Raw genomic sequence first — 98,994 nt, forward strand, 5'->3', positions numbered from 1 at the left:
CACATCAAGTTGGAAATTCCGCAGGAATTTTCAAAGTAGGCGAGAACAAGCAATTACTTATAGCCATTGTGCCTGTTGTACAAGTTAACGAAAAAACTCGTTGCTGATCATTGCCGATCGTGGAATCGATCGTAACTTTATGTATGCAGGGAAAAAAGGATTACCAGGAAAAGCTGTTCGCTGAGCTGGAAGCTCGCGAACAGCTTTTCCTGGTAATCCTTTTTTCCCTGCATACATAAAGTTACGATCGATTCCACGATCGGCAATGATCAGCAACGAGTTTTTTCGTTAACTTGTGCAACAGGCACAATGGCTATAAGTAATTGCTTGTTCTCGCCTACTTCTGAATCCCGAAGTGTCGGGACTCGCGGATTTTTCAGTTTGGTATGTACTTGCAAAGTTAAGTGTTAACACACGCAACTACTCATAGCCCAACCGTCAGACTGCGCAAAAACCTACCCTTTCTTAATAACTTTGTTGATTACCCTAAAAGCTTCTAGGGCCATAACATTCTGATATTTATTATCTTAATGTCATGGATTTTATAACAGGTTTTAATGATTCATTAATTTTAATCCAAACGGAGTTGCTGCGCAAACTCCCGTTGGGTGTAATTTCCGAGCAACAGCTAAAAATTTGAATATTTACCAAAATTTGGTATATTTGAATAAATTAGAATTGGAATGAAAAACACATCAATATCATTAGGAAATTATTTTGACCAATTCGTGCAAACACAAGTTTCTGCTGGACGATACAAAAATGTCAGCGAAGTAATTAGAGCTGGACTTCGACTTTTGGAAAATGAAGAAAGTCAAGTAATCGCGTTAAAAAATGCCATCCAAGAAGGAATTGATAGCGGAATTGCTCACGATTTCGACCCAAAAAAAAATCTTGAGGAATTAAAAGCTAAGCGTAAAAAGAATGGCTAAATACGAATTGACCAATAAAGCCGTAGCTGACTTGAACGGAATTTGGGAATATACGCTCGAAAATTGGTCTGAAAATCAAGCTGACAGATATTACGATATGCTTCTTGATATTTGTCAAGGCATAGCTGACAATCCAGAACTCGGAAAAAACTATGACGGAATCAAATCTGACCTTTTCGGACTAAAAGCAAACAGACATATAATATTCTATCGAAAATCAAATGTGAAACCAATAGAAATTACGAGAATTTTGCACGAACGAATGGAGTTGAAAAAACGAATAACCGAATAATAACGCACTACAACAATGGTAACTGTTGCACAAACCCCTGATCAGCAAGAAAACGGATTATTATAAGCCCCTTTTCGGGGCTTTTTTATTGTCTCCATCATTAGTGAAGGTTAAATTTCGGATGCTTGTCCGGAGCCCCGAAGAGGAACCCAAGGGTGCTTTTCGACAAAGTGGCCAAAGTGAGTTGGCCCGCCCCGCTTTTCGAGCGTTTTTGGTCGAACTTAAGGTACTTTTTCAAGTTGTAGGCCGTAGCGGAAAGATGCATGCATTTGTTCGCCTGTGCGAGGCCGATGGTATTTATCTTTCGTAGTCCCATGAACTGTGTGAGCGTGCCTAACATGGGCTCGACCGTACTTCGCCGCTTGCCCTTCATGTACCTGCCCTGCGGGCTTTCGACCCTTGCTATGTCCCTTTCGTACTCACCACAGTAATAGGTAACGCTGAACTTCTTGGACTTTCTGTGCGTCTCCTACCTGTCCATCGAACTGAGGGCACGTACCTTTCTTAGGTGTTCGTCCAGTTAATCTTCGGGCACTTTCAGCTCCAGGGTATCCATGCTCGCATTGGCCTTCATCGGTGCACCGTCGATCGCCCGGGTATGGCCCGAGACCATGCCCTTTTCAACGCACAGGGCCAATACCCTTGTGAAGGTTTCCTCGAAGACGGACTCCGGGAACAGTTGCCGCGTACGGCTTATCGTACTGTGCCAGGGAAGTTCCTCGTCGATACTGTAACCGATAAAATAGAGGATGTCCAAGCGCATCGAACAATGGTCGATAAGCTTGCGGTCGCTGATGATGTTCCCCAGATAGCCCACCAAACACAGCTTGAAGAAAACGACCGGGTCGATGCTCTTCTGGCCGCTCTCCCCATAATATCCCTTGGTCAACCGATAGAGGAAATCCAAATCGACGGCACCCTTCAAACGCCTGTAGAAATTGTTCTTGGGTATGCGCTCGCTCAACTGGAAATGGGCGAACAGCTTTTCTTGGTAATCCTTTTTTCCCTGCATACATAAAGTTACGATCGATTCCACGATCGGCAATGATCAAAACGGACTTTTTCCCTAACTTGTGCAACAGGCACAATGGTTTAAGGGAAATTTACATACCCATTCATATTGGAGTGACGGGGTTGAATTTCCTGAAGTGATTATGGATTGGTATAGAAACACGTAAATTGATATGAAATGTGTATTGTTGCAAAGTAAAGGCGCAATTTATAAAGCGAATTGAACCTTTAGGAATAAAACCTGATTATGTCCTTACACCAAGAAAAGCAGATTAAAACAAGGTTGCACACCCGTAATAAGAATAGAGCACCTTACGATATTGAGGCGCTTGTGCTTGACGTACCCGAATTGGAACATCATCTTAAAAAGAACAAATTAGGCTTACCTTCAGTAGACTTTTCTAGCCCTATAGCAGTAAAACTTTTAAACAGGGCACTACTAAGTTATTACTACCAAATTGGATACTGGGAGTTTCCGGATGAGCACTTGTGTCCGCCCATTCCCGGGAGGGCAGATTACCTTCACTATATGGCAGATGTACTGCGAGAAAGTAATTTTGGGAGAATGCCCGTTGGAAATAAAATTACTTGCTTGGATGTTGGTGTGGGTGCAAGTTGTATTTATCCCATTATCGGGGTTGTGGAATATGATTGGAATTTCATTGGCTCGGATATTGATTCGAAATCATTAATGTTTGCTTATAAAATCAGTAGTAACAATGCTTCACTTAAAGATAAAATAGACCTTAGATTGCAAAAAAATCTGAACTTATTTTTTCAGGATATATTAGAAAATGAGAAAAAAATAGACCTTTCTATTTGTAATCCTCCTTTTCATGCCTCACTAGAGGAAGCTCAGAAAGGCACGCGGAGGAAAGTAAAAAACTTATCAGGAAAGAAAATGAGTACACCAAAGCTCAATTTTTCGGGGGTTGAGAGTGAATTGGTGTATAAAGGTGGTGAACTAAAGTTCATTCAGAATATGATTTGGGAGAGCCGTAGAAATGCGGAAAATTGTTATTGGTTTTCCACTTTGGTCTCTAAACAATCCAATCTTAAGGCTATCAACAGTCTATTGAAAAAAGTAGCGGCCAAAGAAATTAAAGAAATACCCATGGGTACTGGAAATAAAACTACTAGAATTATTGCCTGGACTTTTCTTTCTAAAGAGGAACAGAAGGAATGGAAAAGGTTGAGATGGCAATAGAGAGGTCAAATGGTTTGGAAATTATCAAAATTCACTACGTTGGGTTCTTTGCAGATAGAAATTAGACGGATTCTGGCTCAAGAAACCTACCATTTGCGTCACGAGGTAATGTGGCCGGATAGACCGCTAGATTTTATTAAATTGGATAATGATGAAGACGGAATCCATTTTGGACTCTTTAAAAATAATGATATTGTATCCGTGGTATCTTTATTCGTTAATGGCCATAGTGCCCAGTTTAGAAAATTGGCTACCAAAACTTCGGAGCAAAGTAAAGGGTACGGAAGGCGTCTATTGCAGTACCTAACAAACTATGTTGAAGGGGAAGGAAATATTCACCATTTATGGTGTAATGCCCGGGTAGATAAAGCCGGTTTTTATAAACATTTTGGCATGAAGCAAACAGACCGGAAATTTCAGAAATCGGGACAGGATTATTGTATTATGGAAAAGTATTTTCATGACATTCTGAACGGAACCTGAAACCAATTCCCAACACGGTGAAGGCACAGACAATAGTAGAAATTGGTATTAAATATTGGTTTTTGTGGTATTACAAGTTTTAACCGCATAGCTTTGCAGCATAAACACATTGCCTATGGTCTCTTTTTCCGAATTTAAAATTAGCAATCCCCTGCGAAACGCTTTAGATGACTTGGGGTTTCAAGAGGCTACACCGATACAAGAACAGGCCTTTTCTGTGGTGATGAGTGGTAAGGATGTTGTTGGAATAGCGCAAACGGGAACTGGCAAAACCTTTGCGTATCTTTTGCCGCTATTAAATATGCTCTCTTTTTCCAAAGAGATACATCCGCGAGTGCTGATATTGGTTCCTACACGCGAACTAGTGGTGCAGGTAGTTGAAGAGGTAGAAAAATTGGCTAAGTATGCCTCCGTCAGAGTCACTGGCGTATATGGAGGCACTAGCATGAATAGGCAGAAAGAAACTTTGGCACTAGGCACGGATATCGTAGTAGCTACTCCGGCGCGGTTGTACGACCTGATGCTTACGCGAGCGTTACAACTAAAGAATGTAAAAAAACTGGTCATTGACGAGGTAGACGTTATGCTGGATTTAGGTTTTCGTTTTCAACTGGTGAATATCTTTGAACTCTTACCAAAACGTAGACAGAATATTATGTTTTCTGCTACCATGACGGACGATGTAGAAAAGTTGATCAATGATTTTTTTGAAGGGGTACAGCAAATTGCCGTAGCGGTTAGTGGAACACCTTTGGACAATATTGCACAGACCTGTTATGCCGTTCCCAATTTTTATACCAAGGTAAATCTATTGGTGCATCTACTTCAAGATGTGGATGCTTTTCATAAGGTACTGGTTTTTGTTTCCAGTAAACGAAGTGCGGATTTATTGTTCAAGGAATTGGCCGAATTTTTCAGCGAGGAAATTTGTGTTATCCACTCTAATAAGACCCAAAACTATAGACTGCGCTCTATAAACCAGTTCGATTCTGGTCAAAATCGAATTCTCGTTACCACCGATGTAATGGCACGTGGACTGGATTTGGACCAAATTTCACATGTTATAAATTTTGATACACCGGTTTATCCAGAAAACTATATGCACCGTATAGGACGAACGGGTAGGGCAGAGAAGGAGGGCAGTTCTATTCTCCTATTTACAGCTAGGGAGGAACCTGCAAAAGAGGCTATAGAGGAATTAATGAATAGAAAGATCGATGTGCTTCAACTACCTGGAGAAGTTGAAATTGCTACACAATTAACACGGGACGAAAGGCCCATGCATATAGAGCGCGAAAATCCGCTTAAAGAAAACGAAGAGGAAAGGGGTACTAGCTTTCATGAAAAATCAGAGAAAAACAGAAAGCAAAACCAAGGTGGCGCCTACAAGAGAATTATAAAAAAGAAATATACCAAACCAAAAACGCGTGGGGATAAAAATTTTGGTAAGAAGCGCAAAAGAAAATAACCTGTTCGGCAAGCAACGGTTTTCTACAACTTTCCACCACCGATTTATTCTGGATTCCTAGTTATTGATAGATATAAACTCCAATTTTATTATAAAACTCGATTCTAAGTGTTAGTTTTTCTCCGATAAAATACAAGCCTAATCGTTGAAAAGTTTAACGGGTAAATTGTCTTTGTCGATGCTTTTTGCCCGTTCATCTATCATTTTTTAAATAAGCGAAAAAGTTTGTATTTCAACGACATAGCAAGGGTTCTAGTCTGTTCTTGAGGTTATCTTTAGGTAACCCAAATGAATAATATGAAATCTGTTTTAACCTTAGTATTAGTTCTTTTTTTAGGTACTATGGCCATCGCACAAAACACGGAAAACAATGGTAAAGTGGACACTTTTAAAATGGGTGTTGTTATGGTTACTAGCACTCCTGATATTGACCTCTCGGAAAATAACCCGTTCATGGTCTCTCAAGCTTTAGCGCGCTTGTATCGCTACCCAAATTCTAGGGTAAAGAAGGCTTTATCTTTTAGCACAAAGAAAGACAGCCCAAAATTGGCCTAATCTTTGCTTTAAGAAAAAAGTACATTAAAGTACTTTATAAAATAATAGTTTATGTTAGTATCTATCTTTTTAGTTTCAGTGGTTGTAACACTTAAGGTCTTAGGTAACGCCATGAAAAATAAGCCAGCCTCTATTAAAGTGCGTAGCACGTATAGGAGGTCCTAGTTCTTTATCCCTGGCTGTTTGATTGTATAGTTGTTCTTGGCCTTAGCCTCGTCTACCTGCCTTTTTACGTCTGCCAATAAGGCTTTTGAGTCATATATGATGCCGTCCTTAATGGTGTACTTCACACCTCCTGCACGCACCACATCGTTATCTTCGGTCAGTTTTATAGCTCCAGTACCATAAAGTACTTTTAAATTTTTAAGTGGATTTTCTTCTACCACTACAAAATCTGCCATTTTTCCGATGGCAACGGAGCCAATTCTATCATCCATTCCTAAGGCTTCTGCACCGTTTAAGGTGGCGGACCGGATAATTTCCAAAGGATGGAATCCCGCTTCACGAAGTAATTCTAATTCTCTGATATAGGCAAAACCGTACAATTGAAATATAAAACCGGAATCCGAACCGGTAGTAACACGGCCACCCCTGTTTTTATATTCGTTGATAAAGGTCATCCACAGTTTGTAATTGTTTTTCCAGGCTACTTCCTGTTCCGTACCCCAGTCATGCCAGTACGAACCATGCGATATTTTACTTGGCTGATAAAATTCCCATAAAGATGGCAAGGTATAGTCTTCATGCCATTCCGCACGTCTTGCACGCTGCAAGTCCCTACTGGCCTCGTAAATGTTGAAGGTGGGGTCTAACGTAAAATCAAGTTCCAGTAATTCGTTCATAACAGCGTTCCAATGGACGGAATAAGGTGCTGCCGCTTGGGACCATAGTTTGCCTGCGTTCTCGAAGCGATGCTGTTCATTTTGGTAGTTATAGTCCAGCGGATAGTCTTGTACCGTTCTATCGTCAAATAAGGCCTCTGGAAGCCCGTACCAGTGTTCCATTGAGGTTAGACCCGCACGGGCGGAATGTAACACGTTCCATCTCGCTACGCTTAGCTGTGCATGATGACAGGCAGAACCTAGTCCTAATTTTTTGTTTTCGTCCAAAGCGGCCGCCATAATTTCCGGTTCCGCACCAAAGAACTTTATTCCGTCCGCACCTTTTTTTGCGTTTGCCCGTACCCACTCACGCGCCTGTTCCGGTGTGGAAATAGGAATATCGTTCAAAGGATTAAAGGTCTTGCTGGTTTGTCCAAAACCTGTGTAAGCCATTATGCGCGGTGCAATAATTTCATTTTTGGCACTCTTACGTTTTAAGTCCATCGTAAAATCCACGCCTCTACCGCTAGGTTCGCGCACCGTGGTTACCCCATGTGCCATCCAAAGTTTAAATACATAATCTGGTTCCGCTCCTTGGGCAGTTCCCCCGATATGGCCATGCATATCAACGAAACCGGGCAGCAGATACATACCATTGCAGTCCAATTCCTTACCGCCAGCCTTTAATTTTGGTCTTTTGGTCTCATCAATAGGTACACCGTCATAACCAACAACCTGAATTTTTTTGATAATGTTATTTTCCACCACAATGTCAATTGGCCCTTGAGGCGGTGCTCCATTTCCATTGATAAGCATCACTCCCCTTATGATGAGTTGTGAATGTGGGCCATCTCCCTGAAGCGACTGTGCCATAAGACCTGAGATGGATATTAGGGTGGCGAATAAGAATAGTTGTAATTTTTTCATGCTAGTATGCTTTGGTAAGTTGATGTATTAGGTCTATAATTAATTTTCGGTAGGAACATTTATCTTATCTCCTAAGAAAAGGGCGTTCAGGAATAACCGATTGGTTCCGTACCAAGACCCCCTAAAGTTGGGATTGTCCGCAAAAAGCACAACGCAACCTCTTCCTAATTTGCTTACAATCAGTGAAGCGGATTGCTTTACGTTTTCCTCCATATTCTTTTTGGTCAGGAATCCATCGATATGGGGATCTTTACTATATTTTGCCACGGTAGCATAAGCATTATCACTTGGAGATAGCCACACGGTATTGTTCTTGTAAACAGGAATACTCTCATCATGATATCCAAAGGCTAGCGGATGGGTATGGTCTATATCAGCTTTTAAGATGACGCCGCCTACACTTTCCTTTCCAATATTTTCACCTGCATCTACGTAAGGCTTTTGAACTACTGTTTTAGTGGAATCCTTTTCTGATTCGGTAAGTTTCTCCTTTACTAATTTCTTGTCAATGACCCATTTGCTGGCAGTTCCTATGGTAATCAACGTATTGCCTTTACTCGTCCAATCCTTTATTTTGTCCTGTTGCTTCTCCGATAGATTGTACCGGCCGGAAACCATGACCATTACGTTGTATTTATCAAAATTGGCACGGTCAAAATTACGCATGGGTATTTTGGTGATTGGCATATGTACTCTTGTATCCAGTAGGTGCCAAACTTCTCCAGCTTCGTAGGAACGTACGCCATCACCGATAAGCATTGCGGCCTTGGTCTTTTTTATAGGGGTAATAAAACGACTGCCCATATCAACTCCTCCTAAATTCAGTCCCGTATGAACGGCAACGATGGGAACTTCAAATTTATTTTGAACCTCTTTTAAAAGGTTAAAGATGCCATTGGCATCCATTTTTTGGAGGCTAACAGGGATAAGCACTGCACCATAATTAAAATTCTTGGTGTTATTTCCTGTTTTTACCGTAAAAGGTTTCGCAGCGGAAGAAGCTACAATCCCCTTTTGTTGTAAGTGGTATAGTGCGGCCGGCGCATTGTAATCATCCCAGTCCAATACGTAGGCGTAATCCGATTTTTGGACAGGAGTTACCTTGACCAAATTATCGGTCGTGGTAATTTTAGCGCCTAAATTTAACGTGTTCGTTGCTTTATACTTCATATTGTAGAAGTTGGCAACGGACCAGGCAGAGGCATCGTAATAAACGCTGTCTCTATACTTTTCATATGTTTCGAACATGGTTTGCACCATTCTGTACTGCGGTTGCCGGGTAGTAACAACATAGCGGTCCCCTGTCTTATAAACATCAATCTTATGCAGTAATAGTTTGTCTACAAATGCTTTTGTTCGGTTTTGATCGTGGGCATCTCCAAAAGTGTATCCTTTTATTTTGCTTTTTCCCGCATTGGCCAGGGCACTTTTAAAGAATTGCTGCTGGTATTTTCGCATATACGCTTTGTTGTTCACGGCGGTCTTTACAGTGGTAATGCTAGAGGTATATTGATTTCTGATGGTAAAGGCGAAAGTGATTTCCCCAAAGGCCGTAGTTTGGCGGTGTCCTCTAGAGCTCGCCTGTTCGAATAACAATCCTAGACCTCCTTGCAGGTCAGGATAAGAAGAGCCATAACCAGGATAAGTGCCATCGAACACTTCTTTTGTAAAATAGAGGGAACCAATACTGTCCAATGCCTTGGCAAACTCATTACCGAAAAGTGTGTTCAAGTCTTCGTAGTTCTCCTTGGGCATAATAGGGTTGAGGGAGCCGTTGGTTTTCATAGGTTCAAAGAAATAACTGCTCTGTGTTCCCATTTCATGGAAATCGGTGACGACGTTAGGATACCATTGATGGTACCAGTTTAGTTTGCCCCTACTTTCAGGATGTATCCCCAATAACCAGTCGCGATTCAAATCAAACCAATAATGATTGGTTCTGCCCATTGGCCAATACTCGTTATGTTCCGCGTCTTGTGGGTCCGCTACCTCGGGAGAACCTTGATAGGTATTTGCCCATTGCGTATGGCGGTCTCGGCCGTCCGGATTAATCGTTGGGTCAATAAAAATTACCGCGTTGTCAATATAGTTCAGGATTTCAGGATTTTCAGAGGCCACAAAGGTATAGGCCGCTAGTAACGCCGCTTCTGAGCTAGAAGGTTCATTGCCATGTACGTTGTACGCCAAATTGATGAAAATGGGAACATCTCCATAATTGGATACTGATTGAGACGGATTCGTAAAGGCCAAGTGAGCCGATTTAATCTCGGCCAGATTCGAATGATTTTTTGACGAAGAGATGGTGAGCATCACCAATTTACGTCCTTCATGGGTTTTACCATACTCCTGTATCGTAGCTCTGTCGGAGACTTCTGCCAACTTTTCTAAATAGGCCACAATTAAGTCGTGCCGCGTATGATGCTCGCCAATGCCGTAACCTAAAAATTCTTCCGGGGAAGGAACGGCAGCGTTAAAGGGTTTAAATTTTTCAAAGAAGTAGTCTTGTCCATATACGGTAGCACAAGAAAGAAAAAAGACGAGAAGCAATTTTTTTAACATGAAACGGTTTTTTTGAATTAGCCGTTTAAATATAAGTAATATCCCAGGATTATTTGCCCTAGTGAATACTTGACATGTTTTATTGTGAAGTTGACAAAATGAACATCCTTTGATTACATAGCTGGTGCCAATTGCTGCTTTACTTCTTGAAATTTAATAATATAGTTGGTACCTTTTTTACTGCTATCTCTTTGAATGGTACCTTTTAATTGCCGCGTAAGATTATGTATAAGTTTTAATCCTAAGGACTTAGAATTCTTGTAGTTGACCGTTTCCGGGAAACCAACTCCATTATCCCCTATATTAAGCACGTACTGCTTGTTCAGTTCTTTCTTTAGGGCGATATAAATCTCTCCCTCCTCTTCATCTGAAAAGCCATATTTAAGCGCATTGGTCACCGCCTCGTTAATGAGCAGTCCTAAAGGTATGGCCGTATCAATACCTAATTTAATATCTGGAATATCAATTTTTAAATGCACCTTACTATCCAACCCTTTGATTGAACGTATGAGATATTCACTTAGTTCCTGTACATAGGATTTGTACTCTATGTGCGCTATATCCTTTCTCATATAGAGCATCTCATGAACCATGGCCATGGAGATAACTCGGTTCTGCGTGCTCTTGAGCAAGGTTTTCATCCGAGCTTCCTCAACATTTCTAGATTGAAGGCTTAACAAGCTAGATACAGTTTGTAAATTGTTCTTTACCCTATGGTGTACTTCTTTTAAAAGGGTTTCCTTTTCCTCCATTTGCTCCATTAATTGCTGTTTTGACCTATATAAGGCATGGTGCGTTCTCAGTAAGTTCTTACCAAAAATATTTCCTAGTAAGTAGACGGAAAAGAGGATGGAAAATAGATTAAAAAGATTTCTGGATTTTTCTGGAATAACATTTTCTGTAAAGGTAAAGTCGGGAATGCTTTGTGAGAAAATTAGAATGACCAAAAAGAAGATTAAATTCAGATAAATCTGACCGTACTGCCTGGTGGTAACATAACCCGCAAAAACAATTAGTGCCAAGGTAAAGATAAAGGAGCTATTGATGCCGCCAGAATATATCGTAATGATGAAAGCGCTTATCAGGGCCAATATGGAGGAAATATTGTAGGTAGATGTGAGGCTTTGATGTTTTCTAAAAATCAAGGTATTGGCTAAGTTGAGCAGCCCAAAGAGGACGAACATATAGGGAATAATCTCCTTGATGTCTAGAATAAAAAAGCAAGCAAAGCCATAAACAATCGCTAGTGCGCTAGAAACATAATTCACTTTCAAGATAAGATTGATCTTATCTTTTAAGCGTTCTTGGTCGATATTAAAATCGTTCATAGAATCAAATTAATTTCTCGGTTTCAGGAACATTTTTCTATTGTAAAGCTAGGTATGTTTTGGGCATATTTCAAAAAACTTTATAAAAAGTTAAATGTATCCTTGTAAAATACAGCATCACCATGATTGTTTCATTTAAAAAAAGCGACCTGAATAGGTCGCTTTGCACTAAATAGTTGTCGTTATGTTTAAAAAAGGCTGTGAGCCTTGATTTGAAAGCTACAGGTTTAATCTTAGGTCAGAACCCATTCTCCTTTTAAAATAAGCGGTTCTGCTTGCTTAAACTTTACCGTTTTGCTCTCGCCAGACATTACGTTCTTAATGGTGACCCGCTCGTTTCTTCCAATTTTTGGTTGTTCCCTGGTTATGGTCTCCGTAACTGTCGGTCTTTGTCGCTGTGTATTTCCTGCCGCCCTGTTTTGTACGGCAAGTTCATCACTATTGGGTATTTCCTCTTTTGTCGTCTGTAAGTTGTCCTTACTACGTCTAACGTTACGTGCCTCTTGGATTTCGTTTGGATTTCCTGAAGGCAGTTCTCCCTTGAACAAGAAGGAAACGATTTCCTTATTTACCTTTTCTATCATGCCTTTGAACAGCTCAAAAGCTTCGAACTTATAGATGAGTAGTGGGTCTTTTTGTTCGTGGACCGCTAATTGTACGGACTGCTTTAACTCATCCATTTTTCTGAGATGGGTTTTCCATGAGTCGTCAATAATGGCCAAGGATATATTTTTCTCAAAATCGGTCACCAATTGCTTACCGTCACTATCATAAGCCTCTTGTAAGTTGGTAACAACGTTAAGACTCTTGATACCATCCGTAAAGGGAACCACGATACGCTCAAATTTATTGGCGTTGTCTTCATATACTTGTTTTATTACCGGAAACGCCGTATCCGCATTGCGCTGCATTTTTTCCTTGTAATGTTCGTAACCTGCTTTGTAGACTTTAGCGGTAATATCCAGCGCGCTTAGTTTTCCAAAATCTTCTTCGGAAACGGGAGAAGTCATTGAAAAATACTTGATCAGTTCAAATTCAAAATTTTTGAAATCGTTAGCCGCTTTATTGCCCTCTACGATTACCTCACAGGTATCGTATATCATATTGGCAATATCCACTTTTAAGCGCTCCCCTTGTAGGGCATGCCTTCTTCTTTTGTATACCACTTCACGCTGTGCGTTCATCACGTCATCGTACTCCAACAAACGCTTACGCACACCAAAGTTGTTCTCTTCCACTTTTTTCTGTGCCCGTTCTATGGATTTGGTCATCATGCTATGCTGAATAACTTCCCCGTCTTCCAAGCCCATTTTATCCATCATCTTCGCCACACGGTCAGAACCGAACAAACGCATCAAATTATCTTCTAAAGACACGTAGAACTGTGAGCTTCCCGGGTCTCCCTGACGACCAGAACGACCTCTTAGCTGCCTATCCACTCGTCTAGAATCATGACGTTCCGTACCCACAATGGCCAAACCACCTGCTTTTTTAACCTCGTCAGAAAGCTTAATATCCGTACCACGCCCCGCCATGTTGGTAGCTATGGTTACGATACCGGCATTACCTGCCTCAGCAACAACGTCCGCCTCTTTTTTATGGAGTTTCGCGTTCAAAACATTGTGTGGTACTTTGCGTACGCTCAATAGTTTAGAAAGCAATTCCGATATTTCTACGGAGGTTGTACCGATCAATACCGGTCTTCCTGATTGACTCAGTTTTGTAACCTCATCGATTATGGCGTTATATTTTTCTCTCTTGGTCTTGTAGATCAAATCATTCCTATCATCACGGGCTATGGGTCTGTTGGTAGGAATCTCCATCACATCTAATTTGTAGATTTCCCAGAATTCCCCAGCTTCCGTAATGGCAGTACCTGTCATACCTGCCAACTTACTGTACATTCTAAAGTAGTTTTGCAGAGTAACCGTGGCAAAGGTCTGTGTTAACGCTTCGATCTTTACGTTTTCCTTTGCCTCAATAGCTTGGTGCAGACCGTCCGAGTAACGACGACCGTCCATAATACGGCCCGTTTGTTCGTCTACAATCATTACTTTATTGTCCATCACCACATATTCCACATCTTTCTCAAAAAGTGTATAGGCCTTTAATAATTGGCTCATGGTATGGATACGTTCACTCTTTACGGTAAAGTCTTTGAAAAGCTCCTCTTTTAACTCCGCCTCCCTTTCTATTTCTAGGTTCTGTTGTTCTATTTTGGCAATTTCCCCACCAATATCTGGCATTACAAAGAAATCTCTGTTCTGCTCTCCAGAGATATAATCTACGCCCTTGTCCGTAAGCTCTATCTGATTGTTCTTCTCATCAATGACAAACAACAGATCTTCGTCTACCTTGGGCATCTCCCTGTTGTTGTCCTGCATGTAAAAGTTCTCCGTTTTTTGAAGCAGCTGCTTTACGCCTTCTTCACTCAAAAACTTTATTAACGCTTTGTTTTTTGGAAGGCCTCTAAAAACGCGAAGCAGAAGAAATCCGCCTTCTTTGGTATCTCCTTCTTTGATAAGTTTTTTTGCCTCCGCTAGAACACCTGTCAAATGCTGACGTTGTTTCTGAACAATTTCGTTAACCTTTGGTTTTAGATCATTGAATTCATGCCGATCTCCTTCAGGAACAGGTCCTGAAATAATTAAGGGAGTCCTGGCGTCATCTACCAGTACAGAATCCACCTCATCCACAATGGCATAGTTATGAGGGCGTTGCACTAAATCCTTCGGTGTATGGGCCATATTATCCCGCAGGTAATCAAAACCGAATTCGTTGTTGGTGCCGTAAGTAATATCTGCATTGTATGCGGCTCTTCTACCATTTGAATTAGGCCTATGGTGGTCTATACAATCTACCGTAAGACCATGGAACTCAAATATTGGCGCCATCCACGCACTATCTCGCTTGGCCAGATAATCGTTTACGGTTACCAAATGTGCGCCATTACCTGTTAATGCATTTAGATAAAGTGGGAGCGTAGCGACCAAGGTTTTACCTTCCCCGGTCTGCATTTCTGCAATTTTGCCTTGATGTAACGCAATTCCTCCAATGAGTTGCACATCGTAGTGCACCATGTCCCAAGTAACTTCTTTACCCGCTGCATCCCAAGAATTTTTCCAAATGGACTTTTCGCCGTCCAGCGTTACATAATCCTTTGTTCCGGAAAGTTTTCTATCATTTTCCGATGCGGTTACGCTAATGGTTTCATTGTTCGCAAAACGTTTGGCCGTTTCCTTGACTACGGCAAAAGCTTCTGGTAAGATTTCGTTGAGCATTTCCTCAGAAATCGTGTAAGCTTCTTCCTTAAGCTTATCTATTTCGGCGTAACTATCCTCGTTTTTGTCAATATCGGTAGACTCCTGAACTTCTTTTTCTAGTGCTGTTATCTGTTCCGTAATCTCTTTGTAGGATTCCCTTATTTTTTGTTTAAAATCTAGGGTCTTCTGTCTTATTTCATCATGGGTTAGACTTTCTAGATTGGCTTCAAAGGACTTTATTTGGTCTACTAAAGGCTGAAGTTCTTTTACATCTTTCTTAGATTTATCACCTACAAAGGCCTTTAGTATGGAATTAATGAAACTCATAAATTTTTTCTATTAGTATTGCGTTTATCGGAACTGTAAACTTCCGATCTTTCTACAATAAATTATTTGCAGTCAGTAATTAAAACCGACATCTGAGTGCAACAAAAGGTATTCCAGTATGTATTTTGAACTAAAATTCCCTAATCGACTGCCAAAATTACATAAAAAAAAAGCCTCCGAGGAGACTTTTAGTAGTAATTGTGATATCTAAATATTAATATTCATCCTCGTTCCAGAGGTAGTCTTCTTCTGTAGGATAGTCTGGCCAGATTTCTTCGATTGATTCGTAAATCTCGCCGCCTTCTTCCTCCATAGATTGTAAGTTTTCTACAACCTCTAAAGGCGCACCGGTTCTAATAGAGTAGTCGATTAACTCATCTTTACTTGCCGGCCAAGGTGCATCACTTAAATAAGATGCTAATTCTAATGTCCAATACATTGTAATAGTTTGATTTTAATTTTTTGCAAAAATAATTTTTAAATGTAAATGACCAAGATAAAATGTAATTATTTCAATCCAGTTATCAACATAATTTTTGCATTGATAAATTGATAACGAAGAAATTAGGAATTTATTAGTCCTTTTTTTCAGGTATCCATTTAATTTCTTCGGCCTTTAATTCTTTGGACAATTTTCGTGCCAATACAAAGAGGTAATCCGAAAGTCGGTTCAAATAGGAGAGGACCTCCTCGTCAAAGGGTTCATTTTCGAAAAGAAGTGTCGCCATTCTTTCGGCACGTCTGCATACGGTACGCGCTATATGACAGTATGACACACTTGTGTGGCCCCCTGGAAGAATAAAATGGGTCATTTGTGGTAGGGTAGCGTCCATTTTGTCGATAGCGTTCTCTAGTATTTCAATATCGGATACACTTATCTTGGGAATATTTAGCCGCTCTTTGCCATTCTTTAAGATGGCTTTTTCAGGATCGGTGGCTAATATAGCCCCTAGGGTAAACAATTTGTCCTGAATTTTTGCCAGCTGGTCTTTGCTCTGTGTATTTATTTCCTGGTCTCTAATAAGCCCTAACCAAGAGTTGAGTTCGTCCACAGTACCGTAACTCTCAATTCTGATGTGATGTTTTGGAACTCTAGTACCCCCAAATAGCGCGGTAGTTCCTGAATCTCCTGTTTTTGTATATATTTTCATTGAATAAATTCAAGTTCAAGTATCAAGCTCAAATAAAAATATGGGCCGATATGATCATCATTTTTGAAATATTTGCCTTTGACTAATCCTTTTTGTCCTTTCGCTCATAATTGTCCATAAATTTTTTGGATTTTCGAGCCCTTGATTTATTCCTATTTGTAATCGTAATACCGATATAAATCGCAAAAACTACGCCGAGTACAATATAAATGCTATTGTTCATATAATTACTTGTCTTGTTTAAAATTAGTGGATTAAATCCGAATTTTAAAATGCTCTTTTGCCTGCTCCCTTCTGAAAAAGACAATTCCGCAATAATATAAATCCATAGAAACGGTGACTTCTTTTAAATTTTTTATGGTAGACCACTGCGCGGTTCGACCCTTATTTTGATAGATGCCCTCTATCAACAGCATACTATTATTATGAATGTTCTGTTTTGCTATGGTTTTAAAAGTTTTGCTGGATAGGTCAGCATAAATCAGGTCAAACGGAATGTTAGTATAGCGGAGTCCCGGAAATAGGGCGTTCAATTTTATTTTTAAGACATTGGAATCATTTACGAGCCCTATTTGGGAGTAATCAAAATAAGATATGCATTTCAAAAGTACATTTTCCGTTTTGGAATAGTTTTTATTCCCTTTCCTATATAAACCCTTCGTAACAAATTGATATATAAATGGGGAGTGTACGCCATGTTGATTGGTTGCTGAAAGCAGAAATTTTATACGGGCAAAAAAACGATACACTAGATGAATTTCAAGATTACCCAAATGTACTAAACCTTTGTAAACCTATTGAATGGTTATGGTATGTTTTAAACTAAGCGATTTGGTAGGATAAATGAAGGTTTTTATTTCTTAAAATTAAAATGCCCATTTTCCAAAACTCTGGCAGGAGGATGAAATAATGGGCACATAAATCGCGACAGTCAGTCGGTATAGGATTAAGCCATTTTAGCTTTGTTTCTCTTTGTTGTAAAAGATAATGCTTTCTTTACTCTAGCGTTCTTGTGCTTGTACAATCTAGCAACCTCCGTTTTGGTTTCCAAGTTCAACTCGTAAGCCGTTTCGGTCACTATGGTCATTTCAACCGTTTCAACTTTAACATCGCTAGTGTTGTTCTGAGCCTGAGCGGTCATTCCGATGAAGAAGATAAAGAAGATGGTTGCTATTGTTTTCATGACTTGCGTTTGTTACACTATTATAACGGGTGCAAGTGTACTTCGCAGGGTGGTCGTTCGCCGAAAAACCCATAATATTCGGTATCTGACAGCAATCCGGTTGAAGTGTAAAAATCAATCGATGAACGGCACGTACACCAAAAACACCTTACCGAAAAAAGGTGCTTTTAAACGTAGATTTGTTTATTTTAATAGGTGGTTTTTAAGAATTATCCTTCCATTTGAGCTGAAAGTTCGAACCAACGCTCGGTTTTTTTATCAATAGTATCGGATAATTCCCCTAATTCTATGGAAAGGGTGGCTATTTCTTCTCCAGATAGGGACGCATCGGTAAATTTATCCTGTAACGCAGCCTTCTTAGATTCCATCTTTTGGATATCACGTTCCAATTGCTTGTATTCTTTTTGCTCCGTATAAGACAACTTATTCGTGGTTTCGGTCTTTTTCCAAGTTTTTTTACTCGTATCCCCTTTGTCTTTTTGTGCTCTCTGTTCTATAACCTGACTATCTTCGTAAGCGCGGTAATCCGAATAGTTCCCAGGGAAATCCGTTACTACACCATCTCCTTTAAATACAAATAGATGGTCTACAATTTTATCCATAAAGTAGCGGTCATGGGATACCACTAACAGGCAGCCCTGAAAATCCAACAGAAAACTTTCCAAAACATTTAGCGTTACGATATCCAGGTCGTTGGTAGGCTCATCCAAAATCAGAAAATTAGGATTCTGGATTAATACGGTACAGAGGTACAATCGCTTTCGCTCGCCACCACTTAACTTATCTACAAAATCATATTGCTTTTTGCGATCAAATAGAAACCGCTCTAATAACTGTTGTGCCGATATCTGTTTTCCTTTCTTTAGGGGAATATAGTCCCCGAATTCACGAATTACGTCTATTACCTTTTGACCCTCCTTTATAGTGATTCCTTTCTGAGTATAGTATCCAAATTTTATGGTTTCCCCAACAATTACCTTTCCACTATCTGGTTGGTCCCTGCCCGAGAGGATATTAAGAAAGGTAGATTTGCCCGTTCCGTTCTTTCCGATAATACCAATACGCTCCCCTCTATTAAAGTTATAGTCAAACTTGTCTAAGATAGGCTTGTTAGGGTAGGACTTAGATACCTTCACCAGTTCTATGATTTTGGTACCCATGCGCTCCATGTTCAGTTCTAGCTGTACCTCGTGCTCTTTTCTGCGGTTACTTGCTTTCTCTTTGATAACCTTAAAATCGTCTATTCTAGATTTTGATTTGGTAGTCCGTGCTTTGGGTTGACGACGCATCCATGAGAGTTCCTTTTTAAAGAGCAACTCGGTTTTGTGCTGTTCCACGGATTCTTGTTCCAAACGGGCCTCCTTTTTCTCTAGGTAGTAGGAGTAATTGCCCTTGTACGGATAAAGCACGCCATTGTCTAACTCTATGATTTCATTACATACCCGTTCTAAGAAGTAACGGTCGTGCGTAACCATGAACAGCGTCATGTTCTCTTTTACGAAATATTCCTCTAACCACTCTATCATCTCCAAGTCTAAATGGTTGGTAGGCTCATCAAGTACTAATAGGTCCGGTTTATTGATTAGGGCGTCGGCCAGGGCAAGCCGTTTCTTCTGCCCACCGGAAAGTTTTCCCACATTGGCACTTAAATCGTCCAGTTTTAATTTAAATAGGATCTGTTTGTACTGCGTTTCAAAATCCCAAGCTTCAAACCGGTCCATAGCTTCAAAAGCACTTTGATAGGCATCCGCATCTTCTGGATTGGTCAAGGCCCTTTCATAATTGGCAATGACCTGAAGCACTTCATTGTCAGAAGCAAAAATCGTTTCCTCAACAGTTAGGTCTGGATTCATGTTCGGCTCCTGTGCCAAAAAGGAAACCCGGGTGCTTTTACGATAATTCACCTGTCCCGTATCTGGGGTGTCCGTGCCCGATAGTATGTTGAGTATAGAGGTTTTACCACTACCGTTCTTTGCTATTAGCGCAATTTTTTGGTCCTTGTTTATGCCAAAGGAGAGCTTCTCAAAAAGAACCAGTTCGCCATAGGATTTAGAAATATTTTCAACGGTGAGTAAATTCATAGTGAGATAGCTCGATTATTGGATAATTCGATTTTTTGAAGCTTTAAAATAGCCTAAGAGAAATAGATACCGCAACAATAGGGTTGGCAGTATAAGACACATTAAGATAGAAAATATTTGAACCTTGAATAGCCACAGGACAACACTTAAGAGTAAAAGCCCAATGGCGATAAAAATATACATCCGTAACCATTTTGGGGGTTGTTTTTTGAAAAGGTAGCACCCTACGATGAGGTTAGGGGCAAAGGCCCATAAAAAGTTGAAATTTATTTTAGTGGCCATATGGTCCGTAAAGAACCAAAGAAAAAGAATAAGCAGGCCGGCCAAACCGGTAACCGTAAACAGCGAAACGTCTAACCAAATGCTTCGCTTTTGTTGGGAATAATCCTTGTAAGTAATGTATGCTACCGACAAGAGAAGTAGACCAAGCCAAAATACGGGGGTCAATAGAAAGGGGGTATTTACTTTTGGAGTTGGTATATCCAATAGAACGGATTCGTTTTTCACCAAAGGTTTGCCATCTAAGGTGGTATGTTTTAGCTGTTCGTAGACATACGCTGGTAAGAACAAATGTTCATAGGGAGTAGCTTTACGGTCTATAACAGAACCCAATGCTAAATCTATTCCAAAATTAGACCAAGAATTTACAGCAAGATTTTGATGAATCAATTGTCGGAAAGTGAATTGATTATCAAGATAATCGCAATTGAAATGCAGACCCTTCCCTAGATTTTTCTCGAATACTTCAGGAATCTTGGTGGCGCAGTTTTCAAAAAGGAAATCATACTTATAAAACCGATTTTGCGGCAAAAGATTGGTCTCTAAAAAGGCGACGATTGCTTTTCGTTGTTCAAGGTTCAGGTCTAGTTTTTGTTCTTTAATCCACCTTTTTTCAAGGATGTAACCGCGTTCAAAATACTTGTAGGGATACCGTGTAATGGTATAATCTAATTTACCACGAACAAAATTCAGATAGAAATTGGGGTCTTCAAAATTATATGTGCCATAACCGTAAACTTCGTCTATACCTAAGCTAGGGTCTTGGAGACGTATGGCACTATGCCCAAATTTAGACGCCAAATCTTGTCCTGTACCTACTGTTAATAAACTTAGTTCAGAAAGTGACGATAACCTCGCGTCTTGTGAAAAACCCCAGAAACCTTGTAGTGCAATTAGCGCAAGAAGACCTAATTTTTTAAACATCGTGTATTCTAATACTATAGGATAACAAAGATGCGAATAATAAGAGATTTAAGCGATACAAGCGTATTACTATTTCTAGTGTAGCTTTAAGATGCTTTTCAATTAAGAACGTATAACCAAATGAATTGTATTATTTTTAAGCTGATATAATCAATGCTTCTAAACAGACCAACCATGCGAAGACATATACCTAACTTTATTACACTCTTGAATGTTTTTTGTGGCTGTGTTGCCACCGTGTTCGCTGTATTGAATCAGTTGGAACATGCCGCTCTATTCGTTGCTTTGGGTATTTTCTTTGATTTCTTCGATGGTTTAGCTGCTCGTGTGCTTGATGTGAAAAGTGAGTTAGGACTGCAATTGGACTCCTTGGCAGATATGATAACCAGTGGTCTGGTACCTGGGATAGTGATGTTTCAATTGATAGGATTGGCGCAAATGGGAGGTTGGGATAACGATATTTTAAATAGTATGGCTTACTTGGGAGATTTTCAATTACGTTCATTCTGGCCTTTTGCAGGTTTTATCATCACCTTGGCATCTGCGTATCGTTTGGCCAAATTCAACTTGGATGAAAATCAGGTTTCTTCATTTATTGGGTTACCTACACCTGCCAATGCATTATTAATTCTGTCCCTTCCGCTTATCTTATTTTATCATCCAAGCGCTATACTCAGTGATATTATATTGAACCAATGGTTTTTGATAGGCTTAACTTTGTTAAGTGCATTTTTGCTGAACTGTAGTCTTCCGCTGTTCGCATTAAAATTCAAAAACTGGAATTTCAAGGATAACGCCTTGCGCTATATTTTTTTGATAATAAGTCTGGTACTTTTAATTACCATACAATTCTTGGCGGTGCCGTTTATCATTCTATTTTATGTGCTAAGTTCACTAGTGAGTAAATTTTCGCAAAAGAGTAGATCTTAGCGTATGATACCAAGAATAATCCGCGAAAAAGGAAAAAAAATGATTGGTCTATCACTAAGCACGAGTGTGGTGGACAACCAAACCGGGAAACTCTGGGGCTCTTTTATGCCTAGAATTACCGAAATTGTGAATAGGGTGGGGAATGATTTTTTCTCGTTACAAGTGTATCCGCCCGAGTATCATGTCAATTTCAATCCCTCGTTAGAATTCACAAAATGGGCCCTTGTGGAAGTATCGGACTTTACTCATATTCCTAAAGGTATGAAGGCTTTTATACTGCAGGCCGGAGATTATGCAGTTTTTGACCATAAGGGGTCTAGTGGTGACCCTAGCATTTATCAATATATTTATGGGGAATGGATTCCTAAATCCGAATACGTTTTGGATGACCGTCCGCACTTTGAAGTATTAGGAAGAAACTATAGAAATAATGATCCTAATTCTGAGGAAGAAATTTGGATTCCTATAAAAAAATAATGGAACAGCTACAGAAAGCACCTTGGTATTATCTTGTATTGCTCATATTAGCCGGAGAAAGCGTTTTCATTCTACCTTTTGTGCTGCCACGTGTCTTTAGGCCAACTGTGTTAGATGTTTTCACTTTGGACAATACCCAATTAGGACTTTGCTTTTCGGTCTATGGCGTAGTTGCTCTTGTTTCCTATCTTTTTGGCGGACCTTTAGCGGATAAATTGCCGCCGAGAAAACTAATTGCCACAGCACTTTGGATGACGGCTCTTGGGGGCGTGGTCTATGCCACTTTTCCAAGTTATTTTGTACTGAAGGTACTTTATGGGTACTGGGGGTTTACTACAATTTTTCTGTTCTGGGCAGCTATGATCAAAGCCACGCGGGTTTGGGGCGGCACAAGTTCTCAGGGAAAGGCTTTCGGTTTCCTAGACGGAGGCCGTGGTTTGGTAGGTGCGCTATTCGGAACCATGGGTGTACTTGTTTTTTCCGTTTTCATTACATCTGAAATTGCTGAAGCCACGCTTACAGAAAGCCGAGCCGCATTCCGTTACGTTATTTTGGTTTCAACGGGTATCGTTGTTGCAGTCGGGTTTTTGGTTTGGTTCTTTCTAAGGATGGACAAGACTTCCGAAAGCGCTATTATATTGGATAAAATTACCGTTTCCCAAATCAAAGAAGTTATAAAATTGCCTGCGGTAAGTTTACTAATGGTGATCATCTTATGTGCCTATGTGGGCTATAAAATCACTGATATTTTATCACTGTACGCCCAAGACGTCATGTTGTACGATCAGGTACAGTCTGCTCAAATTGGTACGCTCCTGTTATTCGTTCGCCCTATAGTTGGCGTGGTGATCGGTATACTGGCAGACCGCTCCCAAACGACGTATTGGCTTATGGTCAGTTTTGTTATTTCGTTTATTGGTGCTTTATTGTTCGCTACGGGTATCATTTTAAGTTCTTCCACTTTTCTTTTCTTTATGTCCATTATGGTCGTAGCCACTGGGGTATATGCTGCACGCTCCCTCTATTTTTCGGTAATGCAACGTGGTCGTATTCCCTTGGTGCTCACTGGTACGGCCGTGGGTCTTATTTCTTTGGTAGGCTACACTCCAGATATTTTTGCAGGTCCGGCCATGGGATATTTGTTAGATGCTTATCCCGGGGCAACAGGACATCAATATGTTTTTTGGATGTTGGCTGTATTTTCTCTTGTGGGTGGTATTGCAGCGTGGTACTACTTTAAGCTGTATAAGAAATAGTAAAAAAAACATGAAGAAGAACCTACATTTATCTTTATCCGGTATCATCGTTATCTGTGCAGGAATTGTTTATGGAGGCAGTCCCTCTCATTTAATGCCTTTGATCCTTGATTTTCAGGTTACTTCATTAGAACTAAAAAATATGCTCCGTGCGGTTATGGGAATTTATATGGGCATTGGTATATTTTGGTTGTTAGGAGCTAGAAAAGAAAAGTTATGGTACGCTGCTACTTTAAGTAATGTGCTTTTTATGGGCGGTATTTCCTTTGGAAGAATTATAAGTACTGTTTTTGATGGGGTATCCATTCCGTTTACTCCTGCTTTGATTATGGAATTATTGTTCCTTGGTTGGGGTTTGTTTAATTTAAGAAAGTATAAATTTATGGGTGAAAGCTAAAACCTTTTCATTTTTTGAACGTATATAGATTAAAACAATTTAAAATTATAAAGCATGCATAATTCTTTTCGACTCGTATTTCTTTGTTTGGCAACATTTTTATTCATGTCCCATGAGTTATTTCTTAAAACGGATACACACTTTTTAGAAACCAATAAAGCCACCCAATTATATTTGTTGAACGGTACTTTTGATACTAGTGAAAATGCGATAACAACTGACCGTATCATCAATAGTAAAATTATAGGTCCGGATTACCTAATGGAACCAAAGGAAGGACAATATGAAATAAAAAATAAGATTACCTATCTCAATTTTACTACAGGTAATTCTGGTACCTACGTTGCTGGGGTTTCTACACTGCCAAGAGTTCTTGAGATGGATGCAAAAGCGTTTAATGCGTATTTGGAACACGAGGGTCTAGAGACCACTATTGCAGATAGGAAGAAGCAGGACATAGATAATACCGGCGCTAAGGAACGTTATTCCAAACATGTGAAAACACTTTTACAGGTTGGGGAAAAGAGAACAATCGATTTTATGAAGCCTTTGGGATATCCTATAGAATTTGTTCCTTTGAACAACCCTTATGATATTAAAATGGGCGATGCCGTAGCATTTAAACTACTGCGAGACGGCGTTCCGTTGGCTAATCACATCGTGCATTACAGTACCGCTGTTCCGGGACAGGATACGCACGAGAATGAAAATTCAACCAAGACAAATGAAAATGGTTTTGTGTCCATTGTGCCGAATAAGAAGGGGAAGTGGTACATAGCAACCATACATATGGAAAAAAGAAATGGTATAGAAGTGGATTACGAGTCCAACTGGGCAACATTGACTTTTGAGATTAAATAATTGTTAGCTTTTACCAACGCTGCCATTCTTGAAAGCGATATGTTGTAATATTGTCCTATGCAACAAAAAGGAACGGTGCTATTTGAAGAACTCCGGAAAATTATTTCCAAATTAGATGTTAGCACGATTTCCGAGGAAAGACGAGCTATTCTTCAGGTACTTGTTGGATTTATTCAAGAGAAAAAAGACCTTAGAAAACCAATTAACCTGAATTTCGTGTGTACACACAACTCGCGCAGGAGTCACATGGCTCAAATATGGGCGCAGGTCATGGCGTATTATTTTAATCTGGAGCAAGTGTATTGCTATTCTGGTGGTGCGGAAGCAACGGCTTTGTTTCCAAAAGTAGCTGAGGTACTACGTAAATCGGGCTTTGAAATTGTTGGACTTTCAACGGGTGCTAATCCCGTGTATAGCATCAAATATGCTGCTGATGCACATCCTATCATAGGTTTTTCAAAAACATATGACCATCCTTTTAATCCAAAGAGTAATTTCGCTGCGGTCATGACCTGCTCACATGCGGATGAGAATTGCCCCTTTATACCCGGGGCAGAAAAAAGGATAGCCTTAACGTTCGAAGATCCAAAAGAATTTGATAACACTCCGTTACAGACCGAAAAATACCAAGAGCGTAGCAATGAGATTGCTACGGAGCTATTATATGTTTTTTCTAAAATAAAATGATTTTAAAGGGTCAGGTTAAGTTTGAATAATAACTACTATGCACTATCTTATAGATTTATTATCTGGGCTAAGCTATTATTTATGAAATGGAATTTATTATTCAGAAGAAAAACTTTTCTTTTTTTTACTCTTTGGGCAGTAGGGGCTTACATGCTCTTAGGGCAGAATTTGAGTGTTAATGCCAAAATAAAACCTGCTTTCAAAGATTATTTCGGTCTCCCTAGAGTTTCTGTATTTCTTCATCTTAATAAAAGTGCATTTGTCAAAGGTGAGCATATATGGTTCAAAGGGTATTTGTATAATCGTTTAAAGCAAACTCCTTTTAAAGAACCTGTTAATCTCTATGTTGGAATATATAATAGCAATGGAGATCAAGTCACAAAGGAGCTTTTTATTAGCGAAGAAGGTTTTTCAAAAGGTCAAATCTTAATAGATTCTACTTTTGCCGGAGGCCAATATTATATTAAGGCTACAACAAGTTGGATGCGTAATTTTAAGGAGGATGATTCGTTTGTTCAGCAGTTTACTGTAGTGGATGACCAACTACCGGAAACAAATGATTATCAGTCTCCAATTCTTGATATTCAGCTTTTACCTGAGGGAGGACATTTAGTGTCTGGGGTTCAAGGTACGGTGGGGGTTAAGGTGCTAAATAGGTTTGGTTATGGGGTTCAGGGCCTTGATGGATATATAAAAAATAGGCTTGGAGATAGTATAGCTAGTTTTAGGACCAATCGTTTTGGTCTTGCCAAATTTCAGTTTCTACCAGATAAAAACGAAGATTATTATTGTTATATAAAAAATAGTGATGGTAATGAGCTAAGTTTTACATTGCCTAATATAGCGGACATTGGAATAGTAATGTCCGTAAAGCGAGTTGCTCAAAATCGAATAATGATTTTATTAGGCACTAATTCGTTCACCAAAAATAAAATAGGGAATAAGCCCTATTCTTTACTTTTTCATAGAGATGGTTTATTAAAAAACATTGAAGTAAATTTTCCATTTGGAGAGTCTTATATATCCTATATCCTAGATTCAAAAGGATTGCATAGAGGAATGAATATTATAACCTTAATTGATAATGAAGGTAGACCAATAGCGGAAAGATTAGTATTTAATTCAGAAGGAATTAAACAAGGCGAATTAAGTGTATCACTAAATACAACAAAAGAAGATTCGGTAAAAATTACATTAAATGAACTTGTTAATACTGGCAGTTTACAATTTCTAAGCGCATCTGTTCTTCCTGTAGGCACTCAAGCCTATCAACAGAGGAAGAATATTCTAAATTCATTTTTATTAAGTCCCTATGTAAATGGTTTTATTGAGCACCCATCCTATTATTTTACTGATATGACAATGGTTAAAGAAGAAGAATTAGATTTATTATTGATTACTCAGGGATGGTCTCGTTACAACTGGGACAATCTGTTTAACAACCCTCCAGAAAAGAAATACAGTTTTAAAACAGGGGTGGATTTGATGGGCAAGTTAAATTTTGAGTTGCCAAAAAAATATGATTTAATGTTGTATCCGGGTAAAAATACCGGGTCAAGGATGATAGACTTAAAACAAGGGCAAGACAGTTTTGATATTAAAAACTTTTATTTAGAGAAAGGAACTGAACTTAAATTAACGGCACTTGGTCCTAATGGTAAATTACTTAGACCTAATTTATACATAAGAGTAGACGACGGTATAACAACTGATAAGATCTATGATTTGCGCAGAAAGAATCATAAGTTATTTTACAATATGGAGTTAGACGATTATAGACTAGAGAATTTTATAACACCAGACAATACAATTGCTCTAGAGGAGGTAATTGTAACGGAAAGAAAAGAAAGGAAGCGCTTTACCAATCCCCAAATATCCGAGGATAAGTTAACCGAAGTAACCACCGAAACAGAAGCTAATTTCCCACAATTGTTGGATTTAATTCGTTCAAATGGCTTTAATGTCTGGGAGATGCCTAATACAGGTTATGATAGGATACGAATAACAACTAAAAGGGTAATGTCGTTTTCGTTAACGCAGCCTTCACCTATTTTATATGTGGATGACGTTTATTATAGCGATTTTAATATTCTCCAAGATTTTTCTACGAAAAAAATAGCCAGTTACTATATAGATAGGTCTGGCAATGGGGAACCTGGCGGTGCTGGAGGTATAATACGCGTATACACCCGTGGTGACGGAGATTTGGGAGCCGCTGGCTCATACGAAGCTATTGCGGACCCTAATTTTTTTGTTCACAAGCTTCAAAACGGTTTTAGTCCCGTAAAGGATTTCTACGTACCTAAGTACGCGAGCGTTTCGGATGATTCCTTCCGGAACTTCGGTACCGTTCACTGGGAGCCCAACATAAGCGTCAATGAAAGCGGGAAGGCACATTTCGGTTTTAACAATCTTGGTTGGAAGGAGTTCGAGATTTTCATCGAGGGCATGGGCGCCGACGGGACTTTGTATTCTCAAAGAGAGCTTATTTCTGTAAGATAGTTGTTATCTTTAAGTAGGTAAAAAAGTGATTTTATTACTTAATACTACCCGTTCGGAAGGGTTAAAGTAACTTACCGTACAAATTCAAGATTATGTTTGCTAGGAAGATGTGTCCGGTACTGCTGGGTATTTTAATGTTATTTTCCATTTCATCACTAGGACAGAGGAAGGTAGTGGAGAAAAAGGTCAAGCCGGCCTTCCGGGATTATTTCGGTCTTCCCAGAGCTTCCGTTTTCTTACATCTTAACAAAAGCACTTACGTGTCCGGGGAGCATATGTGGTTTAAGGGTTACGTCTATGACCGCGTCAAGGGAGTTCCCTTCGAAGAGTCCATTAATCTCCATGTAGGCATCTATGACAAAGATGAGAACGAATTGGAGAAACACCTTCTTAGTGCACGCAACGGTTTATCCATAGGTCAGATCAAGATCGATTCTACTTTTGCCGCTGGATTCTATTACATAAAGGGAACCACCAGTGGTATGCGCAACTTTAAGGAGGACGACTCCTATGTTCAGGAGTTCAGGGTATTGAGCAAGGTCGAGTCGAAGAAGGAGAGGAGAAATACCGGTAAATTGGATGTGCAGCTTTTACCTGAGGGCGGACATTTGGTGTCGGGTGTCAAGGCAACCATAGGTGTTAAGGCACTTGATTCTTCGGGTCTAGGGGTAGGTGGTCTTAAAGGACGGTTTACCGATGGGTCGGGGAACATCATCTCCGAGTTCGTCACCAATAGGTTCGGTCTGTCCAAATTCGAATTTCTGCCGAACAAATTAATGGACTATAAAGGTACCTTGACCAACGTTGAAGGTGATATGATGAACTTCTATCCCCCTGAAATAAGGGAAAGGGGTATAGGTATGTCCATCAAAAGGCTACCGTCCGACAGGATAGAGGTGGTTCTCTCCACCAATCCGTTGACCAAGGAACAAATGGGTAAGGCGAGCTATTCGTTGCTGTTTCACCGGGACGGACTTCTAAAATATATGATGGTCGATTTTCCTGCGGGCCAAGAAACGGTTTCCTATGTTCTTGGTCCCGATCAGTTACAGTCGGGGATGAACATAGTCACCTTGGTCGACGATAAGGGCAATCCCTTGTTAGAGCGTCTGCTGTTCAACGATTACAATGTCGAAAAGGGAGCTTTGGATATCGCCATAAGCTTTGTCCAGGGAGATTCGGTAAAGCTAAGCCTGTTCAATAGGGGAAGAAGGGATAGTTTACAGTTCTTGAGCGCCTCTATTCTTCCGGCCGGGACCAAGGCCTATAGTCCTAAGAAAAATATATTAAGTTCTTTTTTGCTGAGGCCCTACGTAAAAGGGTTCATCGAGTATCCTGCGTACTATTTTTCTGAAACGGACAAAGTGAAAGAGGAAGATCTGGACCTTTTGTTATTGACCCAAGGTTGGTCCAGGTACGATTGGGACGCAATCTTCAACGACCCGCCGGTAAAGGAATATGACTATAAGGACGGAGTAGATCTCTATGGGAAGTTACATTCGGGATACATGAAGGAGCGCAACCTTATGATGTACCAAGGTGGTAAGGGAAACCCAAAGGTCATAGAGTTGGAGCGTGGTTCTACCGAGTTCTTCATAGGTGGTAATTATTTTGAGAAAGGGGACGAACTAAATTTTGCCATGATGTATTCCGATGGCACCTTGTTCCGCCCCAACTTTTTTGTACGACTGGATGATGGGACGGTCACCGACAAGATCTATAATGTCAATAAGGAAAATAGGGGAACTTTATTTTCTGAAAACCTGGAAACCTTGGGTATAAACGGTTTCATAATTCTTGATAATACAATAGAATTGGATGAAGCAATAGTTGTGGATGAAAAAATCGAAAAAAAGGTTTTTAGTCCCCATGTTAACGCAAATAGAATGACAACAACAACTAAGCGGACTGTAAATACGTACCCCCTTTTTCTGGATGTAATTAGAAGCAATGGATTTAAGGTCATGATTTTGCCTAATGTGGGATATGACAGGATTAGGATTAGTAGAATGAGACCCCCAAATGTTCGGCCTGTTTTTTATATAGATGATGTCTACCAACCTGATTTTAATATATTAGAAGATATTTTCACGGAACAAGTTGAAAGTTACTTTATAGACAGGTCGGGGAATGGAGAACCCGGGGCTGGTGGAGGCGTCATAAGGATATATATGAGAAAAGGAGAATATGGATTAGAGGCTGATTCTGATATGCCAGATTTTATTAAATATACTGTACCTAAAGGCTTTAGTCCTACAAAGGATTTCTACGTACCCAAATACGCTAGCGTTTCGGACGATTCCTTCCGTAACTACGGGACGGTTCATTGGGAGCCCTCTATAATCTTCAACGATAACGGGAGGGCATATTTCGGTTTCAACGGTCTTGGTTGGAAGGAGTTCGAGATTTTTATCGAGGGCATGGGAAAGGAAGGCACTCTTTATTCTACTACGAAGACTATACGATTAGAGTCCAGTAAATAATATTTAATCAAAAATCCAACTTCTTTTTGCGAAGCTCAAAATTCTGGCCTAAGTATACCTTACGTACCATTTCATCAGCTGCCAGGTCTTCGGGAATGCCCGACTTTAATATGCCTCCTTCAAACATAAGATACGAACGTTCCGTAATGGCTAATGTTTCTTGTACATTATGGTCGGTAATCAAAATACCGATGTTCTTGTTCTTTAGTTGGGCCACTATGCGTTGAATGTCCTCTACGGCCACTGGGTCAACCCCGGCGAAAGGCTCATCTAGCAATATAAATTTGGGGTCGGTCGCCAGTGCACGTGCTATTTCTGTTCTCCTACGCTCTCCACCAGACAAGAGGTCACCACGGCTTTTTCTAATATGCCCCAGGCCAAACTCCTCTATAAGGGATTCCATTTTCATTAGCTGCTCCTTTTTACTGAGTTTGGTGAGTTGAAGCACGCTCATAATATTTTTTTCAATACTTAATTTTCTAAAGACCGAAGCCTCTTGGGCCAGGTATCCAATACCGTTCTGAGCTCTCTTGTACATCGGAAATTTTGTAATTTCCATTTCATCAAGATAGATATTCCCACCGTTCGGTTTTATCAAACCCACGATCATGTAGAAAGAAGTTGTTTTGCCGGCACCATTAGGTCCTAACAGGCCCACGATTTCTCCTTGATTCACTTCAAGCGAAATGCCCTTGACCACTCTGCGGCCACGGTAGGATTTCATAATGTTTTCGGCTCTTAACTTCATTTTTTCAAATCTAAACCTATTTTGCTGTGCGAAAATGGTTTTATATTTTATTTAACCTTCGTTGTTTTCTAAAACTTCCCAATACTCATAGGCTTTTCTTAAATGGGGAATTACAATAGTGCCTCCTACTAAAGTAGCGATACTTAGCGTTTCCATCACTTCTTCCTTTGAAACCCCGGAATTATAAGAACTTTCTAAATGGTATTTTACACAATCATCACAACGCAGCACCGTGGATGCAACCAAACCTAGAAGTTCCTTTGTCTTGACATCCAAAGCTCCGGCAGCAAAGGCATTGGTATCCAAATTAAATATGCGTTTGATAACTTTATTGTTATCCGCCAGAAGTTTATCGTTCATCTTAGAACGATAGGCATTAAATTCTTCAACAGGGTTTGACATTTTTATTTAGCTTTTGCTTTTTCTGCTTTACGCGCCTTTTTAGCTTCGCTCTTCAGGACACGTTTGGATATGTGAATACTAACTTGATACAGGATTAAGACCGGAATGGCAACTATTATTTGACTGGCTACATCCGGGGGGGTAATTACCGCTGAAAGAATCAACACAATAACCAATGCTATCTTTCGGTATTTCTTCATTATTTCAGGAGTTACCAAACCTACTTTGGTCAAAAAGAAAATAATGATGGGTAACTCGAACAAGATACCACAGGCGATTACAGATGCCCTAACTGTAGAAATATAGGAAGCTAAATCGAATTCATTGGTAACTTCGGCACTTACTTGGTACGTGCCCAGGAAGTTTATGGATAATGGTGCAACCACATAATAACCAAATAGCACTCCCATGAAAAAGAGGAGGGAGGCGATAAGTATAAAACCCCTAGAATTTTTGCGTTCTTTCTCATACAATCCTGGACTAATAAATTTCCACATTTCATAGAGTACATAAGGGAAACCTATAATAAAACCTGCCCAGATTGATGTCCATATATGGGCGGAGAACTGACCGGACATTAATCTACTTTGAATAGTGAAAGGTAGTTTGTCCGCGCAAAAAGCGGAATCAAATCCTAAAAATGTAGCGATATCACAAAAAAGCCTATACGTAGGAAAGTCCATTTTTTTAGGGCCAAAAATGACCGTATCAAATATGAAGCCTCTAAACATAAAGGCGGCCACACCTATGATGACAATGGCGAGCGTAGATCTTATCAAATGCCATCTAAGCTCTTCTAGATGGTCCAAGAAAGACATCTCGTTTGGTGGAGTAATACTTTTATTTCCCATTATAAAATTCCTTCATTTATAAGATTATGTAAATGAATTACACCTTTATACTGGCCCTTGTCCATTGCCAATAACTGGGAAATTCCTTTCTTCTGCATTAGTTCCAAGGCTTTAAGCGCCAAGGTATCCATTTCAACGGTCTGAGGGTTGGCGGTCATTATATCTTTCGCAGATAATCCTTTTATATTATCGTGCTTGTTTAGCATTCTTCTGATATCCCCATCGGTTATTATTCCAACTATCTTCTCATCCTGTAGCACAGCTGTTACACCAAGCATCTTTTTAGAAATCTCAACGATTACTTTCTTAATATCCGTATCCGTATCCACTCGTGGAATTTGATTATTTTTTGCAATATCCGCTACCCGTAAATACAATCGCTTTCCTAAGGAACCGCCAGGGTGGTATTTTGCAAAATCGGTACTACTGAATCCTTTTAAATTTAATAGTACAATGGCCAATGCGTCCCCGATAACTAGTTGTGCCGTAGTACTAGTCGTGGGTGCTAGACCATTTGGGCAGGCTTCTTTCTCTACATAAGTGTTCAGCACATAGTCCGCTTGCTTTGCTAAAAAGGAATCTAAATTCCCGGTCATTGCTATGAGTTTGTTGTTGCCGCGTTTAATTAACGGAATAAGCATTTTAATCTCTGGTGTACTTCCACTTTTAGAAATACAGATGACCACATCATTGTCTTGAATTGTACCTAAATCTCCATGTATAGCGTCTCCGGCATGCATAAAAATTGCAGGGGTACCCGTAGAATTCAAGGTCGCTACTATTTTTGAGGCAATAATGGCGCTCTTACCTATTCCGGAAATGATTACCCTGCCTTTAGAGGCAATAATACAGTTGGCCGCATCAGGGAAATCAGTAGTCAGTAGCTCGGCGAGATGCCCAATAGCATTACGTTCAATTTCAATAGTTCGCTTTGCTAATTCGATAATTCGTTGTGCGGATGTGAATGTATTATTCAATTTTATGGATTGTATTCCTAAAAGATTATCTTATCTTTAAGATTACAAAATTACGGAAACTTACTTTTAGTAAGATATCTATCAAGTAATATTTTGGATATGCAACCAACGTTCTAATGATTTTGATTTTATTTACTTGTGCAATAGATATTCCTCTCACGAAATAGTAGAAGGTGACATACGATAAAGGTTTAAGTGAAACTGATTTACACGCCGCGTTAAAAAAATATTTTGGATTTTCTAAGTTCAAAGGTCTTCAGGAAGGCGTTGTACAGAATATATTAGAAGGAAAAAATTCTTTTGTAATTATGCCTACCGGTGGAGGAAAATCGCTCTGCTATCAACTTCCTGCGCTCATGCAGCCTGGCACGGCAATTATAGTTTCGCCTTTAATTGCGTTAATGAAGAACCAAGTAGACGCCATAAGAGGTATTTCTAGCGAAGTGGGTATTGCGCACGTGCTTAATTCTTCTTTGAACAAGACCGAAGTAAAACAAGTAAAGCAGGATATTGTTGATGGCGTCACTAAATTACTTTATGTAGCTCCGGAATCGCTAACAAAAGAGGAGAACGTAGAATTTCTTAGAACTGTAAAAATTTCTTTCGTAGCCGTTGATGAGGCGCATTGTATTTCTGAATGGGGTCATGATTTTAGACCCGAGTACAGAAACTTGAAGTCTATTATTGCTCGTCTAGACGATACCATACCCATTATTGGATTAACCGCCACCGCTACTCCTAAAGTACAGGAAGATATCATAAAGAACTTGGGAATTACCGATGCCAAACTCTTTAAGGCCTCATTTAATAGGCCGAATTTATTTTATGAGGTACGTACCAAGACCGAAAATATAGAGGCGGATATCATCCGCTTTGTGAAACAGAATTCTGGTAAATCCGGCATTATCTATTGTTTAAGTCGTAAGAAGGTTGAAGAGCTCGCGCAGGTACTTCAAGTAAATGGTGTGAGTGCTGTCCCTTATCACGCAGGGTTTGATGCAAAAACCAGGTCAAAATACCAAGATATGTTCTTGATGGAAGATGTAGATGTGGTCGTGGCAACTATCGCATTTGGTATGGGAATAGACAAGCCAGATGTTCGTTTTGTCATACATCATGATATTCCTAAAAGTATTGAAAGTTATTATCAGGAAACGGGTAGGGCCGGCCGTGATGGAGGTGAAGGACACTGCCTAGCTTTTTATTCGTATAAGGATATTGAGAAGCTAGAGAAGTTCATGTCCGGTAAACCTGTAGCGGAACAAGAAATCGGAAATGCGCTGTTACAAGAGGTCGTAGCTTATGCAGAAACTTCCATGTCCAGACGTAAATTTATGCTTCATTATTTTGGAGAACAGTTTGATGAGGTGAATGGTGATGGAGCGGATATGGACGATAATACGCGTAATCCAAAGGATAAAGTAGAATCCATGGACGATGTAGTGAAGCTTCTGAAAGTCGTGCAGGGTACGAGCGAAAAATTTAAGTCAAAAGAAATCGTATTTACTTTACTGGGTAAAACGAACGCGATTATTTCTTCCCATAAGACCAGTGAAAAAGAATTTTTCGGTATTGGTGCTGATAAGGACAAAAGCCATTGGATGGCTTTGGTGAGACAGGTGTTGGTTGCCGGTATCTTGAAAAAGGAAATTGAACAATATGGTGTACTTCATATTACGCCCAAAGGACATGATTTTCTGAAGAATCCTGGTTCGTTCCTGATGACTAAAGACCACGTCTACAGCGCCGAAAACGACAATGCTATTGTCGGCGCCGCTAAATCGGGCGGAGTAGCAGATGAAAAATTATTAAAACAGCTTAAAAGCTTAAGAAAGGCCCAGGCTGATAAGTTAGGTGTACCCCCTTTTGTCGTGTTCCAAGATCCCTCCTTAGAGGATATGGCCATGAAGTATCCTATTACCCAAGAAGAACTGCTGAACGTGCATGGTGTAGGAGAAGGAAAGGCCAAGAAATATGGAAAACCCTTTGTAACATTTATTGGAACCTATGTTGAGGAAAACGAAATTATACGACCGGACGACCTTGTGGTTAAAAGCACGGGTGCCAATTCTGGCTTAAAGTTATACATCATCCAAAATGTAGACCGTAAACTTCCTTTAACGGATATTGCCTCCGCCAAAGGCTTAGAGATTTCCGATTTGATTAAGGAAATGGAACAAATCGTATTTAGTGGTACCAAATTGAATCTTAGTTACTGGATAGATGAGGTGTTGGATGAAGAGCAACAAGAAGAGATTCACGACTACTTCCTTGAAGCTGAGACCGATGATGTTGAAGAAGCAATGACGGAGTTCGATGGGGAATATGAGGACGAGGAGTTACGCTTGTATCGACTTAAGTTCATAAGTGAGGTGGCTAACTAGTTAAGCTACTGTTTTTTCCATTAATCTAATGACCATTTCCTCAGTATTGAACGTGGCTCTTATGCCAATGGGAAAGGTGAAGTTCTGTGCTACATGACCAAAACTCATCCCGTACACCGCAGGTATTCCTAGCGGTTTTATCCTATCTATAAGCACTTCCTTTAAGGTAAAGGAATTAGGATTGGTACTTTTATTACAGCCGGCGAAAACTCCGAATACGATACCCGTAGCTTTCTTAAAAGTAGGCCCCTCGATGAGTTGGGTCAACATCCGGTCTATACGATATGGGGCCTCTTCTACATCTTCAATGCAAACGATGGTATCCGTAAAATCTATTTCGTGGGGGGTTCCTATAAGCGCATTAATAAGTGTTAAACTGCCTCCACATAGAATTCCTTCAGCTTTACCTTTGGTGATAGTATATCTTTCGTATTCAGGATTACCTATATATTCCGGTAGAAGAACTGTATTGTGAATTGATTTTAAATTTCTGTGGGATGTCAATATTTCTGAAAGCGACTTTTGGCTATAGACATCATTCAAGGTACTTCCCACTGGTCCATGAAAGGTTACTAATCCGGTCATTTTATAAATTCCGTTAAGTAGCGCTGTTACGTCACTAAAACCTATTAGGGCTTTAGGATTTTTCTTAATAGCCTCATAATCTATAAGATTCATTATTCGTGTACAGCCATAGCCACCTCTAACACATAATACGGCATCAACCTCAGTATTGTTAAACATGTGATTTAAATCTTTTGCCCGTTCCGCGTCGGTATTACTGAAATATCCATGTCTTTTATTGAGTCTTTCTGTGTAGTATGGTATAAACCCCATGGCCGTCAGGGTCTGTTTCGTCTCTTCTAAGACCTTTGCGGGAAAAGTATAGCCCGGGGCAATTAAACCAATGGTATCTCCTATCCTTAGGCCTTTAGGTAGAATTTTTACCTCCTGATGCGTCGCGTTTTCCGTTTTTGAAAACAATATGTAAGGTGCTAGTGTGGTAAGGGATAGTCCCATTAGTCCATTAAAAAACCTTCGTCTGGAATGATGCATAAATGTGATTATTTTTCTTTTTAAAAATAGGCATTCCATAAGAATTGTATTTTGTTTAACTAAATCAATAAAAAATTAAACAATATTTATGATTTATGTGTTAGTGATAGCCGTACTTTTATCAGAAATCTAAAAACAACACTATGAAAAAGATTAAGATTACATTATTGAGTACAATGCTATTTTTAGGTACTACAGCCGTATTAAAAGCGCAAAACATTGTGGGTGTAGCCGCAGGAAATGACAATTTCACTACGTTGGTTACTGCGGTGAAAGCTGCGGAATTAGTAGACACATTAAGTGGAGATGGACCTTTTACCGTTTTTGCGCCAGTTAATGATGCCTTTGCAGCTTTACCAGAAGGTACAGTAGCTACGTTACTGAAACCTGAAAGTAAAGATGCGTTAACGGGTATTCTCACCTATCATGTTGTTGCGGGAGAGTATAAGGCGGCAGCTGTAGTAGAGGCAATCAATGGAAATAATGGTTCTTTCCCTGTAACAACCGTACAAGGAGGAATTATTGAACTGTCGTTACAAGATGGGAAGGTTATGCTAAAAGATGAAAAAGGAAATAGCGCGACAGTGGTTATGGCCGATGTTTCGGCTTCTAACGGTGTAATACACGCTATAGATACGGTAGTAATGCCCAAATAATTGGCAGAAAAGTTTCCCCAAGACAAAAGCCTTAGTTCTTTGAAACTAAGGCTTTTTATTTACAATAATGTCGTTTTTATTTATGGGGCAGAAGTGCCTCCGTTGTTATTTTTAGCTCTTCTTAGTTGTCTTTGAATTTTCTTAATTGCGGACTCAATTGATTTTTCTGGCTCTATAATATTATATTCCCCCCAAAAATCTGGGTCTGCAAAACCTATTGCCTCGTCGCTTAAAATAATACTGGACTTAATCCGCTCTTTGGATTTAGGAACAGTATTGGTGAGATTTTTCTCCCAATCCGTTATGGCCATTTCGCAGCTCATACTGTAAACGGAGTTGAACAGTCTTTTATCCCAGTCTACCTTGAACTCCAAAAGGGCATTACTATAGCCGTAATACCATTTACCATCTTTTTCCCTGTAATCAACCCTATAGGCTACCTCGGTCGGCCAAACATTGGCATTTCGTGGTTTCTTCCTTACAAACATCCGTGCTGCCAAATTTTTATCCGTTATATTCAACGAGTAGATAGCACTGGTCAATATTTTTTTATCTGCATCAATATAGAGTTTGCCTTTGTACATTGGGTCAATATATTCGGGCTTTTGCTCAAATTTAACTACATAAATAAGCTTATCATTTACCCTTGTAGAATTTACAAAAGAGAAGTTGTAATAATTTATAGATTCGTCGGTGAAGATGTAATCAGGATATTTAACCATATCCACGAACAAGGCATTGAAGGGTCCGCCCTGTAATTTAAGTGCTACAGTATCCAGTTTGCTGTAATCCGTACTCTTTCTTGCCTTATAGAGTTTAAGAGCATCAGTTCTGTTAGAGGTATAAGGCGTTTTATAAATATTTACCACGGCCTCGGAAAGACTTACGTTTTTTCTTCTTTTCTTAATCGTTTCCCTATAAAATGCGGTCATTACCGTAGGGTCACTAATATAATTTTCACCTTTTTTCTTTAGTGTTTCACGGACTAGACCTTCCGCATCTTTCGGTACTTTTATATTTACCTCTGAAAGTTGCGTAACCGATTCGGTCATGAACAGTTTGTTATTGTTTTCCTTTAACTCAGATATAGGCAAGCTTAAAGACTTATAGCCTAAGAAAGAGATATTTATAGTGCCATTGCTTTTGGCTTCAGGAACTTTAAGCAGAAACTTTCCTTCTGTATTGGTAATGGTGCTAACATTACTACTTTCTAAACTAAGTGTGGCAAAAACCAAGGGTTTTTTGGTGTCTTTATCTAAAACTTCTCCCGAATATTCTTTAAAGCTATCTTGTTGTGCCAAGACATTGGTGCCAAAGGTCACCACCATCAAAATCGATACGAAAAAAGATTTGATAAAGACTTTTTTTTCTGTTGTAGTACTATTGTATTTCATAATTTTCTTTGCAAATTTTTGTAACTCTAAGTTAATGATTTTAAGAGGAGTAGCATCATAAAAAATCTTAAAATTAGGCACCTTTTTACAGATTTAATATTCCACTTGCCTGTTTATTCATTATCCCAATCATCTTAGAAAACCCTGATTTTACTAGATCATCCGGATTTATACTACTCCGATGCTTGCGTCAAAATAAATATTGGCTTTATTCCTAATGCCTCGAAGTTCTGCCCCGAGGTCATTTTTTTAAGGTTTACGAATTGTTGGTGGTTTATTTCTTATGAGATATGACACATAAGACTTGCCTTAGGGGCCGACTGATGAAACGGTCTCCAAAGGCGGTTATTTTGGTTCTTCATATGTCTTGGATGAAGTACTTACCAATCTATTGATTTCCTCTAGTTCTTTTGAGGTAAGCTTTCTCCATTTCCCAACGGGTAGGTCCAAGTTTACGTTCATGATTCTAATACGCTTCAATTTTTTAACCCTGTATCCCAAATATTCGCACATGCGTCGTATTTGCCTGTTCAATCCTTGGGTTAGTATAATACGAAACTGGTACTTGCTGACTTCAAAAACCTTACATTTTCTTGTTACCGTATCTAGAATTGGGACCCCATTTCTCATTTTGTTTAGGAAATCATGATGTATAGGTTGGTCCACGGTAACCAAATACTCTTTTTCATGGTTGTTTCTAGCTCTTAAAATTTTATTTACAATATCTCCATCATCGGTTAAAAAAATTAAACCTTCGCTTGGCTTGTCCAGCCTGCCGATGGGGAAGATTCTTTTAGGGTAATTTATAAAATCTATGATATTGTCCTTTTCTACGCCCGTATCCGTAGTACAAACGATACCTACGGGTTTGTTAAAGGCTAGGTACACGTTTTCGTCTTTGGTCATAGTAATCAATTCACCATCAACGTGGACCACATCACTTGGTGAAATTTTCGTTCCCATTTCTGGCACCACGCCATTTATTGTCACTCTTCCTTCGTCTATGAGTTTATCTGCAGCCCGTCTAGAGCAATGGCCCGCTTCGCTAAGAAACTTATTTATCCTGATGAGTCTGTTTTCTTCTGGCATAGCGCTGTGGTACAACTATAAATTAGTTTTTTCTCTCTATTTCTAAGCGATGAATTTCTCTTCCTAATTCTGCTAAAAACGGGATACCAACAGCATCGTATTCATACACGTTATCATTGAAAATACCGTCCTTATTTACCAAGATGGTCGCGGTAATCAAAAAATCCACGTTATTTTTTTCATCTTTAATATAGGCGCAATCCGTTAAGGTGCCATAGGCAAAACCCACCTTATTATAAATTTTAATATGGTCTGGTATGGTCTTCTTTGTGTCCCCGTACATGAAAAATTTGCAGTAACCGTCATAATAATTATCCGGGTCGTAACCAACTTTTCTTGGTAAGGTGTGCATTGCGTTCAATAAGAAATCATGTTGATTTTTAGAAAGGTTAAAACGTTCGTTCGTTGAAAATTTTTCAGGGAAGATTACGCGCTTTAATAGTTTGTGTTGCGTACTAACAGGATAATAATTCTTTAGGCTAAAATTGAACGGTTCATTGATTTGCTCATCATCTTCGTAATAGCCAATGCCTTTGTGTATTGCATTAAGCTTTAAGGGGAACGGCGCGCTATTTAGCGAAGGTTCGGTAGGCGTTGTGGTACTATCGTTCAAATAGATGATCAGCGGTTTTGTCGTTAACTCATCGGTATGGTAGCCCAATCTATGTGCTATTCTAACAGGGGACAGACCTTTTTCTTCTAAACCTTTGTTGATAGCGTCTTGGCCAAGAAATTCAACAAGTCTATTATTCGCCAGATTATTGCTAACGGCAAATATTTGGGAAATATCTTTTGCAAAGGTTGTCTCTATGGAATCTCCTTCTACGTAATACCTGGTTTCTCTGGTAAGCGTGTCCGTCTCGTTGAGTCTTTCCAAGGCCATCACCGCAACTGGAAATTTAACGGTGCTAGCAGGATAAAAATAATTATCATCATCGACTTGAAAATCGTAATCCACAAAATGGATACTGTCTCCAGTGCGGTTAATTTGAGTGTACCGAATTTGAACTTCATATTGCTCCACACTATCCATAACGCGTTTAATGGCAGGTTTTTCGGATGCCAAGGCAAGTGCCAATAGATTTTCATCCCTATTATTATTTTGGCAAGAAATGAAGGTGAAGCACACCATTACTAAAGTGTAGAATAGCTTTTTCATTTAATCTGTTTTAGAGGTGTAAAGCTCACCTCGATGAGGTTTTAGAACATCCCTTATGGTAATCATATTTTTTTCTTCTACTACCATGTAAGCTATACTGTGCATGTCGTTCAATTGCTCATGACCGGTAATGTTCAAACCGATTTCTTCAATTGCGATATAATCCTGAAGATGCTTTTCGTGGTGCTCTGCAGTAGGTAAGGCAGCAGGTCCTCTAAAATCCCAGATAAGTTTAATGTTCCTTGCCAATTATAATAAGGTTAAATTAGGTGATAAGATTCACTGATATGCTAATGCGAAAATAGCAAAATTAGATAGTAGCCCCTAAAATTGTGTTAAGTAAAGTAAGCGGTTCTTGCATGGGATTTTGTATTTGCTATTTTTGCCAAATGCTTTTTAATAAGATATCTACACAAAAAGTTTTGATGCGTGCTGTTCTCCGTGCGTTAATATTCTTGGTATTACTATCCTCTTGTGATGCTTATTTTAAGAAGAAAGAAGAGCGTGCGCCTTTAGCTAGGGTTGGTGAAGCCTATCTGTTCAAAGAAGATATCGCAAATTTAATTACCTCCGGAATGTCCAAGGCAGATAGTGCTTCCTTTGTGTCTAACTATATTAACAGCTGGGCGTCAAAACAATTGCTATTAACAAAATCTAAAATTAACTTATCGGAACAAAAGCTTAAGGAATTTGATGCTCTGGTAGCTAATTATAGAGCGGATTTATATACTCGGGCCTACAAAGAAGCATTGGTTAGTCAAGGTGCCGACTCGGTAATTACCGATAATCAGTTACAAGAGTTTTATAATCAGGAAAACGAGAATTTTAGGTTAAAGGAGCGCCTTGTACAAATAAGGTTCATAGAATTGCCCAAAGCATTCTTAAATAAGGAAGAGGTCATTAAAAGTTTAAAAAACTTTGAACCGAAGGATATTGCCTACCTCGACTCTATTGGAGTGCAGTTTAAAAAGCTGCATTTTAATGATTCTATTTGGGTAACCTCCTCCAGGGTGTTAGAGGAAATCACTGCGATAACCGCCGCTAACGAAGATAAGTACTTAAAAAAATCACAATTTTTTGAATTGGAGGATTCAATAGCGGTATATTTGGGTAAAATTGAGGATGTTAAGCAAGTAAATGATATTGCACCACTATCCTTTATTTCGCCCACCATAAAACAAGTTTTATTAAGTCGTAGAAAATTAGACTACCTACGTAAGCTAGAAACTGAAATCATAGATGAAGCGATTAGAGATAAAGAATTTGAGATATTTTCAAAAAATGAATAAATTCATTTTATTGTTAGTGTTTGGTTCGTGTGCTTTTCACATAACCGCACAGGACTCAATACCGGTTGTTCCGGATAACCAAGCAGAACCTATGGAACCCATAGCTGAGGCACAGGTTTCTGAAAAGAAGGATTCCATATCAAACTTCAAGAAAATTAAGCTTGATGGTATTGCCGCTGTGGTGGGAGATTATGTAATATTGGATTCTGATATTGAAAAGACCTTAATCGATTTAAAAAGTCAGGGTGCATCAACGGAAGATATTACCCATTGCGGACTTCTAGGTAAATTAATGGAAGACCGTTTATATGCACATCAAGCGGTACAGGATAGTATCTTGGTCTCCGATGATGAGGTAAATGCTACCGGCGATCGTCAATTACAGTCGCTTGTGCAACAGATCGGTTCAATGGACAAGGTCTTGAAATATTACAAAAAAGAGGACGAGGCCAGTTTTAGGGAGGAGCTTTACAAAATCAATAAATTGCGTATGCTTTCTGAAAGAATGCAGCAAAACATTGTTAAGGACATAGAGATAACTCCTGAAGAGGTTCGTCAGTTTTTCAATAAGATACAAGAGAGTGAAAGACCTGTTTTTGGGGCAGAACTGGAAATTTCCCAAATAGTGAAAGAGCCAAAGCCTACAGAGGCTGAAAAACAAAAAGTAATAGATAAGCTGAATCAGATTAAAGCGGATATCGAGGATAATGACGCTAGTTTTAGCGTAAAGGCCATATTGTATTCACAAGATCCGGGTTCTAAATCTAAAGGTGGATTGTACAACGGTATTACAAAGAAATCTGGTTTTGTAAAAGAATTCAAGGATGTAGCGTTTAGTCTAAAGGAGGGTGAGGTTTCCGAACCTTTCGAGACCCAGTTTGGTTATCATATTATTTACATAGAAAAGATACGAGGGCAGGAATTAGATTTAAGACACATTTTATTGCAGCCCGAGATACCTGATGCTGCCATGGAGGAGGCCAAGAAAGAGCTGGATACCATTCGAAAGAAAATTATGGAAGGGGAGTTTACTTTTGCTGAAGCGGCATTGAATTTTTCTGATGAAAAAGAAACTAAATTCGATGGTGGACTGCTTAGGAATCCACAAGATTTTAGTTCTAGATTTGAATTGACTAAAATGGACCCATCACTTTATAATCAGGTGAGAAATTTGAAGGATAATGAGATATCCTATCCATTAATTGAAGAAGACCCACGTGGTGGCGCCCCTAAATATAAGATTGTTCAGGTTTCCAATAGATTCGATGAGCATACGGCAGATTTCGCAAAGGATTACACAAAAATTCAACAATTAGCACTTACGGAAAAGCAGTTCAACGCTATAAAAAAATGGATGGACGAGCATATTGAGGATACCTACATCAGTGTTAACGAAGCAAACAGAGCTTGCGATTTCGCTAATAACTGGGTTAAAGAATAAGTATATGTCAGACGTTGCCGCGCTTAACAATTTAGTTGAAAAACACAATGCGCTTAAGAAAGAGATAGGAAAAATTATTGTGGGTCAAACAGAAGTTATTGACCAAATCCTATTATCAATTTACACGGGAGGACATTCCTTGCTTATTGGTGTTCCTGGCCTCGCTAAAACCTTAATGGTCAATACCATTGCCCAGGCTTTAGGGCTAGACTTTAAGAGAATTCAGTTTACCCCGGATCTAATGCCAAGTGATATCTTGGGAAGTGAAGTTTTAGACCAGGCTAGAAATTTTAAGTTCATTAAAGGACCCATATTTTCCAATATTATCCTTGCGGATGAAATTAATAGAACACCTCCAAAAACACAAGCGGCCTTATTAGAGGCCATGCAGGAGCGTGCGGTTACCATTGCAGGTCATCAACATAAGTTAGCATTACCGTATTTTGTGTTGGCTACTCAGAACCCCATAGAACAAGAAGGAACGTATCCGCTTCCTGAAGCACAGTTAGACCGGTTTATGTTTGCCATAGAGTTGAAGTATCCCTCAATCGAGGAAGAAATCCAGGTCGTTAAAAACACCACTTCAATGGCATCTAATCAGGTTGTTCCCCAATTCTCGGCAAAAGAAATTATCGAAGTGCAGGAGCTTGTACGCCGTATACCCGTTCCTGATAATGTTGTGGAGTATGCCGTAAAATTGGTGAACAGCACCAGGCCTAATTTAGTGTCCGCTTCTGACTACGTAAAGCAATATGTAGATTGGGGCGCTGGTCCTAGAGCATCTCAAAATTTAATATTAGGCGCTAAAGCCAATGCAGCGATCAATGGTAAATATTCTCCGGATATTGAAGATGTCCAAGCCGTTGTAAAGGGTATTTTAAAGCACCGTATCATTAAAAACTACAAAGCAGAGGCAGAGGGAATTACGGAGGAAGCGATTATTGATAAACTTCTTTAACCAATATCATAATAAAATATTTTTTCTCCTGTTATTTACGCGTGGGTATATAGACTTTGCTAGTCACAGCGTCTCAAATCTATTAATTCCTTAAAAACGAGGTTTTCATTCTTAGAAAGTTTTAAATGCCCCTTAGATTTTCTTAAATTTACAATATTGCTTTAACCTTAAAATAAATAAATAATGGCATTCGATATCGATATGATTAAAGGGGTGTACGCCAATATGGCGGAGCGAGTTGACAAAGCTCGTGAGATCGTGGGTAAACCACTGACCCTTTCGGAGAAAATATTATACTCTCATTTATGGGACGGTAACCCAAGTAAGGCATTTGTCCGAGGTAAGGACTATGTAGATTTTGCTCCGGATCGTATTGCTTGCCAAGATGCAACGGCTCAAATGGCTTTGCTTCAATTTATGCAAGCAGGGAAGCCAAAAGTCGCTGTGCCAACAACCGTACACTGTGATCACTTAATACAAGCTAAAAATGGGGCCGCAGCCGATTTAAAGTTTGCGAATACTTCCAGTGCTGAGGTTTTTGATTTCCTGGAGTCCGTGTCTAATAAGTACGGCATAGGGTTTTGGAAGCCAGGGGCAGGTATTATTCATCAAGTAGTCTTGGAGAACTATGCTTTTCCAGGTGGTATGATGATAGGGACGGACTCCCATACGGTTAATGCAGGCGGATTAGGAATGGTGGCCATTGGTGTTGGTGGTGCAGATGCGGTAGATGTTATGGCAGGTATGGCTTGGGAACTTAAGTTTCCTAAGTTGATAGGGGTTAGGTTAACAGGAAACATTTCCGGTTGGACAGCACCTAAGGACGTAATTCTTAAAGTAGCGGAAATACTTACCGTCAAAGGAGGTACCGGAGCTATCGTGGAATATTTTGGACCTGGTGCAAAAGCATTATCCTGTACAGGAAAGGGTACCATTTGTAATATGGGAGCTGAAATTGGGGCAACGACCTCTACTTTTGGATACGATGAATCGATGGAGCGTTATTTAAGGGCTACCGACAGAGCAGATGTAGCTGATGCCGCGAACAAAGTGAAAGATTATTTAACGGCTGATGAAGATGTATATGCAAATCCAGAGCAGTACTTTGATCAAGTGATAGATATAGATTTAACGGAATTGAACCCCTTACTGAATGGGCCGTTCACTCCGGATTTATCTACACCCGTAGGTAGCGACATGACCGAAAAAGCCACTAAAAATGACTGGCCTATTCAAGTAGAATGGGGCTTAATAGGTTCGTGTACCAATTCATCCTATGAAGATTTATCACGTGCATCGTCCATAGCGCAACAGGCTTTGGATAAAGCTTTAAAAATGAAAGCGGAATTAGGTATTAATCCAGGTTCCGAGCAAGTTCGTTTTACTGCGGAAAGAGATGGTATCCTTGGAATTTTCGAGGATTTGGATGCAAAGATTTTTACGAACGCTTGTGGTCCTTGTATCGGGCAATGGGCGCGCTATAGTGATCCTAAAAATGCACCGAAAAACAGTATTGTACACTCTTTCAATAGGAACTTTGCCAAGCGTGCGGATGGTAATCCAAACACACACGCTTTCGTAGCTTCACCAGAGATTACGGCGGCCATAGCCGTCGCAGGTCGTTTGGATTTTAACCCTATGAAAGACACCCTGATCAATGAAAACGGAGAAGAGGTTAGATTTGACGAACCAACAGGTTGGGAGCTTCCACCTAAAGGCTTCGAAGTAGAAGATGCTGGGTTTTTAGCACCTATGGAAGACGGTTCCGGTGTAAAGGTTGTAGTGGACGATTCTTCTGAGAGACTTCAGCTTTTGGAGCCATTTGTACCTATTAAAAATGAAGAGTTACAAGGAGTAAAGTTGCTTATTAAAGCCTTTGGAAAATGTACGACTGACCATATTTCTATGGCCGGACCGTGGTTGCGTTTTAGAGGACATTTGGACAATATTGCCAATAATACACTTATCGGCGCTGTAAACGCTTACAATAAGAAAACCAATTTTGTAAAAAATCAACTTACTGGTGAGTATGGTGGTGTTCCTGATACACAAAGGGCCTATAAGGCTGCTGGTATCAAGTCTATCGTTGTAGGCGACCATAATTATGGCGAGGGTTCCTCTAGGGAGCACGCCGCGATGCAGCCTAGACATTTAGGAGTGGCTGCCGTATTAGTGAAGTCCTTTGCAAGAATCCATGAGACGAACCTCAAGAAACAGGGGATGCTTGGTCTTACCTTTGCTAATGAAAGTGACTATGACTTAATACAAGAGGACGATACGTTTAACTTTATAGATATTGTAGATTTTGCACCGGACAAACCTCTAACCTTGGAGATAGTTCATGCTGATGGCAGTAAAGATACCATCAAAGTAAATCATACTTACAACGAGGCTCAGATAGGATGGTTCAAAGAAGGTTCTGCGTTGAACGTGATTAAGCGTGAAAATGCAGCTTAATAAACACAAATAGTTTCAGAAAACTCCCGATATTCCTCGGGAGTTTTTTAGTTTTGGGCACTACGTTAGTAAAATGAAAAAACAGACCGTTTATACTTTATTGATAATTGCCTTTGTACTCTCTTTTTTTGTTACGCCTTTGGGCGACTTTAGTAAAATAATATTGAATCGCTTGTTCGCTACGGCACCAACGGTAATACAAAACGAGAATAGGGGTAAGATTACCGATTACAAGTGGAGATTAAAAAATTCCGAGTGGGATTTTATCAGCTTTGAGGAGGCTAAGGGAAAAGTCGTTTTTATCAACTTTTGGGCGTCATGGCACCTACCATCAAAGGCTCAATTAAAGGACATTCAGACCTTATACGATGCATATAAGGGCAAGGTTTCATTTTATATTATTACGAATGAGGAACGTGTGCCGGTGGAACTTTTCATGGAGAAGAACGGCTATACTTTTCCTGTAACCTATCAAATTATTGGTGACCCTAGTCCACTGACTTTGTTGAAGCCTCCTGGTTCTTACATCTTAGATAAGAACGGGGCCATTGCGGTACATCAAAATGCCATAGCGGATTGGGATAACGAAACGGTATTTACCCTATTGGACACTTTGCTTCAAGAAAAATAGAAACTCACTCAAAAATAAAAATAGAAGTAAAAGAAGAAGAAGAACTGTGCTAGGTATAAATTTAGTGAGAATACCTTGTCTCCATTTATCTTTAATAACCTAAGGATACCTTGGAACAGTAGCCCCAATAGAAACCACGAAATGTAATTCAGTAGAGGTGGTTCGTTACCAAGAAATTCCCAAAAGTTAAACCTTGCCGCGCTGGCTTCCATAAAAAAGTCTAGGAGCACCATTAACGAAGCAGCAAGAACCATTTTTATAAATATATCGGTTTTTAGAAAGTCTGTAATGCTCATGGTAATGAACGTGAGTAGTGCCCAATACGAACCGATTAAAAGAGGAACTCCTGCTATTTTTATTCCAAAATTAGTTCCATAATCATAATCTCCAAAGAGAAGTCCTGTCGTAATACCTAACCATTCGGCAAACATGCCTACAATAAAAAAGAGTAAAAAAGCCCCGCCTTTTTTAAGGCTATTTACGGGATAAACGAAAAGAAAGAGAAGAAGCGACAAACAGAGGTTAAGAGGTGTTTTTTCGATAAACCAATCTACGTGTCCGAGAGTTATACCAATAATTGCGGTGCTATGAAAAAGCCATACCAATACAATGGCCCAACCATTTTTTATTGGAAGAATTTCTTTAGGTTCCATGTATCGGTGCGTCTTGGATTAAATCACTCGTTATTTTGGCCGATAGGAGGCACAAGGGTATTCCGCCACCAGGATGTACAGAACCACCACAAAAATATAATCCAGAAATATGGGAACTAAAATTAGGATGTCTTAAAAAAGCAGCGAATTTAGAATTGCTCGAAGCACCATAAAGAGCTCCTCCTACGGAACCTGTTTTCTTTTCTATCTGAAGAGGGTCTAAACTGGCCTCTTCAACTATATATTTTTCAATATCCGTTCCAAGTATCTTATTGGTCTTTTCAATAATTTTTTTTCTTACCCTACTTTTAATTCTATCCCAATCCTGTCCACTTGCCGAAGGCGCATTAACCATAACAAACCAGTTTTCGCATCCTTTCGGCGCATCCTTAGGACTGTTCTTGCTGGATATGTTTATATAGACTGTAGGGTCTTCCGGGGGTTTTTTCTCATTGAAAATGGCGTTGAATTCCTTTTGGTAATCGGAGCTAAAGAAAATGTTATGTAAATCTAATTCAGGAAAGCTCCGGGCAATGCCCCAATAAAATATAATTGCCGAACTCGATTTTTCTTGGTTCAGGGTTCTCTTGTTTTTTTTTTGCGCAACCAGTAAATCTTTATAGGTCGCTGCTATATCAGCGTTGGTTACCACAACATCCGCCGGGTAGTATCCTACTCTGGTATTAATTCCTGTTACTTTACCATTAGTAATAGCGATATTCTCGACTCGTTCCTCAAAGTAAAATTGTACACCTTGAGAAATAGCAAGTTTATATAAGCTTTTGGTAATGTTGTGCATACCGCCTTCCGGGAAATAGGTTCCCATATCCATTTCAAGATGTGGAATCATGGACATGATTCCTGGAGTTTTGTACGGGTCAGAACCGTTATAGGTAGCGTACCTATTAAAAAGCTGAACTATTTTAGGATTGTTAAAACTTGTTGTATTAACATCGTTCAACGTCCCGTAAAGGTCTAGTTTCTTAAAATTGATGAGCGCCTTGAGGGTATCCTTGGATATATAGGTTTTTAGTTTGTGAAGTGAACTTTCTAAAAATAATTTTGCCGTTAAGTCATACTTTTTTTTATTTTTTTGGAGATAATTTTCAACGGCTACCTTGTTTTCCCCAAAATTAGAAACTAAACTTTTTGCAAATAAATCCGGTTTAGTTGAGGCGTTAAAACTTGTGCCGTCTTCCCAAAAATAAAAACAGGAATGGTCTTTTTTTATGTAGTTAAAGTGTTCGGAGGCTTGTTCGTTAAAAAGCTCGAATAATTCAGTAACCAAATGTGGCATAGTAAATAATGAAGGTCCCCAATCGAATCTATATGGTCCTAAGGAAAATTCGTGCAGTTTTCCTCCTGGATAGGCATTACCTTCAAATACAGCTACTGTATAGCCTTTTTTTCTTAGCCTTAGTGCAACGGCTAGACCAGCAATACCGGCACCTACTACTAAAGCTTTGGACATTTTATTTTTTAAAATACTTGAACGGAACAAATAACATTCCAAAGCATTCACCATCACCCTTGCCTAAATGCTTGTGATGTATCTTGTGTGCCCTTCTAACGCCTTTTGCATACCAGTGATTGGCGTTCCTGAATAATTTAAACCTTTGATGTATGAATATATCGTGTACCAAAAAATAGGCGGCTCCATAGGCCATAATGCCAAAACCTAAAGGCCAGCCGTACCAAAAACCGTTTGCTGCCGCATAGAATAGGGACATGCTAACCACTGCGTAAAAAATAAAAAAGGCATCGTTTCTTTCAAACCAAGAATCATGATCTTTATGATGATGGTCCTTATGAAGACTCCAAAGAAAGCCATGCATTACATATTTATGTGTAAACCACGCCATAAATTCCATTAAGGAAAACGTACCTAAAAAAATAAGTATCCAGATTGCTGTTTTCATCTAAACTAAATTCATTTTATATTTAACATAGGATCTAGCCAAAAGACCAAACTTCTGATAATTGGGAACTCTTATTCGAGTGTTTTTAATATCTAACGACGGTGTATTTTGAAGTTTCTGTAATAATTTATAGTAGTATTTATAAGCTGTGTAAACACCAAATTTTGCTTCCATCGGTAATTTTAAAATTCCTTCGTAGCCTAACTGAAAGTCTGCCCTAATTTCATCTACAATCCTTTTTTTAGAATCCTCGTCCAATTCGATAAGGTTGGTATTAGGAAAATAGGAACGGTTCAGTTCCTCAAAATCGGCCTTTACATCTCTTAAAAAATTCACCTTTTGAAAGGCAGAACCTAAAGCCATTGCAGATTCTTTGAGACTATCATACGAATCAGGACATCCTTTTACAAAAACTTTTAAACACATTAAACCTACGACATCGGCGGAACCATAGATGTATTCTTTGTATTCCTGATCGGTCTTGTAGATACTTTTGGTTAGGTCCATTCGCATGCTTTTCATAAAAGAATCCACTAAATGTTTGGGAATTTTATATTTATGGAAGGTGTGTTGAAAAGAGTTCAATATAGGGTTTAGGCTAATTTTTGATTCTAGGGCTTCTTCTAAATCTGTATCAAACTTATTAAAAAGTACATCTTTATCGTAATCATGGAAAGTGTCTACTATCTCGTCCGCAAAGCGAACAAAACCATAAATATTATAAATATCACTTCGTATAGAGTTATCCAGCATTTTAGTGGCCAATGCAAAAGAAGTACTGTATTTCTCTGTTACGAGCTTACTGCACTGATAGGAGACGATGTCAAAAGTAACTTTCATTCCGGTACTAATTATCTTTAACTATTAATTCCGACACTAATTTGCCGGATATTAAAGAAGGGGGAACCCCAGGTCCTGGAACTGTAAGTTGGCCTGTAAAAAAAAGATTTTGCACCTTCTTGCTCTTTAGTTTTGGTCTTAAAAATGCAGTTTGGGAAAGGGTATTGGCCATCCCATAAGCGTTGCCTTTATAAGAGTTATATTTTTCTATGAAATCGTTAACACAGAAAGATTCCTTGAAGATAATATTATTTGTAATCTTTTGACCTGTTCTTTTCTCAAATCTATCCATTATTAAATTGAAATATTGACTTCTTAGGGCAGGGGTATCGCTTAGTCCGGGAGCGATAGGGACTAGGAAAAACCCTGTCTCACAATTGTTTGGAGCCATTTTTTCGTCCGTTACCGATGGGAAATTAGCATAAAATAGGGGGTCTGTAGGCCACTTGGGATTGTCATATATTTCTTGTGCATGAACCTCAAAATCGGTATCAAAGAATAAATTATGATGCCGTATGTTCTTTAATTTTTTATCAAACCCTACATAGAAGAGTAATGATGAAGGCGCAAAGGTTTTCTTGTCCCAATAACTTTCTTTGTACTGTCTATACTTTTTATCCAATAAACCCTCCGAGTGGTGATAATCTGCACCACTTAATACCACATCGGCATTTATGGTCTCTCCATCACATAAAACTCCTTGACTTGAACCATTGTTCACAACAATTTTCTCAACAGCTTTACCTGTATGAATGTTCACTCCAAGTTCTTCTGCTAGACTTTTCATGGCTTTAATAATTTCATACATGCCGCCCTGCGGGTGCCACGTGCCTAGACCGAAGTCTGCAAAATTCATAAAGCTGTAAAAAGATGGGGTTTTACTCGGTTTGGCACCTAGAAATAGTACGGGAAATTCCAAGGTCGCTATAAGCTTGGGATTTTTAAATCTTCTGCGGACTTCCGTACTTATTGTTTTGAAAAACTGGTCTACCTTAAGTATCGTTTCCTTTGTAACCAATTCTAATGGAGAGATTCCAGGTCTTAGGACTACCTTGTTAATGGCGATATCGTAATTTTCCTGCGCTTGGGATATGAACTTGCGTAACTTTTTTGCGCTGCCTTTTTCTATCCTTTCGAACTCCGAACAAATTTTATCCATTGAATCTCCAATGGTAATCACATCATCGGAAAAGAAAATTTTGTACGCAGGACTTAGCTTGTCCAACTGGTAGTAATCACTGGTTTTTTTTCCGAAATCAGCGAAGAATTTATCAAAAATATCGGGCATCCAATACCAACTTGGACCCATGTCAAAAGTAAAACCCTCTTTGGTAAATTGAGAAGCTCTGCCGCCTACGGTTCTGTTTTTTTCGTAAATAGAAACTTCAAAACCCTCCTTTGCAAGATAACAGGCTGCTGAAAAGGATGAGAATCCAGAACCTATAACGATAACTTTTTTAGCCATTTATTTTGAGATGTTTACCTCTTAAAGTTTGCTTATTACCTCCTCTATGGATGTAAACGTCTTAACGAATTTTGGGAGTTTAGCTTCATCGATATGCTGAACTTGCCTTCCCAATATCCATAGATTAGGATTGTTGTACTCGGACACTAATTCTTCAAAATCCTTGATATATTTGTTTATCCGGTCCTTTTCAGGAACTACGGTAAAATAGGAAAGAAAGTAGATATCTTCGAAGTATTTCATTACATCCATTAAGTTTTCCATTGGTATGGTCTGCCCTAAATAAATGCATTTATAGCCCCGAAGTACAATTTCGTAGTTAAGATATAGCAAGCCAATTTCATGGATTTCATTTTCCGGTAAGTAGGCCACAAAAACTTTATCAGTTTTTGTAGGCTTCAAGTGTTGTAATTTCTCCGTGTTCAGTAATATTTTCTGTTTTATAAGACTAGTTATAAAGTGCTCATGAGCCGGACTAATCGTATCTGTTTGCCATAACAATCCTAGTTCGTTAAGCAACGGAATAAAGGTCTCTTTGAAAATTTCTCTGAACGACTGTTGACTAAGGAGATTGTTATACGTATTAAAGAAGATGGTCTGGTCAAAATTGACCATGGCCAACTTAAACGAATTTATGGCGTGATTCTTATTACTGTTTTTGGCAACTATTTCCCTGACCACTAGCGGTATTTCGTTTTCAGGTATTTTTGCAATCTTAGAAATTTTATGTCCGTTGTGATAAAGTAGTGTAACGTTCAAAAGCTTCTGAAGGCTTGCCAAACTGTAGTTCCTGATATTGGTATCGGTTCTTTCAGGTGATAGCAAATTGTACCGCTTTTCCCATATTCTTATGGTATGGGCCTTAATCCCAGAAAGATTTTCTAAATCACGGATACTGAATTGTTTTTTTACGTTGTTCATACTTTTTAAAAAATAGTTAAACAAATTTACAACATTATGCCGTAGGTAAGAAAAATGCTTCGTTAAATTTTTACCAATGAAAAAGTCAGGATTAACCTGACTTTCATGTGCCCACGACTAGATTCGAACTAGCACGTCCTTGCGAACACTACCCCCTCAAGGTAGCGTGTCTACCAATTTCACCACGTGGGCAAGTTTTATAAGGCCACAAAGATAAAAAGGTATCTCTGATATCATAATAAATTAGTGTAATTCCTCACCTTAAATTTTAATAAAAATTTGTTCGTACGATTAATAGATAAATCAAGGCGTATTAATTTGGTCTACGCGCCAACCGAAATTCTATAATCGCTCGGAGTGCATTTTTTCAAAGACTTGAATTTTTTGTTGAAATTTGATATCGATTTAAAGCCAGATTCCTCGGCGACTTCTATAATGGTCATATCCTTTTTGGTAACAAGGAGTTGACACGCATGCGCTATACGTAGTTCTATGAGAAATTGAAAGAACGATTTATCGGTACGTTGTTTAAAAAATCTGCAGAATGCGTTCGGGGTCATAAATGACAAATTAGCAGCTGTGGCAAGCTTTATATCAGCTTGAAAGTTCTTGGTAACATAATCAAAAACATCCTGTAAGCGTTTACCTTCATTGGAATTTAAGGCCTTAGGATTTATAAATTCAATCAAGGTTTCTACTTTAGACGAACTTATCAGTTCCAAGAGTTTTAAAAATAGCATAAATCTGTTCAGTTTATCCTTTAAAGGAATTTGAAGCATTATTTCTATAATATCCGGCTTAATGGGGCTTACTTTAAAGCTTTTGTTCGCCACTTTAAAAAATGGTGTAATCTGTTCTAAATCAGGGATGTTAAAAAAATCCGCTCCAAAACTGTGTGGAGTAAAGAATAGGGAGATCATGTGCGCATGTTCTTTACTAGGGGTACTCTGAAATAGATGGGGGACCTGACTGCCAATGACAAAAACTTCGCCAGCACCGAAGGAATGAACGCTATCACCAACAATGAGTTTGCCGCTGCCGTTAACAATAAGGCTTATCTGTATTTCCTTGTGCTGATGAAGTTTATCAAAAAATACTAAACCCTTGTCTATCTGCACAAGCAGATGTACGTCAACTGGTTTTGAAATCTCAAAGGGAAGTACTTTCAATATAACTGTAATTTATCTCAAAACACTAAGTTATGTAATTTTTGAGGTAATATAAGCTTATATACGGCTAAAATTCAGGTATAGGAATAAATGCAATGGTCTCTATTTTTGTAGAAAATTAAATTATTATATATGAGTGTTCAATGGAAAGGCGTAATGCCCGCTGTAACGACAAAGTTCAAAGAAGATGATACTTTGGATATCGAGATGTTCGAAGTAAACATAAAAGCGCAACTAGAAGCTGGCGTTTCTGGAATTATCCTCGGTGGAACGCTGGGAGAGGCAAGTACGCTAACGTACGAGGAGAAGCGGACGCTAATTATAGAAACGGTTAAGATGGTAAAGGGTGCGGTTCCCATAATCATCAATATAGCTGAGCAAACGACTAAGGGTGCCATACATGCAGCAAAGGTAGCAGAGGAATGTGGGGCAAAGGGTCTAATGATGTTACCCCCAATGCGGTACAAGGCCAACGATTATGAAACCGTAACTTATTTTAAAACGGTTGCTAATAGTACTTCGTTACCCATTATGATATACAATAACCCGGTAGATTATGGTATTGAGGTTACGTTGGATATGTTCGATGAACTTATGGAGTGTAGTAATATCCAAGCAGTGAAGGAATCTACAAGGGATATTTCTAACGTTACGCGTATCAAAGCTAGATTTGGAGATAGGTTAAAAGTGCTTACAGGAGTAGATACTCTAGGTTTAGAAAGTATTCTTATGGGTGCGGACGGCTGGGTGGCTGGTTTAGTATGTGCGTTTCCGGCGGAAACCTGTGCTATTTTTGAACTGGCAAAAGCTGGAAAACGGGAAGAAGCACTTGAAATTTACCGTTGGTTCTTGCCTTTATTGGAGTTGGATATTAACCCCCAGTTGGTTCAGAATATTAAAATGGCAGAGGTTGCCACAGGAATAGGAACCGAAAGGGTAAGGGCACCAAGGCTTCCGTTAATAGGTGCGGAGAGAACACGCGTAGAAGGAGTAATTGCCAAAGGAATGGCTTCAAGACCTACCCTGCCAGTTTACAAGGAATTGAATATGGTACATAATTAATCCTACCATTTCATAAAATTTGAAAAGAAACACTGGAACGCGTATTGTTTCGTTCAGTGTTTCTTATTTTTAATAGTAAACTATAGCACATACAATGATTACAGGCGGAAACTATATAGGAGATGAAATCTCTAAACAAGGCACACATACTTATCAAACATTTAATCCAAAGTTAAATCTGCCTACACCATGGACTTTTCATGAAGCTACAGCGCAAGAGGTAAAGGCAGCGTGTGATTTGGCCGCGGAGGCTTTTGTCACCTATAAAAAGTGTACCGGTTCGGAGAAAGCGAAATTTTTGAGACAAATCGCCTTAGAGATTGAAGCGTTGGGGGATACATTGATTTCCACTTACATGCAGGAATCGGGTCTACCTGAAGGGAGAGCTAACGGAGAAAGGGGAAGAACCCTAGGCCAATTAAATGCGTTTGCCGATTTGTTGGAGGAAGGTTCTTGGGTAGAAGCAACAATAGATACCGCAAAACCGGATAGGCAACCCATTCCTAAAGTAGACCTAAGGAAAATGTTAATGCCCATTGGACCTATCGCTGTTTTTGGTTCTAGTAATTTTCCTTTGGCTTTTTCTACTGCGGGAGGAGATGCTGCCAGCGCCTTAGCGGCTGGTTGCCCGGTCATCGTCAAAAGTCACCCTATGCACTCCGGTACGGGAGAGCTAGTGGCTTCGGCTATTACCAAGGCTATTGACAAAACGGGAATGCCAAAAGGTGTTTTTTCGAATTTGAACAGTAGTGGTATAGCGGTCGGGGAGCAATTGGTAATGAACGATAAAATTAAGGGTGTCGGTTTTACGGGCAGTATTAAAGGGGGGACAGCTATTTATAAACTAGCAAATGGCCGTGAGGAACCTATTCCCGTATTTGCTGAAATGGGTAGCGTAAATCCAGTTATAGTACTGCCGAGCGCTTTAGAAGAACAGGGTGAAGATTGGGCTAAAAAATATGCCGGTTCCATTTTACTGGGTGCCGGCCAGTTTTGTACAAACCCGGGTCTACTTCTTGCCATAAAGAGTACTGCTTTAGATGGTTTTATTTCCACCTTGGGAGCAGAAATTAGTAAAGCTGAACCTATTTGTATGCTACACCCAAAGATTCATGAGAATTTTGAGAACGGCAAAGATGAAATGAGCCGTCAAGACACAGTAGATGTTGTCGCCGCATACGAAGAAAGCGCACCACCAAACTTTGCGAAACAGAAAGTATTGACCGTGAACGGGTCTGATTTTTTACGGAACACAAAGTTGCATCAAGAAGTATTTGGTCCGTTTTCTATTGTGGTGCGTTGTGAGGATTCAGAAGAATTGGAGGCTATTATTAAAAAGTTGGATGGGCAACTTACCGGAACCGTTTTGGGAAGTACAGTAGAATTGAATACTTACAACAGTGTTGTAGATAGTTTACAGAATAGGGTAGGAAGGATAATTTTTAACGGTGTGCCTACCGGGGTAGAAGTATGCCCCTCAATGCAACACGGAGGTCCTTTTCCCGCGACTACGGACAGTCGTTTTACTTCTGTTGGGACTTCTTCCATAAAGAGATGGGTGCGCCCAGTAGCATATCAAAGTTGGCCACAAAATATGTTACCAAAAGAATTACAGGATACAAACCCATTGAACGTAGTACGAATAGTAAACGGTGTGCATACCTCTAACAAAATCTAATATGTGTACGTTTAATAGAACTATAGGTCTGTTTTTTCTCTGTTTTGTCTTTAAGGGGATGGTGACGGTTTCCGCCCAACAGAATGCTTCGGAAGAATTAAAAAATATTATTCAGACCGTAGAGGGCTATGAGGTGTATGATAGTAAGGTGTATCCCTTGGGAAGATTTCAAGAAAAATTGAAAAAGCAAGAGTCGGATTTCGCTCAATCTCAATTGGTAGAACTAAAGAAACTCAATAGTTCAGAGTTGTCCGAAACGGAACAAATTTCTGCGGAACTAATACGTTTTCGTTTACAAAATACGGTTGATGAATACACCTATAAGATGCACCTGAACCCCATACAGGCGGACCAGGGATTCCATTTGAATCTCAACTATAGAATCAAACCCATATTATCCCATACCGATGCTAAACGCTACTTAAATGTTTTAAATGCCATACCTGCTTTTGTAAGTGAACATCTTGTAGTATTAAAAAAAGGTTTGGACGAGGGACTTTCACAACCAAAAATTATTTTCAACGGATACGAAAGTACCTACGATGTTCATATCGTGGCCGATTATACACAAAGCGGTTTCTATGATCCTTTTACCGCATTACCGTCATCGATGACGAAAGCACAAAAAGATTCTATACTTAATGCAGCGCAGATTGCAATTGAAAATAGTGTGGTGCCTTCGTTTAAAAAAATAAAGCAATTCTTCGAGGAAGAATATATTCCTAGAACAAGAACCACTTTGGGTGTATCCGAGACCCCTAACGGTAAAGACTTTTACCAGAACCGAATCAATTATTATACGACCACAGAACAGTATAGTGCTGATGATATTCATGAGATTGGACTCAATGAAGTGGCCAGAATACGTTCAGAGATGAAAGAGATAATTGAGCGCGTTGGTTTTGAGGGTAGCTTTTCTGATTTTTTAAGCTTTTTAAGGACGGATGACCAGTTTTATGCATCTACGGGAGAAGAATTGCTTATGCATGCGAGGGACATTGCCAAACGTATTGATGCGGAATTGCCTAAGTTCTTCAAGACCCTTCCTAGGAGACCTTATGGGGTAATCAAAGTGCCAGACGCCATTGCTCCTAAATATACCGGGGGTCGTTATTCAGGACCGTCCTCAGAAACCCAACCGGGATATTATTTAATAAACACCTACAAGTTGAAAAGTAGGCCCTTATACACTTTACCTTCCCTAACGGCACATGAAGCCGTTCCGGGACATCATCTACAGGGAAGTCTAAACAAGGAACTCGGGGACAGTATTCCCCAATTCAGAAAAAATATGTACCTCTCCGCTTATGGGGAAGGATGGGCGCTCTACACAGAGTTCCTAGGTAATGAATTGGGCATCTACACTACACGGTACGAAGAGTTTGGCAAGCTTACTTATGAAATGTGGCGCGCGTGCAGATTGGTGGTAGACACGGGAATCCATGCCAAGGGATGGTCACGTGAAAGAGTTTTGGATTATATGTTATCCAATACAGCGCTTTCTGAACATGAGGTAGGCACTGAGACCGATCGTTATATCGCATGGCCGGGTCAAGTTATTTCGTATAAAATTGGAGAATTAAAAATAAGGGAATTACGTAAAAAAGCAGAAGCGGAACTGGGAAGTAAATTTGATATTAGGCAGTTTCACGAAATTATTTTAGAACAGGGGACCGTTACGCTTCCTATTCTTGAGAGAAGAATTAATAACTATATCGCTGCCAGTAAATAGATACTTATGTCCAAAAATACTTTCGTTTGTATCGACGCGCATACCTGTGGTAATCCAGTGCGGGTTATCAAAGAAGGAGGTCCAGAACTTATTGGGGCAAATATGAGCCAAAAGCGTCAACATTTTTTGAAGGACTACGACTGGATACGAAAAGGATTAATGTTCGAGCCCCGCGGACATGATATGATGAGTGGTAGTATTTTTTATCCACCTTCAGACTCTAATAACGATTTCGGTATTCTTTTTATAGAAACAAGCGGCTGTTTGCCCATGTGCGGACATGGAACAATTGGTGCCATAACCATAGGGATAGAAGAGGGACTTTTAAAACCAAAAGTACCAGGAGAGGTGCGGATGGAAACTCCCGCCGGCTTAGTGAAAATACAATACCAGCAAACCGGTGATAAGGTAGATTGGGTAAAATTAACCAATGTAAAATCGTACCTAGCCGCTACGGGGTTGACCATTAATTCTTCCTACTTGGGAGAGTTGATATTTGATGTTTCGTACGGGGGCAATTTCTATGCTATTGTAGACCCACAAAAGAATTTTAGTGGCATACAGGATTTTTCAGCAAGTAAGTTGATTCAATTTAGTCAAGAGATTCGTGATAAAATCAATCTTGAATATCCCGATACGTTCATTCATCCGGAAGATGACACTATAAAAAATGTAAGTCATATGCTATGGACGGGCGAAACCATTTCTCCTAAAGCTACCGCTAGAAATGCCGTTTTTTATGGTGATAAAGCTATTGACCGGTCTCCTTGTGGTACGGGAACATCTGCACGTATGGCGCAATGGTATGCCAAAGGTAAATTACGACTTGGGGAAGATTTTATTCACGAAAGTTTTATCGGGTCCCAATTCATTGGGCGTGTAGAAGAAGAGACAGTTCTTGGGGACATGCCGGCGATAATCCCCAGTATAAAAGGTTGGGCTAAAATATACGGACAGAACACCATAACTATTGATGAGGACGACCCCTATGCACATGGATTTCAAGTATTATAAAAATGAGTAAAAATATTGTAATTATAGGAGGTGGAATCGTGGGCCTCAGTTCTGCCTACTACCTGCACAAAGCAGGTCATGAAGTAACCGTTATCGATAAATCGGATATTACCTCCGGAGCCTCTTTTGTTAATGCGGGTTACATTACTCCGAGCCATATTATTCCGTTAGCTTCGCCCGGCATGATTGCGACTGGGATTAAAATGATGTTTAATTCTGCAAGTCCGTTTTATATGAAACCAAGACTGGATAAAGATTTTCTAAAGTGGTCTTGGTATTTTCATAAATCTTCCACAAATGCTAAAGTAGAAAAGGCAATACCCTTGATAAAGGAAATCAATATCATTAGTAGGGAGTTGTATGCAGATATAAAGCAATCAGGAGATTTAGGAACTTTTCAACTAGAACGGAAAGGACTGTTGATGCTGTATAAAACCGAAAAGTCCTATTTACACGAGGCTGAGGTTGCTAAAAAAGCAAGTTTTTTGGGCTTGGAAGTAAATGAACTCAATAAAGAAGAATTACAAAATATAGAACCGAATATAAGAATAGATGCACTGGGTGCCATTCATTATGAATGTGATGGACACACCACGCCGACGGAGTTTATGCCAAAAATGCTCAACTATTTGAAGAAACAGGGAGTTAAGGTCAAAACCAACGAAGAAGTTGAGGATATTGTACTCAAGAATCAAAGAATAATCGGACTTAGAACCGACAAGGATATCTACGAAACCGACGATGTCGTAATGGCCGCAGGATCATGGAGTGGAGAACTTTCCAAAAAATTGAAAATCGATTTACCCTTACAGGCCGGGAAAGGCTATCGTATAAATGTTGAAAGAGAAACGGGGATATCTTTACCGGCCATACTTATGGAGGCCAAGATGGCCGTGACACCTATGAAGGGCTTTACACGTTTCGCCGGCACCATGGAATTTTCGGGAATTAATAATATTATCAGGAAGGAGCGAGTGCAGGCCATAGCAAAAGGGGCCAAAACCTTTTATCCAGAATTGGAGATTCAAAAAGATGAAATTGAAAACGCCTCAACGGGCATGAGACCGGTGTCACCAGATGGTTTACCTTATATCGGAAAATCTAAGATTATAAACAACCTGACTTTTGCTGCCGGGCACGCCATGATGGGTTGGAGTTTAGGGCCCGCGACGGGTAAACTGGTTTCCGAAATTATCGACGAACAGAAACCGTCTATGAGTATCGATGCTTTCGCTCCCGACCGTAAATTTGTCTAATTACAAATGTTAGGGAATAAATTTGGCACAGAACTATTGCAACGATTCTGAATATTAGCTGGTTTTTTAAACTTTAGTTAATTACCATTCACCGACAGTAAAGCGTCATTGGGCTACACTTCTATTTGTAGTAGCTGTAAAAACAGGAACTTTAACCTCTTATAAAAATAGAATTATGGATATTTTGCTTATTGAGGATGATACAATTGAGGTAATGAAATTAGAGCGAACGCTTTCTAAGCTAGAAACAAAGCATAATATTGTTAAAGCAACGAATGGCGAAGAGGCATTGGCACTTTTAAAATCCGGAAATAAATTACCGGATATTATTCTTCTAGATTTGAATATGCCAAGAATGAGTGGAACAGAATTCTTGGAAATTCTCAAGGCAGATGACATCTTAAAATACCTACCTACCATTATACTCACAACTTCGGAGAATAGGGCGGATTTACTAAAATGTTACCAAATTGGTGTAGCTGGTTATATTATAAAACCTTTAAAATACGCTGATTACGAATCAAAAATGAAAAAAGTCTTGGCGTATTGGAGTGTTAACCAATTAGTCAAAGGCTAATTAAAAAGTTGATTTCACAACATTATTTTTTTGACAGGTAATACTTTTCTTACTTTTAAATCTTTAATTTTAATTTATGAAAGGTATAATTTTTACGGAATTTTTGGAAATGGTAGAGTCCAAATTTGGACTAGAAACGGTGGATACCATCATTGAGGGAGCAGACTTACCCTCTCAAGGCATTTACACCTCTGTAGGTACTTACGATTTCAATGAGATGGTTGGTCTTATTACGGAACTTAGTAAGGACACGGATATACCCTTAGGGGATTTGATTTATGCTTTTGGACATTATCTTTTTGCAGGTCTGGGAGCAGCTCATCCAGAGGTCATACAAAATTATAATTCGCCTTTGGCTTTGTTGTATTCTATCGAAGACCATATACATGTGCATGTCCGGAAACTTTATCCTGATGCAGAGTTGCCAACGTTCAAAATTTTGGAAAAAACAGATGACACCCTATCCATGATTTATTCCTCTTCAAGAGGTTTGTATAGACTTGCACATGGTCTAATAGAAAAATCTTTCGAGCATTTTAATGAAAGTGCCACCGTAGTCTATGAACTATTGAAAGAGGATGGCTCTGAAGTTAAATTTCACATCACACAGCATGGATAGCAAAGAAGTTCAATTGCTGAAACGCGCTTTGGACCGACAGAAAAAGGCTCGTATTCAGGCTGAAAAAATATTAGAACAAAAGTCTAAAGAGCTTTACGATACTACCTATCATTTAAAAGAAGCTAACGCTAAATTAGAGAATTTACTGAATGAAAAAACCTCGGAATTAGATGGTGTTTTCATAAATATCATCGACCCTTATGTGGTCATGGACCTTCATTTTAATGTTATTAATATGAACGTCTCCGCCAAGGATTTCTTAGGATACGATCATGGTGTGGAAGATTTGAACTTATCCCAGTTGGTTCACAAGGATTTCATGGCCTATACCGCTGAATCCATGCAGTCTTTAATGGAAATAGGTATTCTTAAAAATTATAGGGCCAAAATTATAGTCAAGGATGGTAGTACAAAATGGGTTCAAATTAATGCTAGTCTCATTTACGACACCCATAAAAAGCCCATTGCAGCTCAAGGAATTCTGAGGGATATCACCCAGGAAATGGAAATAAAACAATTGCTGTCCGAACAAAAAAGACAGTTGGATATTATTGTCGAGAATTCTCCTCTCGGTATTGTACTCACGGACAATGGCAAAATTATAAAGGCCAATGCTACCACTACAAGTCTACTGGGGTTCACTGAATTAGAGCTTAAAACAATGCACGTTAAAGATATCTCTGCCGCAGAAAATGCGGAAGAAAGTCTAGAGCTCGTAAAGAAAATGAATGCTGGTGAACTAGAGAAATTTTCAGTGGTGAAGAAATATCGTAAAAAGAACGGGTCAGAGCTACTTGCCAAAACCTTAGTAAGTGCGGTAAAGAATAGTGCAGGAGAAACAGATTATCAAGTAGCTTTAATTGAGGATATTACCAAGCAAAGGGAAGCAGAGGATCGTTTGAACGTGGAGCGGGAGAAGTATAGCAGTATAATAGCCAACATGAACTTAGGTCTCATTGAGGTAGATAATGATGATATTATCCAAATGGTCAACCAAAGTTTTACGGTCATGAGTGGTTTCCAAGAAAATGAGCTTGTGGGTAAAAAGGCTGCTCATGTGCTAAAGGTAAAAAACGATAATGTCATTCAGGAGAAAACAGCTAAAAGACTGGCTGGCTCATCAGATTCCTACGAAATTGAAGTCCTGAACAAAAATGGAGAAGTAAAGCACTGGTTAATAAGTGGTGCACCAAGGTATGATGCGGATAATAAAGTCATCGGGTCCATTGGTATACATCTGGATATTACCAATCAAAAGTCTCTAGAATTACAAAAAGAGGTTTTATTGAAAGAATTGGAGAAAAGCAATAAGGGTTTACAAGAGTATGCTCACATTGTTTCCCACGACTTAAAATCTCCATTGCGGAGTATTAGTGCTTTAGCAACATGGATCCAAGAGGATTACAGTGATGTACTCGATGAAAATGGGCAGCAGAACCTTCAATTAATGCAGGAGAAGGTTACCGCTATGGATAAGCTGATACACGGCATATTGGAATACTCTACGGCAGACAGTTCCACGATGGATGTGGCCGAGGTAAATTTAAATGAAGTTGTTAAAGCTGTGGGGGATAGTATCTATATTCCTGACCACGTAAAGCTAACGGTGCCGGAAAAGCTACCTGTTATATTTGCCGACCGTACCAAAATACATCAACTGTTCCAGAATATAATTGGGAACGCTGTTGTACATATCGAAAGAAAAGAGGGTATGGTTCAGGTCCTTTATTCTGAAACGGAAACGCATTGGGGTTTTTCCATTAAAGATAATGGTGTGGGTATTCCTAAGGAGTATCATAAAAAGATTTTTGAGATTTTTCAATCTATTGGTCATAATGAAAGGTCAACAGGTATTGGATTGTCCATCGTAAAAAAAATAATAGATCGTTATGGTGGCGAAGTTTGGTTAGAAAGTGAAGTAGGAACAGGTACGGAGTTCCATTTTACACTAGATAAAGACATTTGTTCCCTAAAACCAGTTAAATGAGAATAGTACAAGGAATTAAAAAAGCAGACGGTAAATTTGTATTGAACAGTGCCGAAAAATTAAGCGGGCCGCTGGTAATGGTCTTTGGTAACAGGTATATGTTAGAAGATTCTTCGCTATATGATGAGGTTAGGAACTTATTCCCAAATGGACATATTGTATTTGGTTCTACTTCTGGAGAGATAATTAATGAGGCCGTTGAAGAAAAGACGATTGTTCTTACGGCCATCGCGTTTGAGAAAAGTAGTTTCATAGTGCATACCAAGAATGTTAAGGAATTTGATAACAATGACTTTAATTTGGGTCAGGCACTGATGAAAGAGTTTCCTAAAGATAAGCTCAAATACTTCTTCCTGGTTTCAGAAGGCAGCACCGTAAATGGCAGTGCCCTAATTAAGGGATTTGAAACCGGCAAAGCAAAAAACATAGGATTGTCCGGAGGGTTATGTGGAGACGATGATCGATTTGAAAAAACGTTGGCCTCATATAATGAGAATCCTAAAGAGGGAGAAGTGGTAGCCATAGCATTTTACGGCGACACCTTAGAAATATCCAGTGCCAATTTTGGGGGCTGGACCTCCTTTGGACCTGAACGCATCATAACCAAATCCAATAATAACGTTTTATACGAGCTTGATGGTAAACCGGCATTGGACCTATACAAAAGATATTTAGGGGACAAGGCCAAAGAATTACCTAAATCTGCTCTTCTGTATCCGTTAAGCGTAATTACTACCGAAAATGAAGCCGCCATAGTGAGGACCATACTTAATATTGATGAAAATAATAATACCATGATCTTAGCTGGTGATGTGCCAGAAGGTTCTCGTGTACAATTAATGATGTCTACCGTAGATGATATTGCCAATGGCGCCAGAACTGCAGCGGAGCTAGCTATGAAAAATCGTAAGAATAAACCGGAACTTGCAATTTTAGTCAGTTGTGTAGGCAGAAAATTGGTTATGGACCAACGAACGGAGGAAGAGGTGGAAGAGGTTATATCCGTAATAGGGGATAATGCGGTTGTTTCAGGATTTTATTCTTATGGAGAAATGGCACCCTTTGAAGGTCAGGATAGCTGTAAGCTACATAACCAAACCATGACACTAACCCTATTTAGCGAATAATGTCATCACTTCTAAGAAGACAGATACGGAAATATTTACCTGAGGATTTCAAGGATCATCCCGACCTACAAGTGTTTATGGATGCTGTAGGAAAATCATATGAGAACTATGACGAAAAACTTTCCATGATGCAACGGGCCACGGCCATTAGCTCAGAAGAGTTGTTTCTTGCAAATAGGGAATTGGAAAAGGAAGCGAAACGACAAAAAAATGTATTGCTGTCCTTAGAGCGTGCAGTAGAAAGTCTAAACGTAAATTTGGAGACTAAGTATCCTAAGGACAAACAAAAAACTTTACCGGTAGATATCGAAAAACTGGCAAAACATGTTGGGCATTTGGCAACTGAAATAACTAGGGTTACCGAGGAGAAAAATACACTTCTAAAGGACTTGGCTGCACAAAACGATTCATTGAACAATTACGTAAAAATGGTTTCCCATGATTTAAAGTCTCCCATAAGAAACGTACATGCCTTAATGTCCTGGATTACTGAAGAGGAAAAGGAGAACTTCTCTGAGGATAGTAAAAACAATTGTGCACTGGTCGCTGAAAATTTGACCAGAATGGATAATCTCATCAACGGTATCCTACAACATGCTACGGTGGGGAATCATATGGAGAACAGAACCAATGTTGATATAAAAAACCTACTATCGGAAATTGTTGCTACTTCGCAAGTGCCTGAATACATCAATTTTGAATTGGCCAATGACTTGCCCGTTATATCAATTCAAAAATATTGGATAGAACAATTGTTCCGAAATTTAGTGTCGAATGCCATTGCAGCCGTAGAAGATAAAAAGCTGGGTCTAATTAGTATTGATTTTATTCCCGATGAAATTTATTGGAAGTTTACCATTAGAGACAATGGCAAAGGAATTCCCGAAAAATATATGACCACAATTTTTGAGATGTTCACTAAGCTGGAAAGTAGCTCCAATGCTGCCGGTGTTGGCCTTTCTTTAGTGAAGAAAATTACGGCTTTATTCCAAGGCGATGTTTGGCTGGAATCGGAACCAAATAAAGGAACTACATTTTACGTTACATTTAAAAAGGATTATCATGAGCAAGCCTAATTTGGATTATATTAAGGACCTGGCAGGAGATGATAAAGAATTTGAAAATCAATTTATACACATTTTGAAAACCGAATTCCCGTCTGAAAAGGTTATCTATGAAAAGGCTGTTCTGGAGGGGAACTTTCATGAAGCAGCTCAGATTGTCCATAAATTAAAGCATAAATTTAATATCTTGAGCATGACAGAGGCTTATACGTTGTCCGTTGCTTACGAAGAAGAGTTAAATGCTCAAAATATGGAAAAAGACAAAGAATTTCTCAAAGAGCTGTGTACCATTGAAACGTACCTCAAAACAATCTGAATATGACCTGTATTATTGTAGACGATGAGGCCGCTGCTAGAGCTATTGTTCATCAGCTGTGTTCTAAATATGAGGAATTAATTGTCCTAGATGAGTTTGATAATGCAATAGATGCCATAAAATTTTTGAATCAGCAAGATGTGGATGTGGTTTTCTTGGATATTCACATGCCCGGTTTCAGTGGTGTAGATTTTGTACAGACCCTAAAAAGCTCACCAAGAATAGTGTTGACCACATCAGATACTGAATTTGCGATTGAAGCGTATGAATATGAAGCTATAGTAGATTACTTGGTCAAACCAATAACACCACCACGCTTTGAAAAATCGCTTCAGAAAATAAAGAACGCTTTGGCAAGTAGTGGGGGAAAAGAAGAACAGGGCAGTTCTAATGAATCTGGTGCAGAGGAAGATCTTTATATCAACATAGATAGGCGGTTGATAAAACTAAAGCTGAAAGAGGTTTTGTTCGTAGAAGCGAAGGGAGACTATATAGATATTACTACAGAAGGTAAGACATACCATGTGCATACCACATTAAAGAAGATAAAAGAGAAGCTCCCGGAAAAGACCTTTTTACAGATACACCGATCGTACATCATCAATTTTACTAGGATTATAGACATTGAGGACAATAGTGTACTTATAGAAAAGAAAGTAATTCCGATAAGCAGGTCTAGTCGTCCTGAACTTATTAGGAGGTTAAACTTATTGTGACAGCTTCTTCCCTTATTTAGTTAGCTTATCGTAAAATAATGGTTTTTTGGTGAGTAACCATTTTAGCTTTATTCCTAATTCCGTGAATTCGAAACCTGCCGCGGTCGCCGATGCTATATTGCTGTATTTTCCATAAATACCTGTAATAAAACGTTTGGAAAACCGATGTTGAACATTTGCCTCGGCCCTGAAAATCGTGGTATTTGGGTCGGCTTCTACTTGTTGTATACCCGTTGCGGTACTGGCCATGTAAGAAGTCTTCTCGGAAATGGTGCCCCTTACATCTGCAAAAATCTCTAGCGCTTGATATTTTTCCGGACTGAAATAAATTGTAGGTACTTGTTCCGCGAAGGTTATATATTGATAATTAACTCCCATTTTTAATGCCGGTTTTTTCAATAAGGTATAGTACAGGGAGGTAAAAAGCAGATTACGACTGTTAGCATCACTCTGTTGCGTATGGATAAGCTGGGTATACCAACCCAAATTAAAGTTCGTTCCAAGATTATAGTTAAGAGAGTAATTGTTAAGTACGATTTCACGCTCAATTAGGTCAGCATTAAAATTTTGAACTTCACGTTGGTAACCCACTTCTAGATTTTGCATTTTAAAGGGTTGCGTAGCTAATTTAATATCCAAGACGGGTTGTGTATAAGCGTCATCCATAAATTGCGAGTTGTTCAGACCTAGGATGCTTTTGAACATTACTTTAGGGAATAATTTGTAGTGTAGACCTGCAACGAGTACATGTGAATTGGCCTTATTACCTGTAACCGTGTTTTCGGTCGTTCTATACAGGTACGAGAGGGTAGTGCGGCATTTTGTTGACAAGGGAACGTCCACCGTAGTGTTGGTGAAAAAGGCATTATTATTACCATTATCGAAGGTGTAAGCGGCATGTTCCTCAACGGTAGGCGTGTGTATGGTATTGAGTTTTACAATAAAGCCGGTAGCATCCTTTTGATTTTCATAAATTTCCAATGTCTTAAAGGCCGCCCGGTAAGCAGGTACAATGCGATCGGCTGCAAAAAGAGCATTAGCAATGCCTAGGTTACCGTCAAAGGAGTTCTTGTCATTCGCTAAGATTTGGGAATAACTGTTAACACTTGTCTTGGCATCTCCAGTATACAGTCCAAGAGTTGCCTTTAAAGCTAAAATCCAATTCCTATTTGGATTTTCCAACGATAAACTATCTATAAGTCTTCTGGCTTTGACGAATTTTTGGTTCCAAATCAATGCTTGAACATAACGGTCGTAGGTTTGTTCCACAAGTGGAGTATTCTCGATTTTCTTGACTTTGGATTTCGCCAGCGTTGCTTGTTTTAAAGCTTCTTTATCCCTTTCTCCTATATGTTCTGCCAGTGCCAAACCATTTAGAGCTGTTATGGAATCTTTTGGTGTTGTGGCATATCTCTTATAAATGCCCTTTGCACTGGATACTTCTTTGGTAATGAGATATAAGTTGGCCAAGTTTAATAAAGCATCTTTGTCCTCAGGAAAATCATTGAATATTTGTTTTAGAAGCTGCTCGCCTTTCTTGTACTGTTGATTGTTCACAAATTTGTTCGCATAGCCCAAGCGCATATATTTTCTAGAAACTTTGGCATTTTCGCTATCTGGCTGTAGAAGTAATGCTTTCTCTACCCAAATAAGGGCCTCCTCATATTCTTTTAAATTACTCAAGGTATTTGCATAGCCTAGAACTGCACCAAAATTTTCTGGATAATCACTTACCAAAGCCTTATAAAGTGGTTTGGCAGTAGTATAGTCTTTTGCCCATAAATAGGATTCGTTATAATTGATACGTACTTCAAAATCCTTGGGAAAGTTTTCTAACATTTTGGAGAATAATAGGGTCGCTTTCTTTGGTTCGCCACTTAGCCCCACCGCACGGCCGTAACATAGCTGTGCTGTTTTATTTTTCGGATTTGATTCTAGGTATGTTCTGAAAAAATATTCGGCTTCTTCAAAATTGCCATTTTCCAAAAGTTCAAAGCCGGGTTGCATAGAATTTTGTGCAGATGCAAAAGATGTTACGAGGATAAAAAAGAGGTATAGAAAATATCTGTTCATTAATAGTAGGATTATTACTACAAAAATATAACGCTTATATCAGGTATTTATTAGTGCTAAGTTGTTTTTGTAAAGTTAGAGGCAATACATGAGTACCGGAAGTACGATAACTACCACTCATCTACAGAAATCTTCCATCTACCTATAAGGAACATTTTCGGAAGAACATTACTTGGATATTTGTATGAGAATTGAACATAAACATCTTTAAAACCATACAAATGACAACCATAAAATCATTACTAACGAAAGTTCCCCCGGAACGGTTGTACTTAGGTAGTATGCTTCTTCTATTTGGAAGCTACTACCTTTACAACCAAATTTCCGCTTGGATAATTGGAAGTTACCTAGAAGGTACCGATACCCAACTGTTCAAAGCACTAATACTAACCGGTGGTATTGTCTGCAAGTTAACTTGGTCCGCAGTGTTACTGGTATCGCTGTATGCTTTGATGGAGCGCAAGGAGCCAAGCTATACAAGTACTATTATCAACAATTTTGTACGTTGTAGTCTAGTCATGTGGGCTGCCGTACTCCTTTTTAGTGTTATACGGCCAGAGCTACTCATTACTAAATTAACCGATGAGAGCTTCCTCTTTATTGCGCCGTACCTATGGAAGTACGTATTGGCCGTATTCTTGTTTACAATATCTAACGTTATTAGCTACTACTTTGTCCTGCTAAAGGAATATACACCTATAGTATTTTCCCTAATTATCAGCCTTTTTCAAATAAGTATGCTGTTCTTTTTCCACAATGGTCTCAGCATTGTTGTTCACGTACAGGTGATGTCAATGATTACTTTGTTCGTATTACAGGTACTGTACTTTGAATTTAGTACTACAAATAAAATTCTCACTTAGGTAGGCACTCATACGTAGTTCTTAAAAATCCTTTAAATATTGATATTAGAAAATAGGTTTCAGGGGAAGTAATGGTCTGGAAAATACAGAATAAATTATTTTTTAATAAATATATGAAAATTCTTACAATATTAAATGAAAATTAACATTATAGTATTATTGATAAAGAATAAACCAAACAAAATTATGGCTACAGAAATAAAAGAAATCAACGGAATGTTTCAAATAGTAGGGAGTATCACTTCGGCTAACTGTCATGCCATAAAAAGTCATTTAGAAAGTACCCTAGTTACTGGTAAGGACCTTTTATTAAGTATAGAAAAGGTGATTTCCATTGATGCTAGTGGAGCTTTTATACTAGAAGCACTTTACAAAAAAGCGGGTTTGGAAAATCTTGTGATTTCCATATTTGGTCTCGAGAACGATGATATACAGGAAGTGATGTCTACTACTAAAACAAGATATATTCTAAGCAATGACCGTGTATAGACTAATACAAAAGAAGGTTTCACCAGAGCAAATATTTATGCTCAGTGTACTTCTTGTAAATGGAGGCAATTATCTCTATAATCTTCTTTTAGGAAGATTGTTGGGCCCTGAGGTGTTTGCAGAAGCAGCTCTGTTAGTTACACTTTTGCTGGTGTTATCTTTTATAGGAATGACCTTTCAGTTGGCTGCGGCCAAATTTGCCGTCTTGTTAGAGGATACACAATGGTCCCGTTTTCGTTTCAAGATATACAAGGGTGCGCTCTTGGGAGGTTGTATTGCTATGCTTTTGTTAATAGTCTTTGCCCCTAGCTTACAGAATCTATTTCTGACAAAGTCTTCCAATATGTTCATCGTCTTTGCCATTGGAATACCTGTTTACTTTTTTATGAGTGTAAATAGGGGTATCTATCAGGGAAAAATGGCCTTTAAAAAATTGTCCACTACCTATCAAACAGAAATGTGGAGCAGGCTTGGTATTACTCTTTTATTGCTTTGGGCCCTACCTTTGGACCCTGCTACTGTGGTAGCATTGGGTATAGTCATATCCTTGTTTTTCGGGATGTTGCCCACAGATTCGAAAAATTTTAGATTTAATAAGTCCGCTAGGTTGACTGCCGCTAATACAAAGCTGGTATCTACCTTTATAGTACTCACGGCTTGTTATGAGGGGACCCAAATTATAATCAACAACAGCGACATCTTAATGGTAAAACACTATTTTGATGCTAAGCAGGCCGGGCTATACGCTTCCTTGGCATTAATAGGAAGAGTGGTGTACTTCATCGCTTGGATGTTCGTCATGATTTTATTGCCAACCGTAGTGCAACGTAAAAAAGATGGCTTGTCCACAGCTCCCGTATTGTTCAAATATGTTTCGATTATTGGGATACTTTCTGCACTTATAGTCAGTGCCTGTTGGATGTTTCCGGAGCTTATCGTACAACTCATGTTCGGTGGGGATTACCTTGCTATTTCAGGTCTACTATGGAAATATGCCACAGCTACCTCACTCTTTGCAATCTCAAATATTTTTGCCTATTACTATCTGTCATTGGACCATTATGTACCTGTAATCATATCCGGAATCTTAGGTTTTCTGCAAATAGCACTCATTACAATATACCATGATAATCTAGAGCAAGTAGTCATGGTACAGATTATAGCTATGGCTATTCTATTACTATTTCAGCTTGTTTACTTCGTCTATAAAAACAATAAGAACAAAAAAGAGCTTTTTAAAGCTGACACTAACCCTATCCAAAATAATTAAATATGAAATTAGCAATTGTAACGGCATACCCACCAAGTAAAGTAACGTTAACAGAATACGGCTATTATTTAGTGAAGCATTTTAGACTACAACCAGAGGTAGATGAGTTGATATTAATAACGGACCACACTTCAGAAGAAAAAGACTTGAACTTTGAAGAGGGTGGTTGCAAGATTACCGTAGCGGAGAGCTGGGATTTTAATAGCTACACCAACATTTTTAGAATTAATAGAACACTAAATAGAACTAAACCGGATGCTATTCTATTTAATCTACAGTTCTTAAAATTCGGAGATAAGAAAGTGCCAGCGGCACTTGGGCTGTTATTACCCTTTATCTGTAAGGTAAAAAAAATTCCTTGTATTTCCTTGCTGCATAACATATTGGAAAAAGTAGATTTGGAGAACGCGGGCTTCACTAAAAACAAAGTACTCCAAAGAATATACGGATTTATTGGTACAAGCTTAACCCGTTTTGTTTTAGCGTCTGATGTTGTTGCTGTCACTATCCATAAGTATGTAGGTATATTGGAACATAAGTATAAAGCAAAAAATGTGATTCAGATACCTCATGGTGCTTTTGAAACTCCGCCTGAGCCAAACTATGCCTTACCTGAAGGACCAAAACAAGTTATGGCCTTTGGTAAGTTCGGAACCTATAAAAAAGTTGAGGTCATGATCGAAGCGGTAGAAAAGATTCGAGAGCGTACCCAAGAAGATATTGAGATAGTTATTGCGGGCACCGATAGCCCCAATACACCAGGTTACTTAGCGGACGTTGCCAAAAGCTATGCCCACGTAAAGCAACTACGATTTACAGGTTATGTTGCCGAAGAAGATGTTCCGGTAATTTTTGGAGATAGCGCGGTCTGCGTATTTCCTTATACCTCTACAACCGGAAGTTCCGGCGTCCTGCATCAGGCGGGTAGCTATGGCAAGGCGGTAGTACTACCAAATTTGGGAGATTTGGCAACACTGGTAGAAGATGAAGGTTACAAGGGGGAATTTTTCGAGGCGGAGGATAGTGCTTCTTTAGCTGATGCAATTGAGCATATTATTATAGACGATGCCAATAGGATATTACTCTCTAAAGCTAATTATAGGGCAGCTTGCTCTTTACCGATGTCTACGATTACCCAGATGTATATGGACTGTTTTAAGGCCATACAACAGAAGACGGCCGATTTCTCCATGCTGGATGTGGAACGTTATATGGAAAAGGATGGTGTAAAAGCTTAAAAGCGTTTTGGTTAGGTTTAATTCTTGAGGCGACCCTTACTGGGTCGTCTCTTTTCTTTTATTTCTATTGTGCCAATTCTGAGTAGCTTTGTTTTTTATTCCCGGCGGTATCAATACAACCATAGTATTTTTGTGGCGCTCTGCGCCAAGGCAAACGTCCAACGACCGCTGTAGGAACTTCTTCAAAATCATACAAACCCCAAAAAGCGAATGGAATATTCTCTTGCTTAATATATCCTTGAATCTCCTTGTAGTAGTCTGCTTGCTTGCTTTCACTACCCATAAAACCTTTCCATAGACCACCGTAGGAAGATATGCCATATTCTTGCAGGAATATAGGTTTGTTTGCAGCAAGGTTAGATTTTAATGTGCGGTATTTTTCAGTAAAAAGGGACAATTTTTCATAATAATGAAAGGAAACGATATCTACTTTGTTAGACAAATTGTTTGCACTTTCCGCAGATGACCAACCTATGGTTACGGGATGTGTGGTATCCCATCCTTTTACTTGCGCTATCATTTCACTTAACCAAGCATTAACGGTGTATTTTTTTCTGTTCTCAAAATCCAGGTCCGGCTCATTTTTAATATCCCATGCAAGCAATGCGGGATGGTTCTTTAATGTTTCAACAATAACTTCTGCGTGCCTATGGGTCAAGGTCCAGTCTGTAATATCATAGTTCCCGTAGAAATCGAATAGAGTAATCATGACCTTGATACCTGCTTTTTCGGCTAAGTCGAGTACCTGACCTACTTGTGCTAATTTACTTTGGTCAACTTTATTTTTTCCGAAATCCTCATAAGGAATGAATATGCGAATCATATTTAATCCCATATGCCGTATGAGTTTTATATCTTTCTCAATGGCAACACTATCAAAATTATCTCCGAACATGTTCCATGGGGCATCCTTAGGGTAGTAATTAACACCACGTATGTTATCGAGATTTAGAGGCATACCAATTTTATTCTCAGCTGCTTTTTCCAAGGTATCCGACTTAATTTCCATAAGATGTCTTATGCGCCAAAACCCGTCTTCTAACAGCATAATAACACGGTAATTAGTGGTATCTTTTTTTGAAATTAATAGTGTGTCACCCATAAAGGTCTGTGAGTAACGGGTAACGTTATTGTCACGAAAAACTACCAGTTGCCCGTCCGCACTAAAAAATTCCAAATCCGGATGGTGTGTAAGGGTAGTGGTTCTAACATGTACGTTTTCTTCCTTATTAAACCTTACTATCCGCTTTAGCTTCACCAAGACACTATCTGTATAATAGTCTTTTAAACCGTCAGGGTCATTAGTTCTAAAAGCTAAATTTTTTACATACCAAGCCCTCTTATAATCTCTTTCAATTTTATTCAAAATCTGTTTGCTGATCGGCCTTCCTTCACCCAAGGTGTCGGTCCATTGTACCTTTGGTAAATAGACATCATGAACCTCTTGCTCTAAATGTAGCATAGTAGATTTATCAGCACCGGTACTCAAATACGATAATACAGCACCAATACCAAAAATTATAAGGGCATTTATAGCTATAAAGGATAGAACCAAAAAGATACGATATGCGTTTTTTGTTCTACTCATTGGGTAAGGTTATTAGCAGCTCTTTAGAAATTCCCGCGGCTTCAATAGTAATGTTGTAAGTCCCGGAGGGATAAAAATTCTTATCCAGTATATAGGAGGCTTTGCCGTCTTTTGTAAATAGCTTTTCCTCTTCATTAATAATATTAGCTTCTGACTTTATGGACAACTGAATACTAAACCCATCCGTAACCTTTTGTTGCATAAACCCTAGTAATGGGCCAATGGAAAGTTTTCTTTGGTCTTTATCAAAATTGATAGGATAATCTTCTACTGAAGCTTTAAAACCAACAACAATGGTATTACTTCTGGCAGCCCCGGTAATAAATGCTTTTGCCGTCCACGTGATGGGCTCTTCAGGATGTAACAACCTGGCAATGGCTCTTCCATTAATCGTGTTTCCCGTGGCACTCATAAAAATACCGTCTTGGTTTTCTATGAGAAAATTAACATGGGTACCATCGCTCACCACATTGCCGTATTTGTCTAAGATTTTATTAGTTTGTAAGGTTATAATTTGATTACCATCCGCAAACGTATGGTCTCTTTGATACCCTATTTCAAAATCAGTAGGCATGGCAGGATAAACAATGGTGGTAAGTTGCTTGGAATTGGTGTTTCTACAAAGTGCACTTACCAGAATACGACCGGATTTTTCAGTTGCATTTATATTTTTCCAGGCAATACTTTTGGAAATTGGAACCATAAACTGATGGAATTCATCTTCAAACTCCCTGTTTACGGTAACCATGGTTCCGTTAACTAGCGTATTATCATAGTTGTCCGTTGGAATGTTAACGAGCATGGAGAAATCATTTTTACCAGCGGTTATTTGCCGGGGTCCAAAATAGGTTTCAAGGAAGGTAGTTGTTGCGTCGGGAGCGATACTAATCTGCCCGGCTTCAATTTCCTCACTGTTCAGTACCAGTGACCAATGCATGATACCGGCTTTGTTGGCATACATGGGCGGTACACAGAACCTAAGTTGGTTAGTATCCTTTACAGGTTTAAGTACACTGGTTCCCAAAGCATTTTTCAATACCAGATAGGGTAATAACTCTTTAGAGGCGCTAAAAGTGATACATATCTCTGAGCCTGCGGTGTACTGTGCGCTTTTTGTTAATAGTTTAATTGGGGTATTGGCAGGCACCCTTATTTCCTCATTCTTTTCAGCACAAGAGAAAAAACATATAAAAATAAAGATGCTAATAAATCTCATCATTAGTTGGGATTACCTATGTAGCCGTTAAGTTCTACTTTTATAAACTCATAACCATTGCCCTGCAACGGTTGTAAAAGCTCTTTTCCATGGGTGTTATCTCTGTCAGGGAATATTTTCACGGCTATCTGCTCATTTTCAAGACCGTTTACGAAACAATTTTCTAAACTACTGTTCAGCACATTTAATTTGGGTAAAGTAGAAAGTTCATAATCAAAGTACTGCTTACGTTGTACACGAACACCCTCTCTTATAAATTGGGAATCTACCCAAATAAGTTCCTTGTTTTCGTCATAGTAAGAAATCAGTAATTGCGGAATGGTCACTTCTTGTATGCCACCATTGAAAAGTGTGCCTTTTAAACGATTTTCCGAGTGCTCCAAATCTTGTAAGGTTATTGCTTTATAAAGGTCTGTTGTGGCGACATTACCTGCACATTGTAGGTTGAATTTTGTTGGTATTTCTTCCAAGTTTAGCTTAGTGAATTCATCTGGATTAAAGCTGCTTGGCAGGTGTTCTTCTGGATGGGTCCATGCAATTCCTTCGAAAAGAATCTTAAAAGTGGTCGTTTCCTTGGGCATCAATTTATGCTTCATATGGTATTTAGCGTTAAACTTTGCCAGTTCTTTATCCTTATCATTATATAAAGAGGCCGTAATTACCACATCTGCAGGAACATTATCTACATTTTGCAATTCCCCTATGATTACATATTCTCCTGCTTGCGCTACAAGTTTAGCACTTAGCACTTCTAAAACTGGTTGTTTTAAGACGTCCTCATGGTGCGTTTGCTGCGTGGTTATTTTTCGTCTACCGTGATTATAAAATTGCGTTTCATTAGTCGTGAAAAGTTGATCTGGAGGTATATCCGTATCGATTGGTTCTGGTACTACATACCACTTTCCTTCTTTTTTCACTAAATCGTGTGTCCGGTTTCTGGTTATTTTTTCTAATGGTGTAACCCACTGCATGCCAACGTTGGCAGTAGCGCTATGATCCGTTTGTTCGCTTACGGCTACACTAATGGCATCCATTTTGGCATACGAACTAAGTATGCCATCGGTTACAGAAACCTCTAACATAAATTGGGGTAAGGTTTTGGTTCCGTCAGGGTCTAAATAAGAATGTGCGCGTTCAAATTCCTTAAAATCTAGGGCATCATAATAGGAGCGAAGGACATTTTCCGGAGAGTTCTGTTCAGATGTATTCAAGTAAAAAGTGTACATGCTCAACATTAATATAAGGAGAAGTATGCCTACCCAGAATAGATTAATATTTATGAGTGGCTTAGAAAAGTTTTTATACTTCTGGGAATAAATTAAATAAGCAGAAGGCGTTATATTTTTAGCCTTTAGGGCTCTATACCATATAGATTGAATATTAAAAATAAAAGCTAATAAAATAGTTCCAAGTGGAATTATACCCCACATTAGTTTAAGGAAAGTGGGCACTTCTTCTTTTGCTAAAATTTTCGGCAGCGGAGGTACATTAAGTTTTTCCCAAACCATGATGCCATTTTCTAATTGCTGTAAACGCTGCCAACCACAGAAGAACAGTAAGGGGTCATAAAATTTATCGTTAGAAAAGATGTATTTTAAGTTATACTTTTCCGGGACGGTCAGGAATTGTTGTAACGAACCTATACCTTCTACACCTCTAAATTTGGAATTCTCCAAACGTTCTATGGCTCTTGTGGTCAATTCTGGGAGCCTTCGTGCAGAATGGTAATTTCCATCCACGGTCATGGCATTTGTTTGGGCAGATAACCATGCCATTTGGTCCCCGAATCCCAGGGGTAAATAGCGCCATTGGTCATGTTGGTCTTGATTGAGAAAATTAACGATAGGTAACATTTTAATTTTTTGAGGTTGGGAAGGTCTAAAATACCCCAAACTCATGGTAAAGATGACCATAAAGAGGATGCCCCCAACTAACAACCCACCCATGATCCTATGATACACGGCGCCAAAACGCGCTTGGAGTTGTACTCTTAAGTCCCCCTCTACCATGCGGTACATGAACTCTCCAAAAATAGGAAGCGCCATTATGGTAGCCCACAGGGTAAAACGGTCTAGCGTTAAAATATTGAATGCTGTTTCTCCCAAAATTTTTAAAGGAATCGGCGTAGTGCCTCCGGTACCCAAGATGGTTAATAACGTAAAAGAAAATCCAAAAAATAGATAACGTTTACTGTACAACCTATAAAATAAATAGGGTAGTACAAATAATAGAATTCCCCAAGGGATAATAAAGAAAACCAGACCAGATGAGGTTACTTCTAAAAAGTTGTCTCTAGAGCCATGAGGAATAGGTACCTGTGTAATGGGGTTCTTTTTTGTATTTATCCAATAGGGTAGGATACAGCCAATAATGAGTATTAGCGAGCCTCCTCCAAATTTGATAATTCTCCAAAACAGTTTACGGAACGCTTTCCAGAATATTTTGAACGTAACTTTTTTTCTAGTACCGGCATAATCAAGGGCTTCATCCATAACGACCATACCGATCAATGGAAATATGAAAAAGACCATTCCAAAGATGGGGGTTACATGGTGCGATGTTACTGTGACCGCTATGAGGGATAAACTCGTTAAAAAATACCTGAGCTTTCCTGTTTTCAACCATTGATATATTTCTGGGAAGGAATGTAGTAAAATAGATAATGCCGCAATACTGGGCAATTGACCAAAAATGTGAAGTGTTTCTACGAAGGTTGACGAGAAAACCGCTAATAGGGCAGTGTAACCAGCAATTTTTCTATTTGCGGTCATCAATAGACTAAACCTATAGGCTCCTGTGATGAAAAGGACTATGGCGATTAAGGCCACGCTGAACATGCCAAATTTAAGACCGCCGATATAGGATAACAGTGCAATAGATTGATGTACCAATGGTGGGTAACCCTGAACGGTAAACCCAGTGTACCATCTATAATCCCAAGGTTCAAACCAACTATTGGCATAGTGATCCGCAAAGAAAAGATGAATTAATGCATCGTAGGTAGACTCTAAAGTGAAGAAAATACTAGAACCATGAAATGCTAGTGCAATGAATATTGCAACGACAAGCAAGGTGTTGGTACTTTTCTTAGCCATTTTGTATTTAAAATCTACCACGATATAACGGGAAAAATAATTTTTTGTTACAATAATAAACATAAAATAGACGTTAATTGAAGGAAAATACTTACGAAATAATTTTACTAATTATTTATCTAACCATAACAACCATTCGTCTACAGAAATAAGTAAGTGATGGTCTTAAAAATAGAAGGCTGCTAAAGGGTGAATACCTTTGCTTATGATGAGTAATTGTGCTCCCAAGAGTATGCTTCTTGAAATAAACCGATTTAAATTTTAAAATTATGAAAATACTAGCCATAGATGACCAACAATTGATTTTACTATCCGTAGAGAAAAGATTAAGAGAATTAGGTTATACTATTCGGACTGCGGATACAGGCCAAAAAGGAATAGCGCTTTTTGAATCGTTCAAACCAGATTTGGTAATCGTGGATATTAATATGCCAGATATGACCGGACTAGAGGTGGTAAAGCATATTAGATTCATTAAGGATTCAAAAACCCCTATCATGGTCATGTCCGGTAATACCAAAGAAGATGTCATTATGGATGGTTTTACTTTGGGTATCGATGATTATTTAAAAAAGCCCGTAAGTTTAGACGAGATGGCCGCTAGAATAAAACGCAAAATAGGAGCTCCGGAAAATACATCTACGGTCTTTAATGAAAAGAAGGAGGGCAGGATGTTGCAAAAGAATTGCGTTGGGGTGGTAATACCGTGTTATAATGAGGAGGATAGGCTTTCTAGTGGAGAATTTAAAAACTTTGCTCATAAAAACTTGGGCTATCATCTATGTTTTGTTAATGATGGAAGTACGGACAAAACATTAGAGGTATTGGAAGAACTTAGACAAGGGAATCCGGAGAATATAAGTATTTATGATTGTGCAAAGAATGGAGGAAAAGCGGAAGCTGTGCGGCAGGGAACCCTGCATTTGGTTCAGGATAAGCAACTAGATTATATTGGTTTTTTAGATGCCGACCTATCAACGGACTTCAGAGATTTTGACGATTTGGTGAAAACGATAGAAACATCGGATTTTAAAATAGTAAGTGGTTCAAGGATTGCACGGATGGGTGCCAATATTACAAAGGAATCGGCCCGTAGAATAATAAGTTTAACTATTAATAAAATTATACAGACCATACTTGGTATGCCCTTTAAAGATACGCAATGTGGGGCCAAAATCATGGACAGAGAAATTGCAACACTAATGTTTAAGGATAAGTTTATTACAAAATGGTTATTTGATGTGGAAATTTTCATGAGGATGAGAAAACACTATGGAAAGAACGAAGCTAAAAGACTTATATGCGAGCAACCTTTAAAGAGATGGATACATGCGGATGGCTCTAAGCTTTCTATGAAGGATTCCGTCAAAATCGTCGGTCAATTAGCACAAATAGCCTATACCTATAAATAATTAGGAAAGAGTTGGTCAACATCATGATAAAGTAGACAAATCAATGATAAAAGTATGCTATTCAAGTAACTCTCTTAATTCATCTAATAGTAACGGCTTACAAATATGACCGGATATTAACCTGTTTTGCTTAATTTTTTTGAGGTCATTTTTGTCTATAGTAGATGATAAGATGTAAATGGTAATGTTGTCCTTTATCAGTGCTAGTTTCTCTTTGAAGTTTTCAAGAAATGACCAGCCATCTATTAAGGGCATATTCAGGTCTAAAAGAATTAAAATTTTAGTATTAAAATTGGCAAAATTTAAGCCGGTAAGGTAGTCTAAACCTTCCCCGCCGTGTTGAAAAGTTAGAATTTTTTGCGAAGCAAAAAATTCCCTCATTAAGCGATTGAAACCATATCTTATGATATGGTCATCATCTATTAATATAATGGTCTCGTATTTCATGCTAGTGTATTCTACCGCAAAAGAAAGAAAAAACCTACAATAAAAAAATTTTGTTTATTAATTTATTCTGAAAATTTTTCTTTACCAATGGGTGTACACCGTAATACCATAACAAAAAAGCCTTCCAATACTGGAAGGCTTTCTGTGACCTGGCTGGGGCTCGAACCCAGGACCCTCTCCTTAAAAGGGAGATGCTCTACCAACTGAGCTACCAGGTCAAAAAGTGAGCATTCGTTTCTCTGAATGCGGCTGCAAATATACGTGGATTCGTTTATTTTACAAGCCTATTTTAATAGAATTTTATTTTTTTTTGTAATCATCCCAAATTAGCTGAATTTTACACAAAACAAACAGGTGAAAATAGTACTGGTAGGATACATGGGTAGTGGCAAAACCACAATAGGACGGCTTTTGTCTAAGCAATTGAAAATTAAATTCTTAGACTTGGATGATAATATCGAAAAGGGCGAGAGCCGGTCTATTGCCAACATATTCAAGGAAAAAGGGGAAATATATTTCAGAAAAAAAGAAAGTGAATACCTAAATCAAATATTGGAAACGAAAGACCCTTTTATTTTGTCCACTGGGGGAGGCACACCATGTTACGGTTCCAATATGACGAACATTTTAAAGGCTACGGAAAATGTCTTCTATGTTAAGGTTTCTATTCCCGAATTGGTTCGAAGACTGTCAAATGAGAAAGCCTCTAGACCTCTGATAAGTAATTTTACAGAAGAAGAACTACCGGAATTTATTGGCAAACATCTTTTTGAAAGAAGTTATTATTATAACATGGCAAACTACAAAATAACTACTGATGACAAAACTCCCGAAGAAACTATCCAAGAAATAATAAACTGCTTAGTTTAGAAAAACCCTATTGTTTTTTGTTTCGAAGTCTACATTAACGTGTTCTTGCAAGGAAGTAGACAGGGATATTCCTTTGTAATCTGCCTTTACAGGATATTTCTTATGGTTTCGGTTAACCAGTACAGCTGTCTTTAACTGTTTTAAAGGGGTCTTCAAGAAATGATGAACGCCGTAGATTAATGTGGTGCCAGAGTTTAGGACATCATCTACCAGCACAACTGATTTATTGATATAATCTTCGGCTAACAAGGAAGTGGTTACACCACTTTTTAAAGGATTCTTTTTGTCCATAATAACCTTGCAAAGTGTTATTTCTACCCCTGTTATTTTACGTAAAATTCGGATTAACTTTTTAGCGAAATCTATTCCACCTCCTTCGATGCCTGCAATAACGATTTCTTTTTCAGAAACATTTGCCTCGTATATCTGATATGCAATACGTTCTATTTTGTATTGAATTTGCTGATGCGAAAGAATATTCTGCTCCATAAGTTGGCTTTAAATTTTAAAGATAAGTATGTTTTGATTAATGTAATGTAGTTCCTTGAAGATTGGATTTTAGGGTTTGGACGAATCATCCTCGGTTTTACGCTCTGGCGTATCCAAGTAGTCATCAATTTCTCTCCTATCTTTCTTAGTTGGCCTTCCTGTCCCCTTTTTTCTATAATACTCCTTTGAATATTTAAGCAATTCATTATGTTCAAATGCCGTTGCTGGTGTGGTATCCTTCCTGTAAATGTCCACCAATTTGGCACCTATTCTGCTATCAGGTATAGCAAGAACACGCAACTTATAGTCTATCTGGTTCTTCCTAATCTGTATTTCGTCCATGGGAAAAGCTTCCCGACCAGGCTTTACCACGTGCCCGTTTATTTTTACATGACCTTTCTTACAAGCATTTGTAGCCATGTTTCTAGTTTTAAAGTAACGGGTACACCATAAGTATTTGTCTATTCGCATAGGAATTAAAAATCTTTGTTAAGGTCCTGAACAAAAATAGGGGAAAATTGTATCTTGCCCCCTTAAAAATTTGTGTACATGAATTGGAAAAATAGCTACATTTTAGGATTGGCTTTACTTTTAGTCATCGCTTGTAGAGATGATGATGAAGAAATTGGTGAGCTGGTGCCACCAAGATCGTTGAGTGAAGTTGCTGTGGAGAACGATGAAGAGATACGAGCTTTCTTATCCACACATTTCTATAACTATGAGGAATTTGCGAACCCACCTGCTAATTTCGATTATAACATCGTTATTGATACTATATCAGGTGATAATGCTTCTAAAACACCTTTAATCAATCAAATAATAGAGCGTAAAGTTACCGTATTTTCCTCGGATTTTGGATTAGACGCGGAAGAAGAGGTAGAACATACTTATTATTATCTGGAAGCTAGAGAAGGGGAAGGTTTCCAACCTACGACGGCTGATTCTACATTCGTCAACTATGAAGGAGTTTTACTATCCGGAGAGGTTTTTGATAATGTATCAACCGGCACATGGTGGGACAATCCAAGTTTTCAATTTCCGGGACTTGGAAGTCAACGAGCTTTTAGAGGAGTAGGGGAAGGTGTGACGAATACAGCTGGAGGAAACAATATAATTGACAACCCTGATGGTACGTTTGACGTAGAAGGTTTTGGTGTAGGCATGATAATCTTCCCGTCGGGCTTAGGTACTTTTAATGGGGCTCGTGGCGCAATACCGGCATACAGTCCGTTAATTTTTAAATATCAAGTACTTACTACCGTTCAGGATACAGATCATGATAATGATGGAATACCTTCGCTTTTAGAAGATTTCAACAAAGATGGATTATTTTATAATGATAATGCTGATGCTGAGTTGGAAGCTATTAACGGGCGATTCCCTGATTATCTTGACGCCGATGACGATAATGACGGTATACCAACTATTGAAGAAATAGAACTAGATGATGATGGCAATTTCGTTGGATTTTTATTTTCGGACGATGATGATATCCCCGATCACTTAGATAGTGATTCATAGAAACATAACCATCAAAAATTAAAGAGCCCCTTGGAATTTCCAAGGGGCTCTTTAATACCAATACCTAGCGAACTATATTTTCAAAGAAAGACTCAAGATCAATTGATCAGGTCTGGTATCTATTCGGCTTGGTCCCACATTGGTAATGTTCGTGTTAATGAAATTAGCTTCATTATCGCTAAAACCTCTTTCATAACGCAAATCAATACCTAGCTTGCCTAGGTTGATGCCAGCGCCTATGTTCATACCAACGGTGAAATCATTTGCAACATCGTCAATGGTGATACCATCATATTCCGTACTCAAAATATACTGAAAAGATGGACCGGCAAAAAGATGTAATGGTCCAATTACCTTAACACCTAGAAGTATGGGTGCATCTAATTTACTCATGTCAAAATCCTCCCCGTTGTAATCAGATTTTGTTTTCGTATAAACCAGTTCTGGTCGCAGATAAATGCGTGACACGCCAATTTTTCCGAAGATACCTAAGTGGTAACCAATGTTTCTATCAGGGTTACGAGCCGCATCACCTGCAGACTCAAAATAATCTCCATTGGCATTGTAATTAAGTCCTCCTTTAATTCCAAAACCAGAATCGCTTTGGGCGTATGTACTAAGCCCAAACAATACCATAGCTGTAAGCAAAAGTGTTTTTTTCATAATAGTTTTATTTAATTGATGAATACTAATCAAGAACGATACCAAATATTCCCGTTCCCGTTATACCATCAGAACGACGAGCACTGCGCTTTATTGCTTTGCGAACGGGACACCTTCCAAGTGCCATAAAGAGTGATGGTGATTTTTTAAATGCCTATTTCTTTGGTTTTTATTAAGTTTTCAAGACCTGTAGTTCATTATCTTTGTCAACTTATTCGTAGACCATTGAATTTTACATTACATAAAACAGACGCACAATCTAAAGCTAGGGCGGGTACTATGGTCACCGACCACGGAAGTATTGAAACACCCATATTTATGCCTGTAGGCACAGTAGCTTCGGTCAAGGGCGTGCATCAAAAGGAGCTTAGGGAAGAAATTGACCCGGATATTATTTTAGGAAATACCTATCATTTGTTTTTAAGACCAAAGACAGATATTCTCAAGAAAGCTGGAGGACTGCATAAGTTTATGGGATGGGACAGAAATATTTTAACCGATAGTGGGGGTTATCAAGTTTATTCGCTTTCAGCCAATCGAAAGATTAAAGAGGAGGGAGTAAAGTTCAAGTCACATATAGACGGATCTATGCACCTTTTTACTCCAGAGAACGTCATGGAAATACAGCGGGTCATTGGAGCGGATATTATCATGGCTTTCGATGAATGTACGCCGTATCCCTGCGATTATAATTATGCGAAAAGGTCCATGCATATGACCCACCGTTGGCTAGATCGCTGTATAAACCATTTAGAAAAGACGCCTTTTGTCTATGATTATACACAGACATTTTTTCCTATTGTACAGGGTTCTACTTACAAGGACCTGCGTAGGCAATCCGCAGAATATATTGCTAATACTGGGGCAGAAGGAAATGCTATCGGAGGATTATCCGTAGGGGAGCCGGCAGAGGAGATGTACGGAATGACAGAGGTCGTATGTGAAATTCTTCCAGAAGATAAACCAAGGTATTTAATGGGTGTAGGAACGCCTATCAATATCTTGGAAAATATAGCACTGGGTATAGATATGTTCGATTGTGTAATGCCTACCAGAAATGCCAGGAACGGCATGCTTTTTACGGCACATGGTACCATCAATATCAAAAATAAGAAGTGGGAGGACGATTTTTCCGTTTTGGACGAAATGGGAACTACCTTTGTAGATAGGGAATATTCCAAGGCATATTTACGACACTTGTTTGCTGCAAACGAGTATCTTGGAAAGCAAATTGCCACCATCCATAATTTAGGATTTTATATGTGGTTGGTGCGAGAGGCAAGAAAACATATATTGGCAGGAGATTTTGCGTCATGGAAGACCATAATGGTTAAACAAATGGATAAAAGGCTATAATGCTTTCAATAATAGATAAGTACATCTTAAAACGATATTTGGCCACATTTGGCCTCATGTTATTATTGTTCATTCCTATTGGTATAATGATCAATCTTGCCGAACAAATAGGGAAGATGATAGATAACGAAGCCCCATTGAATGAAATTCTAATGTACTATCTCAATTTCACTATTTATATCGGTAGCCTTCTGTTTCCTATTTTTTTATTTCTATCGGTTATATTTTTCACCTCAAAACTGGCAAACAATACGGAGATAATTGCCATATTAAGCTCTGGGGTTTCCTATGGTAGATTCTTAAGGCCCTATATCATAGGTGCTAGCATTATAGCCGTACTCATGTTTTTTATGACCATGTTCATTGTTCCCAATGCCAGTGTGGGTTTTAATGAATTCAAGTTCAAATACTTAAAAAAAGGCAAACAGGATAGGGTTACGAGTAACATATTCAACCAGTTGAATGAAACAGATTTTATTTACGTAAGTAGCTTTAACCCAGCTAGACAATTGGGACATAATTTTACTTTTGAAAGGTTCGACAGTTTAAATCAACTGAAGTTTAAAATTTCAGCAGTGAACATTAGATGGGTAGAAAAAGATAGTAATTATCGCCTTACCTCTTATGTAAAAAGAACCATGCGGGGAGATTCTGCGCTTGTTGAGAATAAAAGAAGGCTGGATACCCTTTTCACCTTTAAATTAGATGATTTAACCCCGGTGTCCTATGTGGCCGAAACCAAGAACCTGTACGAACTGGACAAATTTATCGCGGACCAGAAACAAAAAGGGGCTTCAAATATAAATACCTACGTTTTAGTGAAGTATAAGCGATGGGCTTTGCCGCTAACGGCCTTTATACTAACGATAATAGCTGTCTCTGTCTCCTCTGTAAAACGTAGGGGAGGTATGGGTATTAACTTGGCCTTCGGTATTCTAGTGGCCTTCATATTCATATTTTTTGACAAGGTTTTCGGTACGTTGGCAGAGCAATCCGGTTTTTCACCTTTACTCGCGGTAATTATCCCAAATGTGGTGTTCGGTATCTTGGCATTTTATCTTTTACAAAATGCAAAAAGATAAAGTAGCCAATCTTATCCATCTTCATTTTATCGTTTTTATATGGGGTTTTACGGCTATCCTAGGAAAGCTTATTTCTATAGACTCATTGCCTTTGGTGTGGTACCGTATGCTTATAGCAACCCTAGTAATAATGGTTTATTTGTTATGGATGAAAATTCCATTAAAAGTGGATAAGAAGACTTTGTTGTGGTTCATAACTGCGGGTATTGTGGTCGCTTTGCATTGGGTAACCTTCTTTTTGGCGATCAAAGTTTCTACGGTTTCGGTTGCACTGGCCATGATGTCTACAGGAGCTTTTTTCACTGCACTTTTAGAACCTCTTTTATTTAAAAGAAAGATTATAGGCTATGAAATCTTTTTTGGAATACTGGTAGTCATGGGACTATACTTAATTTTTAAGGTAGAAACCAATTATAGTTATGGGATGGGTATTGCTTTATTGTCCGCTTTTTTAGCGGCGATATTCGCAATTATCAACGGAAAACTAGTACAAACGAACAGACCCGCCGTAATATCTTACTATGAATTAGGTATAGGTGTACTTTTTCTAACGATCATCTTAGCGGTTAATGGTAGTTATACGGTAGATTTTTTTACGGTAGGTACTATGGATTGGGTCTATCTGATTGTTCTAGGGGTATTATGTACGGCATATGCTTTTATTGCTGCGGTAAAAGTAATGCGGGTGTTAACACCGTATACGGTAATGCTAACCACAAATTTAGAGCCTGTTTATGGGATTTTGTTGGCTTGGTTCATTTTCGGAAATGAGGAAAAGATGAATCCATTATTTTATGTGGGAGCTGGAATTATATTAGCGACCGTAATAGCCAACGGAGTTCTAAAACAACGCACGGGTATAAAACGGAAAGTGTCTTGAAATACCCATTAAAGTTTTATATTTGTTGCCACAAATAACGAAATCTTTTTTGAACTATGGAGTATTTGGATTTTGAACTTCCAATTAAAGAATTGGAGGAGCAATTAGACAAGTGTATGATTATTGGAGCAGAAAGTGATGTAGACGTCACCGAAACCTGCAAACGGATTGAAAAGAAGTTAGCTGATACTAGAAAGGATATCTACAAAAACCTTACGGCATGGCAACGTGTACAGCTTTCAAGACACCCTAATAGACCCTATACCTTAGATTATATCAAAGCAATTTGCGGCGACACCTTCTTGGAACTACACGGAGATCGCACGGTAAAGGATGACAAGGCCATGATAGGAGGTCTTGGAAAAATTGGAGACCAAACGTTTATGTTCGTGGGTCAACAGAAAGGGTTCAATACCAAGACCAGACAGTACCGAAACTTCGGTATGGCAAATCCAGAAGGCTATCGTAAAGCATTGCGTTTAATGAAGTCAGCCGAGAAATTCGGTATTCCCGTAGTTTGTTTGGTAGATACTCCGGGTGCGTATCCTGGAATTGAAGCGGAGGAACGCGGACAGGGAGAGGCCATTGCACGTAATATTTTAGAAATGACACGCTTAAAAGTTCCGATTATTGTTGCCATAATTGGTGAGGGAGCTTCGGGAGGTGCTTTGGGCATTGGAGTAGGTGACAAGGTATTAATGTTGGAAAACACCTGGTATTCCGTTATTTCACCAGAATCTTGTTCCTCTATTTTATGGAGAAGTTGGGAATACAAGGAAGTCGCAGCAGAAGCTTTAAAACTTACTGCTACCGATATGAAGAAATTAAAATTAATCGACGAAATCGTAAGGGAACCTGTAGGAGGGGCCCATGCAAATCGAGAAAAGACTTTTGACATTTTAAAGAATAAGATCGTAGCGCACTTTACAGAATTGCAAAAGTTATCACCAAAAGAATTGGTGAATAAAAGAATGGAAAAGTATGCAGAAATGGGTGTCTTTAATGGCTAATATACTATTTTGGCAACCTCAGAAAAATCTGGAGATTTATATCTCCAGATTTTTTTTGTTATCAACATAAATCGTAACTTATTAACAGCACAATTGTTAGTTAACTGTGAACATCCTAAAGGTTGTATTTCATGTTAACTAAAGGTTAATTGCATATTTTCGTCCCTATGGAGAACACAAAACCTTTAATCGGTCGCAAGATCGATAAATCTACTATTATAAACCTCGAGAGAGGTAAAATTCCACCTCAAGCTGTTGATTTAGAGGAGGTTGTGCTGGGTGCAATGATGATAGACAAAAAAGGTGTGGATGAGGTAATAGATATCTTACACCCAGATGTATTTTATAAGGATGCCCACAGGTTTATCTACGAGGCCATTTTTGTTTTGTTCGAAGAATCCCAGCCCGTAGATTTATTAACCGTTTCTTCGCAATTAAAGAAATCGGGAAAACTAGAAGCTTCAGGAGGTGATTTTTATTTGATTAAACTAACACAGAAAGTAGCTTCCTCTGCACATATCGAGTTCCATGCACGCATCATTCTTCAAAAGTTTATTCAGCGTAGTTTAATAAAAATTTCGAACGAAATTATTGAGGATGCCTATGATGAGGCTACTGATGTTTTTGATTTGTTAGACAATGCAGAATCGAAGTTATACGACGTTACGCAAGGAAACTTAAAACGCTCTGCGGAAACTGCACAGAATTTGGTAATCCAGGCCAAGAAAAGAATTGAAGAAATAGCCGGTAAAGAGGGGATGAGTGGTATTCCTTCCGGATTCGATAAAGTAGACAAATTAACTTCGGGTTGGCAACCTAGTGATTTAATCATTGTAGCTGCGCGTCCAGGTATGGGTAAAACGGCACTGACTTTGTCCATGGCTAGGAACATGGCGGTAAATTCCAATATGCCCGTTGCGTTTTTCTCGTTAGAGATGTCCTCGGTTCAGCTCATCACAAGATTAATTTCATCCGAGACGGGATTATCTTCTGAGAAATTAAGAACCGGCAAACTAGAGAAACACGAATGGGAACAGTTGAACGTTAAGGTAAAATCCTTGGAGTCCGCTCCTTTATTTATAGACGATACACCTTCCTTATCCATTTTTGACCTAAGGGCAAAAGCAAGGCGATTAGCCTCACAACACGGTATTAAAATTATTATGATTGATTACCTACAGCTAATGACGGCGGGTGGTAGCCAAAAAGGAGGAAATAGAGAACAAGAAATCTCTACAATTTCTAGGAACTTAAAAGCCTTGGCAAAGGAGTTGAACGTGCCAGTGATAGCGCTCTCCCAATTGTCACGTGCCGTAGAGACCAGAGGAGGCAGTAAAAGACCTATTCTGTCGGATTTGAGGGAATCCGGAGCCATTGAGCAAGATGCGGATATCGTATCCTTTATCTATAGACCGGAGTATTATAAAATTGAAGAGTGGGATGATGAAGAACGAACCCCAACACAAGGTCAGGCCGAGTTTATTGTAGCGAAGCATAGAAACGGTGGTCTAGAGAATATACGACTGAAGTTTATTGGAAATCAAGGTAAGTTCGATAATTTGGATGACTTTGATTCTCCATTTGAGTTCCAATCAAAAATGAATGCGAACGAGGAAAATCCGTTTATTACCAAAAACCTACCTAGTGCGGATGATGCTTTTGGAAGCTCAATGAACGATGGTTTGGACGACGTTGATGATAACGATGTTCCGTTTTAATTAACACCGTAGCTTTAGTCGGAATTGGTAGTTTCTTTTCAGATACTATATACTACTTCAGATTGTGCTGGGTAATTCCCCTCGAATCATTGTTTTAGTTATTATTTAACCCTTAATAAATTAATTTCCACTAACTTTATAAGAGAATTTAATGGCTTGGGTTAGTGCCCTGCAATCTAATTTCTTTTTATGCATAAAGTTTTTTTTTCTCTTTTCTTTATTCTATTTACACTTCAGATTTCAGCTTCCTCCATACTTATTCCTATGGATGCGGATACGCAAAAGAACCATTTAAAGGCCTACGGCATTACCTATTGGATGCTTTCTAAGCAACAGAAAGTCCAATGGCTTTTAAACTACCGTGGTGGTTCTTTTTTATTGCCCGATGGCGATAGTGTGCGCAAGGAATGTCAAATACGGGGAGTTTCCTTTGAGGTAATTCCCGATAGTGAAGCCAACAGTATATTAGATGAAATAAGTAGCCCTTCTAAAAATCAAGACGCGGTAATATTAGAAAAAGCACCCAAAATAGCGGTCTACTCGCCTAAGGGAAACCAACCTTGGGACGATGCGGTAACCATGGCCCTTACCTATGCAGAGATTCCATATGTAACGGTTTATGATGAGGAGGTCTTGGATGATAAGTTGGCCTTGTACGATTGGTTGCACCTACATCACGAGGATTTCACGGGGCAATACGGTAAGTTCTATGGTGCATATAGGGCTAACCCTTGGTATATCGATAGTAAGAAAGAGTCCGAGAAACTGGCGCGTAAGCTTGGTTATGATAAAGTATCGGAAGAAAAGGGGGCGGTTGCCCTTAAAATTAGAAACTATGTCATAGGTGGCGGATTTATGTTCGCTATGTGCTCGGCTACGGATAGCTTTGATATTGCCTTAGCGGCAGACGGTGTTGATATCTGTGAGCCAATGTTCGATGGTGATGCATCGGACCCTAATTATCAAGCTAGTTTAGACTTTAATAACACTTTTGCTTTTAAGGATTTCATATTGGAGCGGAGCCCTTTAAAATACGAGTTTTCTTCTATAGATATGACTTCTAAAAGGGGTAACGTACCCAAAGAATCCGATTACTTCTCTTTGATGGATTTCTCTGCGAAGTGGGACCCTGTTCCGACTATGCTCTGTCAAAACCATACCGCTTTGGTCAAAGGTTTTATGGGGCAAACCACGGCATTTAATAGAAACCAATTAAAGCCCACCGTATTGGTGCTTGGTGAAAACAAACTGAACGGGGAGGCAAGATACATCCATGGAATTAAGGGTAAAGGTTTTTTTACGTTCTATGGGGGCCATGACCCGGAGGACTATCAGCATAGGGTAGGGGACCCTAAAACAGAATTGGAACTACATCCCACATCTCCAGGATATAGACTTATTTTGAACAATGTCTTGTTCCCTGCGGCAAAAAAGAAAAAACAAAAGACCTAGCCCTTTTGAGCTACAAGTTGTTCTAAAATTCGCTCTACTCCTAAAGCATCATTGCTTGCAGTTTGGTAGTTAGCAGCTTGTTTTACATTGTCGTGGGCGTTTTCCATGGCAAAACTAAAATCTGCAAGCCCCAACATTTCCAAATCATTGTTATAATCACCAAAGACCATAGTTTCAGCTGGTAAAATCCCATAAATTTCTTGTAGTTTTTCAACGGCAAAGCCCTTATTGGCGTTAGGGCTAGAGATATCTACCCAATTGGGTCCTGAGACTTTTACCTTTAAATCATCCTCTAAATGTTGCACATAAGGGTAGATAAATGCCTCGGAACTTTCAAAATGATAGATTGCCGTCTTTATGATTTCCTCATCAACTCTGTTTAAGTCGTCCACAATGGTAAAAGCGGAATAATATTGCCTTAAATGGGCTGTAAATTCTTCAGATTCCCCGGTGAGATAAGCACTTCTTTTCCCGCACAAAACGGTATGTATGTTAGAAACTTCGGAAAGTACCTTTAAGATTTTTTGTTGTTGTGATTTTGGTAGTGGCGTACTCAGTACCTCTTCATCTTTTCGCATTACGAAACCTCCGTTTTCAGCAACTACAATAATGTCGTCCTTAATGGTATGTAGTTTGTCTAGAATACTATTATATTGTCTTCCACTGGCCGCAACGAAGAGCACATTATGCTCCTTTAGCGCTTCAAAAAGTTCAAAGAAGCGATGACTCATTTCATGTTGGGAATTCAATAATGTCCCATCCATATCGGAAACGACCATTTTTACCTTGGATAAGTTCATGGGGTGATATGTTTAAGGTCAAAGGTATTTCAATACGCGCAATATCTTTGCCTTTGTTTTAAAGTTTTACCTTTATTGGTCTCAAATTGGGGTTCAAAACCCTGCAATTTTATTGCAGAACTTTAGTACTACGAAAAAATCTATACATTCGCTTGTATGGGTTCGAATATAAGAAAAGTTTCACATACCGTAAGTCGTTTAACATGTCATATAGTTTGGTCTACAAAGTATCGATACAAGGTTTTGAAGGGCAATGTTCAAATACGATGTCGTGAACTTCTCATACAGGTTTGCGAGGCTCATGGTATTGAAATACTAAAAGGTGTTGTTAGTTCGGACCACGTACATATGCACGTAGAGCATGCGCCCAATGAGAATGTAAGTTCCATTGTAAAGAGTCTAAAAGGACGCAGTTCCCGAAGACTTCAACAAGAGTTCCCCTCACTGAAAAAGCGATATTGGGGCAATCACTTTTGGGCAAGTGGATACGGAGTATGGAGCAGTGGGAATATTACCGATAAGATGGTAAATGAATATTTGGAACATCACAGGAAGAAAAATAATGATGATAATTCAAATTTTATACTTGAGTGAGTAAAAGAAGGACTTTCAGTCCTGTTTCAAAAAACCCCTGCACTTTTAGTGCAGGGTGGTTTAGTTAATAATAGATAAGCATGCACTGGTATCAGAAAGAATTTAAACTGAAACCCTTTAAAAGGGGATTTCATATTATAACGGAGATTGTTTTAAAGGAGATTCCCGAGATAGATAAAATAGATACGGGAATGTTGCAGGTATTTATAAAACATACTTCTGCTAGTTTAACCATAAATGAAAATGCGGACCCCACGGTTCGGGTGGATTTTGAAAGTCATATGAATACCATGGTTCCGGAAAATGCACCTTATTACATTCATACCTATGAGGGTGCAGATGATATGCCGGCACATATAAAAGCCGCTTTGATGGGTACTTCGGTGCAGATACCAATTACAAATGGCAGGCTTAATCTAGGGATTTGGCAAGGAATCTATCTATGTGAACACCGGAACAAGGCATCTGGCAGAAGACTAGTAGTCACCGCCTTTGGAAATTGATTTGCCCTGAGCTATAAAATTATGTTTAGGATATAACACAAAAAATCCGACTCGTTAGAATCGGATTTTTATAAGTGAGATAATTTATTTTTTACTTTACTTGATCTACAACTGCTTTAAAAGCATCTGGGTGGTTCATCGCTAAATCTGCTAGTACTTTTCTATTAAGTTCTATATTGTTAGCTTTTACTTTCCCCATAAATTGAGAGTAAGACATTCCGTGTAACCTAGCACCCGCATTGATACGCGTTATCCATAGTGCACGAAACGTTCTTTTCTTGTTTCTACGGTCTCTGTAAGCGTATAACATCGCTTTTTCAACCGCATTTTTAGCTACTGTCCAGACGTTTTTACGTCTTCCAAAGTATCCTTTGGCTTGCTTCATCACCTTTTTTCTTCTGGCTCTTGAAGCTACTGCATTTACTGATCTTGGCATTTCTTTTAATTTTTTTGTAGTAGGCGGTCAAAATTGACACTTTGTTTTAAGCCTAACTCCATGGTTAATAAATTTACCTGTTAGAGGACAATTATTTTAATCTTAATTGCTCTTTAATACTGTTTACATCATGCTGATGTACTAAAGTATCATGTGTTAAAGCAAGCTTACGCTTTTTTGACTTCTTCGTAAGAATGTGGCTTTTAAAAGCGTGCTTTCTTTTGATTTTACCTGTACCGGTAAGCTTGAATCGCTTTTTGGCACTGGATTTTGTTTTCTGCTTAGGCATTTTCTCCTATTTTATGTATTAATCTCACTTGTGTATGCTGAATAAGTCCACTTAAAAGCAAACAAAATTCAGTATTTTATATAATCGGCTTACCGTTTAAGATTGGCCGAACCATCGGTCGCAGAGCGAAGCCGAAGGTGTTATTTACCTTTTGTCTTAGGAGCAATGAACATGGTCATTCGCTTACCCTCCAATTTTGGCATCTGTTCTACCTTCCCTAGTTCTTCTAATTCCGATGCCAATCGTAATAATAATATTTCTCCTTGATCCTTATAAACGATGGACCTTCCTTTAAAAAACACGTACGCTTTTAATTTTGCTCCGTCTTTAAGGAACTTTTCAGCATGCTTCTTTTTAAATTCATAATCGTGATCGTCCGTATTTGGACCAAAACGTATTTCCTTTACGACCACTTTAGAGGCTTTGGCCTTCATTGCCTTGTCCCTTTTCTTTTGTTCGTACAAGAATTTCTTATAATCGATAATCTTACAGACCGGAGGTTTAGCTTTGGGAGATATTTCTACCAAATCCAATTCCAGTTCTTTAGATATGTCTAGTGCCTTCCTGATAGGATATACACCAACTTCTACATTGTCACCAACCAACCTTACTTCTGGAGCAAGTATTTTTTCATTGATATTATGGGGATTTTTGTTTTCCCTTCTTGGTTGGGGTCTAAATCTTTTACGTATTGCTATGACTTCATATTTTTAGTTAAACTTAATTTTTTTAAAACGACTTTAAAGTACTATTTATTTCCTTAGTTACCAAGTCTTTAAACTCTTCTATGGTAATGGCTCCTAAATCGTCTCCACCATGCCTTCTAACGGATATGGTATTTGCTTTTTCATCGTTTTCTCCGACTATCAGCATAAAGGGGATTTTATTCATCTCTGCCTCCCTGATTTTTTTGCCAACAGTCTCGTTCCTATTATCAATGAGGGCGCGAATTTCGCTATTTTCTAGGGATTTTAAAACTTTTTCCGCATATTTTTCATGTTTCTCACTTACGGGCAATACAATAGCTTGTTCAGGAATAAGCCACAGCGGGAAATTACCTCCCGTATGTTCCAGTAATAAAGCTATAAAACGCTCCATACTTCCAAAGGGTGCCCGGTGTATCATAATAGGCCTGTGTAGCTCATTGTCGCTCCCTTTGTAGGTCAGGTCAAAACGCTCTGGCAACGTATAATCTACTTGGATTGTGCCGAGCTGCCAGTTTCTTCCCAGCGCATCTTTGACCATGAAATCTAGCTTAGGGCCATAAAACGCAGCTTCACCCTCTTCAATAACATAATCCAGTCCCTTCTCCTTGGCAGCATTGATAATGGCATTTTCTGCCTTTTCCCAATTTTCGACCGTTCCAATATACTTATCAGGGTTTTTAGGGTCTCTTATAGAAACCTGGGCGGTAAAATTATCAAAACCTAACGAACCTAGTACGTATAGAGATAAGTCAATCACGTTCATAAATTCTTGATCTACCTGATCTGGTGTACAGAAAATATGGGCGTCATCCTGGGTAAATCCTCTTACCCTTGTTAAGCCGTGCAATTCTCCACTCTGTTCGTATCTGTAGACCGTGCCAAATTCTGCAAAACGTTTGGGTAAGTCTTTATAGGAATGTGGCTTAAAATTGTAGACCTCACAATGATGGGGGCAATTCATTGGTTTTAATAGAAACTCCTCATCCATTTTAGGAGTTTTTATGGGCTGAAAACTATCTTCTCCATATTTAGCATAATGCCCTGAAGTAACGTAAAGTTCTTTTTGACCAATATGCGGGGTTACCACCATTTCGTAACCTGCTTTTTTCTGCGCTTTTTTCAAAAATCCTTCTAATCGTTCGCGTAATGCTGCACCTTTAGGAAGCCAAAGCGGAAGCCCTTGACCTACTTTCTGAGAAAAAGTAAAAAGCTCTAGTTCTTTCCCTAGTTTTCTATGGTCTCTTTTTTTAGCTTCTTCCAAAAGAGCAAGATATTCTGTCAGTTCTTTTTGCTTTGGGAACGAAATACCATAAATACGTGTCAATTGAGGTTTGTTTTCGTCCCCTCGCCAGTAGGCACCAGCAACACTAAGGATTTTAATCGCCTTAACAATTCCGGTATTGGGGATGTGACCGCCTCGGCATAAATCCGTAAAGGTGTCATGGTCACAAAATGTAATCGTTCCGTCCTCAAGGTTTTCTATGAGCTCTATCTTGTATTCATTGCCTTCTTCCTTGTAGAAATTAAGTGCGTCTTCCTTGGTGACCGATTTCATTTTAAAATCGTGTTTACCACGGGCAATTTCCAGTGCTTTTTTCTCAATGGAAGGAAAATCTTTTTCTGAGATAGTTCCTTCCGGTAAATCTACATCGTAATAAAAGCCATTATCAATAGCCGGACCTATGGTTAGTTTCACTCCTGGATATAATTCCTCCAAGGCCTGCGCAACAATATGTGAGGTGGAGTGCCAAAAAGCAGTTTTGCCCTCTTTGTCTTTCCAAGTATAAAGTACAAGAGATCCGTCCTTATGTAAAGGAGTGGAAGATTCAATGATAGCGGTATTAAATTTTGCTGAAATCACATTCCTTGCAAATCCCTCACTTATATTCTTGGCAATCTCCATCGGAGTGGTGCCTTTTTCAAATTCCCTAACGGAACCATCTGGTAGCGTTATTTTAATCATTATAATCGGTATAATATGTAATGGGCAAAGATAATGCGTAGTAGTTAGGCGCACAATATATTATGATGTTGTTTTTTTGAACGTTTATAAGCATCTGGATAGTTGCTCAAAAGAAGCCTTGAGTCCTTTTGAAGAGTGAAGACTAGTGTTTTTGTAATGATGTCCATAATTTTCGTTAATGAAGATTTGTGGGGATGGAAGTATTTTATTAAATTCAATGCCCTTTTAGATTTTTTAATTTCTATAATGACCTAGGATTTAGGTCATTAAAAAAAAGAGGAAAAAAAAGTTTAAAAAAGATGTGAATTTTATTTTTAATTCAAAAAACACTCTTATATTTGCACCCGCTTTGAGAGATACTTGAGGTGTTGACGTGGAGACAGTGATGTTTTCGGAGCGTTAGGGGATTACAGGAGTTCATTGAAATATTGTGGAGAGAATAAGAGCTGATTGGTACCTTTCGGGGTCACCGTTTCGGTTTTTAGGTAGAGAAAAAGAATCAAGTAATTTCCCGGGGCCTCAGGGTTTCGGGAAGAATAGAATTAGATCGAGAGAATCGGGGCCGAGGACGGACTTTGGAATGGTTGGGACGAATATATACAGAACAACGATGAAGAGTTTGATCCTGGCTCAGGATGAACGCTAGCGGCAGGCCTAACACATGCAAGTCGAGGGGTAACAGGGAGTGCTTGCACTCCGCTGACGACCGGCGCACGGGTGCGCACCGCGTATGGAACCTACCTTCTACAGGGGAATAGCCTTTGGAAACGAAGATTAATTCCCCATTGTACCTTTTTGCGGCATCGTGAAAGGGTTAAAGGCTTCGGCCGGTGGAAGATGGCCATGCGTCCCATTAGCTCGATGGTAAGGTAACGGCTTACCATGGCTACGATGGGTAGGGGCCCTGAGAGGGGGATCCCCCACACTGGTACTGAGACACGGACCAGACTCCTACGGGAGGCAGCAGTGAGGAATATTG

At 39.0% G+C, this 98,994-nt stretch carries 88 protein-coding genes, 2 tRNA genes, 1 rRNA gene and 1 pseudogene; 49 read left to right on the top strand and 43 right to left on the bottom strand.

Features of this window, described 5'->3' with window-relative positions; genetic code table 11:
* The first annotated feature begins 683 nt into the window (after window positions 1-683).
* Together BFP77_RS09865 and BFP77_RS09870 are read left to right on the top strand one after the other, a co-directional pair.
* Window positions 684-932, top strand: coding sequence for a type II toxin-antitoxin system ParD family antitoxin (locus BFP77_RS09865; RefSeq protein WP_099573866.1), 249 nt, complete (start codon window positions 684-686; stop codon window positions 930-932).
* A complete protein-coding gene (locus BFP77_RS09870; protein WP_099573867.1) occupies window positions 925-1,224 on the top strand; it encodes a type II toxin-antitoxin system RelE/ParE family toxin in 300 nt (99 codons plus the stop codon). The genes BFP77_RS09865 and BFP77_RS09870 overlap by 8 nt, the downstream gene beginning before the upstream one ends.
* Before the next feature lie 100 nt (window positions 1,225-1,324).
* Here the strand turns inward: BFP77_RS09870 and BFP77_RS17605 are convergent.
* Window positions 1,325-2,236 (bottom strand): annotated as a pseudogene (locus BFP77_RS17605) (transposase).
* Between the two features lie 246 nt (window positions 2,237-2,482).
* On the opposite strand from BFP77_RS17605, the gene rlmF reads away from it, so the two are divergent.
* The 4 genes from rlmF (at window position 2,483) to BFP77_RS09895 (ending at window position 5,948) form a co-directional block, all read left to right on the top strand.
* A complete protein-coding gene (gene rlmF, locus BFP77_RS09880; RefSeq protein ID WP_099573868.1) occupies window positions 2,483-3,442 on the top strand; it encodes a 23S rRNA (adenine(1618)-N(6))-methyltransferase RlmF in 960 nt (319 codons plus the stop codon).
* A 9-nt stretch (window positions 3,443-3,451) separates the two neighbouring features.
* A complete protein-coding gene (locus BFP77_RS09885; RefSeq protein ID WP_257212933.1) occupies window positions 3,452-3,925 on the top strand; it encodes a GNAT family N-acetyltransferase in 474 nt (157 codons plus the stop codon).
* Window positions 3,926-4,040: 115 nt separating this feature from the next.
* A complete protein-coding gene (locus BFP77_RS09890) occupies window positions 4,041-5,393 on the top strand; it encodes a DEAD/DEAH box helicase (protein WP_099573870.1) in 1,353 nt (450 codons plus the stop codon).
* A 297-nt stretch (window positions 5,394-5,690) separates the two neighbouring features.
* Entirely contained in the window at window positions 5,691-5,948 is a 258-nt protein-coding gene (locus BFP77_RS09895) for a hypothetical protein (protein ID WP_099573871.1), read from the top strand.
* A 161-nt stretch (window positions 5,949-6,109) separates the two neighbouring features.
* On the opposite strand, the gene BFP77_RS09900 is transcribed toward BFP77_RS09895, so the two are convergent.
* The 11 genes from BFP77_RS09900 to BFP77_RS09945 all read right to left on the bottom strand — a co-directional run bounded on the left by BFP77_RS09900 (window position 6,110) and on the right by BFP77_RS09945 (window position 20,791).
* Window positions 6,110-7,696 (bottom strand): amidohydrolase family protein, encoded by a 1,587-nt coding sequence (locus BFP77_RS09900; RefSeq protein ID WP_099573872.1) that lies wholly within the window; start codon window positions 7,694-7,696, stop codon window positions 6,110-6,112.
* A 39-nt stretch (window positions 7,697-7,735) separates the two neighbouring features.
* Complete coding sequence (locus BFP77_RS09905; protein ID WP_099573873.1) at window positions 7,736-10,255, bottom strand: M14 metallopeptidase family protein; 2,520 nt, start codon at window positions 10,253-10,255, stop codon at window positions 7,736-7,738.
* 113 nt (window positions 10,256-10,368) lie between these two features.
* Window positions 10,369-11,583: a sensor histidine kinase gene (locus BFP77_RS09910; RefSeq protein ID WP_099573874.1), complete on the bottom strand. Its 1,215-nt coding sequence runs from the start codon at window positions 11,581-11,583 to the stop codon at window positions 10,369-10,371.
* Between the two features lie 233 nt (window positions 11,584-11,816).
* Complete coding sequence (gene secA / locus BFP77_RS09915) at window positions 11,817-15,173, bottom strand: preprotein translocase subunit SecA (protein ID WP_099573875.1); 3,357 nt, start codon at window positions 15,171-15,173, stop codon at window positions 11,817-11,819.
* A gap of 214 nt (window positions 15,174-15,387) precedes the next feature.
* Window positions 15,388-15,612: a DUF2795 domain-containing protein gene (locus tag BFP77_RS09920; RefSeq protein ID WP_027064442.1), complete on the bottom strand. Its 225-nt coding sequence runs from the start codon at window positions 15,610-15,612 to the stop codon at window positions 15,388-15,390.
* 136 nt (window positions 15,613-15,748) lie between these two features.
* The gene (locus tag BFP77_RS09925) at window positions 15,749-16,324 is read right to left on the bottom strand and encodes a cob(I)yrinic acid a,c-diamide adenosyltransferase (RefSeq protein ID WP_099573876.1); all 576 of its coding nucleotides are present in this window, start codon (window positions 16,322-16,324) and stop codon (window positions 15,749-15,751) included.
* A gap of 82 nt (window positions 16,325-16,406) precedes the next feature.
* Window positions 16,407-16,547 (bottom strand): hypothetical protein, encoded by a 141-nt coding sequence (locus BFP77_RS16985; protein ID WP_164721438.1) that lies wholly within the window; start codon window positions 16,545-16,547, stop codon window positions 16,407-16,409.
* 31 nt (window positions 16,548-16,578) lie between these two features.
* Window positions 16,579-16,929: a hypothetical protein gene (locus BFP77_RS09930; RefSeq protein ID WP_143751892.1), complete on the bottom strand. Its 351-nt coding sequence runs from the start codon at window positions 16,927-16,929 to the stop codon at window positions 16,579-16,581.
* A 341-nt stretch (window positions 16,930-17,270) separates the two neighbouring features.
* Window positions 17,271-17,507 (bottom strand): hypothetical protein, encoded by a 237-nt coding sequence (locus BFP77_RS09935; RefSeq protein WP_099573878.1) that lies wholly within the window; start codon window positions 17,505-17,507, stop codon window positions 17,271-17,273.
* A 209-nt stretch (window positions 17,508-17,716) separates the two neighbouring features.
* Window positions 17,717-19,588 carry an ABC-F family ATP-binding cassette domain-containing protein gene (locus BFP77_RS09940; protein WP_099573879.1) on the bottom strand — a complete coding sequence of 624 codons (1,872 nt, stop codon included), beginning with the start codon at window positions 19,586-19,588 and terminating at the stop codon, window positions 17,717-17,719.
* 15 nt (window positions 19,589-19,603) lie between these two features.
* The gene (locus BFP77_RS09945; protein ID WP_099573880.1) at window positions 19,604-20,791 is read right to left on the bottom strand and encodes a lipoprotein N-acyltransferase Lnb domain-containing protein; all 1,188 of its coding nucleotides are present in this window, start codon (window positions 20,789-20,791) and stop codon (window positions 19,604-19,606) included.
* Window positions 20,792-20,965: 174 nt separating this feature from the next.
* On the opposite strand from BFP77_RS09945, the gene BFP77_RS09950 reads away from it, so the two are divergent.
* From BFP77_RS09950 to BFP77_RS09985, 8 genes are all read left to right on the top strand, one after another.
* A complete protein-coding gene (locus BFP77_RS09950; RefSeq protein WP_099573943.1) occupies window positions 20,966-21,721 on the top strand; it encodes a CDP-alcohol phosphatidyltransferase family protein in 756 nt (251 codons plus the stop codon).
* A 3-nt stretch (window positions 21,722-21,724) separates the two neighbouring features.
* The gene (locus BFP77_RS09955; protein WP_099573881.1) at window positions 21,725-22,198 is read left to right on the top strand and encodes a GyrI-like domain-containing protein; all 474 of its coding nucleotides are present in this window, start codon (window positions 21,725-21,727) and stop codon (window positions 22,196-22,198) included.
* Entirely contained in the window at window positions 22,198-23,454 is a 1,257-nt protein-coding gene (locus BFP77_RS09960) for an MFS transporter (RefSeq protein WP_099573882.1), read from the top strand. Before BFP77_RS09955 ends, BFP77_RS09960 begins: the two co-directional genes overlap by 1 nt.
* 10 nt (window positions 23,455-23,464) lie before the next feature.
* Complete coding sequence (locus BFP77_RS09965) at window positions 23,465-23,851, top strand: DUF4345 domain-containing protein (RefSeq protein ID WP_180272338.1); 387 nt, start codon at window positions 23,465-23,467, stop codon at window positions 23,849-23,851.
* A gap of 54 nt (window positions 23,852-23,905) precedes the next feature.
* Window positions 23,906-24,712, top strand: a complete 807-nt coding sequence (locus BFP77_RS09970; protein WP_099573883.1) for a DUF4198 domain-containing protein — start codon at window positions 23,906-23,908, stop codon at window positions 24,710-24,712.
* A 57-nt stretch (window positions 24,713-24,769) separates the two neighbouring features.
* Window positions 24,770-25,399, top strand: coding sequence for an arsenate-mycothiol transferase ArsC (locus BFP77_RS09975; RefSeq protein WP_099573884.1), 630 nt, complete (start codon window positions 24,770-24,772; stop codon window positions 25,397-25,399).
* An 81-nt stretch (window positions 25,400-25,480) separates the two neighbouring features.
* A complete protein-coding gene (locus BFP77_RS09980) occupies window positions 25,481-27,901 on the top strand; it encodes a hypothetical protein (RefSeq protein ID WP_099573885.1) in 2,421 nt (806 codons plus the stop codon).
* 92 nt (window positions 27,902-27,993) lie between these two features.
* Complete coding sequence (locus BFP77_RS09985) at window positions 27,994-30,384, top strand: hypothetical protein (RefSeq protein WP_143751893.1); 2,391 nt, start codon at window positions 27,994-27,996, stop codon at window positions 30,382-30,384.
* Between the two features lie 7 nt (window positions 30,385-30,391).
* On the opposite strand, the gene lptB is transcribed toward BFP77_RS09985, so the two are convergent.
* Genes lptB through BFP77_RS10005 form a run of 4 tightly spaced genes read right to left on the bottom strand, consistent with a single transcriptional unit; the run spans window position 30,392 to window position 33,362 of the window.
* Window positions 30,392-31,132: an LPS export ABC transporter ATP-binding protein gene (gene lptB, locus BFP77_RS09990; RefSeq protein WP_099573887.1), complete on the bottom strand. Its 741-nt coding sequence runs from the start codon at window positions 31,130-31,132 to the stop codon at window positions 30,392-30,394.
* 51 nt (window positions 31,133-31,183) lie between these two features.
* Window positions 31,184-31,534 (bottom strand): carboxymuconolactone decarboxylase family protein, encoded by a 351-nt coding sequence (locus BFP77_RS09995; protein WP_099573888.1) that lies wholly within the window; start codon window positions 31,532-31,534, stop codon window positions 31,184-31,186.
* Between the two features lie 2 nt (window positions 31,535-31,536).
* Window positions 31,537-32,385 carry a twin-arginine translocase subunit TatC gene (gene tatC, locus BFP77_RS10000; RefSeq protein WP_099573889.1) on the bottom strand — a complete coding sequence of 283 codons (849 nt, stop codon included), beginning with the start codon at window positions 32,383-32,385 and terminating at the stop codon, window positions 31,537-31,539.
* A complete protein-coding gene (locus tag BFP77_RS10005; RefSeq protein WP_099573890.1) occupies window positions 32,385-33,362 on the bottom strand; it encodes a KpsF/GutQ family sugar-phosphate isomerase in 978 nt (325 codons plus the stop codon). The genes tatC and BFP77_RS10005 overlap by 1 nt, the downstream gene beginning before the upstream one ends.
* Window positions 33,363-33,535: 173 nt before the next feature.
* On the opposite strand from BFP77_RS10005, the gene BFP77_RS10010 reads away from it, so the two are divergent.
* Entirely contained in the window at window positions 33,536-35,746 is a 2,211-nt protein-coding gene (locus BFP77_RS10010) for a RecQ family ATP-dependent DNA helicase (protein ID WP_099573891.1), read from the top strand.
* Here BFP77_RS10010 and BFP77_RS10015 read toward each other — a convergent pair whose 3' ends face one another.
* Window positions 35,747-36,802: a S66 peptidase family protein gene (locus tag BFP77_RS10015; protein WP_099573945.1), complete on the bottom strand. Its 1,056-nt coding sequence runs from the start codon at window positions 36,800-36,802 to the stop codon at window positions 35,747-35,749.
* Window positions 36,803-36,978: 176 nt separating this feature from the next.
* Here BFP77_RS10015 and BFP77_RS10020 point away from each other — a divergent pair, with 176 nt between their 5' ends.
* The gene (locus tag BFP77_RS10020; RefSeq protein ID WP_257212936.1) at window positions 36,979-37,458 is read left to right on the top strand and encodes a fasciclin domain-containing protein; all 480 of its coding nucleotides are present in this window, start codon (window positions 36,979-36,981) and stop codon (window positions 37,456-37,458) included.
* 80 nt (window positions 37,459-37,538) lie between these two features.
* Here BFP77_RS10020 and BFP77_RS10025 read toward each other — a convergent pair whose 3' ends face one another.
* The 4 genes from BFP77_RS10025 to BFP77_RS10040 form a co-directional block, all read right to left on the bottom strand.
* Entirely contained in the window at window positions 37,539-38,852 is a 1,314-nt protein-coding gene (locus BFP77_RS10025) for a carboxypeptidase-like regulatory domain-containing protein (protein ID WP_099573946.1), read from the bottom strand.
* A gap of 345 nt (window positions 38,853-39,197) precedes the next feature.
* Window positions 39,198-39,941 (bottom strand): 23S rRNA pseudouridine(2604) synthase RluF, encoded by a 744-nt coding sequence (gene rluF, locus BFP77_RS10030; protein WP_099573893.1) that lies wholly within the window; start codon window positions 39,939-39,941, stop codon window positions 39,198-39,200.
* Window positions 39,942-39,963: 22 nt separating this feature from the next.
* A complete protein-coding gene (locus BFP77_RS10035; RefSeq protein ID WP_099573894.1) occupies window positions 39,964-41,100 on the bottom strand; it encodes a serine hydrolase in 1,137 nt (378 codons plus the stop codon).
* Complete coding sequence (locus BFP77_RS10040) at window positions 41,101-41,349, bottom strand: hypothetical protein (RefSeq protein WP_099573895.1); 249 nt, start codon at window positions 41,347-41,349, stop codon at window positions 41,101-41,103. It abuts the gene before it with no gap.
* A 176-nt stretch (window positions 41,350-41,525) separates the two neighbouring features.
* On the opposite strand from BFP77_RS10040, the gene BFP77_RS10045 reads away from it, so the two are divergent.
* From BFP77_RS10045 to BFP77_RS10065, 5 genes are all read left to right on the top strand, one after another.
* Window positions 41,526-42,389: a peptidyl-prolyl cis-trans isomerase gene (locus tag BFP77_RS10045; protein WP_257212934.1), complete on the top strand. Its 864-nt coding sequence runs from the start codon at window positions 41,526-41,528 to the stop codon at window positions 42,387-42,389.
* Window positions 42,382-43,830, top strand: a complete 1,449-nt coding sequence (locus tag BFP77_RS10050) for a peptidylprolyl isomerase (RefSeq protein ID WP_373604825.1) — start codon at window positions 42,382-42,384, stop codon at window positions 43,828-43,830. The genes BFP77_RS10045 and BFP77_RS10050 overlap by 8 nt, the downstream gene beginning before the upstream one ends.
* Before the next feature lie 4 nt (window positions 43,831-43,834).
* Entirely contained in the window at window positions 43,835-44,788 is a 954-nt protein-coding gene (locus BFP77_RS10055; RefSeq protein WP_099573897.1) for an AAA family ATPase, read from the top strand.
* Between the two features lie 183 nt (window positions 44,789-44,971).
* A complete protein-coding gene (locus BFP77_RS10060; protein ID WP_099573898.1) occupies window positions 44,972-47,245 on the top strand; it encodes an aconitate hydratase in 2,274 nt (757 codons plus the stop codon).
* Window positions 47,246-47,318: 73 nt separating this feature from the next.
* Window positions 47,319-47,876 carry a TlpA family protein disulfide reductase gene (locus BFP77_RS10065; protein ID WP_099573899.1) on the top strand — a complete coding sequence of 186 codons (558 nt, stop codon included), beginning with the start codon at window positions 47,319-47,321 and terminating at the stop codon, window positions 47,874-47,876.
* Between the two features lie 8 nt (window positions 47,877-47,884).
* On the opposite strand, the gene BFP77_RS10070 is transcribed toward BFP77_RS10065, so the two are convergent.
* From BFP77_RS10070 to BFP77_RS10105, 8 genes are all read right to left on the bottom strand, one after another.
* Window positions 47,885-48,529: a carotenoid biosynthesis protein gene (locus tag BFP77_RS10070; RefSeq protein ID WP_099573900.1), complete on the bottom strand. Its 645-nt coding sequence runs from the start codon at window positions 48,527-48,529 to the stop codon at window positions 47,885-47,887.
* Window positions 48,519-50,000, bottom strand: a complete 1,482-nt coding sequence (gene crtD / locus BFP77_RS10075; protein ID WP_099573901.1) for a 1-hydroxycarotenoid 3,4-desaturase CrtD — start codon at window positions 49,998-50,000, stop codon at window positions 48,519-48,521. Before crtD ends, BFP77_RS10070 begins: the two co-directional genes overlap by 11 nt.
* Window position 50,001: 1 nt before the next feature.
* Window positions 50,002-50,448, bottom strand: a complete 447-nt coding sequence (locus BFP77_RS10080; RefSeq protein ID WP_099573902.1) for a sterol desaturase family protein — start codon at window positions 50,446-50,448, stop codon at window positions 50,002-50,004.
* On the bottom strand, window positions 50,449-51,288 hold the full coding sequence (locus BFP77_RS10085; protein WP_099573903.1) for a phytoene/squalene synthase family protein: 840 nt from the start codon (window positions 51,286-51,288) through the stop codon (window positions 50,449-50,451).
* A gap of 7 nt (window positions 51,289-51,295) precedes the next feature.
* Window positions 51,296-52,753, bottom strand: a complete 1,458-nt coding sequence (locus tag BFP77_RS10090; protein ID WP_099573904.1) for a phytoene desaturase family protein — start codon at window positions 52,751-52,753, stop codon at window positions 51,296-51,298.
* A gap of 21 nt (window positions 52,754-52,774) precedes the next feature.
* On the bottom strand, window positions 52,775-53,674 hold the full coding sequence (locus tag BFP77_RS10095; RefSeq protein WP_099573905.1) for a MerR family transcriptional regulator: 900 nt from the start codon (window positions 53,672-53,674) through the stop codon (window positions 52,775-52,777).
* 108 nt (window positions 53,675-53,782) lie between these two features.
* A tRNA-Leu gene (locus tag BFP77_RS10100) sits at window positions 53,783-53,866 on the bottom strand.
* A 131-nt stretch (window positions 53,867-53,997) separates the two neighbouring features.
* Window positions 53,998-54,843, bottom strand: coding sequence for an AraC family transcriptional regulator (locus BFP77_RS10105; RefSeq protein ID WP_099573906.1), 846 nt, complete (start codon window positions 54,841-54,843; stop codon window positions 53,998-54,000).
* A 132-nt stretch (window positions 54,844-54,975) separates the two neighbouring features.
* On the opposite strand from BFP77_RS10105, the gene BFP77_RS10110 reads away from it, so the two are divergent.
* The 12 genes from BFP77_RS10110 to BFP77_RS10165 all read left to right on the top strand — a co-directional run bounded on the left by BFP77_RS10110 (window position 54,976) and on the right by BFP77_RS10165 (window position 67,991).
* Complete coding sequence (locus BFP77_RS10110) at window positions 54,976-55,905, top strand: dihydrodipicolinate synthase family protein (protein WP_099573907.1); 930 nt, start codon at window positions 54,976-54,978, stop codon at window positions 55,903-55,905.
* Window positions 55,906-55,999: 94 nt separating this feature from the next.
* A complete protein-coding gene (locus BFP77_RS10115) occupies window positions 56,000-57,583 on the top strand; it encodes an aldehyde dehydrogenase (NADP(+)) (RefSeq protein WP_099573908.1) in 1,584 nt (527 codons plus the stop codon).
* A 1-nt stretch (window position 57,584) separates the two neighbouring features.
* On the top strand, window positions 57,585-59,315 hold the full coding sequence (locus BFP77_RS10120) for a DUF885 domain-containing protein (RefSeq protein WP_373604826.1): 1,731 nt from the start codon (window positions 57,585-57,587) through the stop codon (window positions 59,313-59,315).
* A 6-nt stretch (window positions 59,316-59,321) separates the two neighbouring features.
* Window positions 59,322-60,329, top strand: a complete 1,008-nt coding sequence (locus tag BFP77_RS10125) for a 4-hydroxyproline epimerase (RefSeq protein ID WP_099573910.1) — start codon at window positions 59,322-59,324, stop codon at window positions 60,327-60,329.
* A gap of 2 nt (window positions 60,330-60,331) precedes the next feature.
* Complete coding sequence (locus tag BFP77_RS10130; RefSeq protein ID WP_099573911.1) at window positions 60,332-61,585, top strand: NAD(P)/FAD-dependent oxidoreductase; 1,254 nt, start codon at window positions 60,332-60,334, stop codon at window positions 61,583-61,585.
* A 175-nt stretch (window positions 61,586-61,760) separates the two neighbouring features.
* The gene (locus BFP77_RS10135) at window positions 61,761-62,162 is read left to right on the top strand and encodes a response regulator (RefSeq protein WP_099573912.1); all 402 of its coding nucleotides are present in this window, start codon (window positions 61,761-61,763) and stop codon (window positions 62,160-62,162) included.
* A 76-nt stretch (window positions 62,163-62,238) separates the two neighbouring features.
* Window positions 62,239-62,781 carry a heme NO-binding domain-containing protein gene (locus tag BFP77_RS10140; protein ID WP_099573913.1) on the top strand — a complete coding sequence of 181 codons (543 nt, stop codon included), beginning with the start codon at window positions 62,239-62,241 and terminating at the stop codon, window positions 62,779-62,781.
* Complete coding sequence (locus BFP77_RS10145; protein ID WP_099573914.1) at window positions 62,774-64,768, top strand: PAS domain-containing sensor histidine kinase; 1,995 nt, start codon at window positions 62,774-62,776, stop codon at window positions 64,766-64,768. The genes BFP77_RS10140 and BFP77_RS10145 overlap by 8 nt, the downstream gene beginning before the upstream one ends.
* Window positions 64,765-65,895, top strand: coding sequence for an FIST signal transduction protein (locus BFP77_RS10150; protein WP_099573915.1), 1,131 nt, complete (start codon window positions 64,765-64,767; stop codon window positions 65,893-65,895). The genes BFP77_RS10145 and BFP77_RS10150 overlap by 4 nt, the downstream gene beginning before the upstream one ends.
* A complete protein-coding gene (locus BFP77_RS10155) occupies window positions 65,895-66,971 on the top strand; it encodes a sensor histidine kinase (RefSeq protein ID WP_099573916.1) in 1,077 nt (358 codons plus the stop codon). Before BFP77_RS10150 ends, BFP77_RS10155 begins: the two co-directional genes overlap by 1 nt.
* Window positions 66,958-67,275 (top strand): Hpt domain-containing protein, encoded by a 318-nt coding sequence (locus BFP77_RS10160; protein WP_241240878.1) that lies wholly within the window; start codon window positions 66,958-66,960, stop codon window positions 67,273-67,275. The genes BFP77_RS10155 and BFP77_RS10160 overlap by 14 nt, the downstream gene beginning before the upstream one ends.
* 2 nt (window positions 67,276-67,277) lie before the next feature.
* Window positions 67,278-67,991 carry a LytR/AlgR family response regulator transcription factor gene (locus tag BFP77_RS10165; RefSeq protein ID WP_099573917.1) on the top strand — a complete coding sequence of 238 codons (714 nt, stop codon included), beginning with the start codon at window positions 67,278-67,280 and terminating at the stop codon, window positions 67,989-67,991.
* Between the two features lie 12 nt (window positions 67,992-68,003).
* Here the strand turns inward: BFP77_RS10165 and BFP77_RS10170 are convergent, their stop codons facing one another.
* Entirely contained in the window at window positions 68,004-70,064 is a 2,061-nt protein-coding gene (locus BFP77_RS10170; RefSeq protein ID WP_099573918.1) for a tetratricopeptide repeat protein, read from the bottom strand.
* A 221-nt stretch (window positions 70,065-70,285) separates the two neighbouring features.
* On the opposite strand from BFP77_RS10170, the gene BFP77_RS10175 reads away from it, so the two are divergent.
* From BFP77_RS10175 to BFP77_RS10190, 4 genes are all read left to right on the top strand, one after another.
* Window positions 70,286-70,927, top strand: coding sequence for a hypothetical protein (locus BFP77_RS10175; protein WP_099573919.1), 642 nt, complete (start codon window positions 70,286-70,288; stop codon window positions 70,925-70,927).
* Between the two features lie 186 nt (window positions 70,928-71,113).
* Window positions 71,114-71,416, top strand: coding sequence for an STAS domain-containing protein (locus tag BFP77_RS10180; RefSeq protein WP_180272339.1), 303 nt, complete (start codon window positions 71,114-71,116; stop codon window positions 71,414-71,416).
* A complete protein-coding gene (locus BFP77_RS10185) occupies window positions 71,403-72,686 on the top strand; it encodes a sugar isomerase (RefSeq protein ID WP_099573921.1) in 1,284 nt (427 codons plus the stop codon). Before BFP77_RS10180 ends, BFP77_RS10185 begins: the two co-directional genes overlap by 14 nt.
* 2 nt (window positions 72,687-72,688) lie before the next feature.
* Window positions 72,689-73,924 (top strand): glycosyltransferase, encoded by a 1,236-nt coding sequence (locus tag BFP77_RS10190; protein ID WP_099573922.1) that lies wholly within the window; start codon window positions 72,689-72,691, stop codon window positions 73,922-73,924.
* Between the two features lie 64 nt (window positions 73,925-73,988).
* Here BFP77_RS10190 and BFP77_RS10195 read toward each other — a convergent pair whose 3' ends face one another.
* The 3 genes from BFP77_RS10195 to BFP77_RS10205 are packed head-to-tail and all read right to left on the bottom strand — an operon-like array spanning window position 73,989 to window position 79,823.
* On the bottom strand, window positions 73,989-75,512 hold the full coding sequence (locus BFP77_RS10195) for a cellulase family glycosylhydrolase (RefSeq protein ID WP_099573923.1): 1,524 nt from the start codon (window positions 75,510-75,512) through the stop codon (window positions 73,989-73,991).
* A complete protein-coding gene (locus BFP77_RS10200; protein WP_099573924.1) occupies window positions 75,505-76,731 on the bottom strand; it encodes a hypothetical protein in 1,227 nt (408 codons plus the stop codon). Before BFP77_RS10200 ends, BFP77_RS10195 begins: the two co-directional genes overlap by 8 nt.
* A complete protein-coding gene (locus tag BFP77_RS10205) occupies window positions 76,731-79,823 on the bottom strand; it encodes a hypothetical protein (RefSeq protein WP_099573949.1) in 3,093 nt (1,030 codons plus the stop codon). Before BFP77_RS10205 ends, BFP77_RS10200 begins: the two co-directional genes overlap by 1 nt.
* A gap of 269 nt (window positions 79,824-80,092) precedes the next feature.
* Between BFP77_RS10205 and BFP77_RS10210 the strand changes: the two genes are divergently transcribed.
* Window positions 80,093-81,235 carry a response regulator gene (locus BFP77_RS10210; RefSeq protein WP_099573925.1) on the top strand — a complete coding sequence of 381 codons (1,143 nt, stop codon included), beginning with the start codon at window positions 80,093-80,095 and terminating at the stop codon, window positions 81,233-81,235.
* A gap of 57 nt (window positions 81,236-81,292) precedes the next feature.
* Here BFP77_RS10210 and BFP77_RS10215 read toward each other — a convergent pair whose 3' ends face one another.
* Together BFP77_RS10215 and BFP77_RS10220 are read right to left on the bottom strand one after the other, a co-directional pair.
* On the bottom strand, window positions 81,293-81,682 hold the full coding sequence (locus BFP77_RS10215) for a response regulator (RefSeq protein WP_099573926.1): 390 nt from the start codon (window positions 81,680-81,682) through the stop codon (window positions 81,293-81,295).
* Between the two features lie 145 nt (window positions 81,683-81,827).
* Window positions 81,828-81,900, bottom strand: a tRNA-Lys gene (locus BFP77_RS10220).
* A 136-nt stretch (window positions 81,901-82,036) separates the two neighbouring features.
* Here BFP77_RS10220 and BFP77_RS10225 point away from each other — a divergent pair.
* Window positions 82,037-82,552 (top strand): shikimate kinase, encoded by a 516-nt coding sequence (locus BFP77_RS10225; protein WP_099573927.1) that lies wholly within the window; start codon window positions 82,037-82,039, stop codon window positions 82,550-82,552.
* Here BFP77_RS10225 and BFP77_RS10230 read toward each other — a convergent pair.
* Together BFP77_RS10230 and BFP77_RS10235 are read right to left on the bottom strand one after the other, a co-directional pair.
* On the bottom strand, window positions 82,544-83,041 hold the full coding sequence (locus BFP77_RS10230) for a phosphoribosyltransferase domain-containing protein (RefSeq protein WP_099573928.1): 498 nt from the start codon (window positions 83,039-83,041) through the stop codon (window positions 82,544-82,546). The genes BFP77_RS10225 and BFP77_RS10230 overlap by 9 nt on opposite strands.
* 69 nt (window positions 83,042-83,110) lie before the next feature.
* Complete coding sequence (locus BFP77_RS10235; RefSeq protein WP_099573929.1) at window positions 83,111-83,512, bottom strand: RNA-binding S4 domain-containing protein; 402 nt, start codon at window positions 83,510-83,512, stop codon at window positions 83,111-83,113.
* A 78-nt stretch (window positions 83,513-83,590) separates the two neighbouring features.
* On the opposite strand from BFP77_RS10235, the gene BFP77_RS10240 reads away from it, so the two are divergent.
* Window positions 83,591-84,562: an FKBP-type peptidyl-prolyl cis-trans isomerase gene (locus tag BFP77_RS10240; RefSeq protein ID WP_099573930.1), complete on the top strand. Its 972-nt coding sequence runs from the start codon at window positions 83,591-83,593 to the stop codon at window positions 84,560-84,562.
* A 72-nt stretch (window positions 84,563-84,634) separates the two neighbouring features.
* Here the strand turns inward: BFP77_RS10240 and BFP77_RS10245 are convergent, their stop codons facing one another.
* The gene (locus tag BFP77_RS10245) at window positions 84,635-85,225 is read right to left on the bottom strand and encodes an outer membrane beta-barrel protein (protein ID WP_099573931.1); all 591 of its coding nucleotides are present in this window, start codon (window positions 85,223-85,225) and stop codon (window positions 84,635-84,637) included.
* Window positions 85,226-85,450: 225 nt separating this feature from the next.
* On the opposite strand from BFP77_RS10245, the gene tgt reads away from it, so the two are divergent.
* The 6 genes from tgt (at window position 85,451) to BFP77_RS10275 (ending at window position 92,723) form a co-directional block, all read left to right on the top strand.
* Window positions 85,451-86,581, top strand: coding sequence for a tRNA guanosine(34) transglycosylase Tgt (gene tgt / locus BFP77_RS10250; RefSeq protein ID WP_099573950.1), 1,131 nt, complete (start codon window positions 85,451-85,453; stop codon window positions 86,579-86,581).
* Window positions 86,581-87,663 (top strand): LptF/LptG family permease, encoded by a 1,083-nt coding sequence (locus tag BFP77_RS10255; protein WP_099573932.1) that lies wholly within the window; start codon window positions 86,581-86,583, stop codon window positions 87,661-87,663. Before tgt ends, BFP77_RS10255 begins: the two co-directional genes overlap by 1 nt.
* Entirely contained in the window at window positions 87,650-88,543 is an 894-nt protein-coding gene (locus tag BFP77_RS10260) for a DMT family transporter (RefSeq protein WP_099573933.1), read from the top strand. The genes BFP77_RS10255 and BFP77_RS10260 overlap by 14 nt, the downstream gene beginning before the upstream one ends.
* A gap of 56 nt (window positions 88,544-88,599) precedes the next feature.
* Window positions 88,600-89,553, top strand: a complete 954-nt coding sequence (locus tag BFP77_RS10265; RefSeq protein WP_099573934.1) for an acetyl-CoA carboxylase carboxyltransferase subunit alpha — start codon at window positions 88,600-88,602, stop codon at window positions 89,551-89,553.
* Between the two features lie 167 nt (window positions 89,554-89,720).
* Window positions 89,721-91,271 (top strand): replicative DNA helicase, encoded by a 1,551-nt coding sequence (gene dnaB / locus BFP77_RS10270; protein WP_099573935.1) that lies wholly within the window; start codon window positions 89,721-89,723, stop codon window positions 91,269-91,271.
* Window positions 91,272-91,460: 189 nt separating this feature from the next.
* Complete coding sequence (locus BFP77_RS10275; RefSeq protein WP_099573936.1) at window positions 91,461-92,723, top strand: asparagine synthetase B; 1,263 nt, start codon at window positions 91,461-91,463, stop codon at window positions 92,721-92,723.
* Here the strand turns inward: BFP77_RS10275 and BFP77_RS10280 are convergent.
* A complete protein-coding gene (locus tag BFP77_RS10280) occupies window positions 92,720-93,523 on the bottom strand; it encodes an HAD family hydrolase (RefSeq protein WP_099573937.1) in 804 nt (267 codons plus the stop codon). The genes BFP77_RS10275 and BFP77_RS10280 overlap by 4 nt on opposite strands.
* A gap of 156 nt (window positions 93,524-93,679) precedes the next feature.
* Between BFP77_RS10280 and tnpA the strand changes: the two genes are divergently transcribed.
* Complete coding sequence (gene tnpA, locus BFP77_RS10285; protein WP_099573938.1) at window positions 93,680-94,117, top strand: IS200/IS605 family transposase; 438 nt, start codon at window positions 93,680-93,682, stop codon at window positions 94,115-94,117.
* 80 nt (window positions 94,118-94,197) lie between these two features.
* Window positions 94,198-94,620: a secondary thiamine-phosphate synthase enzyme YjbQ gene (locus BFP77_RS10290; RefSeq protein WP_099573939.1), complete on the top strand. Its 423-nt coding sequence runs from the start codon at window positions 94,198-94,200 to the stop codon at window positions 94,618-94,620.
* 91 nt (window positions 94,621-94,711) lie between these two features.
* Here BFP77_RS10290 and rplT read toward each other — a convergent pair whose 3' ends face one another.
* The 4 genes from rplT to thrS form a co-directional block, all read right to left on the bottom strand.
* Entirely contained in the window at window positions 94,712-95,056 is a 345-nt protein-coding gene (gene rplT, locus BFP77_RS10295) for a 50S ribosomal protein L20 (RefSeq protein WP_099573940.1), read from the bottom strand.
* A gap of 91 nt (window positions 95,057-95,147) precedes the next feature.
* Window positions 95,148-95,345, bottom strand: coding sequence for a 50S ribosomal protein L35 (rpmI, locus tag BFP77_RS10300; RefSeq protein ID WP_047245905.1), 198 nt, complete (start codon window positions 95,343-95,345; stop codon window positions 95,148-95,150).
* A 140-nt stretch (window positions 95,346-95,485) separates the two neighbouring features.
* A complete protein-coding gene (gene infC, locus BFP77_RS10305) occupies window positions 95,486-96,043 on the bottom strand; it encodes a translation initiation factor IF-3 (protein WP_099573941.1) in 558 nt (185 codons plus the stop codon).
* A 31-nt stretch (window positions 96,044-96,074) separates the two neighbouring features.
* Complete coding sequence (thrS, locus tag BFP77_RS10310) at window positions 96,075-98,015, bottom strand: threonine--tRNA ligase (protein ID WP_099573942.1); 1,941 nt, start codon at window positions 98,013-98,015, stop codon at window positions 96,075-96,077.
* 607 nt (window positions 98,016-98,622) lie between these two features.
* Here thrS and BFP77_RS10315 point away from each other — a divergent pair.
* A 16S ribosomal RNA gene (locus BFP77_RS10315) occupies window positions 98,623-98,994 on the top strand; the annotation flags it as partial.

The organism is Maribacter sp. 4U21 (genome assembly GCF_002742365.1).
Classification (GTDB): Bacteria; Bacteroidota; Bacteroidia; order Flavobacteriales; family Flavobacteriaceae; genus Maribacter.

Bases quoted from the DNA above. Each gene is read 5' to 3' on its own strand.
- BFP77_RS09865 (WP_099573866.1), top strand. From the start codon at position 684: ATGAAAAACACATCAATATCATTAGGAAATTATTTTGACCAATTCGTG.
- BFP77_RS09870 (WP_099573867.1), top strand. From the start codon at position 925: ATGGCTAAATACGAATTGACCAATAAAGCCGTAGCTGACTTGAACGGA.
- rlmF (WP_099573868.1), top strand. From the start codon at position 2,483: ATGTCCTTACACCAAGAAAAGCAGATTAAAACAAGGTTGCACACCCGT.
- BFP77_RS09885 (WP_257212933.1), top strand. From the start codon at position 3,452: ATGGTTTGGAAATTATCAAAATTCACTACGTTGGGTTCTTTGCAGATA.
- BFP77_RS09890 (WP_099573870.1), top strand. From the start codon at position 4,041: ATGGTCTCTTTTTCCGAATTTAAAATTAGCAATCCCCTGCGAAACGCT.
- BFP77_RS09895 (WP_099573871.1), top strand. From the start codon at position 5,691: ATGAAATCTGTTTTAACCTTAGTATTAGTTCTTTTTTTAGGTACTATG.
- BFP77_RS09900 (WP_099573872.1), bottom strand. From the start codon at position 7,696: ATGAAAAAATTACAACTATTCTTATTCGCCACCCTAATATCCATCTCA.
- BFP77_RS09905 (WP_099573873.1), bottom strand. From the start codon at position 10,255: ATGTTAAAAAAATTGCTTCTCGTCTTTTTTCTTTCTTGTGCTACCGTA.
- BFP77_RS09910 (WP_099573874.1), bottom strand. From the start codon at position 11,583: ATGAACGATTTTAATATCGACCAAGAACGCTTAAAAGATAAGATCAAT.
- secA (WP_099573875.1), bottom strand. From the start codon at position 15,173: ATGAGTTTCATTAATTCCATACTAAAGGCCTTTGTAGGTGATAAATCT.
- BFP77_RS09920 (WP_027064442.1), bottom strand. From the start codon at position 15,612: ATGTATTGGACATTAGAATTAGCATCTTATTTAAGTGATGCACCTTGG.
- BFP77_RS09925 (WP_099573876.1), bottom strand. From the start codon at position 16,324: ATGAAAATATATACAAAAACAGGAGATTCAGGAACTACCGCGCTATTT.
- BFP77_RS16985 (WP_164721438.1), bottom strand. From the start codon at position 16,547: ATGAACAATAGCATTTATATTGTACTCGGCGTAGTTTTTGCGATTTAT.
- BFP77_RS09935 (WP_099573878.1), bottom strand. From the start codon at position 17,507: ATGAAAACAATAGCAACCATCTTCTTTATCTTCTTCATCGGAATGACC.
- BFP77_RS09940 (WP_099573879.1), bottom strand. From the start codon at position 19,588: ATGAATTTACTCACCGTTGAAAATATTTCTAAATCCTATGGCGAACTG.
- BFP77_RS09945 (WP_099573880.1), bottom strand. From the start codon at position 20,791: ATGTTTAAAAAATTAGGTCTTCTTGCGCTAATTGCACTACAAGGTTTC.
- BFP77_RS09950 (WP_099573943.1), top strand. From the start codon at position 20,966: ATGCGAAGACATATACCTAACTTTATTACACTCTTGAATGTTTTTTGT.
- BFP77_RS09955 (WP_099573881.1), top strand. From the start codon at position 21,725: ATGATACCAAGAATAATCCGCGAAAAAGGAAAAAAAATGATTGGTCTA.
- BFP77_RS09960 (WP_099573882.1), top strand. From the start codon at position 22,198: ATGGAACAGCTACAGAAAGCACCTTGGTATTATCTTGTATTGCTCATA.
- BFP77_RS09965 (WP_180272338.1), top strand. From the start codon at position 23,465: ATGAAGAAGAACCTACATTTATCTTTATCCGGTATCATCGTTATCTGT.
- BFP77_RS09970 (WP_099573883.1), top strand. From the start codon at position 23,906: ATGCATAATTCTTTTCGACTCGTATTTCTTTGTTTGGCAACATTTTTA.
- BFP77_RS09975 (WP_099573884.1), top strand. From the start codon at position 24,770: ATGCAACAAAAAGGAACGGTGCTATTTGAAGAACTCCGGAAAATTATT.
- BFP77_RS09980 (WP_099573885.1), top strand. From the start codon at position 25,481: ATGAAATGGAATTTATTATTCAGAAGAAAAACTTTTCTTTTTTTTACT.
- BFP77_RS09985 (WP_143751893.1), top strand. From the start codon at position 27,994: ATGTTTGCTAGGAAGATGTGTCCGGTACTGCTGGGTATTTTAATGTTA.
- lptB (WP_099573887.1), bottom strand. From the start codon at position 31,132: ATGAAGTTAAGAGCCGAAAACATTATGAAATCCTACCGTGGCCGCAGA.
- BFP77_RS09995 (WP_099573888.1), bottom strand. From the start codon at position 31,534: ATGTCAAACCCTGTTGAAGAATTTAATGCCTATCGTTCTAAGATGAAC.
- tatC (WP_099573889.1), bottom strand. From the start codon at position 32,385: ATGGGAAATAAAAGTATTACTCCACCAAACGAGATGTCTTTCTTGGAC.
- BFP77_RS10015 (WP_099573945.1), bottom strand. From the start codon at position 36,802: ATGCATCATTCCAGACGAAGGTTTTTTAATGGACTAATGGGACTATCC.
- BFP77_RS10020 (WP_257212936.1), top strand. From the start codon at position 36,979: ATGCTATTTTTAGGTACTACAGCCGTATTAAAAGCGCAAAACATTGTG.
- BFP77_RS10025 (WP_099573946.1), bottom strand. From the start codon at position 38,852: ATGAAATACAATAGTACTACAACAGAAAAAAAAGTCTTTATCAAATCT.
- rluF (WP_099573893.1), bottom strand. From the start codon at position 39,941: ATGCCAGAAGAAAACAGACTCATCAGGATAAATAAGTTTCTTAGCGAA.
- BFP77_RS10035 (WP_099573894.1), bottom strand. From the start codon at position 41,100: ATGAAAAAGCTATTCTACACTTTAGTAATGGTGTGCTTCACCTTCATT.
- BFP77_RS10045 (WP_257212934.1), top strand. From the start codon at position 41,526: ATGCGTGCTGTTCTCCGTGCGTTAATATTCTTGGTATTACTATCCTCT.
- BFP77_RS10050 (WP_373604825.1), top strand. From the start codon at position 42,382: ATGAATAAATTCATTTTATTGTTAGTGTTTGGTTCGTGTGCTTTTCAC.
- BFP77_RS10055 (WP_099573897.1), top strand. From the start codon at position 43,835: ATGTCAGACGTTGCCGCGCTTAACAATTTAGTTGAAAAACACAATGCG.
- BFP77_RS10060 (WP_099573898.1), top strand. From the start codon at position 44,972: ATGGCATTCGATATCGATATGATTAAAGGGGTGTACGCCAATATGGCG.
- BFP77_RS10065 (WP_099573899.1), top strand. From the start codon at position 47,319: ATGAAAAAACAGACCGTTTATACTTTATTGATAATTGCCTTTGTACTC.
- BFP77_RS10070 (WP_099573900.1), bottom strand. From the start codon at position 48,529: ATGGAACCTAAAGAAATTCTTCCAATAAAAAATGGTTGGGCCATTGTA.
- crtD (WP_099573901.1), bottom strand. From the start codon at position 50,000: ATGTCCAAAGCTTTAGTAGTAGGTGCCGGTATTGCTGGTCTAGCCGTT.
- BFP77_RS10080 (WP_099573902.1), bottom strand. From the start codon at position 50,448: ATGAAAACAGCAATCTGGATACTTATTTTTTTAGGTACGTTTTCCTTA.
- BFP77_RS10085 (WP_099573903.1), bottom strand. From the start codon at position 51,288: ATGAAAGTTACTTTTGACATCGTCTCCTATCAGTGCAGTAAGCTCGTA.
- BFP77_RS10090 (WP_099573904.1), bottom strand. From the start codon at position 52,753: ATGGCTAAAAAAGTTATCGTTATAGGTTCTGGATTCTCATCCTTTTCA.
- BFP77_RS10095 (WP_099573905.1), bottom strand. From the start codon at position 53,674: ATGAACAACGTAAAAAAACAATTCAGTATCCGTGATTTAGAAAATCTT.
- BFP77_RS10110 (WP_099573907.1), top strand. From the start codon at position 54,976: ATGAGTGTTCAATGGAAAGGCGTAATGCCCGCTGTAACGACAAAGTTC.
- BFP77_RS10115 (WP_099573908.1), top strand. From the start codon at position 56,000: ATGATTACAGGCGGAAACTATATAGGAGATGAAATCTCTAAACAAGGC.
- BFP77_RS10120 (WP_373604826.1), top strand. From the start codon at position 57,585: ATGTGTACGTTTAATAGAACTATAGGTCTGTTTTTTCTCTGTTTTGTC.
- BFP77_RS10125 (WP_099573910.1), top strand. From the start codon at position 59,322: ATGTCCAAAAATACTTTCGTTTGTATCGACGCGCATACCTGTGGTAAT.
- BFP77_RS10130 (WP_099573911.1), top strand. From the start codon at position 60,332: ATGAGTAAAAATATTGTAATTATAGGAGGTGGAATCGTGGGCCTCAGT.
- BFP77_RS10135 (WP_099573912.1), top strand. From the start codon at position 61,761: ATGGATATTTTGCTTATTGAGGATGATACAATTGAGGTAATGAAATTA.
- BFP77_RS10140 (WP_099573913.1), top strand. From the start codon at position 62,239: ATGAAAGGTATAATTTTTACGGAATTTTTGGAAATGGTAGAGTCCAAA.
- BFP77_RS10145 (WP_099573914.1), top strand. From the start codon at position 62,774: ATGGATAGCAAAGAAGTTCAATTGCTGAAACGCGCTTTGGACCGACAG.
- BFP77_RS10150 (WP_099573915.1), top strand. From the start codon at position 64,765: ATGAGAATAGTACAAGGAATTAAAAAAGCAGACGGTAAATTTGTATTG.
- BFP77_RS10155 (WP_099573916.1), top strand. From the start codon at position 65,895: ATGTCATCACTTCTAAGAAGACAGATACGGAAATATTTACCTGAGGAT.
- BFP77_RS10160 (WP_241240878.1), top strand. From the start codon at position 66,958: ATGAGCAAGCCTAATTTGGATTATATTAAGGACCTGGCAGGAGATGAT.
- BFP77_RS10165 (WP_099573917.1), top strand. From the start codon at position 67,278: ATGACCTGTATTATTGTAGACGATGAGGCCGCTGCTAGAGCTATTGTT.
- BFP77_RS10170 (WP_099573918.1), bottom strand. From the start codon at position 70,064: ATGAACAGATATTTTCTATACCTCTTTTTTATCCTCGTAACATCTTTT.
- BFP77_RS10175 (WP_099573919.1), top strand. From the start codon at position 70,286: ATGACAACCATAAAATCATTACTAACGAAAGTTCCCCCGGAACGGTTG.
- BFP77_RS10180 (WP_180272339.1), top strand. From the start codon at position 71,114: ATGGCTACAGAAATAAAAGAAATCAACGGAATGTTTCAAATAGTAGGG.
- BFP77_RS10185 (WP_099573921.1), top strand. From the start codon at position 71,403: ATGACCGTGTATAGACTAATACAAAAGAAGGTTTCACCAGAGCAAATA.
- BFP77_RS10190 (WP_099573922.1), top strand. From the start codon at position 72,689: ATGAAATTAGCAATTGTAACGGCATACCCACCAAGTAAAGTAACGTTA.
- BFP77_RS10195 (WP_099573923.1), bottom strand. From the start codon at position 75,512: ATGAGTAGAACAAAAAACGCATATCGTATCTTTTTGGTTCTATCCTTT.
- BFP77_RS10200 (WP_099573924.1), bottom strand. From the start codon at position 76,731: ATGATGAGATTTATTAGCATCTTTATTTTTATATGTTTTTTCTCTTGT.
- BFP77_RS10205 (WP_099573949.1), bottom strand. From the start codon at position 79,823: ATGGCTAAGAAAAGTACCAACACCTTGCTTGTCGTTGCAATATTCATT.
- BFP77_RS10210 (WP_099573925.1), top strand. From the start codon at position 80,093: ATGAAAATACTAGCCATAGATGACCAACAATTGATTTTACTATCCGTA.
- BFP77_RS10215 (WP_099573926.1), bottom strand. From the start codon at position 81,682: ATGAAATACGAGACCATTATATTAATAGATGATGACCATATCATAAGA.
- BFP77_RS10230 (WP_099573928.1), bottom strand. From the start codon at position 83,041: ATGGAGCAGAATATTCTTTCGCATCAGCAAATTCAATACAAAATAGAA.
- BFP77_RS10235 (WP_099573929.1), bottom strand. From the start codon at position 83,512: ATGCGAATAGACAAATACTTATGGTGTACCCGTTACTTTAAAACTAGA.
- BFP77_RS10240 (WP_099573930.1), top strand. From the start codon at position 83,591: ATGAATTGGAAAAATAGCTACATTTTAGGATTGGCTTTACTTTTAGTC.
- BFP77_RS10245 (WP_099573931.1), bottom strand. From the start codon at position 85,225: ATGAAAAAAACACTTTTGCTTACAGCTATGGTATTGTTTGGGCTTAGT.
- BFP77_RS10255 (WP_099573932.1), top strand. From the start codon at position 86,581: ATGCTTTCAATAATAGATAAGTACATCTTAAAACGATATTTGGCCACA.
- BFP77_RS10260 (WP_099573933.1), top strand. From the start codon at position 87,650: ATGCAAAAAGATAAAGTAGCCAATCTTATCCATCTTCATTTTATCGTT.
- BFP77_RS10265 (WP_099573934.1), top strand. From the start codon at position 88,600: ATGGAGTATTTGGATTTTGAACTTCCAATTAAAGAATTGGAGGAGCAA.
- dnaB (WP_099573935.1), top strand. From the start codon at position 89,721: ATGGAGAACACAAAACCTTTAATCGGTCGCAAGATCGATAAATCTACT.
- BFP77_RS10275 (WP_099573936.1), top strand. From the start codon at position 91,461: ATGCATAAAGTTTTTTTTTCTCTTTTCTTTATTCTATTTACACTTCAG.
- BFP77_RS10280 (WP_099573937.1), bottom strand. From the start codon at position 93,523: ATGAACTTATCCAAGGTAAAAATGGTCGTTTCCGATATGGATGGGACA.
- tnpA (WP_099573938.1), top strand. From the start codon at position 93,680: ATGGGTTCGAATATAAGAAAAGTTTCACATACCGTAAGTCGTTTAACA.
- BFP77_RS10290 (WP_099573939.1), top strand. From the start codon at position 94,198: ATGCACTGGTATCAGAAAGAATTTAAACTGAAACCCTTTAAAAGGGGA.
- rplT (WP_099573940.1), bottom strand. From the start codon at position 95,056: ATGCCAAGATCAGTAAATGCAGTAGCTTCAAGAGCCAGAAGAAAAAAG.
- rpmI (WP_047245905.1), bottom strand. From the start codon at position 95,345: ATGCCTAAGCAGAAAACAAAATCCAGTGCCAAAAAGCGATTCAAGCTT.
- thrS (WP_099573942.1), bottom strand. From the start codon at position 98,015: ATGATTAAAATAACGCTACCAGATGGTTCCGTTAGGGAATTTGAAAAA.